We start from the raw sequence: 115,343 nt of genomic DNA on the forward strand, positions 1-115,343 counted from the left end.
CTCGCACAGGATCTCGTCCTCCGGGTCGTATCCGTTACGGACCAGCCAGTACCGGACGTTGCTCAGCCCGGAGACCGGCGAAATCTCGATGGTCTGCGTCCGCCCCACGATCGAGGCGGGGACGCCACTGTAGACGCGGTCCTCCAGCCAGCCGTCCCCCTTCTGCATGGCCTTGATGATCGCGGCCGCGTGTACGCCGGTCCCCGTCCGGAAGGCGTCGTCCCCGATAACGGGATAGTTGTGGGGCACCTCGACGCCGCACATCTCCGCCGTCACGCGGCAGTAGTCCGGGAGCCGGTCGATCGGGTGGTCGTGGGTCCCGAGCAGGTGGAGGTTCACGAGCAGGAGGTCCATCTCGACGTTGCCGATCCGCTCGCCGATGCCGAGCGCCGTCGCGTGGACGCGATCCACTCCTTCCTCGATCGCCGCCAGCGCGTTCGCCAGCCCGAAACCCCGGTCTCGGTGGCCGTGCCAGTCGACCTTTACGGGCTCGCCGGTGGCGGCGACGAAGTCCTTCGCGAAGCGGACGAGCCGGCGCACACCGGCGGGCGTCGCGTGTCCGACGGTGTCGGCGAGGCAGATCCGCCGCGCTCCCGCTTCGATCGCGGCCGAGAAGAGCCTGCCCAGCGTCCTGGGCCGCGACCGCGTCGTGTCCTCCGTCACATACATCACGTCGAGGCCCTCGCCGACCGCGAACTCGATGGCGTCCCGCGTGGCGGCGAGGATGCGCTCGACATCCCAATCCTCGGCGTATTGGCGAATCGGCGAACTCCCGATGAAGGCGCCGACTTCGAGCGGAAGGCCCGTCGCCTGCTGGATGCGGGCGATGGGTTCGATATCCGCGCGGACGGTGCGCGCCGCGCAGTTCGCCTCGATCGGCAGGCGATGGTCCACGATCTCGCGGGCGAGCGCGAGCACGGCGCCGCGGGCCCGCGGCCCCGCGCCCGGAAGTCCGATGTCGGCGGCGTGGATGCCGAGGTCCACCATCAGGTGGAGAAGTTCGATCTTCTTCTCGATGGGCGGGTCCTTGACGGACGGATTCTGCAGGCCGTCGCGGAGCGTCTCATCGTCCAGTTCGACCCGGGTCGCCGCGTAGTCATGGCTCCCCGGAAGCGCGTTCCAGTCGTATATGAGTTCGTCCTGGCTCACGTCCACTCGCCTTCGACGACTCCGTCGTCTCCCACACTCACCTTTCCGCGCACGCCTCGAAGCGTCACGCGGTCCCCGACCAGTGAATCTACGAGATCGCAGTCTTCGATGACGCTGTCCGCGCCGACGATCGTGTGGCGGAGGCGCGAACCCCGGATCCGGCTTCCGGATGCCACGCTCACGTTGGGGCCGACCGCGGAAGATTCGACGATGGCGTCCGCGGCGACCGCAATGGCGCCTTCGACGGCGACGGAATCCGGAAGGTCGGGCTCCCCTCCGTGCCCGCGTTCCAGCATCACGCGGTTCGTCTCGAGCAGCGTTTCGGGCTTCCCGCAATCAAACCAGCCGCCGACTTCCGCCGTATGGATACGTGCGCCACGGTCGATCATGTACTGGAACGCGTCCGTGAGAAAGTACTCCCCGAGCTTGGGATCCAGGTCCATCACATGCCGAACCCCCTCGAACATCAGCTCATGGTCCTTCACGTAGTAGACGCCGATGTTCGCGAGCTTCGATACGGGTTCCGACGGCTTCTCGATGATCCGCCGCATGGTTCCGGCCTCATCGGTGACGATGACGCCGTACCGCTGGTAGTCCTCGACCTCCTTGGCCCAGATGATGCCGGACGCGGACGCGTGGCGGTGCAGCACGCTGAAGTCGGCATCGAAGAGCGTGTCCACGAAAACGATGAGGACCGGCCCGGTCACCCAGGGTTCCGCCAGCGCAATCGCGTCGGCCGTCCCCCGCTGGCTGGCCTGCTCCACGTAGGTGACCGGGAGGCCGGGGAACTCCTCGGCCATGAAAGCCCGGATCCGACCGGCAAGGTGCCCGGTGATGCAGATGAACTCGTCGACGCCCTCGGCTCTGAGCTGCTCGATGACGTAGGAAAGGACGGGCCGATTGGCCACGCGGAGTAAGGGTTTGGGACGGGTGTGGGTGTGGGGACGGACCCTTGTACCCATTCCCGCCAACGGTATTATGGCCTGCATGTTAAGCCGTCAGAGTTTCGGGAGAGTGGTCCTGCCGTCTGCGGGGGCCGGGAGCCCGGGCCAACCGGGCCCCGCGGATCGCCAAGCTATCCGTCCGCGGCGGACGCGGGCAACCGGGGAAAGAGGGCTTCCGGGGTGACGGAGGCAGCTCCCGACGGCGGGCAGGCCAGCGGGCTCTCCCGCTGGTTTCAGGAGAATTCGGCGGATACCCGTGCGCCGGACGGGCCCGAACCGCGCCTCTACGAGGTGGCCTTCTCCCGGGTCTGGGACCAACTGCTCAATTACGCCGGGCGGCGCTGGTGGTGGACGCTCGCCCACCGCGACGAAGACCTGGGGCTCATCTCCGTGAGGTGCGCGGTCCCGCTCCTGCGCTGGGTCGATGACCTGACGATATGGGTTGCCCTGGATGCGAACGGGCTCACGCGGGTCGAGGCGTTCTCGCGCGCGCGGCGGCGGAACTTCGATCTCGGCACGAACCGGCGGCGGATCCGGCGCATGCTGAAGTCGCTCGACCGGGCCCTGGGGCCGCGAGCCAGGCTGCCCGACGCCGCTCCCGGCGGAGACGCGTGGGACGCGCCGGGGGAGACGTGATCGGGCGCTGCCCATCCGCGGTGGCGGGCGCCGCCCTGATCTTCTTCGCCTGTGCAGGGCCTCCCCCGGATGGAACGGCGGAAGCTCGCGGAGAGATCGCAGGCGAGTCGCTCACGCCGGCGGTCGACGCGCGCTACCTGACGCACCTGCTCTTCGCCTCCGACGACGGGACGGCGTTCATCGGCTCGTTCGATCAAACGGCCGAGGGCGACGACCTGCGCCTCGACTACGACGTGCGCCTCGCGGACGGCGACGCCTGGCAGTCCCTCGTCCTGACGCGGGACACGGTGTCCGTGGCGCGCGCGGCGTGGCGCCTGCTGCCGACGCCGACGATGGCGGTGCGCGTCGGCGATGCCGGCCAGGTCGTGAGTCTCCTGTTCAGCGAACCCGAGGGCGAGGGCACGGATCCGGTCCGTCTCGTGGCGGGCGAGGAAGTGTCCGTCTGGACGGGACCGACCGGGCAACGGGAGTCGCTGGGGATGGCGGCGCTGCGGATGGGCGACAGGGCCGTGCCGGGCATCCTCTTTTTTCGGCGCGCCGCCCGGGCGCTGAGCATCCCCGTCGCGTCGACGGATGGCCGGACGTTTGTGTTCGCCGACTCGCTCGGCAACGGTCTCGTTGTCCACGCGGGCACCATCGGCCAGCCGGCCGTTGCCAACACCTGGCTGCACGGGGTCGAAGCGGCCTGGGGTGAGGTGACGCTCGAAGCGCCGGATCCGGGGCGGGCGGGCGGTTCGGCGGCGGCCTGGCGGTTCGAGATCTCCGGTACGACGGTCCGCGGGAGTTTTCGGCCGCTGATGAGCGAGGACCCCGGCGACGGGCCCCTCATCCGCATGGAGGCCACCGTCTACGTCGGGACGGAAGTGCTCCACTTCAACGGGTTCACGGCCACGCTGCCTTCTCCCTGATGGAATTCGATTGGCTGCGCGCCGTCGTGACGGTGGCCTTTGGCGCCCTGGCGGGCGGGATTACGAACCGGATCGCCGTGTGGATGATCTTCCATCCCTACCGTCCGCCGAAGATTCTGGGCCGGCCCGTGCGGTGGCTGCAGGGAGCGGTTCCGAAGAATCAGAAGCGGTTGGCCGATTCGGTCGGTGGCGTCGTCGGCGGGGCGCTTCTCACGCCGGAAGACATCACTTCCGAGCTGCGCCAACTCGAGTCCGCCTTTCGGGAGCGGCTGCGGGAACTCGCGGTCGAACTCGGCGAGGGCGAGCAACCGGCACTGGCCGACCTCCTCCCCGAGGCCGCGCTCGTCGAGGTCCGGGAACTCCTCACGCGGATTCTCGGACAGGGCCGGGAGTTCCTGGCCGGGACGCTGGACTCGCCGGAGTTCGGGGATGAATCCGGGCGCCTCCTCGAGTCGATCCGGGAGTCGCTGAGCGACGAATCCCTCGCTCAGACGCTGGAACCGGAGCGGGTCGCGGCCGTGCGCGACACGATCGACGGCTGGCTCGAACGGCTCGTCGATTCGTCGGCCTTCGAGGCGACGGTACGCCGCCACCTGGACGAGGCCGCGCGGCAACTCCTCAGACCGCACCGGACGTTCGAGCAACTGATCCCCGCGGGGCTCGTTGCCGCACTCGAGCACGCGATCAAGGACTATCTTCCGGTCGCGATCGAGCGCTTGAGCCGACTGCTCGACGACCCGGACGCGAGGGAGCGGATCGAGCACGTGCTCGGGGAACTGTTCGACCGCTTCATGCAGGATCTCCGCTTCCACCAGCGCGTCGTGGCCCGCTTCATCGTCACCGAGGAAACCGTGACGCAGGCGCTCGATACCCTGCGCGAGCAAGGCGCCGACCGCCTCGGCGGCGTGCTGCGCGAACCGGAGGTTCAGACGGCGATCGCGCGGCACGTCAACGACGGCGTCGTAGAATTCCTCCGGCACCCTCCTTCGGAGGTCATCGGCGGCGCGGGCGATCCCCAGGTCGAGAGCGCGCTCGATGCGTCGGCGGAGTGGATCGTGAAGGCGGCGCGGGATCCGGGCTCGCGCGCTTTCCTGCTCGACCGGCTCGAGGGACTGCTCGAGCGCTTCGGCGAGAGGAGCTGGGCGGACGTGCTGGGCGCCGTCCCGGCCGACCGCGTGGCGGCCTCGCTTGCCGCAGGGTTTCGGTCCGACGCGGGACGCGTCCTGTTCGACTCGATCGCCGAGTCGATGGCGGACCGGCTCCTTCGCACGCCGATCGGGCGGCTCGGGCGTTTCCTGCGCGAAGATGCCGCGGTACGACTTGCCGACACACTGGCCGCGCCCGCGTGGGACTGGATCGTCAACCGGGTGCCGGAGGTGGCGGAGCGTATCCGGATCGCCGACCGTATCTCGACGAAGATCGAGAACTTCTCCATAGAACGGATCGAACACCTTGTTCGCGATATCAGCCAGCGTGAATTCGACCTCATTGTGCGGCTCGGATACCTGCTCGGCGCCGGCATCGGCACCGGGCTCGTGATCCTCGATTCCCTCCCGGTCCTCGAGTTCATCCGGGGGCTGCTCGGATGAGGACGCCGCACCTCGCTGCCGCCCGCGCGGTCGCGTGCGGCGTCGGTCTCGCCGCGTTCGCCTGCGCCTCCCCCGACACGGCGATCGACCGCACGGAGGGCACGGGGGAGCTGCGGGGACTGGCGCTCGAACAGCCTTTCGAGGTGCCGGAGTTCATCCTCACGAACTCCCGGGGGGGCCGGTTCGACTTTCGGCCGGAGACCGCGGGGTCGCTCACGCTGCTCTTCTTTGGTTACACGCACTGCCCCGATATCTGTCCGGTGCAGATGGCGGTGCTCGGGGCCGCCCTCGACGATCTCTCGTACGCGGACCGCCGCGAGATCGAAGTCGTCTTCGTAACGACGGATCCGGCGCGCGACACACCGGACCGGCTGCGGAGCTGGCTGGACCTCTTCGACGCGTCCTTCGTCGGCCTCAGCGGGGAGCTGGAGACGGTGAACGAGATCCAGGCCGGGTTCCACCTTCCGCCGGCGCAGGTCGAAGAGACCTCGCACCCGCCGGGCGCGGGAGAGCCGTACTTCGTGGGACACGCGACGCCGATCGTCGCCGTCACGGGCGACGGCGTGGCGCGGGCGCTGTACCCGAGCGGCGTGCGCCAGACCGACTGGCGCCACGACTTTCCCCTGCTCCTGCGCCTCAACCGGTCGGTTTCGAAGCCGGCGGGCGAAGCGGGCACGAGCGGCGACTGAGGCCACACGATGCAATGGTGGTGCGCGGCCCAGGGCATCCCGTGGGACTGGTCCTGGCGCCCCTATCCGGGCGTCTGGCTCTTCGTCGCGTTCCTGTGCCTCGCCTATCGCGTCTTCACCCGGGGCGCCGCGCCTTCGCGGAGCGAGATCGCCCGCTTCGCCGGCGGCGCGCTCACGCTCTGGGTCGCGCTCGACTGGCCGGTGGGCGCGCTGGGTTCCGGGTATCTGGCGTCCGTGCACATGGTGCAGTTCCTCCTCATCGCGCTGCTCGCCCCGCCTCTCATCATCGCGGGACTTCCGCGCGCGGCGCTGGAGCGAGTGCGCCGCGGCCGGGCGACTTCCGTCCTCGGGTTCCTCGCGCGACCGCTCATCGCGCTGCTCTTCTTCCATACGATCGTCATCGCGACGCACTGGCCGGAGGTCGTGGACGGTCTCATGGCCTCCCAGGCAGGCTCGCTCGCGCTCGACATGGCCTGGCTGGCCGGCGGACTCGTCTTCTGGTGGCCCGTCGTGAGTCCGATCCCGCACCGGCCGCGTTTTCCGCTCGGCGTCCGGATCTGCTACCTGATCGCGAGCACGGTGTTGATGACGCTGCCGTACGTCTTCCTGACGTTCGCGGAACTCCCCTTCTACGCGACGTACGAACTCGCGCCTCCGGTAGGCGCGCTCTCGGCGGGCGAAGACCAGCGGCTCGCGGGGCTGATCATGCGGATCGGCGGAGGCACGATACTGTGGACGGCGGCGGGTGTCGTCTTCTGGTTCTGGTACCGCTCGGAGAACGACGCGGCGGACTGAGCCGGACTGAGCTGGACTGAGCCGGGACCGAGCCGCGACGACGCTATTCGCTCACCTGTTCGGACACCCAGTCCACGTAGGGCGCGGAGCCGGCGGTCACGGGAATGAAGAGGACCTCCGGGACATCGTAGGGGTGGAGTTCGCGGATGCGCCGCTCGACGGCATCGCTGCGGGCCGCGGTCGTCTTGAGGATGCCGAGGGCTTCCGCCTCCTCGCAGACCTCGCCCTCCCATCGATAGACGGAGGTCACGCGGTCCGCGACGTTCAGGCAGGCGATGAGCCGCTCTTCGACGAGGGCCCGTCCCAGCCGCAGGAGTTGTTCGCGGTCAGGCCCCGTGATGAGCCCGGCCACGACGTCGCTCACGGGCGATCCCGCTCTTTTTCCCGCCCGCTCATGGCGTCCTCGGCCCGCTCGTAGAGCGCGTCGACCGCGCCGGCGAAACGGGTCTCGATCACGCGGCGCTTGACTTTGAGCGTCGGCGTCAACTCCCCGCCCTCGACGGTGAACGGCCCGGGGACGAGGAGCACGTCGCGCGGCCGCTCGTAGTGCGCGAAGTCCCGGCAGCGTTCCCGCACGGCCCGTTCGATCATGCCGCGCGTCCGGGCGTCCGTGACGAGGTCGGCGTCCGCCGCTTCCTCGACTCCGTGCAGTTCCGGACGGACGGCCCCGAATTCGGGCACGACGATGACGATGGGGAACTTTCGTCCGTCGCCGAGCATCACGGCTTCCGCCACCATCGGGTGCCGCTTGATCTCCGCCTCGATGGGCTGGGGAGCGATGTTCTTCCCGTAGGCGGTGATGATGAGGTCCTTCTTGCGGTCCGTGATCCGGAGGTATCCGTCCTCGTCGATCTCGCCCACATCGCCCGTGTGGAACCAGCCGGCGTCATCGATGGCTTCGGCCGTCGCCTCGGGCTTGTTGTAGTAGCCCGCCATGATCTGCGGCCCGCGGACGAGAATCTCTCCGTCCTCGGCGATCCGGATCTCGGTGCCGGGGATCGGTTTCCCGACCGTGCCGAGGCGGATGGCGTCGATCGGATTGAAGCTGACGGCGGGCGAAGTCTCCGTGAGCCCGTAGCCTTCGACGATGGGCAGGCGCGCGGCGAAGAAGAAGCGGGCCACGGCCGGCGCCAGCGGGGCTCCGCCGCTCACGAAGTACAGGATCCGTCCTCCGGTGCGGGCGCGCAGCTTCGAGAACACGAGGCGGTCGGCGAGCGCGGACTGGAGACCGAGACCCGGCCCGACCCGGCGTCCCTCGAGTTCCGCCAGCGCGCGGGTTTCGCCGACACGACGCGCCCAATTGAAGATCTGCTGCTTCGCCCCGCCCGCCGCCCGGGCGCTGGCTTCGGCGCTCTCGAGCACCTTCTCGAACACCCGCGGGACGGCGGCCATGAAGGTGGGCGAGACTTCGCCGAGATCGCGGGCCACCGTGGTCGGGGACTCCGCGTACGCGACGGTGACCCCCGCTTGCCACATGATATAGTGGCCGACCGTGCGCTCGAACACGTGCGCGAGGGGCAGGAGCGCGAGGGCCACGTGGGTAGAGTCCATCGGGAAAACCCGCAGCGCCATGTCCGCGTTCGAATGGAAGTTGGCGTGCGTGAGCATCACGCCTTTCGGGTCGCCGGTCGTGCCCGAGGTGTAGATGAGCGTCGCCAGGTCTTCCGGACGCGTCTTTCGAGCGTGCGTTTCGTAGGTCGACGCGAGCGTTTCGGGCGCGGACTCGCCGAGGTCGGAGAGGGCGTCCAGCTGCATCGTGGCGAGCGAAGACCCCTCGGGCGCTGTTACGGGCTCGAAGGCGATCGCCAGTTGCAGTGCGGGCAGTTCGTCTTCGATCTCCGCGATCTTGTCCAGTTGCTCCTGGTCCTCCACGAATACGGCGCGTGCGCCGGAGTCCGCGAGGATGTAGCACACCTGATCGGAGGGAAGCACCGGGTAGACGGGGACGGAGGTGAGCCCCGCCATGACGATGCCCCAGTCGGCCAGGGCCCACTCGAGGCGGGTCTGCGAGAGGATCGCGATGCGGTCGCCCGCTTCGAACCCCTTTGTTCGGAGCCCGAGCGCGATGGCCCGGGCACGGCGGCCGATGTCATCGGTCGAGGTCGAAATCCAGACGCCGTCGGCTCCCCGCGTCCGCGCCGCGTCCGCGCGGGGCCGGGAGAGCCCGTCGAGGAAGAGTTCCGGCAATGTGCCGGGCCGATAGTCTTCCGGGAGCGGACTCGAGACTTGCACGTTGCCGGTGGCGGGCCGCTAGTGGGCGGCCGATTCCGCGACCGGCACGCCGAGCCGTTGGAGGGTGCGCCGGGCATGCTCGAGATGCCTCGGTTCCTCCCGGTCGCCGCGCGCGTAGGCCAGGAACTCCTGAAGATGCCGCGAGGCTTCCCGCTCGGCGCCCTTCTTCAACAGCAGGAACGCCAGACCATAGTGCGCCGCCGTGCTGCGCGGGCGCTCCTCAAGGGCGGCGCCGTACGCGCGAACCGCATCATCGGTGAGTCCAATGTGCGTGTACACCACGGCCATCTGTTCCAGCGTGGCCGGATGCCGCGGGCTGTACTTCAAGGAAAGACGAAATGAAATGAGCGCCTCGTGGTAGAGTTCCTGCCGAACCAGTTCCACACCTTCCTCGTAGAAGTCCGGCCGCTTCCGTCGGCGCCTTCCGTTACCGTCCCAGATCTTCCTCCACACCATGCCACCCCCCCCCAAGAGCGAGTCCGGATCGTACATCTCACTCACACCACCTCCGCACATCTCCCACGAATCCCCACACGTCTGGCGACAGCGGATAATTATAGCGTTTTGTCAAGCTGTGGCAAATTGCGGACTACGTTTGACGACGTTCACCGACCCAGACGGTGGCGTCGGAGGCGACTTTCGCGAACCCGGACGCGGCGAGCGAGTCGAGGTCCTCCAGCGTCGGAGTCTCGACGACGAGGCGCGCGCCGGGCCGCGCGCAGCGCGTGATCTCGGACAGCGGCAGGGGAATGGGAGCCGCGAGCGCGATCCCGTGCAGCGCGCCGGAGCGAACCGGCCAGCGGAGCGGAGCGGCGCCCAGGAGAGGGTCGACGCCAGCCGCGAGATCCTCGACGGCCACGGCGGGCGGGGGGGAACGGCCGGCGGGATCCGGGAGCCAGACGAGCACCTCGAGACGGTCTCCGAGGCGGGCGATGGGAGGGGCGTGCGCGGCCAGCCTCGGGCCCAGGAGCACGACCATCCCGGCCCGGTCGCTCACGCCCAGCAGGGCCGCGAGGCGCAGTGCCCCCTCCGTTGCCGCCTCCGGAGCGGCCTCCCCGCCGGACCCGGCCGGATCGGGGATCGCCTCGGGCGCGGTCGCGGGAGGGCGGGTCGTCCCGGCGCCATGCGTGGCGCGGCGCGCGGCGTCGGAAAGGTCGAAGCGCATCGTCCCCCGACGGATGGGCACCTCGATCTCGCACAGGGGGCACCCCAGCCGTCCCTCGACCACGCGACGCGATTCCGCCCGGTCGACGAAGGCGACGAGCCCCGCCGACGCCCGGCAGTCGGGACAGTCCAGGACCTCAGCCAGTTCGAGAAACATGTCGCCGCCTCGCCGACTGCCCGCGCCTAGTCGCGCGAGTGTGCCAGACGGAGGAATTCCTCGCGCGTCCGGTGATCCCGGCGGAACAGGCCGCGCACCGCGCTCGTGATCGTCTTCGAGTTCTGCTTCTCGACACCCCTCATCATCATGCAGAGGTGAATGGCCTCCACGACAACCCCGACACCCTGCGGGTTGAGCGCCTCCTCGATCGCCTGCGCGATTTCCTCGGTCAGGCGCTCCTGAAGCTGAAGCCGGCGGGCGAACACGTCGACGATGCGGGGGAACTTGGAGATCCCGACGATGCGTCCGTCCGGGACGTACGCGATGTGCGCCTTGCCGAAGAAGGGGAGCATGTGGTGCTCGCACAGCGAATAGACTTCGATGTCCTTGACCATGACCATCGAATCGTGGGGTTCCTCGAAGATCGCCGTCCCGATGACCTCCTCGACGGTCTGGCCGTAGCCGCGGGTGAGAAACTCCAGGGCGGCGGCCACGCGCGCCGGCGTCCGGACGAGCCCCTCGCGGCCGGGGTCCTCGCCGAGCAGTTCGAGCTGTTCGCGGACGAGACGCGACAGGCGCTCTTCGCTCACGATCTCCTCCAAGAGTGCTCCGGGATCTCCTCCGACGGATGCGGGGCGCCGTCGCGCCCCGCCCGGGATGCAAAAGGGGCGACCCGTGGGTCACCCCCTCTGTAGGAATCGGATGCAAGGGGATTTCTTGAAGCCCTCCGCAACACGGTTCGGCCCCTCCCATCGGTTTCCGCCGTCCCCGCAGGGCATGACGTCCGCCTCCGGATCGGAGACTCTATGGGCAATTGTTGGCTCAAGAAATATGGCCTTGCATCCGTCCGCGTGAACGTTAGTGCCGCTTCGGGTCCGCGGCAAACCTTGCTGGCCCGAGGTTGGCGCGCGCGGTACCGGCGACCCCGGTGGCGCGTGGCGACCGCCGAAGTCATGATGCTTCCGAACTCTTCCCCACGGAGGCGCCATGGCCCGCCGACCCTCTCCGCCGATTTCCGTCACGTCGTCACAGGAGGTGACGGACGAACAACTCGACGCGTACATCCGCACGCGCCTCGCGCTCGCGGGCGTCGATCTCTCCGTGCTTCCCGACGACGATGAGGATGCGCCGGCCGATCAGCGCCGCATCATGGCGTCCGCGCGCCGCTTCCTGAGGTCGACGCCCGGGGCGATCGCCGATTTCGAGTTCGATCCCCTGGGGCCCGCGCCCGCCATCTATCCCGCCGAACTGAGCGCGTGGAACCGTGGGTGAGCTGAATCGGCGTCGTTTCCTCGAGCGGATGACGGCGCTGACCGCGACGGCCATTGCGACCCCTTCGACCCTGGGCGCGATCTCCGACGCGCGGGCCGGGATCGCGCCGGGAACCGACGGAGGGATCGCGCCGGGAACCGACGGAGGGATCGGAGCGGGCCGCGGGGCCGCGACCGGACGCGTCGGCGAACTGCACCTTCCGCCGGCGGGCCGTCCGCAACCTGCGGACCTGACCGAACTCACGCTCGCCGAAGCGGCGCGGCTCCTTCGTGACGGCGACGTGGGCGCGGTCGAACTCGTGGAGGCGTATCTCGCGCGGATCGGCCGGTGGGACCCCCGCTATCAGGCGTTCAACACGGTGGTTTCCCAGGCCGCGCTCGAGGCGGCCCGGACCGCGGACGGGACGCGCGGACGGGCGCCGCTGACGGGCGTGCCGCTCGCGATCAAGGACAACTATTTCACCGCCGGCGTCCGCACGACGGCCAACTCGTTCATCTTCGAGGACTTCGTGCCGGATTTCGACGCGACCTCGTGGGCGCGGCTTCGCGACGCGGGCGCGATCCTGCTCGGCAAGACCCAGATGGGACCGCTCGCGACGACGGCCGCCTCGACCCCCACGGGGGAGCGCACGACGGTGAACGCATGGGCCCCGTACCACGACAATGTGAGCCCGGGCGGGTCGTCGAGCGGGTCGGCGACGGCGGTCGCGGCGCGCATGGCCCCGTCGAGCACCGGGACGCAGACGGGCGGCTCGATCACGAACCCGTCGAACGCACAGGCGCTGACGGGCATCAAGCCGACGATGGGCCGGGTCTCGCTGCACGGCATCCTCCCTCTCACCTACACGCGAGATCATCCGGGCCCGCTGGCCAGGGACGCGGTGGACGCGGCGTTGATGCTGCAGGTCATGGCGGGGCCCGACCCGGCCGACCCCCGATCCCTCGGCCTCCCGCCGGTCCCGGACTACCTGGGGGCGGTGAGCGGGGACGGCGGCGCGCTCACGCATCCGGAGCGCGGAGGGGCGGTGCGGATCGGCGTTCTGCCGGGCTTCCTGGACGAACCGGAGCCCCCGGCGGACCCGGGGCCCGAACCGGACCCCGATGTCGACCGCATCGGAAGCTCGTTCCCGCGGCGGGAGCGGACCCAGGCGGCGTACCGTCGCGAAGTGGCGACGGCGGAGGCGCGGCGGCGCATGCTCGCAACGCTCGAGGACGCGGGAGCGGAAATCGTCGAACTCGACTTCCCGACCCACTGGGAGACGCTGACGAGCTTCAACTTCAACAACGTGCGGCTCCCGGAGCGCTCGGAGATCTTCCTCGAACACCTTCGGGACGACGTGAGGAAGTTCGGCGTCTCGCTCGCGCCGTGGGTCAACGGGCTGCTCCTTCCCGCGGCCGAGTACGTGCGCGGCTCGCGGGCGCGGCTCGTCCTCCTGGAGGAGGTCCTCGACGAGGTGTTCGGCCGCTGCGACCTGGTGACGCAGACCGCGCCCTACCCCTTCGACATGGTGGGGCTGCCGCTCATCGGCTTCCCGATCGGATTCGAGACCGGGTCGACGGGACACCCGAGACCCATCGGGGGCATGTTCGGCGCGGAACCCTACGCGGAACACCACCTGCTCGCCGTCATCGCGGCGTACCAGCGCGCGACGGACTGGCACCTGCGGCGGCCCGCGGACCCCGGCGCACTCCGGCCCGCCGACGGGGAGGGGGGCGTCCCCGGCGACGGCTCGGGCGGCCGGAGCCCTTCACCGGGGCGCTACGATCTGTTCGACGTGATGGAGCGCGGCGAATAGGGAGCGGTCACCATGCGATGCCGTAGTCGTCGCCGTGGTGGCTCGAGCCACCCCAGAAGGCGTCGTTCTCCCAGTCGAAGAAGATCGCGTTGATCGGCCCCGATGTGCGCTCCGCGAAGGTGAGTTCGTACCCCATCGAGTCGAGGGCGGAGCGGATCCAGGGCGGCGTCGCGTCCTGCAGCAGCATCCGTCCCGGGCGCGTCTCGTGCTGGCCGAATGAACCCCGCATCTGGTAGCTGTTCATGTTCGGCGCCTCGACCGCCTGCTGCACGTTCATGTCCCACTCGACCACGTTGAGGAAGAACTGGAGCAGGTTCTGGTCCTGTCCGTCTCCCCCCTGAACGGCGAAGGAGAGGAAGGGACGGCCGTCCTTGAGCGCCATGCCCGGCGTGAGCGTGGCGCGCGGCCGCTTTCCGGGTTCGATCACGTTGTACGGGTTGTCCGCCTCGTCGAGCACGAAGCTCTGGGCCCGCTGCGAGAGCCCGATCCCGGTTTCCCCGGCGACGACGGCGGGAATCCAGCCGCCGGAAGGCGTGATGGAGACGACCCAGCCCTCCGCGTCCGCCGCCTGTACGGAGGTCGTGCCGAGATAGAAATCCTCGTCGAGTTCCGCGTGATCGCCCGCGGACAGTTCGACTCCCTGTTCCGTCGTGACGGCGGCCCGCGTCCCCCAGCGTTCGAGCAGGTCGGTGAAGGGGTTCTCCTCCCCCTGGAAGGGATAGGGATCGCCGGGCCCCGCGTTCGGATCGTTCCGGTCCCAGTCGATGGCCTCGAGCCGGGCCCTCGCGTAGTCCTTCGAGAGAAGTCCCTCGATCGGTTCCGCGGGCGGGAAGTAGGGGTCGCCGTAGTAGAAGTCGCGGTCGGCGAACGAGAGGTTCATCACCTGATAGAGGGCGTGGAGATAGTTCGCGCTGTTGTAGCCCATGCCCTTGAGGTCGAGCTGCTCGGCCATGTTGAGCGCCTGCAGCATCACGGGCCCCTGCACCCAGGTCGTGAGTTTGTAGACGTCGATCCCCTTGTAGTTGGCGGTGACGGGTTCCTCCAGGTAGACCTGCCAGTTCGCCATGTCCTCCATCGTGATGAGCGCGCCGGCCGCCTGCGCGCCCGCGACGAAGTCCGCCGCGATTTCTCCCCGGTAGAAGGCGTCGTACGCGGCGTAGATCGCTTCCCTGCGGCTCGCGCCTCCCGCCAGTGCCTCGGCCTCGGCTTTCACGAGCCGTTCGAGCGTCCGCTTCAGTCCCGGCTGCCGAAAGATCTCGCCCTCCCGCGGGCCGGGGTTTTCCGCGTCGTCCGGGTGCGTGAAGTAGACATCCATGGACGACGGCCACTGCCGGATCTCATCCACCGTATTCCGGATGCGGCGCGCCGCGTCGGCCTCGATCGGGTATCCGTCCGCCATCTCGATGGAGGGCCGCAGCACGTCGGCGAGGCTCAGCCGGCCCCATTCGGCCAGCATCGTCATGAGCCCGCCGGGCGTGCCGGGGGTCACGGCCGACAGCGGACCGAACTCGGGCGGGAAGTCGTCGTGGCCCTCCGCGCGGTAGCGGTCGGGGGTCGCGCCGCTCGGCGCCGCGCCGAGGGCGTTGACGCCGATGACGCGCTCCTCTACCGGATGATAGATGAGCGCCTGCGTCTCCCCTCCCCACGAGAGCACGTCCCACATGGTGGAGGTCGCGGCGAGCATGGCGGCGGCCGCGTCGACCGCGTTTCCGCCCTGGTGGAACATGCGCGCCCCGGCGGTGGCGCCGAGCGGCTTGCCGGTGATCGCCATCCAGTGGCGCCCGTGCAGCACCGGCTTGGCGGTGCGCTGGGCTTCAACGACCGGGGGCAGAGCCAGGAGCAACAGAGCCGCGAGCGCGACGCGGGGCGTCATGACGTTGCGGGGAGAGCGGGAGCCGAGAGCGACAGACATGATGAAATCCTCCGGAAAGAAACCGCGCGAAACGACAGCCGAATATGGGCCCCGCGCGGCCCGGGGCGAAAGCCGGGCCGGAGCTACCGCCTGCGCCGGATCCCGCGCCGCAGGGCGGTGGGCTCGGGGCGCTCGACCTCCACCTCCTCGGGGGGCGGCGGCTCCACGTCGGGTTCGAAGCCGGGGACGACGCGGCGCTCGATCGTCTCGCCCAGCAGACGCTCGATGGCTCGGATCTCGACCCAGTCGCTCGCGGCCATGAGCGTAATCGCGTCGCCGGTGTCGTCGCCGCGGGCGGTGCGGCCTACGCGGTGCACGTAGTCTCTGGGATCTTCGGGCACGTCGAAGTTCACAACATGGCGGATGCCGCGGATGTCCAACCCTCTCGCGGCCACGTTCGTGGCGACGAGGACGCGGATCGAGCCTTCCCGGAAGCGGCGCAGCGCCTTGTCGCGCTGGTCCTGGTGCTTGCCGCCGTGCAGGCCCGCTACCGCGACATCGTGGGACCGCAGGTAGTCCGCGAGGTAGGTCGCCGTCACCCGCGTGCGCGTGAAGACGAGCACCTGTCCCTCCGGCCACTCCCCGAGCAGATGGTGAAGGAGGGCGTGTTTCTGCGACCAGTCCACCGGGTGAAGGACCTGGCGGATTCCGGCCGCCGCCGTCTCGCGCCCGATCTGGACTTCTTCGGGGTCGGTCATCAGTTGATGGGCAAGCCAGCGGACGCCATTGGGCATCGTCGCCGAGAAGAGAAGCGTCTGGCGGTCGTCCGGCGTGTGGCGAACGATCTCCTTCACATCGTCGATGAATCCCATGTCGAGCATGCGGTCGGCCTCATCGAGCACGAGGACTTCGACCCGGGACAGGTCCGCGTTCCCGCGCTTGATGTGATCGAGCAGGCGGCCCGGCGTGGCGACGAGCACGTCGCACCCGAACGCGAGTTCCGCCTTTTCGGGTCCCAGCGGCGTGCCGCCATGGACGACGACGGACTCGATCGAGGACACCGCGCCGTACGTCGTGACGGCGGCGGCGACCTGCTGCGCGAGTTCGCGCGTCGGCGTGATGACGAGGCCTCGCGGGGCGGTGGACGGTTCCGTGGCCGCGAGGCGCTGCACCGCCGGGAGGGTGAAGGCCGCCGTCTTGCCCGTGCCCGTGTGGGCGGTGCCGAGCACGTCGTGGCCGGCCAGGATGGCAGGGATCGCCTGGCGCTGAACCTCGGTGGGCTCGGCGTAGCCCGCCCTCGCCACGGCTTCGACGAGGTCGGAGGAGAGGCCGAGTTGGGCGAAGGGGTGCCCCTCCTCACTCACGGACGTAGAGTCTCTTGGATATGATGACCGGACTTCGTTTCGCGATGGAATCGGACAGACGTCGGGGCCGCGCCCGACGAAGCGTGCGCCGCCACGGTGGGGCGCGGCCCGTCGCTTCGCAAGACGGAGGGAGGCTCGCCGGGCCGACGCTCCGCCTCGCGGCTCTCGCCGTGTGCTTCCTCCCGGCCCTGTCGGCGGGGTGTCGTCCGGGCCCGGAGGGACCGCGCCCGCCCCGGATTCCGGCGGAGCAGGCGACGCTCGACCCGGCTTCGGTGGCCCCCGAACCGGGCATGGAGTTGCGCCGCCCGGCGGACCGCGCCGGCTTCGATATCGCGCACTATCGGCTCGAACTCGACCTCTCCCGTCCCGCCTCGGGAGCGTTCGCGGCCGTCGCGACGCTGCGGGGCGACCTCGCCGCCGGTGCGGATCGCGTGGACCTCGACTTCATCGGGCTGGAGGTGGCGTCCGTGACGATGGACGGCCGGGCCGTCGAGTACGGGCGCGGCGGCTCGGTGCTCACGGTCGGTCCGTTCGAGGCGACAGCCGCCGCCGTGGAGCGCGAGATCCGCGTCGAATACGGAGGTTCCCCGCAGAACGGCCTCTTCTTCGGCGCGGATCGCGACGGCGAGCCGGCCGTGTTCGCGGACAACTGGCCGAACCGCGCCCGGTGGTGGTTTCCCTCCAACGATCACCCCCTGGACAAGGCCACCGCCCGCTTCGAGGTACTGGCCCCGGCGGGGTTCGAGGTCATCGCCAACGGGCGCCTCGTGGAGACGCGTCCGGGGGCCGAGGGTGGGACAGTGTGGGTCTGGGAGACGGATTCCGGCGCGCCGATCCCCTCCTATACGATGGTCGTGGGGATGGCCCGCTTCGAGCGTCGCCCTCTCGGCGCGGCGGGCTGCGGACTCTCCCCGGCGGCGCCTCGTCCCGGAGGAGAAGGGGAGGCCTGCGCGGCCGTTTCCGTGTGGGCGCTGGCGGGCGATGGCGACTACGGGGCCGAACGCTTCTCGCGCGCGCCGGACATGCTCGACTTCTACAGCGAGCTGATCGGGCCGTATCCGTACGAGAAACTCGCCCACGTGGAGTCGTCGACCCGATTCGGGGGCATGGAGAACTCGAGCGCGATCTTCTACGGGCGCGGAGCCTGGGAGGAGCGGCGCATGGGCGAGGGGGTCATCGCGCACGAGACCGCGCACCAGTGGTTCGGCGACGCGGTGAGCCCGGCGTCCTGGAACCACCTGTGGGTCAGCGAGGGATTCGCGAGCTACTTCGGCCCGCTCTATTTCGAGGCCCGGGACGGGACGGAGGCGTTTCGGGCGCTCATGAGCGGGAGCCGCGAGGTCGCGGTGGGGTCGGACGTCGTTGGGCAGGCGATCGTCGACTCCAGCTCCAACCAGCTCTTCGACCTCCTGAACCGGAACAACTACCAGAAGGGCGCCTGGGTCCTCCACATGCTGCGCCGTCACATGGGGGACGAAGCGTTCTTCCGCGGGATCCGGGACTACTACGCCGGTCATCTCCACGGCGCCGCCCTGACCCGCGACGTGCGGGAGGCGTTCGAGCGCGCCTCGGGCCGCGAACTGGGCTGGTTCTTCGACCAGTGGGTCCACGGCCCCGGACACCCGCGACTCGAGGTGGAATGGGGCCCGGAGGCGGAGGATCTCGTGCTCTCGATCCGCCAGGCGCAGCCGGCGGAGTGGCCGGTGTTCACGCTCGATCTCGAGTTCGAGGTCGAGGGGGGCGCCGCCGATGGCCGTCGCGCGAGCGTGCGCGTCGACTCCCGGGAAGCGACGCTGCGCATCCCGGGCGCCGCGGGGGCCGACGGCGTGCGCTTCGACCCCGACGTCAGCGTGCTCGCGACGGCGGAACTGCGGCGGCGCTGACCGGGCGGGCGATCCGGGCCGCTTCCGGGCTGCCGAGCGCCAGGTCGCACGCCAGCAGGTCGTCGTCCGTTTCGCGGCGGATCACCTCCCGCGCCGCGCCGTCCCGCACGAAGATGACGGCGGGGCGTCCGACCCCGTTGTACCGGCTCGACATCGCGAACACGTAGGCGCCCGTGCCCGGGATGGCGAGCACGTCGCCCACCTCGGTGTCGGCGGGCAGCGTCGCCGACGGCACGACCACGTCGCCCGACTCGCAGTGCCTTCCCACGACGCGAAACGTCCGCCCGGTCTCGCCGAGCGCGCGCGAAGCGTTGAGCACCTCGTAGCTCGCCCCGTACAGCGAGGGGCGCGGGTTGTCGGAGAGCCCGCCGTCCACGGCCAGTGCCTCCGCGGCCCCATCGAGACGCTTGCGCGCGTGAACCGTGTAGAGGGTGAGCCCGGCGTTCGCGATCACGGACCGGCCCGGTTCGACGATGAGCCGGTACGCGCCCAGCCGCGCCGCCGCGTTGGACCGGCGCAGGCCGGCCCGCAGCGCCTCGGCATACCGCCGCGGGGAGGGCGCCACTTCCCCGGCGCGGTAGGGCGCCGCGAGCCCGCCCCCGAGATCCAGGTCGACCATCTCGGGAAAACAGAGCCGCAGCGGCGCCACGAAATCCACTGCCGCCTCCGCGACCCGGGAGAAGAGCGCGGCATCCCGAATCTGGCTGCCCGCGTGGATGTGGACGCCCGTCAGGCGCCACCCTCCCGCGCCCGCGATCCGGCGCGCGACGGACCCCGCGATGGCCGGCGACATCCCGAAATGCGTGCCCGGCCCCACGGTCCGCACCTTCTCGTGCGTCTCCGGGGTCAGATCCACGTTCAGTCGCAGGAGCAGGTCGGGACGATGGTCGGACTCTGCCGCGGCCGCGGCCCTCCGGAGGTCATCGACCTCGGCCGGATGGTCGATGACGACCCGGCCCACCCCGTACCCGACGGCTCGTTCCAACTCGGCGGCCGATTTGGCGTTCCCATGGAGGATGACGTCGCGCATCGGGAAGCCCGCTCGCCGCACGAGTTCGAGTTCCCCGCCGGAGACGACGTCCACCAGCCAGCCCTTCCGGGCCAGAATCCGCACCAGGGCCCCGCACAGGAAGGCCTTTCCGGCGTATGTCAGTCCGGCGTCCGGTCCGAAGGCGGCGCGAAAACGGGCGAGACGGTCTTCGAGATGGCTTTCGTCGACGACGACCAGCGGCGTCCCGAATCGGACGGCGAGTTCCGTCAGCCCTACCCCGCCGACGCGCCCTCGCCCGCCGGTCTCGGTCCATGAGACGGGCAGGACGTGCTTCACATCAGGGCTCCGACGACGGCGAAGCCCGCGGTCGCGATGCCTCCCGCGACGAGCGCATAGGGAATCTGCGTGCGGACGTGCTCGATGTGATCGGTCGCCGACGCGAGCGAGGCGATGATCGTCGTATCGCTGATCGGGCTGCAGTGGTCGCCGAAGATGCCACCCGACAGCACCGCGGCCACGAACGGCGCGGGCGGCAGGCCGAGGGCGTTCGCGAGCGGGACGGCCACCGCGAGCATGATCGCGAACGTCCCCCAACTGCTTCCGGTGGCGAAGGCGATCACGCCCGTGACGACGAACACGAGCGGCAGCAGCACCATGAGCGGGAAGGTGTCTCCGACGACGCCCGCCGCATAGAGACCCGTCCCCAGCGACCTCGTCACATCGCCGAGCGACAGCGCGAGCCAGAGCACCACCGCCATTCCGGTGAGCGCCCCCGCCCCCTTCAATCCCACGCGACTCAGCGCTTCGATGTCGAGAGAGCGCTGCCCCAGAGCCAGGAGCCAGGCCAGGGCCAGCCCCACGAGCACCGCCCACAGCACGCTCGTGGTACCGGACCCCTCCGCAATCGACCCGCCCCCCGTCACCCACATGAACAGCGGCATGGAGACGACCATGGCCGCGATGGGGATCAGCATGTTGCGAGGCTTGAGCGCGACGCCCTCGGGCGGCGGCGGCGCGATCTCCTCCGGATCCGCGAGCGCCACGGCGTGGTCCCAGTGGAGACGCCCGTCCCGCGTGCGCGCCTCGGCTTTCTTCATCGGGCCCCAGTTCCAGCCCCGGAAGGCCGTCAGGCCCGCGAGGACGAGGGCCGCGACGGCATAGAGGTTGAGCGGAATCGCGACGAGAAAGACGCCGAGCGGGTTGGCCACGCCCTGCTCGGTCAGGATCCCGAGAACCAGCGCGCCCCACGCGTTGAAGGGGATGAGGATGCAGACGGGCGCCGAGGTCGAGTCCACGATGTAGGCCAGTTTCTCTCGCGAGATCCTGAAGCGGTCGAAGAGGGGCCGCGACACGGAGCCCGCGACGAGGATCGTAAGATTCGATTCGATGAAGACGACGATCCCGATCAGCCAGGCCATGATCTGGGCGCGCCGGGCGTTCGTCACCCAGCGGGCTTCCTCGACCCAGCGCACGAAGCCTCGCATGCCGCCATTCGCCTCCACCGTGGCGATGAGGGCGCCGATGAGGAACGTGAAGACGATGACCCGCGCGTTGCCCGCGTCGCCGAGCACGCCGATCGCGCCATCGATCGCGCCCGCGGCGCCCGCGGCCGGGTTCCAGCCGGAGAGAATCGTGTGTCCGAGCCAGATGCCGGCCGCCAGCGAGAGGAAGACCTGCCGCGTGTAGATCGCGAGCCCAATCGCCAGCAGCGGAGGGAGAAGCGAGGCGAAGCCGTACGTACCGACCTCCTGCAGAGCGATTTCGGCCATTCACGTCCTCCCGGGGTTCCGCCGCCCGCGGGGGCGGCTCAGCGCTTCGAGACCCAGCGGCTCCGTCGATCGTAAAACCTGAGGGGTTGGTCCGCCGCGCGCGAGATCCCGACCCGCGTCGTGACCCGCACGACCGCCTCCGGGACGGGCTCGCCCCAATGCACGGAGAGCGGGGGATGGTCAAGTCGATGCCCCTGCATGTCGGGACCCACCGCGAGCGCCTGGGCGAGCCGGGCCGGGCCGTTGGTGAGTTCCGCTCGGCCGCGGCGGCGGCGCATGACATCGATACCCTCGGTTGGCTCGACGGCCCGCAGGAGGACGCCGGCCGGGAAGCCCTCCGGTCCCGTGACCACGTTCAGGAGCCAGTGGATGCCGTAGTTGCGGTGGATGTACGCGGTGCCCGGAGGTCCGAACAGCGGTGCGTTTCGCGCCGTGCGGCCGATCCGCTCGGCCGCGTGGCAGGCGTCGTCCTCGGGCCCCGTGTAGGCTTCCGTCTCGACGATCCGGCCGGCGGTCCGCTCGCCGGCGCAGTCGGAGCGCACCGTGCAGCCGAGCAGTGCCCGGGCCACTTCGACGGCGGAGCGAGAGAGAAAGTCGGCGTCGATCGGTCCGGACCGAGGGCCCGGACCGGCCGAGTCGTTCAGCTTTCCCGCTCTGCTCGCCGGGCTGCGCGGACCACTTTCGCCCGGCCTTCCGAGAGCACTTCGGTCAGGCGCGCCGGCTCGGAGTCGATGACCTCGAACACTCGGTCGCCGAAGTGGTCGAAGAGCACCTCCGCGGTCCGCTTCCCGACGCCCGCATAGTTGCGGACCATGTGCCCGATGGGTCCCCCGGCGGGCTTCGCGGCCGGCTTGGCGGCGCCGCCGGCCGACTTCCCGGCCCCTCCGGCCTTGCGTGCCGCGGGCCGGCTGCGAGTCGGAGCGTCCGCGCGCTTCGCTTCCTTCTTCGCCTTGCCCGTGGCCGGTTCCTCATCGGCGACCGGGCCGATGCGAGGCGCGCCTGCCTTCTTCGCCGCACTCGGCGCAGCGGTCCGCCCGCGGGATCCCGACCGGTAACGCCCGAGCGTGCGCCGGGAAGGCGTCTTCTCCCGGGCGCTCGGCTGGCTTTCCCGGGCTTCCGGCTCGCGCTGCGGCGTGGGCGCCGCGGGCTCCTTCTTCGGCGTCGCCTGCTCACGATCCGGCCTCGGGGCCCGCTGTTCCCGCGCCTTCGGCTGGCCGCGGCGCGCGGCAGACCTGCCATCTCGCTGATCCGCCCGGCCCTGATCCGCCCGGCCTTTCGCGGCCGTCCTTGCGTCCTGCGCGCCGGCCGGGTCCTTCCCGGCGCGTTCGGCTCGAGGCGGCTCCGACTTCCGCTGCTGAGCCGGCGTTTTTCGCTGCCTCGGCGTGTCCGCCCCGGCCGCCGGAGACGATGGCGCACGCTGCGGCGCCGGCTTGCTGGGGGGCGCCGGCTTGCTCGCGGGCGCGGCCCTGCTCCCGGGCGCCGGCTTGCTCCGAGGCGCCGGCTCGCTCCTGGGCGCCGATCCGATCCCGAAGCGGCCGAGCGTCTTGCGTGCGGCCCTCGCCGCAGCGGACAGCGCGGACCGCCCGCCCCCATCGTCCTCGCTTGCGGGCGCCGTCGGCTCCGCCCCGCTCGCCGGCGCGGCCGGCGCAGCCGCCACGGTCAGATAGTGATTGCCGTCCTCGTGCCGCGACATCGCGACGACGCCCGCATCGTGCGCTGCCCTCAGGAACAGGCTGAACTTGCTGAAGCCGAAGGTGCCCTCATCGAACGTGGCGTCGTACTGCAGGAGCTTGCGCTTGACCATCGAGTCGCGGACCGGGGCTCCGTTCCGCGAGAGCTCGGCCACCGCGCGCTTCAGCGCCTCGTAGGCGCCTTCGACGGCCGGAGCAGCCGAAGATCCCGTCACCTTCGCCGACGGTTTCCCGGCTTTCGCGGGCGCTCGCTCGCTCGAGGTTTTCGGGGCGGACGCACGGCCGCGGCCGGAGCCTCCGCGGCGTCCACGCCGACCGCGGCTCCTGGCCGTCGGGGTCTCCGCCCGGGAGGACGCCGCCTCGCCGCCCGCCGCCGACGCTGATGCCGACGCCGACGCCGCGCCGGAAGGCAGGCCGACATCGTACTGGCCGTTTTCCCGCTTCTGCAGCACGATCCGCCCGCGTTTGGCCGCTTCACTCAGGAATCGGTTGAATCGGGAGAAACCGGTCGTCTTCTCGTCGAAGCCCGGATCCATCTCCAGCATCACCTGCTTCAGCCGATCCGACCGCATGACATCGCCGCGCTCGGCCATGCGCGCGACGGCCCGGCTCGTCAACTCCCACGGATCGTGCTTCTCGGTCTGCGTTTCGTCGGCCGACTGGAGTCCCGACACCCGGTTGTAGCTGTAGTACTCGTCGCAGTTCTGGACGAGGATGTCGGATGCGGACTCCTGGAGCCCCACGCCGATCACGTACTTCCCGTACTCCTTCAGCTTCAGGACGAGACTCGAGAAGTCGGAGTCCCCCGAGAAGAGAATGAAGGTCGCGATCTCGGGGCGCGTAAACACCAGTTCGAGCGCGTCGATCGCGAGTCGGATATCGGTGGCGTTCTTCTTCGACGACCCGTAGGCGGGCGCGAAGATGAGATCGATGGAGGACTCGGAGAGCGGCACGATGTACTGGGGATAGCGTCGCCAGTCCGCGTACGCCCGCTGTACGGCCACCTTGCCCCGGATGATGTCCGAGTCGAGGAAGTTTCGGAGTTCCTGGCCCAGGTTGGACCGGATCCCCATGGTGACGTTGTCGAAATCGATGAGAAGCGCCGCGGCAGCTGCCATATCGGCGGAGGAGCGCCGATGGGGCGCCCGCATGTACATGTCGTTCATGTCCTCTTGTTCCGTTCGTTGTCGCGAACGGTCCGGCGAGGCCCCTCCGCCTCGCCCCCGGTGGCGGGGGGGATGGTGAGAGGGGTCTACGGACCACGGTTCGCGTTTTCGCCGGTCCGGCCGCGGGCCGCTTTGCCCGACGACCGCCGCGGCGATCTGGTTCCGGCAGCCCGTGGCTGCCTAGTCGGCCTCCGCGCGTATGACGCGGGCCAAGCTCACGCGGCGCGCTTGTGCGCTGGAGGCTTCCGGAAGCTCATCCAGAAAGTGAATGAGATCCGGCACTCTGTGCTCTGCCAGAGACTCGTGGCAGAAATCGCGGATTTCGTCGGCCGTGATCAGGGCCCCTTCGGCAGTGATCACGCAGGCGCAGATGAGTTCACCCAGCACGTCGTTGGGGATCCCGAGAACCACCGCTTCTTCCACCGCGGGGTGGGACCGGAGCTGCGCTTCGATTTCGGCAGGGTGTACGCTGTTACCCCCGCGAAGAATCACGTCGCTCAGGCGACCGACGATATGCAGGTAACCCTCGGGGTCGACCATCGCAAGGTCGCCCGTCTTCAGGAAGCCGTCTTCCGTCATGGTTTTTCGGGTCTGGCCGGGCTGACGGAAGTACCCGTGCATCACGTTGAAACCACGCACGGCGAGTTCACCCACGGACTCGTTGGGGAGTTCCCCGCCGGCCTCATCGAGCACCCTGAGCTCGACCCCTTCGAGCGGGCGGCCCACCGTGTGGGCTCGCTTCGACTCGGGATCCGACCGGGTCGTGATCGAGACCGTGGGGGAGGTCTCGGTGAGACCGTAGGCGCTCTCGAGATCGGGGACCAGGCGACGGCGCAGGTCGCGCACCAGGACATCGCCGACCGGGGCGCCCGCGATGAGCCCGGTGCGCACGGAGTCGGGCCGGGCCCCGCCGCTTTCCAGCGCCCGCAGCAGCATCACGAACATGGTCGGGACACCGTGTACGACCGTGGCCTCGTGCTCCCGCGCAAGCGCGAGCGCGCCCGCCGCGTCGAAGGTCTCCTGCAATACCAGCGCCCCGCCGGTGCCGAGCGTCGTGAGCAGGGCGGTGAGCCCGAAGATGTTCGGCAGCGGGACGATGCACAGCGTCCGGTCGTCGCCGTCCAACCCCAGCCGCGCGGCCGTCGCGAGGGCGGTCCGCACCAGGTTGTCGTGCGTGAGGACGACTCCCTTCGGAGCCCCCGTCGTCCCGGGTGTGTACAGAATCGCGCAGGGATCCCGGTGCACGTCCACATCCGCCGGCGGGACTTCCCGGCCGCGGCCGCTCGCGATGAGGTCCTCGAACTGGAAGATCCGGTCGTCATACCAGAGATCCTCCTCTCCGACCGTCACCACGTACTGCAGGTCCGGCAGCCCGCTGAGGAGGTGCTCGAACCGCTGGAGATAGTCCACGCCATCCCAGTCCTCGGCCGAGATCGCGACGGCGGCTTCGGAATTCCGCAGCGCGAAACGCAGTTCGCGCGCCGAGCAGTTCGGGCCGATGGGCACGAGGATGGCGCCCGCTTCCGCGACCGCGAGGACGGAGATCACGAATTCGGGCCAGTTGGGCAACTGGACGGCGACCCGGTCCCCGGGCTCGACCCCCAGGTTGTGAAGCCCCACCGCCAGGGCGCGCGCGTGCGACGCGACGCGGGAATAGCTCCACGACCCGCCCCGCGCGAGTATGCAGGGCGCGTGCGGGCTCAACTCCGCGTGTCGGGCGAAGAGATCGGCGATGCTGAGCGCAGTGGTCGGTGACGGTTCGGCCGGGATCACGTCCGACAATCTCAAACTCGCCGGGCTGGGCGTAAAGCCGTCGCGAGCGGTTCTCCGAGATCTTCCTCGCCCAGAGCGAAGCTGTGTCGTCCATCCGCGTCGGTAGCCACCTCGCCGAGTCGCGAAAGGAATACGCAGCGGATCCGGTCCAGGCGAGCCTTCTTGTCCTTCGACATCGCATCCTGAATCTCGGTTGGCTCGCGGTCGGTCTCCCAGTCGCCGCCGAGCCCGCACGCCTCCAGCAGTGCGGCGAGCTGTTCGGAGGTGCCGCGCTCCGTAATCCCGAGCAATTCTCCGAGGCGCGACTCGGCGCGCATACCCGCGGCGACGGCCTCGCCATGGAGGAGTTTGTAGCCTTCGAGCGTCTCCAGAGCGTGGCCGACCGTGTGTCCGAAGTTCAGGATCTCCCGCCGGCCCCGCTCCAGCGGGTCATCGCCGACCACCGCCGCCTTGTGCCGCACCACGCGCTCGATGAGTTCCGAGGCGGCCTCCGGGTCGCCGCTCGACAGCGCCGCGGACCCGCTCACCATCCAGTCCCAGAGTTCCGCATCGAGAATCGCCGCCGTCTTCACGGCCTCCGCCAGCCCGGCGCAGCGCTGGTGCCGCGGCAGCGTCTCCAGGACGGCGGGATCGATGAGCACGGCCGATGGGTGATGGAAGGCCCCGATCAGATTCTTGCCCGCCTCGGTATCGACGCCCGTCTTGCCCCCCACGGAACTGTCCAGCATGGCCAGCAGCGTCGTGGGAATCTGAACGACGGGAACGCCGCGCATGTACGTGGCCGCGACGAAACCGGCCAGATCCCCCGCGACCCCGCCTCCGAGCGCGACGACGGCCGAGTCGCGACCGAACCGCGCCTGAAGCATGCGATCGCTCAGCGCGGCCCACTGCTCGCGACTCTTGTTCCACTCGCCCGCCGGGAACGAGAACAGATCGGCGGCGAGACCCGTCTCCTCCAGGCGGGAGACGATCCCGGCGCCATAGAGCCGCGCGACCTGCGAGTCCGCGATCACGGCGTAGCGGTGCGCCGGCGCATGCCGCCGGCAGACCGATGCGGCTTCGGCGAGCAGCCCCGGTTCGATGTGAATCGGGTAGCTCCCGCCTTCAGTGACCTGAACTTCCAGCGTCCTGCGGCTCATGAACCTCCATCGGAAGCGCCCGCGAGGCGCAGGTCCGTGAGGGTGACGCCCGCCGGGTCGAGAGCGGTCGCCAACTCGGCGATCGAGCACCCGAGCGCGGGATGTCGCCAGGCGCCGGCAACCTCCGCCAGCGGCAGGAGAACGAAGGCCCGCTCCGCCAGCGCGGCGTGTGGAATCGCGAGGTGCGGCGCCTCGACAACTTCGTCCGCGTAGAGAAGGATGTCGAGATCGAGAGGGCGGGAGGAGAATCTCGGCGCGTCCGGGTCGCGCCCCGCGTCCGATTCGAGGTCCTTGAGCGAGACGAGCAGGGCGTCGGGCTCGAGACGAGTCCAGCCGACGCAGCAGGCGTTCAGGTAGGCGGGCTGGTCCAGGCCGTACGCGGGCGCGGTCTCGTAGACCCTGGAGAACCGGGGCTCGACCAGCACCTTCTTCGCCAGACACCGTGCGGCGGCGCGCAGATGGTCGATGCGAGAACCCAGATTCGATCCCATCCCGACGGCCACTGCCCGCAGCGAGGCGTCGGCGCCGGAGGATGGCAGGCCGGACCCCGTCAGGGCGCGCTGGGCGCCCGAATCGCTAGCGGCTCTCCGGGAGTATCGGGACGATGTTGTTCCCCGGATTCGTGTCGCCCGGCTCATCGAGCGCGGTGTCTTCCGTCGAATCAACGGCCGGAACCGTGGGCCCGACCGTGAGGTCCAGACACCCGGTCGTGGACACGCCGGCCAAACCGATCAGGACTGCGCATGTCGCCAGGAAGTGCGTGGCTCTCGGTCTCATGTATGCCTCTGTATGCTTGCTCGGGACCATCTCCGTAGCCGGAAGCTAGTGCGGCGGACGACCGCCACACAACGAGGAAACGTCCGAAGTCCCGCTTTTCTGACACGTCCGGCCGCGGACGCGAAAGAGGCCACCGGGGACGAACCCGGTGGCCTCTTCCATCGGCCCGATGTACCGCGGAGAGTGCTAACGCACGACGAGATCGGCGTTCGCCGCCCGCCGCTCCACGGCCAGGCTCTTCTGGAGACGTTGCAGCGCGAATGCCGCCCGCTGCAGCGCGGAATCGAGACTGCCCGGAACCACGGCCGGCGGTATGGGGCTGCCGGCCGAACTCGGTTCACCCCCGCCGAAGGTGTAGATGTCCCGCTGCAGAACCTCGAGGTCGGCGGCCGGCATCGGCAACTGCAACGCCGTCCCCGCCGGCAGGATATCGTTGCGCCGTCCGTGCCAGAACTCCAACCCGCCAAAGACGTTGAACACGTTCTCGAAGTGCTCCCACCACATCGCGTCGCGCAGGTTGCCGCAACGTCCCTGCACGTCGTACCGCTTCCTCGGCGTGCACTCGCCCGCCGCATTGGACGGCACCGCGTCCGTCGGGTTCGCCGGCGCGGGAGGCAGGCCCGCCTGGGCGCGCGTCACGTTGATGACGTCGGCGGCGCCCCCGAAGTTGCCCATGCGGTAGTGCCCCTCGGCGACGTAGTGGTCCATCTCGTTCGACGTCATGGACTCCATCGTGCCGAACTCACACCGGCTGCAACTCAGAGTGTAGTGCTCGTACCGCGTGTCTCCGTAGTGCGACTGGCGGTACGTGCCGCGCTCCGGCCGGAAGATGATCGTCGCGTTGTACCGGGCGACCGGACCGGTGGACGCGGCCGTCGGACTCACGCTCTCCCCCAACGTGCCGTTCTCGTTCACCGCCGGGAAGCGCTTGTCGTCGCCGAACGTGAGCCTGCGGGCCGTACGCTGTTCCGTCGGTGTCGAGAGCCAATCCTGATACTCCCCGCTCTGATCCGCCATGCCGACCCAGTCCATGTGCATCCGGTGCCAGGTATTGTTCTCCTGCATGAAGATCTTGATGCCGCTCCACCACGGAGTCCCGGAAGATCGGTCCTCACCGATTACGACGACGTCGCGCATCCCGTTCTGCGCGTCCTGTATGACCTTGCTCCAGTTCACGCCGGCGGCCTCGGCGTCGGTTCGGGGCAGGTTCGCCGCGCAACGTGCCTTCCAGCTCACCAGATAGTCGGCGAACTGGTTGTTGTCCCAGGGGTTGCCGTTGATCCACGTGTCCGGAAGCGTGAACGAGGACGCGCGAACCGCAGCTTCCGCCTCGTCCAGCCTGTTCATCGCGTACGCGAAGACGGCGTTGTAGTCGGCCGTCTCCAGTTCGCCCGTCAGATCCGTCGTCTCGTCGACGATGAACGCCTGGTCGTACCACAACGCCAGCAGACAGGAGAGCATCGCCTGACTCGCCATCGCGAACGCGCGTGCGCGTGCGTTGCGCTCGCCTCCGGGGCCGATCTCGAGACCCTCGTCGATGGCCCGGATCCCGTCCGAAGCCCCCGAGATGCCGGAGTAGGCGTCACCCCAGTTCCCCTCGAATATGTACGAACTGCCGTACGAGGGGGAGTTCGGCAGCGGCTCGCGGGGCTCACGACCGAGGTCGTTCATCCCCATGTTGCCCCACGTCGCCGTGTGGCGGCTCGACATGTGGTTGAATGCGAAGTTCGCGTTGGTCCAGTAGTGCCCGATTTCCCAGACCTTGAGGAAGGAGCTCGCGATGAGCGTCTCCACATCGTCCGGGCCGGCCAAGGCGCGCGCCCGGTCCGGCTCATTCGGGTTGTCGACCTGCAGGTCGCAGCCCGAAAAGCCGACCGTCAGCGCCAGCGCCAGGGCCGGTAGTGTCAGCTTCTTTTTCATGACCCCTCCATTACTTCAGTCCAAGTCCGTCCTACCCCCGTGCATGAAGGGGACTCAAAAAACCAGTTCCGCCGAGAAGGTGAACGTCCGGAAGTTGGGATAGCCGAAGCTGTCCACGCGGTTCACAGCCGCGCTGCCAAGTTGTCCGCCCACTCTCCCGACCTCGGGGTCGTACCCGCGATACTCGGTCAGCGTGATCAGATTGCGGCCGATGGCATTCAGCGTGATCCGATCGAACACACTGCCGAACAAGGCCTCCATGGCCGTCTCGGGCAACGTGTAGCCGATGGACAGCTCGCGGACCTTGAGCCAGTCGCCGTCCTCGCGGAACCACGAGTTGTCCGAGCCGACGTTGTAGATGACCGACGCGTACCCGGTGGGCTTGTTGAGCTCCAGCGGCTTGCCCGTCTGGTCCACGTCCTCGCCGCGCAACTCGCGAAGCGCCCACTGGGCCGTGTTGTTGTAGATGGAGTGTCCGACCGAAGCTTCCAGCAGGCTGTTCACGCTGAGGCCCTTGTACCGGAAGTTCATCGCGAACGCGCCGTTGAAGTCGGGCGTGGTGTTCCCGTACGGCAGGAACTCCGTCAGCCGACACTTCTCCATGTAGTTGGAGGGGTTCTTGGCGACACAGGCGGGGGAATAGTCCTGGACGTAGAATGGGTGGCCCCACTGGTACGTGCGAGTGCCGTCTTCGGAGTTAACGTCGACCGTCGTGCCCCACAGCTTGCTGCTGAATCCCTCGGTGTATTGGGCGCCGCCCGTCGCGACGAGCAGCCCGTCATCGTTCACCTGGAAGTTCGCCGCGCAATCCGAAGCCGACACGCCGACCGGCGCCAGATCCGCGCAGCTCGTGGCCAGCACCTCGCCCCACAACTCGCCCAGCGGACGACCCTCGGATACGAAGAAGGTCCCCTGGGTGAAGTCGGGTACGTCCAGGCGCGTGATCTCCTGCTTCGTCCTGTCGAGGTTCAGCCGGAACTGCAGCCCCAGATCCTGCTCGTCGATCGCCGCGTAGCGCAGTGATACCTCGTACGTCTGCGCCGCGATCTCGCCCGCGTTCTGCCACTGGCTCGAGAAGCCCACGAAGGCCGGCTGCGGAACCCGAAGAAGCTGGTCATCGGTATTCTGCCACGCGTACGTGAGGTCGAGGCCCAGGTTCTCGAAGAACACGAAGTTGATCCCCGCCTCGCGCTCCGTCGTGTACTCCGGCCTCAGAGCACGGTTCCCGAGGTTGATCGGGAAGATCGCACCCGCCGAGACGCCGAACGTCTCGTACTGGGCGGCGAAGTTCGGCCGGCCGCCGGCCGTGCCCAACGAGAAGCGCAACTTCAGTTCATCGATCGCGTCGATGCTCCAGAAATCTTCCTGTGTGATACGCCACGCGACGGAGCTGCGGTAGTAGGTCTGCCACCGCTCATCGGGCCCGAACAGCGAGGAGCCGTCGCGCCGAACGAGGCCGTCGACGATGTAGCGGCCGAGGTAGTCGACGCTCGCGATTCCGAACAGCCCTTCCGCCTTGATGCTGCGGACGGTGTTGCTTCCGGTCGTCTCGCCGATGATGGCGCCGAAGTTCGGCACGTCCTGTACGGAGAACCGGCTCCCGAACACGCCGTTCGATTCGAAGGCCTGATCCTCGATCAGGTAGCGGACCTTCCCGCGCACCGTGAGGTCGCCGTCCATGAGCGCCCGGCTCGCGCCCAGCGTCACCGACGCGTTGATGGCCTCGTCCGTGAAATTGCCCTCCCGCAGGCGGCCGCCGGTGAACTCACCCGTGCCGCTGGCGCTGGAAGTGCGCTCGTTCTTCGGCCGGATCTCGTAGTCGCTGAAGTCCGTTCGGTCGAAGGATGCGTTCGCCTCGAGCGTCAGCCAGTCGATGGCCGCGGGCGAGAAGTTGAGGTCCACCGACCCCATCGTCCGCGTGCGTTCGTCGCGGCTGTCGTTCGTGGCCAGGAGGTAGAGCGGGTTCGCCTCGATCGACTGCGGGTCCGCGTCGATGTCGGGATACCCGTCGAGCGGGGAAATGCCCGAGAGGTCGATCGCCGGCGATACGAAGGTCAGCCGCGCAAACGCACTGTTCGTGACCGCCTTGTCGTCCTGGTCGGCGCGCGAGTAGAAGCCGCTCGCCGCGATGTCCAGGTCGCCGAACCGCGTGTCGACGTTCAGGCGCACGTTCTGGCGCTCGTAGCCATCGTCGTTCGGGGTCCCGACATTGAAGGCCGACAGTCCCTGGGCGACGCGATCCGCGTTCAGTGTGGCGAGGTTCTCGACACACGCCGAGCAGCTCACCACGCCGGCCTCGCGGAACTGGTCCACGCTCACCCGGAAGCTCGATTCGCCGAACCGGCCCGTCACCGCGCCGTAGATGTCCAACGTCTCGCCCGGATCGAAGAACGTGTCCATGTGGTCGAAGAGCTCGCCCGGGAACGCCTGGTTCGCGAACGCCGTCGCCACCGTCCCGGGTTCGCCCGGAGCGATCTGGTTGTACAGCAGCGCCGAGCCGAAACCCCTGCGGTTCAGGTCACGGAAATCGACCTCGTTCCCGTCTGTGTCGATGAACTTGGTCCCGGCCGCATTCATCGTGTACGGGTGCGAACGCACCAGACCGATGTCGCCGACGAGCTGACCGAAACCGTACTCGCCGCGGCCGAGGATGTTCAACGAATTCGTCTGCAGGCCCGTACCGCGCTTCGTCGTGATCTCGATCACGCCGTTCTGCGCCCGCGAACCGTACAGCGAGGCCGCCGCCGCGCCCTTCACGATCTCCACGTGGTCGATGTCCAGCGCACCCACGTCGGCGAGCGAAGCGCTCTCGGACTGGATGACCCCGTCGATCACGATCAGCGGTGACTGACTCCGGCCGGTAGCGTCGATCGATGTCGGGCCGCGCAGCATGATCGACGCCGCCTCACCGGGCTGGCCCGAACCGGAAATCACCGACACGCCGGCCGCCTTGCCGGCCAGCAGCGATGACGCGTCCGCCGCCGGGACCGGCAGGTCCCGCGCCGACAGCCGCTCCACCGTGAACGGGAGCTTCACCTGCGGCGTCTCGCCCACCACCCCCGTCACGACGATGTCCTGAAGGCGGAGAGCCGTCTGCTCCACGGCGAAGTCCGCCGTCGCCACCTGACCCGATTCTACCGTCACCGTCTGCGACAGTTCGTGGTATCCGATCAGGCGGACCGTCACCGTCTGCTCGCCCGCCGGTACTCCTTCCAGCCGATACGTGCCCTCCGGACCCGAAAGGGTGCCGATCACTGTTCCCGCAACGAACACCTGCGCGCCGGCCACCGGGGCCAGCGACTCCGCGTCGGTCACCGTCCCCGAGATCGCTCCCTGAGCGAGCAGCGGGGCCGCGCCGATGAAGAGCCAGGCGCTCAGTGCCGTGGCGGTCAGCGCGCCCGCGCGCCTCCGCCGTTCTGACAGCCTTAACAACATGGACCACTCTCCTGCAGCAGTGAGATCCCTGCGGCCCGTGGGCCGCCACCTCTATCTGAGATCAGACCGGGAGGCGCCCGCAGACGCCCCCCCGGTCGTTTTACCTCAACGCACGACCAGATCCTCGCTGGCGCGCGCGGCCTTCTGGTGCGTCCGGAGCCGATGCAGCGTGAGCGCCGCTCTCCGCAACGCGGAGTCGAGGCTGCCCGGAACGATCGACGGGGGCGTCGGATTGCCGGCCGCACCGCCCGCGCTCCCGCCGAAGGTGTAGATGTCCCGCTGCAGCACTTCCAGGTCCGCAGCCGGCATCGGCAGCTGCAGCGCCGTGCCCGCCGGCAGGATGTCGTTGCGGCGCCCGTGCCAGAATTCGAGCCCGCCGAACACGTTGAACACGTTCTCGAAGTGCTCGAACCAGATCGCGTCCCGCAGGTTGCCGCAGCGCCCCTGCAGATCGTACCGCTTGCGCGGCGTGCATTCGCCGTTGGCGTTCGAGGGCACCGCATCCGTCGGATTCGATGGCGCCGGAGGCAATCCGGCCTGCATCCGCGTCACATTGATGATGTCCGCGGCTCCCCCGAAGTCGCCCATCCGGTACAGGCCTTCGGCGACGTAGTGGTCCATCTCCTGGCCCGTCATCTCCTCCATGTCCCCGGACTCGCAGAAGTTGCAGCTCAGGGTGTAGTGGTCGTACCGCGCATCTCCGTAGTGCGACTGCCGGTACGTCCCGCGCGAGGCGATGAAGATGATGTTGGCGTTGTAGCGGTGGACGGGGCCCACGGAGGCGGCCGTGGGACTCACGCTCTCCCCCAGCGTCCCATCCTCGTTCACGGCGGGGTAACGCCGGTCATCCCCGAAGGACATCTTGCGCGCCGTCCGCTTCGAGGTCTCGAACGAGAGCCAGTCCTGGTACTGCCCGCTCTGGTCCGCCATGCCGGCCCAGTCCATGTGCATCCGGTGCCACGTCCCGTTCTGCTGGGCCTTGGCCTTCAGGTCGTCGAACCAGGCCGTGTCCGACGAACGGTCTTCGCCGACGACGACGACATCCCGAATGCCCCCGCGGGCGTCCGCGATGATCTGGCTCCAGTTGGCTCCCGCCGCCTCCGCATCCGTTCGCGGCAGGTTCGCCGCGCAGCGCGCCTTCCAGTTCACCAGGTAATCGGCGAACTGGTTGTTGTCCCAGGCGTTCCCGTTGATCCAGGTGTCCGGGAGCGAGAACGAAGCCGCACGCACGGCGGACTCCGCCTCGTTCAGCTTGCCCATCGCGTAGTTGAACATGCTGTTGTAGTCGACCGTCTCGAGTTCGCCGGTGAGATCCGTCGTCTCGTCGACGATGAAGGCCTGGTCGTACCACAGCGCGAGGAGGCAACTCAGCATCGCCTGAGTTGAAACGGCGAAGGCGCGGGCGCGGGCGTTCCGCTCCCCTCCCGGCCCGATTTCCAGACCCTCGTCGATGGCCCGGATCCCGTCGGACGCCGCCGCGATCCCTCCATAGGCGTCGTTCCAGTGCTCCGAGAACACGTACGACCAGCGATAGGAAGTCGAGTTCGGCATCGGTTCCCGGGGCTCGCGGCCGAGGTCGTTCTGGCCGTTGTTGCCCCACGTCGCCGTGTGCCGGCTCGACATGTGGTTGAAGGAAAAGTTCGCGTTGTTCCAGTAGTGTCCCATCGCCCAGACCTGCTGATAGGAACTGGCGATGAGCGACTCGACGTCATCCGGACTCGCCAGCGCGCGCGCCCGGTCCGGCTCGTTCGGGTTGTTGACCTGAAGGTCGCAGCCCGAAAAACCGACTCCGAGTGCCAGCGTGACGGCCGGCAGTGTCAGCTTCCTGTTCATGACCCCTCCATAAACTCAGTCCATGTCCGTCCGACCTCCGTCTCCCGGAGGGGCATCAGAACACCAATTCCGCCGAGAAGGTGAACGAGCGGAAGTTCGGATAGCCGAAGCTGTCGTACCGCTGCAGCGTGGAGCTCGAGAGCTCGCCGCCGGTGCGGCCGACCTCCGGGTCGTATCCCCGGTAGTCCGTGATCGTCAGCAGATTCCTGCCGATCGCGTTGAGGGTGATGCGCTCGAACATGTTGCCGAACAGAGCGTTGACCGCGCTCTCGGGCAGCGTGTAGCCGAGCGCCAACTCGCGAACCTTGATCCAGTCGCCGTCCTCGCGGAACCAGGCGTTGTCGTTGTTCGAGAGGTAGACCCCCGCCACGTAGCCGATGGACTTGTTAAACTCGAGCGGTTTGCCCGTCTGGTCCACGTCCTCGCCCCGGTCGTCCCGAAGCGCCCACTGTGCGGTGTTGTTGTAGATTGAGTGGCCCATCGACGACTCGACGAGGGCGTTCACGCTCAGGCTCTTGTAACGGAAGTTCGACCCGAACGACACGTTGAAGTCCGGCGTCGTGTTCCCGAAGGGGAGCACGTCGGTGAGCTGGCACTTCTCCATGTAGTTGCCGGGGTTCTTCGCCACGCACGCCGGCGAGTAATCCAGGACCTTGATCGGAATGCCCCAGAGGTATGAGGCCTCGCCACCGTCGGTCGTGGGCACCGTGCCGTCCGTGCCCCAGAGCTTGCTGCTGAAGCCCTCGGTGTAGTCGGCGCCGCCCGTCCACACGAGGATCCCGTCGTCGTTGACCTGGAAGTTGGCGTTGCAGTCGGACGCCGCGATGCCGACGGGCTCGAGGTCCGCGCAGGTGGTCGCCAGCACGTGACCCCACATCTCGCCCAGCGGACGCCCTTCGGCGACGAAGAAAGTCCCCTGGCGGTAGGCGGGAACGTCCAGACGCGTGATCTCCTGGCGCGTTCGATCCCAGTTCAGCCGGAACTGCAGGCCCATCTCCTGCGTGTCGATCGGGGCGTAGCGCAGCGACGCCTCGTAGGTCCTCGCCGTGATCTCGCCCGCGTTCTGCCACTGGCTCGAGAAGCCCACGAACGCCGGCTGCGGCACGCGCAGCAACTGGTCGTCCGTCGTCTGCCACGCATAGGTCAGGTCGAGACCGAGGTTGTCGAAGAAGACGAAGTTGATGCCCGCTTCGCGCTCCGTCGTGAATTCCGGCTTGAGCGCCGTGTTCCCCAGGTTGACGGGGAAAATCGCTCCGCCCGAGATGCCGAACGTCTCGTACTGCGCCTGGAAGTTCGGCCGCCCGCCCGCCGTCCCCAGCGAGAAGCGCAGCTTCAGTTCATCGATCGCATCGATGCCCCAGAAGTCCTCCTGCGTGATGCGCCACGCAAACGAGCCGCGGTAGTACGTCTGCCACCGCTCGTCCGGGCCGAACAGCGAGGAGCCGTCGCGCCGGATGAGGCCGTCGACGATGTAGCGGCCCCGGTAGTCCATGCTCGCGATGCCGAACAGCCCTTCCGCCTTGATGCTCCGGACGGAGTTGCTGCCGGTCGTCGAGCCGATGATCGCGCCGAAGTTCGGCACGTCCTGCACCGAGAACTGGCTTCCGAACACACCGTTCGAACCGAAGTTCTGGTCCTCGATCAGGTAACGGGCCTTCCCGCGCACGGTGAGATCCCCGTCCATGAAGGTCTGGGTCGCACCAAGGGTCACCGAAGCGTTGATCGCCTCGTCCTCGAAGTTGCCCTCGCGCAGGCTGCCGCCGGTGGGTCCTTCCCGCGTCTTCTCGTTCTTCGGGTAGAGTTCGTAATCGTAGAAGTCCGTCCGGTCGAACGATGCATTCGCCTCGAGGGTCAACCAGTCGATGCCCGCCGGCGAGTAGTTGAGGTCGACCGACCCCATCGTCCGCGTTCGCTGGTCCCGGCTGTCGACGATCGCGAGCAGGTAGAGCGGGTTGCTGGAGATGGACTGCGTGTCCGCATCGATTCGCGGATATCCGTCGACCGGATCGATCTGCGCCAGGTCGACGGCCGGCGAGGCGAAGGTCAACTGGCTGAAGGCCCCGTTCTCGAGCGCCTTGTCGTCCTGGGTGGCGCGCGAGTAGAACCCGCTCGCCGCGATGTCCAGGTCGCCGAAGCGCGTGTCGACGTTCAGACGCACGTTCTGCCGCTCGTACCCCTCATCGTCCGGCAGCCCCACGTCGAAGGCCGTGAGCCCCTGGGCGACCCGGTCCGCGTTCAGCGTGCCGAGGTTGTCGATGCAGACGGTGCAGCGCACGACGCCGCCCTCCCTGAACTGGTCCACGCTCACCCGGAAACTGGACTCGCCGAAACGGCCCGTGACCGCCCCGTAGGCATCGATCGTCTCGCCGGGATCGAAGAACGTGTCCATGTGGTCGAACAGCTCATGCGGGAAGGCCTGGTTCGCGAAAGAAGTGAAGGAATCGCCGGGCTCGCCAGGATTGATCTGGTTCGCGAGTACCGGGGCGCCGAAGCCGGGACGGCTGAGATCGGTGAAGGCGACCTCGTTGCCGTCGGAGTCGATGAACAGCGTTCCCGCCGCGTTCATCTGGTACGGGTGGGAACGCGTGAGCCCCACGTCGCCGACGAGCTGGCTGATGCCGTACTCGCCGCGCGCGAGGATGTTCAGCGTGTTCGTCTGCAGACCCGTGCCGCGCTTCGTCGTGATCTCGATCACGCCGTTCTGCGCCCGCGAACCGTACAGCGATGCCGCCGCCGCGCCCTTCACGATCTCCACGTGGTCGACATCCAGCGATCCGATGTCGGAGAGCGACGCCGATTCCGACTGGATCACGCCATCGATCACGATCAGCGGCGATAGCGATCGACCGGATGAATTGATGGAGGTCGGACCCCGCAGCATGATGGACGCCTCGGCGCCGGGCTGGCCCGAACCGGAAACGACCGATACGCCCGCCGCCTTCGCCGTCAGCAGCGAGGAGACATCCGCCGCCGGGACGGGGAAGTTCTGCGCCGACAACCGCTCCACCGTGAACGGGAGCTTCACCTGCGGCGTCTCGCCCACGACCCCCGTCACGACGATGTCCTGGAGGCGGAGAGCCGTCTGCTCCACGCTGAAGTCCGCCGTCGCCACCTGACCGGACGCCACCGTCACCGTCTGCGACAGCTCACGGTAGCCGATGAGGCGGACCGTCACGGTCTGTTCGCCCGCCGGCACCCCTTCCAGCCGATATGTGCCTTCCAGGCCCGACAGCGTACCGATCACCGTTCCCGCAACGAACACCTGCGCACCGGCCACCGGGGCCAGCGACTCCGCATCGGTCACCGTCCCGGAGATCGCTCCCTGAGCGATCAGCGGGGCCGCGCCGACAAAGAGCCAGGCGCTCAATGCCGTGGCGGCCAACGCGCTCGCGCGTCTCCGCCGTTCTGACGACGTGTACATCATGGATTGCCCTTTCCCTAACGTGAAACCGTCGGCGACCCCAACCCTCTCCCGTCCGTTACAACCCGCTAAAAACGGAATGATCGGGAGCCGCAGTCCTGCGACCCCCGATCATTTGTGTGTAAGCGTGCGCCTCGTCGTTAAGCGCACGCCTCCCGGCACCGTCACTGACGGCGCCGGGAGGCGTCCGTGCTCCATGGAAGGGCCGTCTATCCAACCAACCGCCTTCCTGGTTCAGAACCTTCGGGGAGAACCACCCCCTGCCCGGGCCTTGCCGGACTACTGCTTTCTTACCGAACTACGAGATCCCGTGCCTTGCGGTCAGCGGCCTGGCTGGCCTTGATCCGCTCAAGCGCATAAGCGGCCCGCTCCAGTGCGGAGTCGAGGCTGCCGGGAACCACGCTCGGTGTCGGATCGCCGGCCGAACTCGCCCCGCCACCGCCGAACGTGTAGATGTCGCGCTGAAGCACTTCGAGGTCGGCGGCCGGCAGCGGCAACTGCAGCGCCGTACCCGCCGGCAGAATGTCGTTGCGACGCCCGTGCCAGAACTCGAGTCCGCCGAACACGTTGAACACGGTTTCGAAGTGCTCGAACCACATTGCATCCCGCAGGTTGCCGCAGCGGCCCTGCACGTCATACCGCTTCCGCGGCGTGCACTCGCCCGCGCCGTTGGAGGGCACGGCATCCGTCGGGTTCGATGGAGCTGCAGGCAGCCCGGCTTCCATCCGCGTCCTGTTCACGATCTCGGCGGCGCCCGCGAAGTTGCCCATGCGGTAGTGCGCCTCGGCGATGTAGCCATCCATCTCCTGCTTCGTCATGTGCTCCATGTCGCCGAAGAAGCAGAAGCTGCAGCTGAGCGTGTAGGCGTCATACCGCATGTCGCCGTAGTGCGACTGCCGGTACGTCCCGCGCTCCGGCCGGAAGATGATCGTGGAGTTGTAGCGCGACCGCGGCCCGTAGGACGCGACGGACGGACTCACGGTCTCCGACGTAGCGCCGTTCTCATTGGTCGGCGGGAACCGCATGTCGTCGCCGAATGCCATTCTGCGCGCGGTGCGCTGCTGCGTCGGAATCGACAGCCAGTCCTGGTACTCGCCGGACTGGTCGGCCATGCCCACCCAGTCCATGTGCATCCGGTGCCAGGTCTCGTTCTCCTGCATGAGGGTCTTGAGACCGTCGAACCACGGGCTGTCCGAGGACGAGTCCTCACCGGTGAGGACGACATCCTGAATGCCGTTCTGCGCGTTGGAGATGATCTGGCTCCAGTTGGCCCCGGCGGCTTCGGCGTCGGTCCGCGGCATGTTCGCCGCGCAGCGCGCCTTCCAGCCCACGAGGTAGTCGGCCCACTGGTTGTTGTCCCAGGCGTTCCCGTTGATCCAGGTCTCCTCGAGCGTGAACGAGGCCGCTCGGGCCTGCGACTCCGCCGCGTCCAGCTTGCCCATGGCGTAGCTGAACATGGCGTTGTAGTCGACCGTCTCGAGTTCACCGCCCAGGTCCGTCGTCTCGTCGACGATGAAGCCCTGGTCGTACCACAGCGCAAGCAGGCACGAGAGGATCGCCTGATTGCCCGCGGCGAATGCGAGCGCACGCGCGTTCCGCTCGCCACCGGGCCCGATCTCGAGACCCGCCTCGATGGCTCGGACCCCGTCCGATGCCCCCGAGATTCCGCCGTAGGCGTCACCCCAGTTGGCCTCGAAAACGTAGGCCCAGCGATACGAAGGGGAGTTCGGCAGGGACTCGCGGGGCTCACGACCGAGGTCGTTCATCCCCATGTTGCCCCATGTCGCCGTGTGGCGGCTGGCCATGTGGCCGAACGCGAAGTTTGCGTTGTTCCAGTAATGTCCGATTTCCCAGATCTTGATGAAGGAGCTCGCGATGAGCGTCTCCACATCGTCCGGGCCGGCCAGGGCGCGAGCGCGGTCTGGCTCGTTCAGGTTGTCGACCTGCAGGTCGCAACCCGAAAAGCCGACCGTCAGCGCCAGCGCAAAGGCCGGTAGCGTCAGCTTCCTATTCATGGTCTCTCCGTTGTCCAATCGGTATCTCCCGGTCCCTTCCGTCGCGGTCGATCAAGCGGGGACGCCCTCCGGAGAGGGCGCCCCGCCACTGCCACGGGCAAGGAATCAGAATACCAGTTCAGCTGAGAAGGTGAAGGTCCGGAAGTTCGGATAACCGAAGCTATCCACTCGGTTCAGCGCTGCATTCTGAAGCGATCCGCTCGCGCGTCCGACCTCGGGGTCGTAGCCGCGGTAGTCCGTGATCGTGAACAGATTGCGGCCGATCACATTGAGCGTAACCCGATCGAAGATGTCGCTGAACAGACTCTCGACCATGTTCTGGGGCAGCGTGTAGCCGAGCGAAAGCTCGCGCAGCTTGACCCAACTGCCGTCCTCGCGGAACCAGGAGTTGTCGGCGTTGACCGAGTAGATCGCGGAGGCATAGCCCACGGGCTTGTTGTGCTCCAGCGGTTTGCCCGTCTGGTCCGTGTCCTCACCCCGCAGTTCGCGAAGCGACCACTGGGCCGTGCCGTTGTAGATCGACTGGCCCTGCGAGGTCTCGAGGAGCGCGTTCACGCTGAGACCATGGTACCGGAAGTTCGTCGCGAAGGACGCGTTGAAGTCCGGCGTCGTGTTCCCGAACGGCAGGAATTCGGTCAGCGTGCACATCTCCTCGTAGTTGCCGGGATTCTTCGACACGCACGCCGGCGAGTAGTCCTGGACCTTGATCGGGAGACCCCAGTGGTACGAGTTGCTTCCGTCCGCCGTGGCGACCTCGACCTGCGTTCCCCACAGCTTCTTGCTGAAGCCTTCCGTGAAGGCGGCGCCGCCCGTCGGGACGAGGAGGCCGTCATCGTTCACCTGGAAGTTGGCGCTGCAGTCGGAAGCGGACACGCCGATCGGCGCCAGATCCGCACAACTGGTGGCCCACAGTTCGCCCCACAGCTCGCCCAGCGGGCGACCCTCGGAGACGAAGAAGTTGCCGCCCTGTGTGAAGTCGGGCACGTCGAGACGCGTGATCTCCTGCTGGGTCCGGTCCCAGTTCAGCCGGAACTGGAGGCCCAGGTCCTGCTCGTCGATCGCCGCGTAGCGCAGTGACACCTCGTACGTCTCGGCCGCGATCTCGCCTGCGTTCTGCCACTGGCTAGAGAAGCCCACGAAGGCCGGCTGCGGAACCTGCAGGAGCTGCTGGTCCGTCGTCTGCCACGCGTAGGTCAGATCGAGACCCAGATTGTCGAAGAAGACGAAGTTCAAGCCCGCCTCTTTCTCGGACGTGTACTCCGGCTTCAACGCACGGTTCCCGAGGTTGATCGGGAAGATCGCCCCCGCCGAGACGCCGAACGTCTCGTACTGGGCGGTGAATCTCGGCCGCCCGCCCGCCGTGCCCAGCGAGAAGCGCAGCTTCAGTTCATCGATCGCGTCGATGTTCCAGAAGTCCTCCTGAGAGACCCGCCACGCAACGGAGCCGCGGTAGTAGGTCTGCCACCGCTCATCGGGGCCGAACAGCGAGGAACCGTCGCGCCGAACGAGACCATCGAGGATGTAGCGGCCGAGGTAGTCGGCGCTCGCGATCCCGAACAGTCCCTCCGACTTGATCCCTTCGGTCAGGTTTTCCCCCGACGTCTCGCCAATGATCGCGCCGAAGTTCGGCACGTCCTGCACCGAGAACCGGCTCCCGAACACGCCGTTCGACTCGAAGACCTGGTCCTCGATCAGGTAGCGGGCCTTACCGCGCACCGTGAGGTCGCCGTCCATGAACGTCTGGCTCGCACCCAGCGTCACCGACGCGTTGACCGCCTCGTTTACGGAGTTGCGCTCTTCCAGGCTGCCGCCCGTAAAGTCGCCGGTGCCGCCACCGCCGGCCGTGCGCTCGTTCTTGGGTCGGATCGTGTAGTCGCTCCAGTCCGTCCGGTCGAACGATGCGTTCGCCTCGAGCGTCAGCCAGTCGATGGCCGCGGGCGAGAAGTTGAGGTCGACGGAACCCATCGTCCGCGTGCGCTCGTCCCGGCTGTCATTGACGGCCAGCAGGTAGAGCGGGTTGGGCTCGATCGACTGCGGATCCGCGTTGAGGTCCGGATACCCGTCCGTCGGGTCGACCTGCGAGATATCGAGCGCCGGGGACATGAAGGTCAGCCGGGAGAAGGCGCCCGTCGATACGGCCTTGTCGTCCTGGTCGGAGCGCGAATAGAAGCCGCTCGCCGCGATATCCAGGTCGCCGAAGCGCGTGTCGACGTTCAGACGCACGTTCTGCCGCTCGAAGCCCTCGTCGTTCGGAACACCGACATCGAAGGCCGTGAGACCCTGCGCGACACGATCCGCGTTCAGCGTGGCGAGATTGTCGATGCAGACGGAACAACTCACGACGCCGCCTTCGCGGAACTGGTTCACGCTCACCCGGAAGCTCGACTCGCCGAAACGGCCCGTCACGGCGCCGTAGAGGTCCATCGTCTCGCCGGGATCGAAGAACGTGTCCATGTGGTCGAACAGTTCGTTCGGGAACGCCTGGTTTGCGAACGCGGTCTGCGGCGTCGCCGCCTCGCCCGGGGCGATCTGGTTGTAGAGCCGGGCGGAACCGAAGCCGGGGCGGTTCAGGTCGCCGAAGTCGACCTCGTTGTCCTCGCTGTCGATGAACTTCGTGCCGGACGCGTTCATCTCGTACGGATGCGAACGCACCAGGCCGACGTCACCGACGAGCTGGCCGAAGCCGTACTCGCCGCGGCCGGTGATGTTCAGCGAATTCGTCTGCAGGCCCGTCCCGCGCTTCGTCGTGATCTCGATCACGCCGTTCTGCGCCCGCGAACCGTACAGCGATGCCGCCGCCGCGCCCTTCACGATCTCCACGTGGTCGATGTCCAGCGCGCCCACGTCCGAAAGCGATGCGCCCTCGGCCTGGATCACGCCGTCGATCACGATCAGCGGCGACATGCTCCGGCCGGCTGTGTTGATCGACGTCGGACCGCGCAGCGTGATCGTCGCCTCGGAGCCGGGCTGGCCCGAAGCCGAGATGACCGATACGCCGGCCGCCTTACCCGCCAGCAGCGAGGAGGCGTCCGCCGCGGGGACCGGAAGGTCCTGCGCCGACAGCCGCTCCACCGTAAACGGGAGCTTGATCTGCGGCGTCTCGCCGACCACCCCCGTCACGACGATGTCCTGGAGGCGGAGAGCCGTCTGCTCGACGTTGAAGTCGGCCGTCGCAACCTGGCCCGACGCCACCGTCACCGTCTGCGACAGCTCGTGGTAACCGATCAGGCGGATCGTCACCGTCTGCTCGCCCGCCGGTACGCCTTCCAACCGGTACGTGCCCTCCGGACCCGACAGCGTACCGATCACTGTTCCCGCAACGAACACCTGCGCGCCGGCCACGGGGGCCAGCGACTCCGCGTCGGTCACGGTCCCCGAGATCGCTCCCTGAGCGAGCAGCGGGGCCGCGCCGATAAAGAGCCAGGCGCTCACTGCTGTAGCGGTCAGCGCGCTCGCGCGCCGCCGCCGTCCTGACAAGTGAAACAACATGGATCTCCCTCCTGTGGCAGTGGGATCCTCTGCGACCCGAACCTTGTTCGAGGGCCGAACCCTCGCCCGACGCAGCCGGGTCATTACACCGCGTCGAGACCAACCTGAAAAGCTCTTCGGTTTCTCGTTAGCCTGCACGTCGTGTCGTGTCACTACTCCCTTACAACGATTGGCGGAACCATTTTGCGACGCACCGGACGCCGCGATGCCGAATGCAGCGCCCGCGGCGAACCGAAACCCCGCTCCCCGCCACCCTCCGAAGCCCGATGGCTCCCCATGCGCGTCCTGCACCCATCCGGCACGCCGGGTGCGGCCCTTCGACGCACACCCGCAACTTCCCCGACGAACGGGACCGGGCAACATGAACGTCAACTTCGGCCCGTGCAAGACCCTCGCGGAGGCCGTGACGGGACCGCCTGCGCGGGCGTCGGGCCTGTGAAACTCGAGACATCAGGACCGGAGAGAGACCCGCGCGAACGCTCGCTTGCCTCGCTGCACGAGATACTCGCCTTCTCCCAGGCGGAGGTCGCCCTCCCGGATCACGTTCCCGTCCACGCGCACTGCCCCCTGGCGGATGAGTCGACCCGCCTCGGACGAGGAAGCCGCGAGCCCCGAATCGCGGAGGATGTGCGCGATCCAGAGCGTCTCCCGCTCTCCGAGAAGGAGCGACACGGCGGGGACGTTGTCGGGCACTTCCCGGCGTCGGTGCAGGCGGTCGAACGCTTCCCGCGCCTCGTCTGCCGCCCCCGCGCCGTGGTAGCGGGCCACGAGGTCTCCGGCCAGCCACCGCTTGGCGGCGAGCGGATCGGTTCCCGCCTGTGCGCGACGGGTGGCGAGTTTCTCTCCGGAGGCGCTCGATACGAGCACGAGCCACTCGTCGAGCAGCGTGTCCGGGATCGACATCACCCGCCCGAACGTCTCTCTCGCCTCCATCGCGATACCGACGTAGTTGCCGTAGCTCTTGGACATCTTCCGATTCCCGTCGGTCCCGCGCAGAAGCGGCATGATGAGGCACACCTGCGGCTCCTGGCCCGCGCGTTCCTGCAGCGTCCTCCCCAGCAGCAGGTTGAACAGCTGGTCGGTGCCGCCGAGTTCGACATCGGCCCGCAGGGCGACGGAATCGTACCCCTGCATCATCGGATAGAGGAATTCGACGAGGCTGATGGGACGTCCCTCCCGGTGGCGGGCCGCGAAGTCGTCGCGCTCGAGCATGCGGGCGACCGTGTACTGCGAGGTCAGCCGCAGGATGTCCGCCAACGCGAGGCCGGCGAGCCATTCGCTGTTCTTCCGGATCTCGGTCGTCTCCGGATCGAGGATGCGAAAGACCTGGTCTTCGTAGGTGGCCAGGTTCGACTCGATCTCCTCCTCGGACAGCATCGGCCGCGTCTCGTCCCGTCCGCTCGGGTCGCCCACGCGGGCCGTGAAGTCGCCCATCACGAAGACGACGCGGTGGCCGAGTTCCTGAAAGGTCCGCAGCTTGTGGATCGACACGCCGTGGCCGATGTGGAGATCGGGCCGGGTCGGGTCGAACCCCTGTTTAATAAGGAGGGGCCGGTTCTCTCGTGCCGAACGCTCGAGCTTGGCCACGAGTTCGTCTTCCGGGACGATGGACTCGGCTCCCTCCCGGATCCGGTGGATCTGTTCGTCTACGGGGAGAAACATCTGCGCCTGCGGTCGGTATATTCCCTATCGTTCCCCGTCGCGGGTCGGTCCCGCCCGGGGCAGCGTAACGATAGAATCGGGCCGGGGGCGGTTCGATGCGAGGGGTGAGATCCGGAGGACGGTGAACGGCCGGGAGATGGCAGGGGGGAAACGGGGATGATGCGTCGACGACGAGTTGCGCGCCGATCGCGGGGCGCGAGGAAGCGGCCGCCCCGGAAGCGGAGAGGCGGGCGGCGGACGCGCGCGACGGACCGGCGTCGGAAGGCCGCGGGTCTGGCGAGCCTCATACCTCGACGGGCTCTGGTGCTCGCCGTTCTCATCGGCGGCGGGCTGGGGGGAGGCGTCGCGTGGCGCGGGTGGACACACCTGTGCGACGAGTGTCCCTCCATCGCCCAGATACACGCGTTCGAGCCCAAGGAAGCGACGAAGCTCTACGCGGCGGACGGATCGCTCCTTGCCGAACTCGCCATCGAGCGGCGGACCGCGATCCCCATGGAGGACCTCCCGCGACACGTGTACAACGCCTTCATCGCGGTAGAGGACAAGCGCTTCTGGGGGCACGCGGGGGTGGATCTGCTGCGGACGACGCGGGCCTTTTTCGACTTCCTGATGAGGGGGTACGGGGCCGCGGGCGGCAGTTCGATCACGCAGCAGCTCGCGGGCAACATGTTCGAGAGTTCCGTGAACCGGCGCGACATCAGCATCCGGAGGAAGCTGCGCGAGATGCGGGTCGCGATCGATCTCGAGGGAGCCTACAGCAAGTGGGAGATCCTCGAAGCCTACCTCAACCAGATCAACTTCGGCGGCGTATTCGGGGTCCAGGCCGCGGCGGAGCGTTACTTCGGGAAGACCGCCGCGCAGCTCAATCTGCCGGAGGCGGCGCTGCTCGCGGCCATCCCCCGGAATCCGGCGGGGTACAACCCGATCCGGCGCCCCGAGCGGGCCATCGGGCGGCGCAATCTCGTCCTTCAACTGATGGCCGCCCAGGGACTCGTGAGCATCGAGGACGCCGAGGCGGCGAAGGCGTACCCGCTGGAACTCGCGAGGGGAGCCCGCATCGAGCAGGACGCGCCCTACTTCGTGGAATGGGTGCGGCAGCGGCTCTACGATCGATACGGCGCCGACATCTACGAGAAGGGCTTCCGCGTCTACACGACGCTCGACCCGGATCTTCAGACGGTCGCGGATTCCGCGCTGCTGGCCCAGCTGGAGTGGGTGGACCGCCACCCGGCCTATCGCGGCGTCACCTTCGAGGAAGTGCGGGCGTGGCCGCCCGACAGCCTGTACCAGGTGAGCCGCGGAGGCGTGGAGATGCCCTACGTGCAGGGGATGTTCATCGCGCTGGACGCGGCGACCGGTGACGTGCGGGCGATGGTTGGCGGGCGCGATTTCGGCGACTCCGAGTTCAACCGGGCGACCCAGGCCATTCGGCAGCCGGGGTCCGTGTTCAAGCCGTTCGTCTACGCGACGGCGATCGCGTCCGGCATCCCGGCATCGGAGATCATCTACGACCAGCCGTACTACCTGGAGAATGTCGGCGGCGACCCCTACGCGCCGCGCAACTTCGACAACGACTTCAAGGGTCCGCTGACGCTGCGGCGGGCGCTGGCCCGGTCCATCAACATCGTGGCGGTCAAGCTGGGGCAGCGCGTGGGCGAGGAGTCCTTCGCGCAGATGGCCGAGCGCATGGGCATCTCATCGAGTGTGCCGCGGGTGCCGTCGGCCGCGATCGGCTCCATGGACGTTCGTCCGATCGAGATTGCCAGCGCCTACAGCACCTTCGCGAACCTCGGCGTCCGCGTCTCTCCCCGGTCGATCCTCCGCGTGGAGAGCAGGGACGGCCGCGTGCTGTGGGAGAGCCGGGTCCAGCGCGAGCGGGTGCTGGAGCCGGACATCGCCTGGATCGCCCAGTCCATGCTGCGGGACGCGGTGGACCAGGGTACCGGGACGCTGGCGGTGAGGTCTCGCTATGCGATTCCGTTCTCCATACCGGTAGCGGGCAAGACGGGGACGACGAACGATGCGACGAACACCTGGTTCGTCGGGCTCACGCCGGACCTCGTGACGACGACGTGGATCGGGCTCGACCGGCCCCGGCGCATCTATACGGGCGCCACGGGGGGAGGCACGGCGGCGCCGGTCGGAGCGGCGGTGCTCGCGTACTACTACGAGACGCACGAACACCCCGACGCGTGGGAACGACCGCCCGGCCTCATCGAGCGGACGGTGGACGAGACGACGGGACTGCTGTCCACGCGCTGGTGTCCGATCGACGTCAGCTACGTCGAGATCTACCTCGAGGGGACGGAACCGACCGAGATGTGCGACGCGCATGGACCGTGGAGCGCGCAGACCTCCGCCCGGCGGAATTTCGCGCCACACTAGCCGTTACCAGCCGTTCAGGCGATCCGCTCCAGAATCAGCGGTTGCGCCGCGGGTGGCTCGGGAGAGAGCCGGATCGCGTCCGTGAGGCGGTGGGCGGCCGTCGCGGCGCTCGCCGCGTCCGCCGCGTGTACCGTGAGGACAGGCTCGCTTTCGGAAACTCTGTCGCCCGCGTTGCGGTGAAACTCGAACCCCACCCTCGGATCGACCGCATCCTCGACGCGCCGGCGACCGGCGCCGAGTTCCACCGAGGCGACGCCCACTCTGCGGGCGTGGACGTCGAGCCAACCGGAGCCGGGCGATCGGAAGGTTTCGCGGACCGGGGCCGAGGGGAGGCGCCCGGGATCGTCGACCACCCCCGGGTCCCCTCCCTGGACCTCGATGAGCCGCGCGAAGCGCTCGAGCGCGGCCCCGCTGTCCAGAATCGCGCCGAGTGCCGTCCCAGCCTCTTCAGCGTCGGGTGAGCGACCGACCGAGACGAGCAACTCGGCGCTCAGCGCGAGGGTGACCTCGCGTAGATCCGCGGGTCCTCCGCCCCTCAACGTCTCGATCGCCTCTCGCACCTCCAGCGCGTTGCCGACGGTGCGGCCCAGGGGGGCGTCCATCGCGGTGAGGAGCGCGCTCGTCCGCACCCCCTCGGCTGCCGCGAGGTCGACCATCGTGCGCGCCAATCCACGCGCCTGCTCACGGTCGGTGATGAAGGCGCCGCGCCCGCACTTCACGTCGAGCACGAGCGCCCCGATCCCCTCCGCCACCTTCTTGGAAACGATCGAGGCCGCGATCAGGGGTGGGGAAGGAACGGTGCCCGTCACATCCCGGAGGGCGTATAGACGTCCGTCGAGCGGCGCGATTTCCTTCGTCTGGCCGATCATCGCGCAGCCGACGTCATCGAGAATGGCCTGAAACCGTGCGAGATCCAGGGACACGTTGAACCCGGGGATCGCCTCGAGCTTGTCCAGCGTTCCGCCGGTGTGCCCGAGACCGCGGCCCGACATCATGGGGACGCGAAGTCCGGCTTCGGCCAGGAGCGGCGCCAGGATGAGCGAGACCTTGTCGCCGACGCCGCCGGTGGAATGCTTGTCGACCGTCGGCGGACCGTCATCCGAGAACCGCAGTCGCGCCCCGGACTCGATGATCTCCCGCAGGAGCACGGAAAGCTCGGCGGGATCCAGCCCGCGGATGAACGCGGCCATGAGGAAGGCGGACATCTGATACTCGGCGACGTTTCCCTCGAGATACGCCCGCAGGAAGGCCGCGAGTTCGTCGGACGAGAGCCGCCCGCCGTCCCGCTTCTTCTCGATGATCCGGGTGGGGAGCATGGGGCGCCAACCTTGTCCGGCCCCGGCCCCCTGTCTAGCTTTTTTGGCGATGATCTCCCCCACTCAGGCCCCTGCCGTGATCCTGCCGAGGTCGGTCCTCGCGGATCTCTTTCACCGCTGCGCGAGCCTGGGCGACGCCGGCATCGCGGCGTTGAACGAGGCGGGGGACCGTACCGGCGCGGAGGCCGTCGCGCTGCTCGGCGATTCGCCGGACGCGCTTTCCGCGGCGGAGTTCTGGACCTTTCTGGACGAGATCCTCCGCAAGGCGGGCCTCGGGTCGATATCGTTCAAGCCGGGAGGAGGAGCTTCCGCCGCCATCGCCTGGTGCGACTCGGCGGAGGCCACGGCGCGGTCGACCGGAGGCGCGGCGGGTCTCGCCAAGGGCGCGGCGGGAACCACGGATGACGCGGCGGGGAATGCTCGCTGCCACTTCGCGACGGCGCTGTTGCGCGGCGTTCTGAGCCGCCTGGCGAAGCGCCCGGTAGAGGTCGCCGAGGTGCAATGCGGCGGCGGCGCGGAGCCATGCTGGTTCCTGTTCGGATCCGCGGAGACGATCCACCGGGTGCGGACCGACGACCCATCCAGGGCCGGAGGCCGGGAGCACTGAGCATGCCCCGCGGTCGTCTGATGGCGCTCGACTACGGCCGACGACGCATCGGGGTGGCCGTTACGGATCCCACACGGACGATCGCGGCGCCTCACGGCGTGGTGGAGAGGTCCAACCGCCGGGCTCCGGGGACTGCGGTTCCGGACGCGCTGACCGAACTCGTGGCGAAACTGGAGCCCGCCGGCATCCTCGTGGGTATCCCGTTCTCGATGGATGGGACCGCGGGCGAGATGGCTCAAGAGGCGCGGGCCTTCGCACAAGCCCTGGAGGACGCGACGGGAGTGCGAACCATCGAGTGGGACGAGCGGCTGTCGACCGCCCGGGCGGAACGAGAGATCCTCCGCATGGACCTGCCTCGGGGCCGACGGCGGCAGAAGGGCCGCACGGACGAAATGGCCGCATCGCTGATGCTCTCCGCCTATCTGCGCAGCGCTCCCGGCGGCGGCGGCGTCCCGCCCGGCACATGAAGCGCCTGCCGAAGGGGACGGGCCTTCGTCTGCTCCTCGCCGCTCTCGCCGCCATGGCGCCCGTGGCATACGGGTTCTTCTCCGCCGAGTTCCGGGGCCGGGGCATTCCCGATGGATCGGTTGTCGAGATCCTCGTCCCCGATGGCGCCGCGTCACTCGAGGTCGCCGGCGTACTGCGGGCGGCGGAGTTGATCTTCCACCCCCGGATCTTCGACGCGTACGTGCGCCTCAAGGGTCAGGGGCGACAGCTGAAGGCCGGGCGGTACGATATTCCGCGCGGCGCCCCATACCCGTACCTGCTCGAAGTGCTCCGAACCGGAGCCGTCGTGACGAGGCCGCTCACGATCCCGGAGGGTCTTCGGGTGCCGCAGGTGGCGGAACGCCTCGCGGCCTACGTCGGCGATTCGACCGCGACCGTCCTTGCCTGGCTGACGGATCCGAAGCGGATCGATGAGCTGGAGGTGCCGGGCCCCACGCTGGAAGGGTACCTGTTCCCGGAGACCTATCGATTCGCCGATGGTGTCGGAATCCCGGTCATCGTTCGGGCGATCGTCGGACGGTATCGGGCGTTCTGGGGGGTCGAGGAGCGAGCTCAAGCGGCCGCGCTCGGCTTCGATGAGCGAGAGATCGTGACGCTCGCGAGCATCGTCGAAAAGGAGGTACGGTGGGACGAGGAGCGTCCGGTGGTCGCGGGGGTCTACTGGAACCGCCTTCAGCGCGACATGCTGCTGCAGGCGGATCCCACGGTTCAGTACGCCCTCGGCGAGCCACGCGCGCGCCTGCTCTACCGCGACATCGACGCCGTCGCCGATCACCCCTACAACACCTATACGCAGCCGGGACTTCCACCCGGGCCCATCGCGTCCCCGGGCGCCGCCTCGCTGCGGGCCGCCCTCCAGCCCGCCGACCACGACTACATCTTCTTCGTGGCGCGAAACGACGGCTCGCACGAATTCACGCGGACCCTGCGCGAGCACAACAACGCGATAAACCGGATACGCCTCGCCCGCGGGTCGGGGGACCGGTAGGACGAAGAGGGACCGTGCCCGGCTCCCCCATATCGGATGGCTGGCCTCTCATGGTGATCACCCACCCGCGGCCCGCCTGCGGCCGTTCGCTGGAGCAGGTCGTGGCCGATTGCGTGGACGCCGGGGCGCCCGCGATTCAGCTTCGAGATAAGACTGCGGACGGCCGCGCGCTCACCGCCACCGCGGCGCGGCTCCGCGCGACCACCAAGTCCGCCGGCGCCGCACTGATCGTGAACGATCGTCTCGATGTCGCACTCGCCGTCGGCGCGGACGGCGTCCACCTCGGCCCGGACGATCTCCCCGTCTCGGCGGCCCGCGCCATCGCTCCGCCGGACTTCCTCATCGGCTATTCCACCGACGACCCGGAGGAAGCTCGGCGCGCCGCGGCCGCAGGGGCCGACTATCTGGGCGTCGGAGCCGTGTTCGGCACGCGCTCCAAGCCCGGCCTCGCAAACGAGGCGATCGGCCCCGACCGAGTCCGCCGCGTCCGCGCCGCCAGCCGTCTCCCCTGTCTCGGAATCGGCGGCATCACCCTGCAAAACGCCGCGGAGATCCTCGACACCGCCGCCGGCATCGCCGTTCTCTCGAGCGTAATGTCCGCCTCCGACCCGGGCGCCGTCGTACGCAGCCTGCTACGTCTCGCCGGCGGAGGAAGGCGTCGGCCCTAGATGCGGAAAACGCCTCGCATCCGCAACGGACACGAGGCGTTTTCGCAAAAAGTCGCCGGCAGCGACCTACTCTCCCAGGGCGTCCCCGCCCAAGTACCATCGGCGCTGAGGGGCTTAACTGCTGGGTTCGGGATGGGACCAGGTGTTTCCCCCTCGCTAAAGCCGCCGGCAATCTCCGATCTGGCTAACGAGTCGAGTGCAGGGCGATCGAGCGCGCTGAAGCGCTTATCGACCTCGTATGAAAGATATGGATCAAGCCTCACGGACGATTAGTACGGCTCGGCTGAGGCGCTCACACGCCTTACACCTGCCGCCTATCTACGCAGTCGTCTCCTGCGGTCCTTCAGGCACCTTGCGGTGCGGGAGATCTCATCTTGAAGTAGGCTTCCCACTTAGATGCTTTCAGCGGTTATCCCTTCGCGACATAGCTACCCTGCGATGCCCCTGGCGGGACAACAGGTACACCAGCGGTCACTCCACTCCGGTCCTCTCGTACTAGGAGCGGCTCTTCTCAAATCTCCAACGCCCACGGCGGATACAGACCGAACTGTCTCACGACGTTCTAAACCCAGCTCGCGTACCGCTTTAACGGGCGAACAGCCCGACCCTTGGGACCTTCTCCGGCCCCAGGATGCGATGAGCCGACATCGAGGTGCCAAACCGCCCCGTCTATGTGAACTATCGGGGGCGATAAGCCTGTTATCCCCGGCGTACCTTTTATCCGTTGAGCGACGGCCTTTCCACACAGAACCGCCGGATCACTAAGGCCTGCTTTCGCATCTGCTCGACCTGTCGGTCTCGCAGTTAAGCTCCCTTATGCCTTTGCACTCTTCGCGCGATTGCCGACCGCGCTGAGGGAACCTTTGCGCGCCTCCGTTACCTTTTGGGAGGCGACCGCCCCAGTCAAACTACCCGCCTGACACTGTCCCCAGACCGGTTTCACGGCCCCAGGTTAGAATCCAGACATCGCAAGGGTGGTATTTCACGATTGGCTCCACAGAACCTGGCGGCCCTGCTTCAATGCCTCCCACCTATCCTACACAGACGGTGCCCGAACCCAATATCAGGTTGTAGTAAAGGTGCACGGGGTCTTTTTGTCCTGCCGCGGGTACTCGGTATCCTCACCGAGACTCCAATTTCGCCGAGCTCTTGGTTGAGACAGTGCCCAAGTCGTTACGCCATTCGTGCAGGTCGGAACTTACCCGACAAGGAATTTCGCTCAGTTGCTCCCACCTGTTTCCAGACGGGCTGGACTCTCTCTTAACTGACCGCGATTCATCTTCCCAGCAATCATCCGAATCACCTCTAGTCCTTCCGGCGTCAAATGATCGCCCTTCTCCATCCTGAGAAGAACCTTCCGGAACTTGATGAAATCCAGTCGCTTCTTCGTCTTCAGTTGATGCTTCATGAAGAACGGCACGATGTGCCGCATCAGATGTTCGCGTTTTCTCACACGATACGCCATTCGATCTCCGTGGTTTCGTCGAACCACACCGCAACCGAAATAGCTTTTCAGCGCATGAAGAACCTGTACGTCTCGGGAATGTTGTACGACGGTGAATTCCGGCAGCACCTGGTATCCGATGCTCATCTGCTCGTGACGGCTCACACCGACATGAAAGCAGCCTTCCCCATCCACAAATCCCGTAATCCATTCCGCATTGAGATTCATAAGTCAGTTCCGAACGTTTGGTCTCTGAGGGTTCCCGGATCGCGCCGGGCCTTCCCTGCGGATTACCCCCATGTCCGTCGGATTTTTACTTCCGCATCCCGAGCCGAAGCTGGGATCGGCGAGTACCGATCGGTTTTCGAGGGCTTTCCCGCATATAGTTCGGTTTCTCTAAGGCTAGCGATTAGTTAACCTTAGGACCGTTATAGTTACGGCCGCCGTTTACCGGGGCTTCATTTCAGAGCTTCGCCGAAGCTAACCCTTCCATTTAACCTTCCGGCACCGGGCAGGCGTCAGTGCCTATACGTCGTCTTGACGACTTTGCAGACACCTATGTTTTTACTAAACAGTCGCTTGGGCCGATTCTCTGCGGCCGGCTTCGGCTCCCCTGCGCGAAGCAGGATCACCTACCGCCGGCTCCCCTTCTCCCTAAGTTACGGGGACATTTTGCCGAGTTCCTTAACCAAGACTCACTCGAGCGCCTGAGGCTACTCGCCTCGCCCACCTGTGTCGGTTTGCGGTACGGTCACACGTACTCCTCGTCCACGAAGCTTTTCTTGGCAGTACGATTACGGTCCCTTAGCGAAGTCCGAAGACTTCTTCGGCATCGGATCTCGGCTTCACCAGGCGGATTTGCCTACCCGGAAACGCCTACCTCCTTACATCGTTCATGTCCATTGAAACGACGGACCTTTCACCTCTGCGTCCCTCCGCGAACTCAAGCGCAGTATCGTGTGGTACGGGAATGTTGACCCGTTTTCCATCGGCTACGCCTTTCGGCCTCACCTTAGGGGCCGACTAACCCTGAGCTGATTGGCATGGCTCAGGAAACCTTGGGCTTACGGCGACAAGGGTTCTCACCTTGTTTCTCGCGTACTCATTCCGGCATTCTCACTTGCCTGCGCTCCACGGGTAGCCTTCCGGCCCCGCTTCACTGCTCAGGCAACGCTCCCCTACCCCGCGCGCAGATGCGCGCAGCCTTAGCTTCGGTGGCTAACTTGAGTCCCGACCATTATCGGCGCAGATCCGCTTGACTGGTGAGCTATTACGCACTCTTTCAAGGATGGCTGCTTCTAAGCCAACCTCCCAGTTGTCTCCGCAAATCCACCACCTTTGTCACTTAGCTAGCACTTGGGGACCTTAGCTGAAGGTCTGGGCTCTTTCCCTCTCGCGCACGAACATTATCGCACGTGCACTTCCTCCCTGAGACCAACTAACGGGCATTCGGAGTTTAGTAGGGGTTGGTACCCGGTTTAGGGCCCTAGCCCTTCCAGTGCTCTACCTCCCGCAGTCTACACTCAGAGGCGATACCTAAATATCTTTCGGGGAGAACCAGCTATCTCCAGGTTTGATTGGCCTTTCACCCCTATCCACAGCTCATCCGAGCAGTTTTCAACCCACAACGGTTCGGTCCTCCACGAAGCATTACCCTCGCTTCAACCTGGCCATGGATAGATCACTCTGGTTTCGGGTCTGTCCCCAGCAACTTTACGCCCAGTTAAGACTCGCTTTCGCTTCGGCTCCGCCGCTGAACGGCTTAACCTCGCTACTGAGGAACAACTCGCCGGATCATAATGCAAAAGGCACGCGGTCACCCGACTTCTCTCACGAAGAGAGAGTTCGAGCTCCCACCGCTTGTAGGCACACGGTTTCAGGATCTGTTTCACCCGCCTCCCGGCGTACTTTTCATCTTTCCCTCACGGTACTCGTTCGCTATCGGTCACGGACGTGTATTTAGCCTTGGCAGGTGGTCCTGCCGGATTCAATCGGGATTTCACGTGTCCCGACCTACTCAGGAATGGTCCAGAGATCGCAACGTCGGCTTCGCCTACGGGGCTGTCACCCTCTATGGCTTGGCTTTCCAGACGGATTCGACTCACCGTCGCGCGAAACTCCGAGAGCCGGCAGACTCTCACGAACCACCCTGCTACCCCATGGAAGCAACGGCTGCCGCCTTGACACCTCCATGGTTTGGGCTCTTCCCCGTTCGCTCGCCGCTACTAAGGGAATCACGGTTGTTTTCTCTTCCTCGAGGTACTTAGATGTTTCAGTTCCCTCGGTTCGCTTCCCAACGCCTATGTATTCAGCGAAGGGATGACCGGGCATCACCCCGGCCGGGTTTCCCCATTCGGAAATCCAGGGATTAACGCTTGCTTGCAGCTACCCCTGGCTTATCGCAGCTTGCCACGTCCTTCATCGCCAGTCCGTGCCTAGACATCCACCCTGTGCCCTTGATCGCTTGATCCATCTTCGTTGACGGCATCAAGCACCTCAGACGCACTCGGCGCCCAGCACTCTCACTCGCTACCGAATTGTCAAAAAAGCAAACCCGCGAGACGCCCCAGGGCGCTCGCAGGGAAGACGGATAAAATAGGGTCGGTTCGGAGGAGCGTCAAGCACCCGCCGAGGACCCTGAAGAAATCAGCCCTCCGCGTGCGGCTCCACCTCTTCCGCGAGGACGGCGACGGTGTTGTCCAGGACCTGAAGGAAGCCGCGGGCCACGCGGAAACGGTGCGGACCGTCGTCCGTACGGATGTGAAGCAGGCCTTCTCCCAGCAGGACGACCATGGGGGCGTGGCCGTACAGGATCCCCAGTTCGCCATCGTGGGCGGGGGCGATGATCGACGTCGCGGCGCCGGAGAAGGCGGCGGCGGACGGCGAGATCACCGAGATGCGCAGTCGCCGTTCAGCGGACCTTCGGTTCGCCTCCACGGCGGTCGGGGCGCCGGCTCCGATCGAGTCCGCCGCCGTCATGCGGCCTCTGCCTCCAGCTTTCTGGCCTGCTCGATCGCCTCCTCGATCCCGCCGACCATGTAGAACGCCTGTTCCGGCAGGTGGTCGAATTCGCCCTCGACGACGCGCTCGAACGACTCGATCGTCGTCTCCAGCGAGACGTAGCGCCCCGGGATGCCGGTGAACTGCTCGGCCACGTGGAAGGGCTGCGACAAGAACTTCTGGATCCGCCGGGCCCGGTTCACGATGACCTTGTCCTCCTCGGAGAGTTCATCCATCCCGAGAATCGCGATGATGTCCTGCAGATCCTTGTAGCGCTGCAGCGTGCGCTGCACCGCGGTCGCCACGCGGTAGTGGCGCTCGCCCAGGAACTGCTCGCTGAGGATGCGGCTGCTGGAGTCGAGCGGGTCCACCGCCGGGTAGATGCCGAGTTCGGCGATCTGGCGCGAGAGGACGGTCTGGGAGTCGAGGTGCGTGAAGGCCGCGGCCGGCGCGGGGTCCGTGAGGTCGTCCGCCGGCACGTAAATGGCCTGCACCGAAGTGATCGAGCCTCGGGTGGTCGACGTGATGCGCTCCTGGAGGTTGCCCATCTCCGTGGCGAGGGTCGGCTGGTAGCCCACAGCGCTCGGCATGCGGCCGAGCAGCGCGGACACCTCGGACCCGGCCTGGCTGAAGCGGAAGATGTTGTCGATGAAGAGGAGGACGTCGAGGCCCTCCACCTCACGGAAGTACTCCGCCACCGTGAGGCCGGTGAGTCCCACGCGCAGGCGCGCGCCCGGCGGCTCGTTCATCTGTCCGTAGATGAGCGCCGTCGAGTCGAGGACACCCGATTCCTTCATCTCGAGCCAGAGGTCGTTCCCCTCCCGCGTGCGCTCGCCCACGCCGCAGAAGACGGAGCGGCCACCGTGCTCCTGCGCAATGTTGTTGATGAGTTCCATGATGATGACGGTCTTGCCGACGCCGGCCCCGCCGAAAAGTCCCGTCTTGCCGCCCTTCACGTAGGGGGCGATGAGATCCACGACCTTGATCCCGGTGACGAAGATCTCCGTCTTCGGCTCGAGGTTCTGGAGGGTGGGCGACTTGCGGTGGATCGGCCAGCGCTCCGACGCCTCGACCGGACCCAGTTCGTCCACGGGCTCGCCGAGGACGTTGAGGATGCGGCCCAGCGACGCCTCGCCGACGGGCGCCGAGATGGGGTGTCCCGTGTCCACGACGTCCATCCCGCGCGTCACGCCGTCCGTCGCGTCCATGGCGACCGCGCGTACCTGGTGGCGTCCGATGTGCTGCGCCACCTCGCACACGAGATCGTGCACGGTCCCGTCATCGTCCTCCCAGGAGAGCGAGAGCGCGTTGTAGATCTCCGGCAAATGCTCGGGCTCGAACTCCGCATCGATCGTGGGTCCGATGACCTGCACGACCTTGCCTGTGCCTCGTTCGGTCGATCCTTCAGACATATGTCAGCCTCATGGCTATCGGTTCTCGGGGGCGCCGACGCCCCGCGTGCTATCCGTCCAGCGCGTCCGCGCCGCCGATGATCTCCGCGATCTGGTTCGTGATTTCGGCCTGGCGGGCGCGGTTGTACGTCCGCCGCAGGTTGTCGAGGAACTCGTTGGCGTTGTCCGTCGCCGACTTCATCGCCGTCCTGCGGGCCGCCTGCTCCGCCGCCGCCGTCTCCAGCAGCGCGCTGTATGTCGAGTTCGTCACGTAGAGCGGCAGGAGATGATCGAGGATTCCTTCCTCCGACGGATCCAGGATATAGAAGGGCTGCGGACCCTTGCGCGCCTCGCCTACGCCGACCGGGAGAACCTGCCGGACCGAAGGGGGCGTGCTCACCATGTTGCGGAACTCCGCGAAGACGAGCCGCACGGCGTCGAGCTCGCCGGCCACGAAGCGGGCGGCCAGGTCGTCAATGAGCGTGCGCGCGTCATCCGTCGTCGGAGGATCCCCCAGGTCGTTGCGCGTGTGCGCCATCTCCACGCCGCGGAACCGGAAGTACGAAATCCCCTTGTTCCCGTAGACGTGGAACTCGACCCGGGCTCCGGCTTCCTCCAGTTCGCCGAGCTGCGTTTGCGCGGTGCGAATGAGATTCGCGTTGAAGGCGCCGCACAGGCCGCGATTGCTCGTCACGAGCACCACCGCGGCGCGTTCGATGCGGGCGGGCTGGCGCAGCAGAGGCTGGGATTCCGCCAGGTCCGGCGTGGCGAGCCGCGCGATCATGTCCATCAGTTCGGCCGAGTAGGGACGCGCCCGGATCACCCGCCCCTGCGCCTGCGCGAGCTTGGCGGTCGCGACCATCTCCATGGTGCGCGTGATCTTCTTCGTGCTGTCGACGGACTTCATCCGCCGATAGATGTCCCTCGACTTGCTCATGCCGCGGCGTCCGCAGCGTCCCCTCGGGAGCCTTCGTCATGGACGAAGGTGTCGGAATAGGACTCGATCGCCTCGCGGAGCGCGGCCTCGGTCTCGTCCGACATCACGCTCTCCTCCCGGATCGTCTCTCCGACTTCAGGATGGCTCGTGCTCATGTACTCGAGGAATCCGACTTCCCAGCCGCGAATCCGCGACACGTCGAGGGCGTCCAGGAACCCCTGCGTCGCCGCGAAGATCACCATCACCTGCTCCTCGACCGGCATCGGCTCGTACTGGCCCTGTTTCAGGACCTCGACGGTGCGCCGGCCCCGGTCCAGCTGCCGCTGCGTCGCGGAGTCCAGCTCCGTGCCGAACTGCGCGAAAGCCTCGATCTCGCGGAACTGCGCGAGGTCCAGCCGCAGACGTCCGGCAACCTTCTTCATCGCCTTGATCTGCGCGTTTCCGCCCACGCGCGAGACCGAGATCCCCACATTCACCGCCGGGCGCACACCCGAGTAGAAGAGGTCGGTTTCGAGGAAGATCTGGCCGTCGGTGATCGAGATCACGTTCGTCGGGATGTAGGCCGACACGTCGCCGGCCGCCGTCTGGATGATCGGGAGCGCGGTCAGCGAACCGCCGGGCTTCCTGATGTCCGGGTGGCCGGCGATCGCTTCCGGATCGTTGCTGATCTTGGCCGCCCGCTCGAGCAGTCGGCTGTGCAGATAGAAGACGTCGCCCGGGTATGCCTCCCGCCCCGGCGGACGCCGCAGGATGAGCGACGCCTCGCGGTAGGCGTCGGCCTGCTTCGTGAGGTCGTCGTAGATGACGAGGACCGCCTTGCCCTCCTCGTACATGAAGTACTCGCCGATCGCGCAGGCGGCGTAGGGGGCCATGAACTGCATCGGCGCGGGGTCCGCAGCGTTCGCGGCCACCACGACGGTGTAATCGAGCGCACCCTCCTCGCGGAGCCGTTCGACGATGCCGGCCACGGTCGAACCCTTCTGCCCGATCGCGCAGTAGACGCAGATGACGTCCTCATCCTTCTGGTTGATGATCGCGTCGATCGCCACCGCCGTCTTTCCGGTGCCGCGGTCCCCGATGATCAGTTCCCGCTGGCCGCGGCCGATCGGGATCATCGAGTCGATTGCCTTGAGGCCCGTCTGCAGCGGCTCGTTCACCGGCTGGCGGTACACGATGCCGGGCGCCTTCCGGTCGACCTTCATGTAGGTCACCGTCTCGATCGGCCCGCGGCCATCGCGCGGCTGCCCCAGCGTGTCCACGACGCGGCCGAGAATCGCCGGACCGACGGGCACGGCGAGGACGCGACCGGTACGGCGCACCGGATCTCCCTCCTTGAGGGCGAGATAATCGCCGAGGATCACGGCGCCGATGTTGTCTTCCTCGAGGTTCGAGGCGAGACCGATCACGGAGACCCCGCTGTCGCGGGAAGTGATCTCGAGCATCTCGTTGGCGACGCACGTTGAAAGACCCCAGATGCGGGCCACGCCGTCCTTCACCTCGAGAACCTCGCCCACTTCCTCGACCCGGAGTTCTTCCTCGTAGCGGTCGATCTGCTCGAGCAGGGCCTTCTTGATCTCGCTCGCTCGAAGGGAGCTATCGAAACCTGTCATCGTCTTCTCTTCTCTATTTCTCGTTGCTTCACGTTTGCCGACCGTCTCAGTACAGTTCGCGCCGCATCTGCTCGAGTTGCCGCCGCAGCGAAGCGTCCAGCAACTCGTCGCCGACGCGGATGATCACGCCGCCCAGAATCTTCGGGTCCTCGTGGAACTCGGGGACGACCTCCCGCTCGAAGCGCCGCTCCAGCGCCGAAACCACCTCGCTCCGGACGCGGTCATCCGCCTCGAAGGGCAGCGTCACGGTGGCGCGGACCCGTCCCGCCTTCTCGTCCAGCAAATCGCGGTAGGCGTGCGCGATCCCCGGGAGGGCCCGCTGCCGGTCGCGGTCCAGGATGACGAGCAGGAAGCGGATGAAGAGGTCCGGCGCTCTTCCGGAAAGCGCCGCCTGGATCGCCTCCTTCTTCTCGAACAGCGACACCGCGGGCACTTCCAGGAAACGCTGGAAGTCCGGGACGTTGGCGTACAGGTCGCCGATCTCCTCGATCAGCCGCCCGTACGCCGCCTCGCTCCCGTCCCGCGCCGCGAGGTCGAAGAGAGTCCCCGCGTAGTTGCGGGCCACCGCCGAGGCGCTCATCGCTCCGTCACCGGTCCTCGGGCCATCACACTAGACGTCCGACACGAACTCGTGCACGAGACGCCGGTTCTCCTCGGCGTCCAGCCGCGCCCGGATCAGCCGCTCGGAGGCCGCCAACGCGAGATCCACGGCATCCCGCCGGATCTCCTCCCGCAGCCGGTCCCGTTCGTGTCCGATCTCGCGACGCGCGTCATCGAGCATCTGCGCCTGCTGCGCCCGCGCCTCCTCCAGCATCTCCTTGCGGAGACCGTCGGCGTGCCGCCGGGCGTTCTCCAGCATCTCCCGCGCCTCGCTGCGGGCCGCTTCCAGCGCGGCCTCCTGCTGCGAGAGCAAGCCCTTCGCTTCATCGCGCGCGGAGAGGGCATCGTCGATCGCGCCCTGGATCTTGTCGTGCCTCTGCTCGAGTCCGCCCGCGATGAGCGGGAAGACCCACTTCGCCAGGACGACGAGCGTGAGCACGAACAGGACGATCGTCCAGACGAAGAGTCCCAGATTGAGCGAGAAGATCCCGGTCTCCGTCTGGGCCGCCAGCACCAGCGGCGTAGCGAGCGCCCAGCAGCCGGCGACCCCGGCCGAACGCATCATCCGCGGATGAAGCCGGCGATCACGAGTCCGAACAGCGCCACACCCTCGATGAACACGGCCAGCACGATGGCGGCCGTCTGGATGGTCTGCGCTTCCTCCGGCTGGCGGGCCATCGCTTCCGTCATGCGCCCGCCAATGAGGCCGATTCCGATCCCGGCTCCGAGCACGGAGAGCCCGCCACCGACGATGGCGAGACCGATTGCGAGGCCGTCGCCCGTCGACATGCCCTGCAGTAGCGTCAACATGTTCAGCATCGTTGGCTCCAGTTTCCTTTCTCTGTCGGGGGTTCGAACGACACCCCCCGTTCCGTCCGCGCCTCTCCGGCGCGGAAGTTGCCCGCGGACCCTCCCGGGTCAGTGCGCGTGGCGAATCAATCCGATGAACACCGAGACCAGCATCGCGAAGATGTACGCCTGAAGCAGCGCGATGAAGATCTCCAGCATCATCACGAACAGCGCGAGGCCCATGGACCCCAGAATCGTCGCGGCCCCGACCGTCGTCCCGAAGACTCCCTGACCGATCATCGAGCCGTAGGTGAGGATGAGGCCCATGAAGGCGAGGATGACGAAGTGCCCCGCCGTCATGTTGGCGAAGAGCCGGATCGCGAGCGCCATGATCTTCGAGAACTTCGCGATCAGTTCGACCGGGGCCATGATGAGGAGCGTGACCGGCTTCAGCGGCCCGGGCAGCCCGGGCGGCAGAAAGAAGACGGTTTTCGCGTAGCCCAGCGGGCCGAGGGCGATGAACCCCGCCGTCTCGATGACGACGAGCGCGATGATCGCGAGCGCGGCGGTGACCATGATGTTCCCCGTCGCCGTCGCGCCGAAGGGGATCAGGCCGAGCAGGTTCGCGTACAGGATGAAGAAGAAGAAGGTGATGACGAGCGGGACGAACCTCTCTCCGCCGCGGCCGATGTTGGCCATCACGATGTCATCCCTCAGGTAGAGATAGAAGGCCTCCATCCCGTTGAGGAGCCCTCCGGGAGCCTTCTCGCCCTCCTTGAGCCGCTCCGTCGAGCGGGCGGCGATGAACATCGTCACGATCGTGAGAACGGCCGCGAACATCAGGAACAGCACGTGCTTCGTGATCGAAAGGTCGACCTCGAGGCCGCCGATATTGAAGGCCGGGAGCTCCGGGAGATGGATCTCGCCGAAGGGTCCGAACTCCCAGATCTTCGAGTCCACGACGTGATGCATCATGACTTCAGTGCCCCACTCCTCGGCGTGCTCGCCCGCCGCCGCGGCTTCGCCGTGGTGTTCCTGGGCAGCCGCAGCCGCGGGGGCGGCGTGCTCCTGCACTCGCTCCGTCAGACTCCTCAGGGAGGCCATCGATCTATCGAGCACCCGGTTCATCCGGTCGTGCGTTCCGTGTCGAGTTGGTCTTCTTGGTCTTCGTGCGCGCGAGCGCGAGCCACAAGGCTTCCGTCCACAACAACACCAGCATGGCGAGTCCGTATGCGATGGGCAGATCGGGCGTCGCCGCTCCCGTCCATGCCAGTCCGCCCGTCACGGCCAGCCCTCCCATGCGGAGACCGATCCCGCCCAGCCAGGGCCGGGTCGCCCGCCGTCCCGCCAGGAGCGCACGGTTCAGCGGCCAGACCGCGACCACCTGAATCAACCAGGCCGAAGCGATCCCCCATGTGCGCTCGCCGTCCCGCAGCCACGCGGCCGCCGCCACCGCCAGCCCCAATGTGGCCAGCGCATAGGTCGGTGTACGCCGCATCCAACGTGTGGGAGTCCCCTTCACTTCCCGCGGTCCGTCTCCCCGTCGGTCTCATCGGCCGCAGCGCGTTCGCGCTGTGCCGCCAGCCGACCGAACATGCTGTAGCAACCTCCCGCGAACCCCGCGAACACTCCGAGGAGCACAAAGAGAGGCGCGGTCCCGAGACGGTTGTCGAGCCAGTTGCCGCCGACGGCGAGGAGCGCGATCGCCAAACCCATCGCGATCCCGAGGCTCGCGAATTCCGAGCCCGCCGCCTTCGCGTACCGGCGGCCGATGCTCCCCTGTGGTTTCTCGGGTTCCGGCCGGTTCGTCGAACCGGGAGGCGGCTGGCGCATGAGGATACATCTCCGTCGTCGGAGCCCCGCGCCGACCGCTTGTGAAAAATTTCCCAAGCCCAATCTGTCCGCTTGTGAAAAATTTCGCAATGCCGGTTTCGCTTGACGCTGGGCAGAGAAAGCCTAGGTTGCTGCCACCATATTGAAGGCCTCTGGTCAACTCCGAAATGGCCTCGCCGACGCCCGGGTCTCGCAGTCCCGCGGCCCCCCTCACGCCTGGAGCCGATTGAGTCTTGGAAGCCGGTCGAAAGGTCGAGACGGATGACGTTCGGCTGCTCGATGATCTGGGTCATGCCCGGCGCCAGATCGAAGCGGAAGTCGGGAAGCGGATCATCGGGCAGCGGGAGGTCGTGGAAAAGCTGCTCATCACGCTGCTCGCCGATGGCCACGCGCTCCTGGTAGGCGTCCCCGGCCTCGCAAAGACGCTGCTCGTCTCGACGCTCGCCGAAGCGCTGCACCTGGAGTTCAGCCGGATCCAGTTCACGCCGGACCTGATGCCCTCCGACATCACCGGGACCGAGGTGCTCCAGGACGACCAGCGCACCGGGGAGCGCCGTTTCGCGTTCGTCCGGGGGCCGATCTTCGCGGATGTGATCCTGGCGGACGAGATCAACCGGACGCCGCCCAAGACGCAGGCCGCCCTGCTGCAGGCGATGCAGGAGGGGGAGGTCACGGTCGGCAGCGAGACGTTTCCGCTCGGACGCCCGTTCTTCGTCCTCGCGACGCAGAATCCGATCGAGCAGGAGGGGACGTATCCCCTTCCCGAAGCTCAGCTCGACCGCTTCATGTTCGAGCTTCGGATCGGGTATCCGACGGCGGAGGAGGAGTCGGTCATCGCGGACATGGCGGCGAGCGGACCGCCCGCCCAGGTGAATCCCGTCGTGACGGCGGGCCAGCTTCTCCAATACCAGGCGCTCGTGCAGAGGGTTCCGGCCTCGGCATCGGTGGTCGACTACGCGGTGCGGCTGGCGCGGGCCACCCGGCCGCGCGAGGCCTCCTCGCCGGAGTTCGTGCGCCGCATGGTGAGCTGGGGCGCCGGGCCGCGGGCCTCGCAGCACACGGTGCTGGCAGCGAAGGCCCGGGCGGCGCTCGATGGCCGTCCCGCCCCCAATCTCGACGACGTGCGGGCGGTTGCGCCCGCCGTGCTCCGACACCGGGTGGTTCCGGGTTTCGAAGCGGAGGCCGAGGGGAAGACCGCTGACGACATCGTCGCGGAGTTGATCGAACACAGCCGCGGCTGGTAGACGTTGGACGAAACCGACAGTACGCAGCTCTCACCGACAGTTCGGGCGGGCCCTGAGGCTCCGGCCGGAGTCCGCCGCCCATGACCGGCACCTTCGCGCTGCTCGCCTTCCTTCTCATCTGCTCCGGGTTCTTCTCCGGCGCCGAGATCGCGCTCTTTTCGCTCGGGGAACCTCGGGTCCGCGCCCTTGCACGCGAGAATCGTCCGGGGGGGCGGGCGCTCGAGCGGCTGAAGCGGAACCCCGAGCGACTGCTCATCGTCATCCTGATCGGGAACAACCTCGCCAACATCGGGGCGGCGGCGGTTGCGACCTACACGGCGACCGAACTGTTCGGCTCCGCGGGGGTGGGGCTCGCCACGGGCGTCATGACGCTCCTGGTCCTCTTCTTCGGAGAGATCACGCCGAAGAGTTTCGCCGCGCGTAACGCGGATCGGCTCTCGCTGTTGGCCGCTCCGTTTCTCGCGGCCCTGGGGCGCCTGCTCCTGCCGGTCGTCCTCCCGCTCGAATGGCTCGTGCGGCGGGTGCTGCCCGACACCGGGAGCGGGACGCACGTGAGCGAGTGGGAGATCCGCGCCATGGCGCGCCTCGGGCATCAGTCGGGCGACATCGAAGCGCACGAGCGCCAGTTCATCGACCGCGTGTTCACGCTGGACCGGCGGCGCGCGAGGGAGATCATGATCCCCCGGGTCGAAATCCTCGCCTGGGAGGACTCGCGCAGCCTCGGGGACATCGCGGAGGAACTCGCCGACGTGCGCTTCAGCCGGATCCCCGTGTACGGCGAATCGCTCGACGACGTGACCGGCGTGCTGTACCGCACCGAAGCGTACCGGGCGCTGCTCGGCGGGCGGCGGAAGCTCCCTCTCTCGGCCGTCGCCCGCGAACCCTACTTCGTGCCGGATACGGTCACCCTCATCGAACTGCTTGAGCAGTTTCGGGCGCGCCGCGTGCACATGGGGCTCGTGGTGGATGAACACGGCGGGCTCGACGGGCTCGTGACGCTCGAGGACATCCTCGAGGAACTGGTCGGCGACATCGTGGACGAAACCGATGTGCCGCCCGAACCCATCATCCGGCTGCGAGGGGACGAGATCGCCGCGGACGGCGGCGCCGAACTGCGGGAGATCAACGACTTCTTCGGGACCGCGTTCCCGGTGGTCGAGTACCGGTCGCTGAACGGCTTCCTCCTGGGCGAGCTGGGCCGGGTACCCGAGGCGGGAGAGGTGGTCGAACACGGCGATGTGCGGATACGGGTCGTCGCGAGCACCGACACGCAGGTGACGCGCGCCCGGATCCGCCGAAGCCCGGGAGGCCGGTGAGGCTATTGCAGCGTCGACGCGACGGGGCCGGCGGTCGCCGCGCGCAGATACCAGTCGAACAGGGTGTCTCCGAACAGGAACGAGACGGCGGCGCCGAGCGCGAGGAAGGTTCCGAAGGGCACGGGCTTTCCCGTCCGGAGCGAGACCGGACCGTAGACGAGAGCCCCGGCGAGCGCGCCCAGGAAGATCGTGAGGAGGGTGCCCCCGGGACCGAGGAAGGCGCCCACCATCGCCATCATCTTCACGTCGCCGCCGCCGAGCGCGGGCTTGCGCAACGCCTTCTCGCCCAACCACCCGACCACGTAGAGAAGTCCGAAGCCCAGAGCCGCGCCGGCGATCGCCGCGCCCGGCGGCGTCGACCCGGGGAGCGCCGAGAGGGCGAGGCCCGCGGCGCACCCGCCCACGGATAGCGCGTCGGGGATGATGTAGTGACGCGCATCGATGACCGCGATCGCGAGGAGGAGCGTGAACAGGACGGCGCCCGTCGGCGCGGCGACAGATGCTCCGTACCGCCACGCCATGCCGCCCCAGATCACGGCCGCCGCCAGTTCGATCGCCGGGTAGCGATACGAGATGCGGCCGCCGCAATCGCGGCAGCGTCCCCGCAGGAGCAACCACGAGAGCACGGGAACGTTGTCGAACCAGCGGATCGCCGCGCCGCACGGCGGGCAGCGGCTGCGCGGGCGAACGACGCTGTGCTCTGCGGGCATGCGTGTGATACACACGTTCAGGAAGGAGCCGGCCGCCAACCCCAACAGCGCGGCTCCACCGACGATCGCAGGGTCAGCCACTCGGGCGCCCGATCCGCATCCGGTCGAGCAGGATGGCACCCGCCGACGCCACGTTCAGCGACTCCACGCCGCGGGCGAGCGGAACGGAGACGACGCGGGCGGCATCGGCGCGGAGCGGGGCGGAGACGCCGTGCGCTTCGCTGCCGAGCGCGAGCGCAACCGGCCCGGGAGGCGGACCCTCGAGCGGCGTACCGTCGGCCGCGGCGACCCAGATGGGGATCCCTCGCCCGGCAAGCCGCGCCACGGCATCCCGGGTGTGCCTCCGGAATACGGGGCCGCGGAACGACGCTCCCGCCGAGGCCCGCAGTGCCTTCGGCCCCCAGGGATCGGCGGTCTCGCCAACGCCGATCACGGCGGCCGCTCCGAGCGCGAGCGCGGTGCGCACGAGGGCGCCGACGTTTCCCGGATCCTGCACGCCGTCGAGGAGCACGATCGCGCCGTCGCCAACGTCGTCCCAGCCGTACGCCGGCACCTCGCCGATCGCGAGGACGGGCTGGGGCGTGGCGGCGTCCGCCAGCGTCTGAACGATCGCTTCGGGCACCGCCTCCGTGCGCACGCCCCGGGCCGCGGCACGCGCGAGCAGCGCCTCCAGTCCCGGCTCGTCCCCCGCCCCGTCGGCGTGCAGCACGGCGACCGTGCGGCCCGGCCACTCGAGCATCTCGCCGACGAGCCGCCGCCCCTCGGCCAGGAAACACCCGGTTTCCCGGCGTCCCTTTCCGCGGTGCAACGACCGCCAGGCCTTGATCTCCGCGCGCGTCGGCATGCCCTTATTTTACGCTGCGGCGCAACGCAGTGTCATCGCGCCGGCGGAACCGAGGGAACCGGCGTACCAGAGCGAACGGACATGTGATGCCGAACAAGCCAGCGCGGGCGACGGCCCTCACGATCGCGGGAAGCGATTCGGGGGGCGGAGCCGGTATCCAGGCCGACCTCAAGACCTTCCACGCGTTCGGCGTGTTCGGCACGAGCGCGGTCACCGCCGTGACCGCCCAGAACACCATCGGGGTCCAGGCGGTACAGGCGCTCGACCCGTCGATCGTGCGACGCCAGATCGAATCGGTCCGGACGGACCTGGCACCGGCGGCGGCGAAGACGGGGATGCTCGCCGACGCGGACATCGTGCGGGCCGTCGTCGCGGGTCTGCAGGGTTTCGAAGGGCCGCTGGTCGTCGACCCCGTGATGGTGGCGACGAGCGGCGACCGGCTCCTCCACCCGGAGGCCGTCGACGCGATCATGGACGAACTCCTGCCTCTCGCCACCCTCGTCACGCCGAACCTGCCCGAGGCGGAGATCCTTGCCGGGCGGACCGTGAGCACCGAAGCCGACATGTCCGCGGCGGCCAGCGCCATCCTCGCGCGGGGGGCGGGCGCGGTGCTGATCAAGGGGGGACACATGGCCGGCGATGAGGTGGTCGACCTGTTCCGGAACGGAGAGAGCGAGCGCGTGTGGCGGACGCCCCGCATCCGGACGACGGAAACCCACGGGACCGGATGCACGCTTTCGGCCGCGATCACGGCGGGGCTGGCATCGGGGCTCACCCTCGAGCCGGCGATCGAACGGGGACTCGCCTTCACGCACGCGGCCATCGCGGCGGCGCCGGGTCTCGGCTCCGGCCGCGGTCCCTTGGATCACTGGGCCCATCCCGGAGGCGGCTCCCGCGACTGAAGGCTATTCGCCGTACGGAACCCAGATGTTCTTGATCTGGGAGGCGTGCCGGAGGAACTCGCGCCCCTCGCCGCCGGGACCGAACCAATCCCGCCCCCGGGCGGCCTCCACCCACGTCCGCTTGAGGTTGGAGGCCGAACGCCGCTCCACATCGGCAGCCCCTTCGTCCGTCCCGAAGTACCACATCCCGTCCACGGCATCGTGGCCGGCGAGGGTGGGCCGCAGTTCCTCCTCGACACCCGTGAGGATGTTGATGACGCCGGGCGGCACATCCGAGGTCTCGATCACCTGGTAGAAGTCGGTGGCGAGGAGCGGCCAGCGCTCCGAGGCGACCGCGACGACGGAGTTCCCGAGGGCAACGGACGGAACCACGCTGGAGATGAAGCCGAGAAGCGCGGGTTCCGGCGGACAGATCACCGCCATCACGCCCAGCGGTTCGGGCATGGCGAGGGTCACGTTGCGGAAGGGCGTCCGGTGGACGGCCCCGTCCCACTTGTCCGCCCACGCCGCGTAGGTGAAGAGGCGCCGCACCGACGCCTCCACCTCGCGCCCAGCCGCTTCCGCATCACAGCCGGTGAGCGCGCGCAGCCGGTCCTCGAACGCCGCCCGGCGGGCATCGAGATTCTCGCCCGCGTAGTACAGGATCTGCGCCCGCAGGTGGGCCGTCGTGCCCGCCCAACTCGCGGCGAGCGCCGCCTCCACGGCGTTGCGCGCGTCCTTTCGGTTTCCGCGGGCCACTTCGCCCGCGGCGCGTCCCTGATGGTCGAGGACCTTCAGGCTGTACCCGCCATCGGGCCGCGCCTGCCGGCCCCCGATGTAGAGTTTGGCCGTCCGGTCGATCGCGGGCAGCGGCGCCGGGGCGGGGGCCTGCGCGGGGGCGGGGGCCTGCGCGCGGGCGTCTGCCTGCTCGTCGCCTTGCGCCGGGTCCGAGTTTCCCCGGGGGCCCGACTCCGCGGCCTCGGAACGCCGGCGGACGTACTCCCGGAGCCCTTCCCGGCCGCCCTCGCGGCCGAACCCGCTCTCGCGGTAGCCGCCGAACCCGGATGCGGCGTCGAACACGTTCGTGCAGTTGATCCACACCGTCCCGGCCTTGATCTGCGAGGCGATGTCGAGGGCGAGGTTCACGTTCTCGGTCCAGACGCTCGCCGCGAGGCCGTAGCGCGTGTTGTTGGCGAGCGCCACAGCCTCGGCCGGAGTCCGGAACGTCATCTGTACCACGACAGGACCGAAGATCTCGACCTGGGCGATCTTCGCGGCCGGCGACACGTCGGTGCAAAGGGTGGGCGGATAGAACCAGCCGTCCCGGGGGACGCTCCAGGATGGTTGCCAGACCGTGGCGCCCTCCTCGCGTCCCTCCTCGACCAGCGACTCGATCTTCTGCAACTGGACGGGCGCGATGATCGCGCCGATGTCGACGCTCTTGTCGAGCGGCGCGCCCATGCGAAGCGTCTCCATGCGGGCGCGCAGACGGTCGGCGAGCGCGTCGGCGATCCCCTCGTGGGCCAGGATTCGCGAGCCGGCGCAGCACACCTGACCCTGGTTGAACCAGATCGCGTCGACCACGCCCTCGACCACGCTGTCGAGATCCGCGTCATCGAACACGAGGAAGGGCGATTTTCCACCGAGTTCCAGCGAGATCTTCTTGCCGGTCCCCGCCGTCGTCTCGCGGATGATGCGGCCGACCTCCGTCGAGCCCGTGAAGGCGATCTTGTCGACGTCCGGATGCGCGACGATGGCGGCGCCCGTGCGACCATCGCCGGTCACGATGTTCACGACGCCGGGCGGCAGATCGATCTCGCGGCAGAGTTCCGCGAACCGGAGCGCGGTCAGCGACGTGAACTCGGCGGGCTTGAGGACGACCGTGTTCCCGGTCGCGAGGGCGGGCGCGATCTTCCACGCCAGCATGAGCAGCGGGAAGTTCCACGGGATGATCTGGCCCGCGACACCCAGCGGCTCGCAGTCGGCCAGTTCCGATTCCATGAGTTGGGCCCAGCCCGCGTGGTGATAGAAGTGCCGCGCGACGAGCGGGATATCGATGTCGCGCGATTCGCGGATGGGCTTCCCGTTGTCGAGCGTCTCGAGCGTCGCGAAGAGCCGGGAGTGTTTCTGCAGGTGACGGGCGATCGCGTACAGGTAGCGCGCCCGTCCGTGTCCCCCGAGGTCGCCCCAGGCCGCCTGGGCCGCCCGCGCCGCCGCCACCGCGCGGTCCACATCCACGGTGGAGCCCCGCGCGATCTCGCCCAGTTGCTCTTCGTTGCTCGGATCGAGGGTGGCGAAGAACTCGCCGTCCGCCGGTTCGCGCCAGGCGCCGCCGATGTAGTGCCCGAAGCGGGGACCCCGTGCCGCGATCCACGCCCGCGCCTCGTCCGCGGCCTCCGGGGCCGGGCCGTACTCCATCGTCTCGAACAGTTCCGCGATCTTCGGCATTCCCCTCAACCCCCTCTCAACGCGACCCTCACCGGCGACCTCATCCCAGCGGGTGCCGGTGGTGCGCGGAATACCGCCCCGTCGCCCGGTGTTCCAACTGGCGTTCGATGTCCGCGAGCAGCGAACTCGCGCCGAAGCGGAACAGCGACCGGTCGAGCCATGCCCCGCCCAGTTCTTCCTTCACGAGAATCAACCACTCCAGCGCCTGCTTCGCCTTACCTACTCCGCCGGCCGGCTTCAGGCCCACGTGGAAGCCGGAGAGTCGCCGATAGGCCCGGATCGCGCGCGCCATCACGAGTCCGACAGGGAGCGTCGCGTTGACCTTCTCCTTGCCGGTCGAGGTCTTGATGAAGTCGGCCCCGGCCATCATGCAGGTCCAGCTCGCGCGGGCGACGTTGCGCAGGCTCCCGAGTTCGCCCGTGGCCATGATCGTCTTCAGGTGGGCCTCGCCGCACGCCTCGCGGAAGGCTCGGACCTCGTCGTACAGCGCCTCCCAGTCGCCCGTGAGCGCGTGGCGGCGGGTGATGACGATGTCGATCTCGCGCGCCCCGGCCTCGACCGCTTCGTGGATCTCCTCGACCCGCTGCGCGAACGGCGTGAGCCCGGCGGGGAAGCCGGCGGCGACCGCGCACACCGGGATGTCGTCGCCGGCGAGCGCCTCCACGACGGCGGGAACCATCGTCGGATACACGCAGACGGAGGCGACGCGCAGGCCGAGATCTTCCACCTCGAGCGCGCGGAGGAGGTCGGGACGCACGGGCTGGCGGGCCTTGGCGGCGAGGCGAGCCACCCGTCCCGGGGTGTCGTCGCCGGCAAGCGTCGTGAGGTCGATCATCGTCACCGCGCGGAGGAGCCAGGCGGCCTGCCACTCCTTCTTGATGCTGCGGCGCTTCCCCAGCGTCGCGGCCCGGCGCTCGATCGCGCTGCGGTTCGCGGCGTGAGCCCGGATCAGATCCAGGTCGAGCGGGATCCCCGCGTTACGCGCCCGCATCGGGACGATACCGGCACCCTCCACGATGCGGGCAGGAGGCCCGGACGACGTTGCGGGATTGGGCGAGACGCTCGGTTCCGGTGGCTTGGTCATGGCGAGAATATCGCGCACTCTCCTCACACTGGCGAGCGAACGCCTCCGGCGGGCATGGGCACATTGCCTAGTGTCGCTAGACACTTTACACTTCGTGGATGATACGGAGTTTCCGGCATCGAGGGCTGAAGCGCTTCTATGAACGCGACGACCGCAGCCTCATCGCCCCTTCCCTGCGCGAGCGGGTGGAGGTGATGCTCGCCCAACTCGATGTCGCCAACTCCCCGGAAGCCATGCGCCTTCCCGGGTATCGGCTGCATGCCCTGAAGGGGAAGCTGCGAGGCTATTGGTCGGTGACCGTCGGGGCCAACTGGCGCATCATCTTCCGCTTCGAGGACGGCGATGTTCACGACGTGGAATTGATCGATTACCACTGATGAACGGAGAACCACGATGCCGATGAAGAGCCCGCCACACCCCGGTAAGGTGGTTCGCGTATCCTGCCTCGAACCCCTCGGCCTCAGCGTGACGGAAGGCGCGCGAGTGCTCGGCGTGAGTCGGCAGGCGCTCTCCAACGTCGTGAACGGCCACGCACGAATCTCGACCGATATGGCGGTGCGGCTCGCGAAGGCCTTCGGTTCCACGACGGGGACCTGGATTCGACTGCAGGCCGCCTTTGACGTGGCTCGAGCCCGGGCGCGGGAGGACCTGATCGAGGTCGAGCGCTACGAGGCGCCGACGGCTCCTTGACGCTCGGCCGCCTGTGGGCCGAAGCTGTGGCTACCACACACCGCAGGTGTTCCGCGGCAATCTCGAGCAGACGCCCTTGCACACGACCGGGTGCTGCCTTATTCCGCAGCCTGCGGCCCGATACCGTGACGGATCGCGACCTGACGATTGACCATCCGGAGAACCCCATGACAACGAACGAGACCTGGTGGCCGAACCAGCTGAGCCTGAAGGCCCTTCGGCGGAACTCTCCCGCCTCGGACCCGATGGGCGCGGACTTCGACTACGCGGAGGCGTTCAAGAACGTCGACGTCGAGGAACTGAAGCAGGACATCGAGCGGGTGATGACGACCTCGCAGGACTGGTGGCCGGCGGACTACGGCCATTACGGGCCGCTCTTCATCCGCATGACGTGGCACGCCGCGGGCACCTATCGCATCACCGACGGTTGCGGCGGCGGCGGGTCGGGCGACCAGCGCTTCGCGCCGCTCAACAGCTGGCCCGACAACGGGAACCTGGACAAGGCGCGTCGCCTGCTGTGGCCGGTCAAGCAGAAGTACGGCCGCAACCTGTCGTGGGCCGACCTCATCATCTTCGCCGGCAACTGCGCCCTGGAGTCGATGGGGTTCCGGACGTTCGGGTTCGCCTTCGGGCGCCCGGACGTGTGGGAGGCGGACGAGACGGACTGGGGCTCCGAAACCGAGTGGCTCGCGGACGAACGCCACGACGAGGAGGGAGAACTCCAGGAAGGGCTCGGCGCCGACCACATGGGTCTGATCTACGTGAACCCTGAGGGGCCGGGCGGCAAGCCGGATCCCGCGGCGGCCGCGAAGTTCATTCGCACGACCTTCGCCCGCATGGCGATGAACGACGAGGAGACGGTCGCGCTCATCGCCGGCGGCCACACCTTCGGCAAGGCGCACGGCGCCGGCCCCGAGTCCCACGTCGGCACCGAGCCGGAGGGCGCCGGTCTCGAGGAGCAGGGCTTCGGGTGGCGGAGCAGCCACGGCAGCGGCAAGGCCGGCGACGCGATCACGAGCGGCCTGGAGGGCGCCTGGACCACCGAGCCCACGCGGTGGGACAACAACTTCATGGAGAACCTGCACGAGCACGAGTGGGAGCTGACGAAGAGCCCCGCCGGGAAGTCGCAGTACACGCCGGTCAACGCTTCCGAGGTCGCCACCGTGCCGGATGCGCACGATCCCTCGAAGAAGCACGCCCCCATGATGCTCACGACGGACCTCTCCCTGCGCGAGGATCCGGTCTACGCGCCGATCTCCAAGCGCTTCCTCGAGAACCCGGCGGACCTCGCGGACGCCTTCGCCAAGGCGTGGTTCAAACTGCTCCACCGCGACATGGGGCCGCGCAGCCGGTACCTCGGACCGCTGGTCCCCGCGGAGCCGCAGTTGTGGCAGGATCCGGTGCCCGACGTCGACCACGAGTTGATCGATGAACAGGACGTCGCGGACCTCAAGGCCAGGATCCTCGCTTCGGGCCTGTCCGTGTCCCGGCTGGTCTCGACCGCCTGGGCGTCGGCGTCGTCGTTCCGCGGCACCGACAAGCGCGGGGGCGCGAACGGAGCCCGCATCCGCCTCGCCCCGCAGAAGGACTGGGAGGCGAACGACCCGGCCGAACTGGCGGAGGCGCTGCGCACGCTGGAGGGGATTCAGGCGGAGTTCAACGACGCGCAGGGCGGCGGAAAGCGCGTCTCCCTCGCCGACCTCATCGTCCTTGCCGGGTGCGCGGGCGTCGAGCAGGCCGCGCGCGCTGCCGGGCACGACGTGCAGGTGCCGTTCGCGCCGGGCCGCACGGACGCGTCGGAGGAGTGGACGGACGCGGAGTCGTTCGCCGTCCTCGAACCCGTCGCTGACGGGTTCCGCAATTACGTCAAGGACGGGAACGGAGGATCAGCGGCCGAGCAATTCGTGGAGCGGGCCTGCCTGCTCACGCTGACCGCGCCCGAGATGACGGCGCTGGTCGGCGGCATGCGCGTCCTGAATGCGAACACGGGGCAGTCCAAGCACGGCGTGTTCACCGACCGGCCGGGAGCGCTGACGAACGACTTCTTCGTGAACCTGCTCGACATGAGCACGGAGTGGCGGGCGTCCTCCGATGGCGCGTTCGAGGGCCGGGACGCGGCCTCCGGGGACGTCAGGTGGACCGCCACCGAGGCGGACCTGGTGTTCGGTTCGAACTCCGAACTCCGGGCCCTCGCGGAGGTGTACGCGTGCGGCGACGGGCAGGCGGCGTTCGTGCGCGACTTCGTGGCGGCCTGGAACAAGGTGATGAACCTCGACCGCTACGACCTGACTTGATCGCAAGGCAGCCGCCGCGGGGCGCTACGGCTCGATGTCGTAGCGCACCACGTACGGGATGTCGAGCATGCGACCTTCGATCGCGACGACCTCAGAGCCCCTCGATATCGAGCGCGACGATGGAGGATTCTTCGAAGCTGCCGGTGTGGAGGGTCCAGACCCTGCGCCCTCTCGCTTCCAGTAGTCGGTGATCTTCGGGAAGGCGGATCGAGCCGAGGAATTGTCCGGAGGAGAGAAATACGTCATGCATGGCTCCCGGGGCCCCGTGTGGGCCGGATGCACCGGGAGCGGGGCGGTCCCGCTGGACCCAGATCCGTCCATCCGCGTCGACGAAGATCCGGGAGATGATCGCCGGTTCCGGGGGCTCGCCGATTTCGCGGAGGGCGGCCTGCCACGCTTCGGGCATTCGCTCATCCGCCTCGCCACCCCGCTCGGCAGGCGATAGCGGGAGCGCTTCAGCGGGATGACAGAACCGCACGCGCATGGTGTCATCCCGGTCGGAGACCGTCAGTTCGTACCGTCCATCCGGGTGCGAGACGACCCAGGTCTCCGCGCCCACTCCCACCAGCGACCGTGGCCATGCGGGCAGGATTGTACGCTCCAGGACTCTGGCGCCGGACCGGGTGACCGTATCGTTCACGGGATTGGCGGGAGACCAGCGGACGAAGGACCGCTCCTCCCAGCCATCCTCGATGGGGCCCGGGAACTCCAGCCACACCGTGTGATCCGGCTGTAGCGCCACGAACGTGACCTCGCCGGATGCGAATACCGGTGACAGAAACGCCGCATCCACCGCCGTGACGGTGGCCGAGCGGGAAGCGAGATCCAGTGTGGTCAGCCGAAATGCCCCGAAGTCCAGCACGAGCAGCGTGTTGGCATCTTCCCAGGTCACCGCGGCGGGTGCCTGGACCTCACCGGGGCCTTCACCGCGTGTCATGACCGGGCCCAGCCAATCTCCATCGGGGTTGAGCAGAATGACTTCGGCGAGGCCCCAGTCCGCGATGGCCACCGATCCGTCCGGGCTTACGGCGACGTCAGCCGGGAAGATCAGTTCTTCCGCTTCCTCGGAACCGCCGACACGCCACACTTCACGCCAAGAGAGCTCCGCCGGCCACGCGCCGACGCGCGTGTTCCTTACAACCGGACCATCGGCGTCCGTGACGTCGCACGCCGTGGATGCGGGCCGGTCACAAGCGGCGATGATCGCGGCCAGCAGCAACGTCACAGTCCGGGATCGCAGGGCCATGTGCTGACACTGACCGGCCGACGGGCTCGCGGTCAACCGGGATCCTCCTCCTGAAAGCTGAGCTTTGCGATCCGCCAGGGCGGGAAACGGGTGTCCTGAAGGACATAGAGATGCCTCCCCCCGCCCAGCACCCGTGAGTTTTCCGGTAAGGGCACATCCTCGTACAGCTTGCCGCCGGTGTGCCGGTCGTAGATGTCGAGCGACGAGTGGTACTCGGTGAAGCCAACCTCGGAGCCAAAGCGTCCGTGTACGACGATCAGGTGAGACCCCACCACCGCCATCTGCGAGATCGTGCTGTGGCCCCCAAGCAGGTTCGGCAGCGGGGTCAGGTTGTTTGGCGCGAGCGCCCCAGGCTCAAAGACGGGAACCGGTAGAAACGTCGAGGATGGCACGCCGATCTCGCCAACCGAGTCGCCCGCTGTGCTCAGAATGGCCACCGGGTAGCGGAGGCTGGACGCCATGTAGATGGAATCGCCTGCCACGTCGAATGAGAAACGCACGAGCGACGCCCAATAGGGCCTTTCGATGGGAACGAACGGGTAGGTATAGGCGCTCCAGGCGACCCGGTTGTCCGCAAGTCGATGAAGCAGGCGAGGACGCTGAAGGAGCCGTGAAGCGTCCGGCGACCGCTCGGTGGCAAGCATGAGCCCCACCAGCAGATCATCCCCCATTGGCTCGATTCCCGACGGGACGCCCGGGAGTTGTGCTATGGTGTCCGGTTCGAGGTCGCCCGTCAGGTACGTGAGACGAATCTGACGGGAATCGAGCACGGCGACCTCGCCTGAAGCGGTCTCGGCCAGGCCGTTGATTCGCTGGAACTCGAACGGCCCCTCGCCGAACCGGCCGAAAGCCGCATCGAGCCGCCCATCCTCGCGGTAACTCCGGATTCTCGGGAGCTGTCCGTCGCTGAGCAGGAAACCCTCGGTAGCGCGTTCCGCAAAGGAACCTGGCGTGGCGATGGAGTCTTGCGGATCCTCACCGAGCGTGACCACGACGTCCGTCTTGAACACCTCGCCAAGAGCGACTCGCGCTGCCCCGCTTCCCGAATCAGGCGCTCGCGCACATGCCGTGACCGCCAAGACCGCCAAGACCGGAGCGAGACGTGGCACGTGCGCATCCTCCCGGCAGAAAACCGACATCAACCTATCAAACGATGACTTCCGAGAGGCATCGGATCGGTTCAATCGTCACACTGGCGTCACCCTGGACTCCCCTCGCGGAGGCTGAGCTTTACAATGCGCCAAGGCGGGAAACGGGTGTCCGCGAGAAGGTACAGGTGCCGCCCGCCACCCAGAATCTGTGAGTTCTCCGGTAACGGCACGTCCTCGTAGAGCTTGCGGCCGGTGTGCCGGTCGTAGATGTCGAGCGACGAATGATACGCGCCGAAGGCCGCCCCGGATCTCGGGGAACGGAAACGGCCGTGTACTACCGCGAGATAGGAACCAACCACAGCGATGTGCGAGATCGTGCTGCGCCCCCCAAGCAACTCTGGTATTTGGGTGCCGTACCCGCCGGGCCCGAACGCACCGGACTCGAACACGGGAACCGGCTCGAAGGTCGGGGGTGGAACACCGAATTCACCGATCGAATCGCCTGTCGCGTTCAGGATCGCGACAGGATAGCGGAGAGAGAATGCCATGTAGATGGAGTCGCCCGCCACGTCGAACGAGAAGCGTGCGATCGAATTCCAGTAGGGTCTCTCCGCAGGAAGAAACGGCCACGTGTACGAACTCCACACCACCTCGTTCTCCGTGAGGCGATGCAGCATCAGTGGGCGACGATGGAAACGCGAAAGGTCGTCAGCCCCACCCGATACGCCGCCGAGTCTCATATCCAACGGGAGGTCGTCGCCGATGGCCTTCGCACGCCAGGGAATCCCGGGTAACGAAACCGTGGTGTCCGCCAGCAGCTCTCCGGTCAGCCAAGTCAATCGGGTCTGACGGCTATCGAGCACGGCGACCCGGCCCGAGCCTGTTGCCGCCAAGCCATCGATGCCCTGGAACTCGAAGGGGCCCACTCCGAATCGTCCGAAAGCTGCCTCGAGCCGACCGTGCTCGTCGTAGCTCCGGACCCTGGGGAGCTGCCCATCACTCAAGAGGAAGCCCCCGTGGGCACGCTCCTGAAAAATGCCCGGCACGGCGATCGAGTCCTCTGGACTCTCTTCCAGCACGATGACCGTGTCGGTATCGAACGCAACGTCCAGTGCGATCCCGGCTAATGGTTCCGCAGGATCGGGCGCGATGTCGCATGCTACAATAGCCAGCACCGTCACGAACGGGGCGGCAGAAACCTGCCACTGCCGCCGCCTGAGACCCGTCAAGATACGATCCTATTGAATGACAATGACGAGTTCCGGAAGGCAGCACCACTCTTCTGCCGTCCAGCACGCCGAGCCCTCACATGTACCCCTGAAGTCATGCGCTAGCTCAACACACGGTCCCACCTCGTCTTCCCACTCCTCGACACACTCATCCCCGCCCTCTTGTCCATCCAGCGCCATCGGACCCACGGTCGTGGATGCGATTCCGAACGTGAAGAGCACCGCCAGCACGGTGGCGATACGGGTCAATTGTGCGAACCGGTCCATTTTTTCCCTCCTCTAGGGATTCACGAGTTGACTACGAATGAGGCCGGTCGTGAGAGTTCCACGCAGAACGCCCACCTGAGCCTCGAAGTTCCAACCACAATCGGAGGCGGCCTTTCTGGAATCGGCCATCAATACGACTCCGGTGCGATCGACGAGAAGCTTCGTGCTCGGGAGAAGTGGCCCGAAGGCGGCCTCCAGATCTTGTCGCGATGCGGCGGTGAACGTCGTGCCGCGCAACGCCCGTCGCGCATCCTGAGGCACGTCGTCGTCACCAAACACCACGACATGGCGCTTCAACGACGTATCGTCCCCAAGGGCATTCCATACGGCCGACCTGCCACTCAAGCAGGTTCGGCACTGTGCGACATCAACGATCCAAACCAGGTGCGCCTCCGCAGGATCCGGTTCTTCGAGTCCGAGCCACGACAAGGACGCCGAGGTTCCGACCAGACGGTCCCGGACGTTCGTCCGCTCAACCAGAGGACCCGTCGCCCGCAGCGTCGCCGAAAGCTCGCGGTTGTGCGAGGCCACGTTCCAAACCAGGACCGCGCAGCCAAAGACCAAGCCGAGCACGGTCAAGTCCAGAACCGTCCTGAAGGATTTTCTGGCCGCCATGAGCGTCACCTGCCTGCCACGAAATCGTGTTTCTCCTCATCCGTAAGCTGCATTCCCCAGCGAGGTTACGGCAATGAAACATGGTGTATCAGTTTGGGTCAATCCGAATATTTTTGGTCGAGAGTGAATACTCGGTCCGATTCGGCAGGCAGGATGGTTCGGACATGGTCCACCGTGAACGCCGCGAAGAGTGGGTTCGGGGCCATACGCGCAAGCTCCCCGAGCGTGCAGCCCGGCCATGCTCCCACTCTTCGGGCGATCGTGGCCCGGCCAAGTCGCACGTGTCGCGCCACGCTCTTCCATTGCAGGCCCGACCGGCGAAGCTCGTATACCCTGAGGACCGAGAGACCGGCGAGGAACGCGCCCAGCGTCGTGGCGCCGTTCGCTCGCACTCCGAACTGCTTGAACAGCGTGACCGGCGCACAGCCCACGTCCCCGGCCAGTTCCCGCACGTTGCGAACCGGTCGGTCGGCAGCCCGCCGCACCGCTTGAACCAGGGCTTCCCGGAGAGCGGAAGGCAACGACGAGCGCTCGAACGATTTCGCCAGGCTCCACAGACCCCGTGTCGCGCGCGCGGCGTCGAGGCGGGGCCGGAGACGCGTCCGGTATTCGGTGAACCAGACCATCGCCGCCACACGCACGCGAAGCAGTTGCCTGGCCAACTCGGGATCGGGATTCGTCACGAGAACCACCGGCACCCACGGCCGCTCGCGCTCGAACCTCGCCAGCAAGTCGATCTGCGCCGACCGAACCCGGCCCGCGCAAGCGATCACGACCGCCTCGACCTCACGGTCGATACTGGCGAGCGCTTCGGTGGCGTCCGCCACCCGGGTGCCGGGGCCCGCGGCTCGGCATACCTCCCGGGCTGCCTGCGGCGTGTCGGCGACTACAAGGATCATGGCGGCCTCTTCCGAACGGGAACGCGGCAGCGCCCGCGAGCTTCGATGTGCCTCCGGCCCATACCGTGTAGATGCAGCGAACGGGCGAAACCCCTCACGAGCCGGCCGACCGGATGGCGCACGTTCATCGGCGTTCGTCTTGTAGACTGCTTGTAACACAATGTATGGCAGGCGGTTAGGAAGATCGGCGTCCGAGCCCGGGAGACAGCGGCGGCTGCGGTGGGATCGCCGGTGGCCGGTGCATCGATCCCACGAATCGTCGTGGGACTCGGTCGAAGTCGGCGCCAAGAGCAGCGGCGGCATCCCGGTCCGGCTTGAGGCTGGCACCCGGTTGACGCCACATTGATGGGCATCTGGAGGTTTGCCATATGCGGACGGCCACTCCGGCGACGCGTCGCGGTGAACCTTTCAGCGGGAGATCTCCGGGGCGAGATCAAGGATGTGCGCGACAAGCTCGGGAACGAGATCGGTGCGCTCCGGGGCGAAGTGGCGAAGACGAGCACCTCGGTGGCCCGGTTGGAGGACCATGCCTTCGGCGACGAAACGTGCTGACGCTACGGGAACCGGCGGATCGACTCGGCGACGAGGCGTTGGAAGCCGGTCTGGGCGAGTTTCGTCGTCTCGAGCACTTCCTCGTGATTCAGCGGCTCGTCGAGGACGCCCGCCGCGTAGTTCGTGAGGCAGGAGACGGCCACGCAGCGGATGCCGAGGGCGCGCGCCGCGATCACCTCCGGTACCGTGGACATGCCGACGGCGTCGGCGCCCAGCGGTCGCAGCATGCGGATCTCCGCGGGGGTCTCGAAGGCGGGGCCGTGCATCGCCGCGTAGACGCCCTCATGCAGCGTGTGGCCCAGCTCGGCCGCGGTCTCGCGCACGATCACACGTAGTTCGCGGTCGTAGGCGAAGGTCAGGTCGGGGAAACGATTCTCCGTCCCCACGACGGAGCCGATGAGGGGGCTCGTGCCGGTCAGGTTCAGGTGGTCCGAGATCAGCATCAGTTCGCCGGGGCGCCAGCCCTCGCGGATCGCCCCGGCGGCGTTCGAGAGGAAGAGGACGGGGATCCCCAGCGCCGCCGCGACCCGCACGTAGAAGACGACGCGGTCCGGCGGGCCGCCCTCGTAGAGATGGACGCGTCCGCTGAGGCCCAGCACGGGCCGGCCGCCGAGCGTCCCGATCAAGGCGTGCCCGGCGTGCCCGATCACCGTCGGACGGGGCCAGCCGGGAAGATCCTCGTATGGCACCCGCACGGGATCCTCGATCTCCGCGCCGAGCCCGCCGAGCCCCGAACCCATCGTGACCGCGACATCCGGCACGGCGCCGTCCAGCCGGTCCCCGATGCGGGCTCGCAGCGCCGCGGCCGCCGCCTCGACGCCGGCCTGGATGTCGGCGGCGCGGGTCACGCGAGGACGCCGGCCAGCGTCGCCGTCATCCACGTCGCCACGGTACCCCCGAGCATCGCCCGGAGGCCGAGTTTCGACAGATCCTCACGCCGGCCGGGGGCGATCCCCCCGATGCCTCCGATCTGGATCGCGATCGAACTGAAGTTCGCGAAGCCCGTCAGCGCGTACGTGCACATGATGAGCGACTTGTTCGAGAGCTGCAGGTCGCCGCCGAGCCCGGCCCCGAGGTTGGTGAAGGCGAGGAACTCGTTCGCGACCATCTTCACGCCGAACAGCGTTCCGACCTCGACCGCGTCGGCCCACGGCACGCCGATGAGCCAGGCGACCGGGGCGAAGACCCAGCCGAAGATCCGCTCGAGCGTGATGCCCTCCACGCCGAACAGCCCCGTCACCCAGCCGATGATGCCGTTCCCCAAGGCGATGATGGCGAGGAAGGCGAGGAGCATGGCCCCCACGTTCAGGGCGAGCTTCAGCCCGTCCCCGGCCCCTCCGGCCGCCGCGTCGATCACGTTCGCGTGCGCCTGCGGCGGGTCGATGTCCAGCGTGCCGCGCGTCTCGGGTTCTTCCGTCTCGGGCATCAGCATCTTGCTCACCACGACCCCCGCCGGAGCCGCCATGATGCTCGCCGCCAGGAGGTGTCCCGCGATGCCCGGGAACACCCCCACGAGGATCGCGACGTACGCCGCCAGCGCGCCGCCCGCCACGGTTGCGAAGCCCCCCGTCATCACCGTGTTGAGTTCCGACATCGTCATCCGGTCCACGAAGGGCCGGATGAGGAGGGGCGCCTCCGTCTGGCCGACGAAAATGTTGCCGGCGGCCGAGGTCGTCTCGGCGCCGCTCGTCCCGAGGGTCCGCTGCATCGCCCAGGCGACGCCCCGCACGACGCGCTGCATGAACCCCAGGTGATAGGCGAGGGCCATGAGAGAGGAGAAGAAGATGATCGTGGGCAGGACGCTGAAGGCGAAATTCGCGCCGATGTTCACGATGCCGCCCGCGCCTCCGTCGACCGGCGTCGAGCGATCCACGAGCGACCCGAACACGAAGCGCGACCCCTCGTTCGTATAGCCGATGAGGGCGACGAACACGTCGTTGACGGCGCTGAAGAAGGTTCGGCCGATCCCCGTCTTGAGGACGAGGAGGGCGAACACGACCTGAAGCCCGAGCCCCTTCGCGACGAGGGGCCACGAGATCGACTTCCGGTGCGCGGAGCAGAGCCACACGGTCGTGAGCAGGAACGCGATCCCGAGCAGGCCCCGCGCCAGGCGCGAGAAGAAGGGTTCGTCGATCGTGCCGCCCACCCCCTCGAGCCCCTGCGCCGCCAGCGGCGCCGCCGTCGCGGCCAGCAAGAGGCAGAACGCCGCGGTTGCGGCCGCCGCGGCCATTGCGGAGCGGCGTGGGACGCGACGCTGGGACATCGGCGCACTCCGGTTGAGGTTCGCGGCGACGGGAGCTGCGGAAACATATCCCGTCCCGTCTTCCGCGCCACGCTACGCTCGCTTCCATGCCAATTTGGCACCTGACGCCGACCGACGGTGCCGGCGAGTGCCATTTTGTCGGAAAATATCGAAAAAGACGGCGTACGGCCGCGCCGCGACGCGGCACGGCGATTGCACCTTGTTTCTTCGTTCGCGGGTGCGCGCCGGAAACGAGGCGCCGCTCCATGCGATTCGGACGTGGTTCGGAGCTGGGACGAGACCAGCGGAAACAGCAGACCAGCACAAAGCCAAGGACAATCGAATGGGCAAGATCATCGGAATCGATCTCGGGACGACGAACTCGGTCGTCGCGGTAATGGAGGGTGGAGACCCCGTCGTCATCCCGAGCGCGGAGGGCGCGCGCACCACGCCCTCGGTGGTCGCCTTCACGAAGGAGGGAGAGCGGCTCGTCGGACAGGTCGCCAAGCGGCAGGCCGTCACGAACCCCCTCAACACCGTCGCCTCGATCAAGCGCTTCATGGGCCGCAAGCGGTCCGAGGTGGGCGAGGAGATGAAGCTCGTCACCTACGACATCCAGGGCGACAACCAGGACCGCGTCCAGGTGCGGATTGCGCACGCGGACAAGACCTTCACGCCGCCGGAACTCTCGGCCATGGTGCTGCAGAAGATGAAGCAGACGGCCGAGGATTACCTGGGCCAGGAGGTGACCGAGGCCGTGATCACGGTCCCGGCATACTTCAACGACGCCCAGCGCCAGGCGACGAAGGACGCGGGCCGCGTCGCCGGCCTCACGGTCCGCCGGATCATCAACGAACCGACGGCCGCGGCGCTCGCCTACGGCCTCGACAAGAAGTCGGACGAGAAGATCGCCGTGTTCGACCTCGGCGGCGGCACCTACGACATCTCCGTGCTCGAACTCGGGGATGGCGTGTTCGAGGTGAAGGCCACCAACGGCGACACGCACCTCGGCGGAGACGACTTCGACCAGCGCCTCATCAACTGGCTCGTGGACGAGTTCAAGAAGGACCAGGGGATCGATCTCTCGGCCGACCCGATGGCCCTGCAGCGGCTCAAGGAGGCGGCGGAGAAGGCGAAGATCGAGCTCAGCTCCACGATGCAGACCGACATCAACCTCCCCTTCATCACGGCCGATGCCTCGGGTCCCAAGCACCTCAACCTCGCCCTCACGCGGGCGAAGTTCGAGCAGCTCGTGGACGACCTGATCCAGCGCACGATTCCGCCGATGGAGAAGGCGCTGGCCGACGCCGGTCTCTCGGTCGATGAGATCGACGAGGTCATTCTGGTCGGCGGCTCGACCCGGATCCCCAAGATCCAGGACGTGGTGAAGGATTTCTTCGGTCAGGACCCGCACAGGGGCGTGAACCCGGACGAGGTCGTGGGCATCGGGGCCGCGATCCAGGGCGGCGTGCTCGGAGGCGACGTGAAGGACGTCCTCCTCCTCGACGTCACCCCGCTCTCGCTGGGGATCGAGACGCTGGGCGGCGTGATGACGTCGCTCATCGAGCGCAACACGACGATCCCCACGAAGAAGTCGGAGATCTTCTCGACCGCGGAGGACAACCAGAACACGGTGGACATCCACGTGCTGCAGGGCGAGCGGAAGATGGCGAGCGGCAACAAGACGATCGGCCGCTTCCAGCTCACGGGCATCCCGCCCGCGCCGCGCGGCGTGCCCCAGGTCGAGGTCACCTTCGACATCGACGCGAACGGCATCCTGCACGTGAGCGCCAGGGACCAGGCGACGGGCAAGGAGCAGAAGATCCGCATCGAGGCGTCGTCGGGGCTCTCCGACGCCGAGATCGAGACCATGGTGAGGGACGCGGAATCGCACGCGGCGGAGGACCAGGAGCGGCGTGAGACCGTCGAGGCCCGCAACCGGCTCGACTCGCTCGTGTACCAGACGGAGAAGAATCTCGAGGACTGGAAGGAGTCGCTCGACGACGCGGACCGGTCCGCGATCGAGGAGACGCTGGAGCGGGGGCGGGCCGCGCTCAAGCAGGACGACACCGAGGAAGTGGACGCGGCCGCCACCGCGATCCAGGAAGCGGTCGGCGCGGCGGCGCAGAAGATGTACGCCGCGGCCGGGATGGGCGCCGACGCCTCGCCGGGCGACATGCCGGGCGACGGGGACGGAGACGCCGAAGTCGAGGTGGAAGCGGACGACGCCGGTGAGGAGGAAGTCGTCGAGGCGGACTACGAGATCGTCGAGGAGTCCGACGACAAGTAGTCCCCGGCGCGGTTCCGGCGGCGCGCGACCCGGGAGCCCGGCCCTCTGGCAACCCCGGGTCGCGCACCGCTCATCCTATGTGCACGGCGGAAGGAAACGCTAAGTTCGATTCGATATACTGTTCGGCTGTGCGGTGACACGGCTGGGAGAGGGAGATGGGGGCATGAGCGACTCGCTGCGTACTCGACTGAACCTGCTGATCGCGACGGCGATCGCGTTCGCGTTCGGCGTGGGATTGGCTTCGGTACTGGACCTGACGCCGGTTTCGATCGCGGCCGACAGCAACCGGGACCCGGGGTGGGTGATCGGGGCCCCGGCGAGCGCCGAGATGACGATGGAGAGCGGCTTCGCCAATGTGGCGCAGCGCGTGGCCCCCGCGGTCGTCACGATCTACCTGACGGCGGAGCGGGAAACCTCGTTTCCGAACGCATCCCCGTTCCCGCCGGGCTTCGAGCCGCCGCCGGGCTTCGAGCCGCCGCCGGGGCTCGAGCTTCCGCCCGGGTTCGAGCTGCCGCCCGATTCCGAGCAGGACCGCGAGGAGGAGCGGCGGCCACGGACCGTCGAGTGGAGCGGGTCCGGCTTCATCGTCTCGGACAACGGCTACGTGGTGACGAACAACCATGTGGTGGCCGGCGCGGAACGCATCGACATCGAACTCCACGACGGACGGGTCTTCGACGACGTGGAACTCGTGGGGCGCGATCCGCAGACCGACGTGGCGCTGCTCCGGCTCCAGGTGGACGACATCGCCGTCCTTCCCATCGGCTCGAGCGACGAGACCGCGGTAGGCGAGTGGGTGCTGGCCATCGGGAGCCCCGGCTTCCGCACCGCGCCGGGACCGCTGCTGTCGTCCGTGACGGCGGGAATCGTCTCCGCCAAGGGGCGCAACATCTCCATCCTCCGGGACCGCAATCCTCTCGCGATCGAGGACTTCATCCAGACGGATGCGGTGATCAACCGGGGCAACTCGGGCGGGCCGCTGGTGAATGCGGCGGGCGAGGTGATCGGAATCAACACGGCGATCCTGTCGACGACGGGGAGCTACCAGGGGTACGGCTTCGCGGTCCCGATCGAACTCGCCCGCGAGGTCGTCGACGACCTGATCGAATTCGGGGAGGTCCGGCGGGCGCTCATCGGCGTCTCGATTACCGATGTCGACGCCGCGGACGCGGCGTTCTACGGCCTGGAGCGCGTCGAGGGCGCGAAGATCCAGACCTTCTCCTTCGACAACAGTCCCGCCAGGCTTGCCGGACTCGAAGGCGGCGACGTCATCGTCGGCGTGGCGGGGCAGCCCGTCTCCGGCGTGTCGGAACTGCAGCGGCGGATCCGCGCTTTCGAGCCGGGGGAGACGGTGGCCCTCGACATCGTGCGCCGTTCTACGCTGGAGCGCGACCGGGCTCGCGTCCGCCTCATCTCGGCGGACGACGACTCGCCTCCCCGGGTCGCGGCACGCTCCGAGACGCCCGAGGCGACGGGCGACGTGCTCGGCCTCGAAGTAAGTGATGACGCGGAAGTCGAACCCCGGGAATACGCGCCATACCGCATCGAGCCGGGGTTCAAGGGCGTCGTCATCACAGGCGGAGATTCGAGGGGCGCGGTGGGGCGGCTGCGCCTTCCCGAAGGGACGCTCATCCTCGACATCAACGGCGAGGAGATTCAGGGGCGGGCCGACTACGAGCGAATCCTCTCCGCGCTGGGGCCCGGCGATGCGCTGAGCGTGCAATTCAACGTCCTGCTGCTCGACGGGAGTCGACGGAACATGTTCCGGAGCGTCGTAATCCCGGAACGCTGATCCGCCGGGCGCCGGGAGGGGCGGGGGTTCTTGCTTGCCCCCGTTCCTCGCGATCCCGAGATTCGGCCGATCCCGGCGCCGCTTTCGACCTGGCGGAGTCGCGCGAAAGTGGCGGAATTGGCAGACGCGCCAGCTTTAGGAGCTGGTGGCCCTTGGCCGTGGGGGTTCGAGTCCCCCCTTTCGCACTTCGTGCCGTACACCGTGGGCACACCCGTGTGCACACACTGAGCCGTTCGCCCGTCCGGGAACACGAGCGGGAGCCAAACCGACCTTGAGCGCAGCCGACTCACAATCCGCCACGACGGATCCGTTCGACGTCGCGATCAAGCAGGAGAACGATTACCTGCGCCGCCTCGACGTGTCCGTCGACCCCGCGCAGGTGGCGGCGACGCGCCGCCGCGAAGCCGCCAAACTCCGGAAGACGACCCGCATCAAGGGATTCCGGAAGGGGAAGGTCCCGGTGCGGATCGTCGAGGAACGCTACGGTCCCCTCATCGACGAGCGGACGGTCGATGCGCTCGTCAACCGGGCGTATCGGAACGCCATCGAGCGGCACGACCTCTCCACCGTCGGGGAACCCGTGGTGAGCGAACTGGATTACCGGCCCGGTGAGCGGCTCTCCTTCCGCATCGACGTGGAGGTGATGCCGGCGATCGAGCTTGCGCGGACCGGAGGGTTCCGGGTCCAGCGGCGCGAAGTGGCCGTCGAGGATGCGGACATCGACGAGGTCATCGAGAACATCCGCAAGGAGAACGCGGTGCTCCAACCCGTGGACCGGGCGCCGCGGAGCGGGGATGTCGTCGCGGTGGCCATCCGGGAACACGGGAGTGGCGACGGCGCCGCGGAGAAGCCGTATCGGTTCGAACTGGGCGCGGGCTACGCGATTCCGGACGTCGAAGCCGCGATCCTCACACTGGCGCCCGGCGAGGAAGGCTCGTTCACGGTCTCCTACCCGGACGACTTCGGAGCCGAGGAACTCGCGGGCGCCACCCGGTCGCTGCAGATCCGTCTCGACGATGTCCGGACCAGCGAGCTTCCCGACCTGACGGATGAGTTCGCGAGCGAGATCGGAGATTTCGGGACGCTGGCGGACCTTCGAGAAGCGGTCGGAAAGGAACTCCTGGCGCGGGGTGAACGTCAGGCGGACGAGGAAGTCGGCGAACAACTCCTCGACGCGGTGATCGAAGCCAACGCCTTCGAGGTGCCGCCGAGTCTCACGTCGCGTTATCTTGACCAGGTGATCGACGCCCCCGAGGGAGCGGATCCCGAGCAGGTCGAGGAGGCCCGCAACTCCGTGGCCCCCCAGGTGGAGCGTCAGATCAAGCGGGATATGGTGCTCGAGCGGCTCATCGAGGATCAGGGGCTCGATCTGTCGAGCGAGGAATTCGACGAGCGCCTGTCGGAACTCGGGAAGGCGAGGAGCAAGAGTCTGGTGGAGATACGCCGGCAGCTCGCGAAGGAGAAGCAGCTCGACTCGCTCCGCCGCCGTTTTGCCATCGACAAGGCGTTCCGGTTTCTGATCGACGGCTCGGACGTGAGCTGATGGGCTTCGCAAACCACGTGAGGGACTGACTTGAGCACGATATTTGCACCGTATGTCATCGAACGGTCGAGCCGCGGGGAACGCACGTACGACATCTTCTCGCGTCTCCTCATGGACCGGATCGTCTTCCTCGGAGCTCCGATCAACGACGATGTGGCGAACGTGGTGATCGCCCAGTTGCTCTTCCTGGAGGCGGACAACCCGGAGCGCGAGATCAACATCTACATCAACTCGCCGGGAGGGAGCGTCCAGGCGGGACTCGCGATCTACGACACGATGCAGTTCCTGAACGCCCCGGTGGCGACGATGTGCATGGGGATGGCGGCGTCGATGGGAGCCTTCCTGCTCGCCGCCGGCACGCCCGGCAGGCGGCGCTCGCTGCCGAACGCGCGGATCATGATCCACCAGCCTTCCGGCGGCTCCTACGGGACGGCGGCGGACATCGAGATTCAGGCGAAGGAAATCCTCAACGCCCGCGAGCGGCTGAACGGGATTCTCGCCGGACACACCGGACAGGACCTCGACCGGATCGCGGAGGATGTCGACCGCGACCGCTTCATGTCCCCGGAGGAAGCGCGGGATTACGGGCTCATCGACCTGGTGGTGGCGCGGGAGGCGGAGGTTGACGGCAAGAACGGGCGACCCCGCCCCGCCGTGGCGAAGTAGCAGGGCAACCCGGGGGACCGAGGGGAGGCGACGATGCCGAGCGACAAGCACCTGCGCTGCTCCTTCTGCGGCAAGTCCAAGGATGCCGTCCAGAAGTTCATCTCCGGACCCAACGTCTATATCTGCAACGAGTGCATCTCGCTCTGTAACGAGATTCTCGCCGAGGAAGAGGAACGCGAACAATGCGGGCGCTTCACGGAGATCCCGACGCCGGCGGAGATCAAGGGCACGCTCGACGAGTACGTGATCGGGCAGGAGCTGGCGAAGAAGACGCTCTCCGTCGCGGTCTACAATCATTACCAGCGGATCAACCACCGCAGCCTGGTCGACGACGTCGAGATCGAGAAGTCGAACATCCTGCTGCTCGGTCCCACCGGAGTGGGCAAGACGCTGCTCGCGCAGACGCTGGCGCGGATTCTCCAGGTCCCGTTCACGATCGCGGACGCGACGACGCTCACCGAGGCGGGGTATGTGGGGGAGGATGTCGAGAACATCCTCGTCCGGCTCCTGCAGGCGGGCGAATACAACGTGGCGGAGTGCGAGCGCGGCATCGTCTATATCGACGAGATCGACAAGATCGCGCGCAAATCGGACAACCCGTCGATCACGCGGGACGTGTCGGGCGAGGGCGTCCAGCAGGCGCTGCTCAAGATCCTCGAGGGGACCGTGGCGTCGGTGCCGCCCCAGGGCGGGCGCAAACATCCGCAGCAGGAGTACATCCAGATCGACACGCGGAACATCCTCTTCATCTGCGGCGGCGCCTTCGACGGGCTCGAGGAGATCGTCCAGGAACGGCAGGGGCGTCGGCAGATCGGGTTCCGGGATGACATCATCGCCGGGACCGCCGCGAGCGACGAGGACAACCTTCTCGCCTGCGTCGAACCCGAGGACATGCTCCGCTACGGGCTCATCCCAGAACTCGTCGGACGGCTGCCGGTGCTCGTGGCGCTGCACGACCTCGACGAGGATGCGCTGGTGGAGATCCTGCAGCGTCCCAAGAACGCGCTGCTCAAGCAGTACACGAAGATGTTCGAACTCGAAGACGTGGGGCTCACGCTCGACCCGGGGGCGCTGCGCGCGATCGCGCGCAAGACGATCGACCGCGGGACGGGCGCCCGCGGGCTGAGGGCCGTGATGGAGTCCATCATGCTCGATGTGATGTTCGACCTGCCGGGGCGCATGGATATCCGCGAGGTCGTCGTCACGCGGGAAACCGTCGAGGAGAGCAACCAGCCGCTCCTCATCCTCGAGCCCGAGGCCAAGCGCAAGGAGGCGTAGGGTCACTACTCCGGTCCGGACGGCCGAGTTCATCGGCGCGGTGGGCGCGGCCGGACAGAAGCCGCCGCGCGACCTCCAACAGATCGCGATCGCCGGGCGCTCGAACGTCGGAAAGTCCTCCCTGCTCAATCGTCTCGTGGGGCGCAAGAGCCTCGCGCGAACTTCGAAGCAGCCGGGGCGCACGCGCGAGATCAACTTCTTCCTCGTCGACGACCGCTATATGCTCGTCGATCTGCCGGGCTACGGGTTCGCGAAGGCGCCGAAGACCGTGCGGGAGAAGTGGGGACGGCTGATCGATGGATACCTGCGCCGGACGCCGAAGCTGCTCGGCCTCGTGCTGCTCGTGGACGCGCGCCGCGGACTCACGGAGGACGACGAGCGGATGGTCGAGTTCCTTGGGGGGACCGGGACGCCGACGCTCTTCGCGCTCACGAAGACGGACAAGCTGAACCGGTCCGGGCGTCGGCGGGCGACGAAGAAGCTGCGCGAGGCGCTCGAGCTCGATGCGGACCAGCTGGTCGAGACGTCCGCGCGCACCGGGGCCGGCGTCGACACGCTGCGCGAGAGCATCGCCGCCCTCATCGCCAAGGCGGAGACCGGCTAGCCGATCGGACTCGTCGCGGGAGAAGGAGATGTCCGCGCCGGCGATGGACGCCTCTGCGGGAGCGCGCCTGTGGCGGGAGAGCGAGGCGCTGCTGGCGCGACATGGCCGGGGCGGCGAAGAGGGTCCGCACCGGTCCGCCACGGGTGAATCAGAGTGAAATCGCAGCGGAAGGGCATCGCCTTGTTCAAGGGACACGTGAGTTCGGAACCCGTGGAGATCGAGGCGCCGATCGAACGGGCGTGGGACATCCTCACCGACTTCGAGCGCTACGGCGAATGGAATCCGTTCACGCCCGCCGTCGCCACGGACTTCGAGATCGGCTCGCGGGTCGACCTGTACGTGAGGATGGGACCCTGGAGACTGAAGCAGGTCGAACGGATGGAGGTCGTCGAGCCGCCGCATCTCATCGCCTGGGGCACGACGATGGGCCACCGTTTCCTCATCTCGGCCCTGCGGGAGCAGCGTCTCGAAGCCATCGGCGAAGGGCGCTGCCGCTACCGGACGTCAGACGATTTCGCCGGACTTCTCATCCCGCTCGTGATGCTGCTCTTCGGCGGATTCGTGCGCCGCGGGTTCAACGACGTGGCACGAGGGCTGAAGGCCCGCGCGGAGACCGGTTCGGCGGCGTGACGAGGCCCGCGCCAGGGCGGGACGCGACACTAGTGTTCGATGCCGTACTTGCGGATCTTGCGGTAGATCGTGCGCTCGCCGATGCCGAGGGCCTGCGCGGCTTTCCGGCGGTTTCCCCCGGTCTGGCGGAGCACCGCGATGATCGCCTCGCGCTCGATCTCCTCCATCGTCATCCCGGGCCGAATCGCGATCGTGTCGGCGTCCTCCGGGTAGGGACTGTCCCCGGTCGGTGGGGCGACTTCGTCCCCGGCGGGCGAGGCGCCTGCGGCCCCGGCCGCATCGGACGCGTCGACCGCGTCGGTGATGTCGATCTCGATCGCGTCTTCGATATCTTCCCCCGCCCCGCTCCGGGAGGGAGCCGCGAGGAGTTGGCGGTCGCCTCTCCTGTAGGCCTCGAACTCCCGCTTGAGGTCATCGATGTCCACCTTGAGGTCGACGAGGGTGCGGAAGACGAAGGCGAGTTGCGGTGAACCGGGGATGGATCCGGCGCCGGCGTCGGCCGGAGGCGCGACGTGCGCGGGGGACGGCACGAGGCTCACGCCGCCCGACCGGATCTCCGGCGGGATGTCCTCCGGGCGGATGACGGAGCCGGGCGCGAGCACGACCATGGATTCGATCAGGTTCCGGAGTTCACGGACGTTCCCCGGCCAGTCGTAGTCGAGCAGGATCTGGAGCGCTTCCGGAGCGAGTCCGCGGAACTCCCGGTCGTGCTGCCGGCTGAACTCCGAGATGAAGCGGCGGATGAGGACGGGGATATCGCGGCGGCGCTCGCGGAGCGGCGGCATGTGGACGTTGAGGACGTTGAGGCGGTAGTACAGGTCGCGGCGGAACTCCCCCGTCTCGACCGCCTGCCTGAGGTCGCGGTTGGTGGCGGCGACGACGCGCACGCTGACCTGGATCTCGTGGTCCCCGCCCACCCTCATGAAGCGGCGGCTCTCGAGCACCCTCAGGAGCCGCGTCTGGGTGGGGAGCGGCATCTCGGCGATCTCGTCGAGGAGGAGCGTACCGCCATCGGCAAGTTCGAACATGCCCCGCCGCAGTGAGGTCGCTCCGGTGAAGGCGCCCTTCTCGTGCCCGAACAGTTCGGATTCGAGCAGCGACTCGGGGAGGGCGGCGCAGTTCACCGCGATGAAGGCCTTGGCGCGCCGCGGGGAGAGCCGGTGGAAGGCGCGCGCCACGAGTTCCTTTCCGGTCCCGCTCTCGCCGGTGAGGAGGACGGTGCTCATCACGGGGGCGATCATGTGCACCCGCTCGAGGATCTCGCGCACGGCCTCGGCGCGTCCGATGATTCCCGTTTTGCGCTGCAGGTCGTAGCGGTCGAGGTGCGTCTGCAGGACGACCCGCATCTCGTCGGGATCGATGGGAACCGGGAGCGCCTCGTCGAGATCGAAGGACCGTGCCAGCCGCCGACGCGCGTCCGGGTGGGTCTCCTCCGTGAGTCCGAGCACGGGCGGGCGCGGAATCTCCGCCTCGAACAGGCCGCGCATCGCGGCGGCGCGTGACTCGTCGGGAGGACCGGTGAGGACGAGGGCGACCTCTGCCGCGCCACCCAGCCGTCCATCGAGTTCGCGCACGGACTCCACGAACTCGACCTCGTGCCCGTCGGCCTGCGCGGCCTGCCGGACGGCGATGGCGGCCTCCACTGCGCGCCCGTCGACGAAGACGCGCGCCATCAGCCGCCTGGCGACGTGTGCGCGGTGTCGCCGCGCAACAGGTCGACCGCGTGGTCGACCACCGGTTCGAGGGCGGCGAGGCCGTCGGACACGCCGCCCGGGCTCCCGGGCAGGTTGATGAGGAGCGTCTCGCCGCGGACTCCGGCCAGCCCGCGGCCGAGCGCGGCGTAGGGCGTGGATTCGGCGCCGACGCGGCGCAGCATCTCGGCAATCCCCGGCGCCTCGCGCTCGAGGACGGTGCGCGTCGCTTCGGGCGTCACGTCGCGCGCGGCAAGTCCGGTTCCGCCGGTCGTGAGGACGAGATCGACCCCCCGTACATCGCACCAGTGCAGGAGGCGGGAGGCGATCGCGTCACTCTCATCGGGCACGACATCCGCGCCGGACAGCGAGTAGGCGCGCCCCCGAATCCACTTCCGGATGAGATCTCCGGAACCATCTTCGCGCTCGCCGGCGTACACGCCGTCGGAGATGGTCACGACGGCGATCCGCGGGGCGATCCGGTGCAGCGATCCGCGCGGATAGAAGGGCGGGCGCACGACTTCGGCCGCGATCGCCTTCCCCCGAATCATGATCTCCACCGCGTCGCCGAAGCCCGCGTCGACCGGCAGGTAGGCGGTCGCGATTCCGTGCCCCATGGAAGGGCTCACGGTCCCGCTTCGGACCTTTCCGACCGCCTCCCCGTCGAATCGCACTTCGTAACCCGCCCGCGGGAAGCCCCGCTCGAGCAGTCTCAGGAAGCGCAGCTTGCGGGCGAGACCGGCGGCGCGCTGGACGGCGAGGGCTTCCGCGCCCATGAAGTCACCCTTGGCGTGCTTCACGAGCCACCCGAGTCCGGCCTCGAGCGCGGTCGTCTCATCGTCCACGTCGTTGCCGTAGAGCGCGTACCCCATCTCGAGCCGGAGCGAGTCCCTGGCCCCCAGGCCCGTGGGGACGGCGCCGGCCGCGACGAGCGCCCGCCACGTCGCCACCGCGTGCGCGTTCGGCATATAGAGTTCGAACCCGATCTCCCCCGTGTAGCCGGTCCGGCTGATGACACACGGCGCGCCCGCGACCTCGCCGTGCACGAACCGGTAGTACTCGATCTCCGCCAGCGGCTGGTCCGTCAGCGGCGCCAGCATCACCTCGGCCATGGGTCCCTGGAGGGCGAGGAGGGCGATCTCATCGCTCTCGTCCGTCATCTCGACGTCGAAGCCCCGCGCGAGCCCGCTGAGGTGCGCCCAGTCCTTGGCCAGGTTGGCGGCGTTGACGACGAGCCGGTAATCGGCCTCGCCCATGCAGTAGACGATGAGGTCGTCGATGACGCCGCCGGTCTCGTGGCACATCGCGCTGTACTGGGCGTCTCCCGGCTCCAGGCGCGAGGGGTCGTTCGTCGTCGCGTAGGCCACGAACGCCCGCGCGTCCTCGCCGCGGACGCGGAACTCTCCCATGTGGGAAACGTCGAACAGGCCCGCGGTCTCGCGCACGGCATGGTGCTCGGCCCGGATCCCGGTCGGGTACTGGACGGGCATCGCGTACCCGGCGAAGGGAACGATCTTTCCGCCCAGGCGGACGTGTTCTTCGAATAGCGGGGTTTCTTTCAGGTCCTTCACGATGCCGCTCCCATGAGCATGGCGAGGATCGCCTTCTGCGAGTGGAGCCGATTCTCCGCCTCGTCCCAGACGCGGGACGCCGGCCCGTCGATGACTTCGGCCGCGACTTCCTCGCCCCGGTGCGCGGGCAGGCAGTGGAGGAAGATCGCATCATCGGCGGCCCGGGCCATGATCTCCGCGCCCACATGGTATCCGTCGAAGGCCCGCGCACGCTCCGCGGCCTCTTCCTCCTGTCCCATCGAGGCCCAGACATCCGTCGTCACGACGTGCGCCCCCTCGGCCGCCTCGGCCGGCATCCGAAAGAGATCGACCTGCGTCGCGCGTCCCGCGGCGGCGAGGATCGCGGGGTCCGGATCGTAACCTTCCGGGCAGGCGAGACGGAGTCGGAAGCCGAGCTTCGCCGCCGCGTTCAACCACGAGTTCGCCACGTTGTTGCCATCGCCGATCCAGGCGACGGTCCGCCCCGAGAGGTCGGGGCCGAACTCCGCGCGCGCGGTCTGCAGATCCGCCATGATCTGGCAGGGGTGCAGCAGGTCCGTGAGGCCGTTGATGACGGGAATCGAACCGTGCTCGGCCAGCGCCTCGACATCGGCCTGCGCGAACGTCCGGATCATGATTCCGTGCACGAAGCGCGACAGGACACGGGCCGTATCGGAGAGCGGCTCCCCGCGTCCGATCTGGATGTCGCGCGCGGACAGGAAGAGCGCCTGCCCGCCCAGTTGGTGCGTCCCCACCTCGAAGGACACCCGGGTACGGGTCGAACTCTTCGTGAAGATCATCGCGAGCGTCTTCCCGGTGAGGGGACGGCCCGCCGCGCCGGGGTCGGCCTTGAGGCGGTCGGCGAGATCGAGCGCCTCGCGCAGCCGCTCGGGCGCCCAGTCGGCGATCGAGAGAAAATGTCGGGTCCGGTCCATGGCTTCGTGTGCCCTCGGGTCTCCGCTCAGAGGATGTACCGTCTCAGGTCTTCGTCGTCCGCGATGCGCGACAGACGATCCCGCACGAAGTCCGCGTCGACGGTGATCGTCTCGTTCGCCCGCGCCTCCGGCAGATCGAAGAGGATCTTCTCCAGGAGTGTGCTGAGCACGGTATGGAGACGCCGGGCGCCGATGTTCTCCGTCCTTTCGTTCACGTGGCTCGCGATGCGGGCGATTTCGCGGACCGCGCTCTCCTCGAACTCGAGCCGGGCGGACTCGGTCTCCACGAGTGCCCGGTACTGCGCGAGGAGGGCGTAGCGGGGTTCCTGGAGGATGCGCGTGAAAGCCTCCGCGTCCAGACTCTCGAGTTCCACGCGGATCGGGAACCGGCCCTGCAGTTCGGGGATCAGATCCGAGGGCTTCGCGATGTGGAACGCCCCGGCCGCGATGAACAGGATGTGGTCCGTGCGGACCATCCCGTAACGCGTCTGGACCGTGGACCCCTCGACGATGGGCAGGAGGTCGCGCTGCACGCCCTCGCGCGAAACGTCGGGTCCCGCGCCGCCGTGCTTCCCGGCGACCTTGTCGATCTCGTCGAGGAAGACGATCCCCATACTCTCGGTTCGGCGCAGCGCCTGCTCCGTGACCTCCTCCATGTCCACCAGGTTCGCGAGTTCCTCGGAGCGGAGGATCCGGCGGGCGTCCGCTACGGTGACTCTGCGGCGGCGCGTCTTCTTCGGCAGTACCCCCTTGAGGACTTCCCCGATGTTGAAGTCCACGCTCTCCATGCCGCCGCCCACATCCAGCATGGGGATCGAGCTTTCGCTGACCTCGACTTCGACTTCCCGTTCGTCGAGCATGCCGTCGCGCAGGAGGCCGCGGAGTTTCTCGCGCGTGCGATGCTTGCGCTGCTCGGAAGGCTCGTCGGAGCGGGTTTCGGATGCGTGTCCCGCAAGCGACACGACGAACTGCCGCTGCGGGTCCCCGCCGGAACCCGCCACGGGCTCACCCTCCGCCACGGGAGGAAGCAGCAGGTCGAGGAGGCGCTCCTCGACTCGCCGGTCGGCGATCTCACCGTGCCGGGCTTCCTGCTCCTCGCGCACGAGCTTGATCGCGATCTCGACGAGATCCCGGATCATCGATTCCACATCGCGGCCGACGTAGCCCACTTCGGTGAACTTCGAGGCCTCGACCTTGATGAACGGAGCGCCCGCAAGCCGCGAGAGACGGCGGGCGATCTCGGTCTTCCCCACGCCGGTCGGGCCGATGAGGATGATGTTGTTGGGGAGGATCTCCTCGCGCATCCCCTGGTCGACGTTCTGCCGCCGCCAGCGGTTGCGGAGCGCGATCGCGACGGCCTTCTTCGCCTCGTCCTGTCCGATGATGTACTGGTCGAGTTCCTCGACGATCTGTCGCGGGGTGAGCGCCGCCGCGATTCCGGGGTCGCCGGGATCCGGGGCGGGGCTGATATCGGGGCGGTGCGTCACTCCCCCGCCATCGCTGGTCGTCATGGTTCGTTTCCGTTCCCGTCCGCGTTGCCGTCCGCGCTGCCGTCCGCGCTGCCCGGGAGTTCGAGCACCGTGATCTCCCGGTTCGTGTACACGCAGATCTCCGCCGCGATCTCGAGGGCCTGCCGGGCGACTTCCGCGGCCGGCAACTCCGTCCGGCGGACGAGGGCCCGCGCGGCGGCGAGCGCGTGCGGCCCTCCGGAACCGAGCGCGAGAATGCCGTCGTCCGGTTCGATGACCTCTCCCGTGCCGGCGATGAGCAGGCTCGTCTCCCGGTCGGCGACGGCGAGCAGCGCCTCGAGCCGCCGGAGGTAGCGGTCGCTCCGCCACTCCTTCGCGAGTTCCACCGCGGCGCGCGTGAGGTGGCGAGGGTAGCGTTCGAGTTGCGCCTCGAACTTCTCGAACAGGGTGAGGGCATCGGCGACGCCGCCGGCGAAGCCCGCCAGGATCCGGCCATCGCGCATGGTGCGGAGCTTGTTCGCCTTCGCCTTGACGACGGTTTCGCCCATGGTCACCTGACCGTCACCCGCCATCGCGACCTCCCCTCCGACCCGGACACAGAGGATCGTCGTGGCTCGTATCATTCTCTTCATTCTCCTCCGCGCGGATGGGCCCGGGAGTGTACGCGCTTGAGGCGGTCCACGGATGTGTGCGTGTAGATCCGGGTCGTGCTCAGACTCGCGTGTCCCAGCATCTCCTTCACCGAGACGAGGTCCGCCCCCCGATCGAGAAGGTGGGTCGCGAAGGAGTGGCGCAGCGAATGTGTGGTCAGCCGGTCACCGTCCGCGACCCGCGCAAGTTGGGCCGTCACGTCGCGCTGGATCTGCCGCCGCGAGAGGCGGGTGCCGCGAACGGAGAGGAACGCGGCGCGGGAGGTGCTTTCCCCACGTTTGCCGAAGTAGGCGCCGAGCGCTTCCGAGGCGCGCCGGCCGAGCGGGACGATGCGCTCCTTGCCCCCCTTGCCGAGAGCGCGAATCTGCCCGGCACCGAGGTCCGCGGCGGTCACGTCGAGGCCGTGCACTTCCGCCAGCCGCAGTCCGCACGAGTAGAGCACCTCGAGGAGGGCCCAGCGCCGCAGCGCCACCGCGGATCCGTCCCGCCGCGCCGCCTCGCCGGCCGAATCGAGCAGTTCGCGCGCGTCCTCTTCGCTCAGAAAGGAGGGCAGCGTCCGGTCCCGGCGGGGAGTGCGCACGAGCCGGGCCGGGCTGGCCTCCACCCGATCCGTGCGCTGGAGGAAGGCGAAGAAGGCGCGCACCGCGCCAAGCTTGCGGGCGATCGAGGAACGTTTCAGCCCGCGCAACTCCAGGTCTCCCATGAAGGAACGGATGGACACCCGATGTACGTCCGCCCAGCACCAGTCGCGTGTTCCCTCGTACGCGCTCACGAAGGCCTCGAACTGGTCGAGGTCGCGACGGTACGCGGACACGGTGTTGAGGGACAGCCGTCGCTCGGCACGGGCGTAGCGGAGGAAGTCCTCGACCCAGGCGCGCCGGGCTCGCGCTCGCGCACCGGTGGGCGCGGACGTCCCGGTCATTTTCTCGACGACTTCTTGCGGGGGCCGCCGCGCCGCCCACCCGCCTTTCTGGTCGCGTCGCGCTCCTTCCGCTTCCTCAGCAGGTCCAGCGCCATGTCCAGCGTGACCTCATCGGGCTCCGTCCCCCTGGGCAGCGAAGCGTTCGTCTTGCCGTGTTTGACGTAGGGGCCGTAGCGACCCTTGTAGATTGCGATCGACTCGCCGTCATCGGGGTGCGCGCCGACTTCCCGCAGCGGTGTGGCGCTCGCCCGCCGGGCCCGCGTCTTGGGCGCGGAGAGCAACTGCATGGCGCGCTCGAAGGTGATCTCGAGCGGATCGTCGTTTTCCGCCAGCGAGCGGAAATCCTTTTGGTGGACGACGTACGGACCGTAGCGACCGATCCCCACCTTCACCGGGTCGCCGCTCTCCGGGTGCGTGCCGAGCGGGGCGGGCATGGCGAGCAGCTTGAGCGCCATCGCCAGCGACACATCCTCCGGCTGAACGTTCTTCGGGAGGGAGGCGCGTTTCGGCTTCCTCCCGTCCGTCCTCTCGCCTTGCTGCACGTAGGGGCCGTAGCGCCCCTCCATGAGGTAGATGGCCTCTCCGGAATCGGGGTCCTCTCCCAGCCGGTCCGGACCTTCCGCCCGTTTCTGGAGGAGATCGATCGCCTGCTCCTCGCTGAGGTCGGCCGGGGCGACATCCTCCGGGAGGGACGCGGTGAGCCGATCACCGTTGCGCTCGAGTTCGAGGAAGGGGCCATAACGGCCGATCCGCACGCGGGGGGTGAGGTCCTGGAGGCGGACGGTCGAGGCCTCGCGCGGGTCGATGGCCGCTTCGCGCTCGACAAGTCGCGCTTCGAGACCGTTCCCGCCGCTGTAGAACTCCCCGAGGTACGCGCGCCAGTCCACGTTGCCGCGTGCAATCTCGTCCAGCGCCTCCTCCATCTCGGAGGTGAACCCGGTGTCGACGAGGTTCGGGAAGTGATCCTCCAGGAGACCGGTCACCGCGAACGCGATGAAGGTGGGCACGAGTTGCTTGCTCTGTCGCACGGCGTACCCTCGATCGACGACGGTCGAGATGATGGCGGCGTACGTGGAGGGGCGCCCGATGCCGTCCGCCTCCAGTTCCTTCACGAGCGCCGCATCCGTGAAGCGGGGGGGCGGCTTCGTCTCGTGCTTCCGACTCTCCAGCTTGCGGTTCTCGAGTGCCTGACCCTCCCGCATGTCGGGGAGGACCGTTTCCTGGTTCTCCAGCGCCGCGTCCGGGTCGTCGGAGCCTTCGACGTAGGCGCGGAAGAAGCCGGGGAACTCGATGACTTTCCCCGCGGCGCGGAAGCGCGCCTCCTCCGCGTCCACATGCACGTTCAGGTGCCGCAGCCGGGCATCCGCCATCTGCGTCGCGACCGCACGTCTCCAGATCAGTTCGTAGAGCGCCTTCTGCCGGCCGGTGAGTCCGAGTTCGGCGGCCGTGCGCATGTCGGTGCCGGACGGGCGAATCGCCTCGTGGGCCTCCTGGGCGGAGCGGGATTTCGTCTTGTAGCGCCGCGGGGCAGAGCTCAGGTATTCCTCTCCGTACCGGGCCGCCACGCGGCTTCGGATCGCCGTGATCGCGGCTTCGGACAATGTGACGGAATCGGTCCTCATGTAGGTGATATGGCCGGCCTCGTAGAGCGCCTGCGCAATCCGCATCGTGTCCCGGGCCCCGAGGTTCAGCTTGCGGTTGGCCTCCTGCTGGAGGGTCGCGGTCGTGAACGGAGGATACGGGCTCCGCTTCGACTGCTTTTCCTGCAGCTTGACGACCTTGAAGGTCGCGTCGGCCAACCGCGCGCGGAGGGCCTCGGCGCGTTCCCGGTCCAGCAGGACAACCTTGCGGCCGGACTTGAGCGCGCCGGTGCGTTCATCGAAATCCCGGCCCCTCGCGATCGCCACACCGTCGAGCGCAGCCAGATCGGCCGTGAAAACGTGCCCATTCGCGGCGAGGTGGGCGCGCAGCCGCCACCAGGTCCCGCTCCGGAAGGCGCGCCGCTCCCGTTCGCGCTCGACGAGCAGGCGGACGGCGACCGACTGCACGCGGCCTGCGGAGAGTCCGGGCTTGATCTTCTTCCACAGGAGCGGGGAGACCCTGTACCCGACGAGGCGATCCAGAATCCTGCGCGCCTGCTGGGCTTCGATGCGGGGGAGGTCGATCTCTCCCGGCTGCTCGAGCGCCGCGAGCACGGCATTCTTCGTGATCTCGTTGAATGTGATGCGGCGGAACCGCTCTCGAAGCGACCGCTTCCGCGCGGTCAGAGCCTCGACAATGTGGTAGGCGATCGCCTCGCCTTCGCGGTCGGGGTCCGTGGCGAGGAGAATGGAATCCGCCTTCGCCGCCTCCGCGCGCAGCTTCCGGAGGACGGGTTCCTTCCCCTCGATCGTGACGTACTCCGGCTCGAACCCCTTTTCGACGTCGACGCCGAGGCCGCTCCTGGGGAGGTCCCGGACGTGCCCGACGGATGCCTGTACGCTGAAGCCGGCCCCGAGATACGACTCCAGGGTGCGGGCCTTCGCGGGCGACTCCACGATGACGAGATTCACGTGCGGCCTCTCAACTCTCCTGTGGTCCTTCCGTGGTTCCTTCCACCGTTCCTTCCCGGTCCGCCGGCGGGCGGGGGGCGAGACGCCGCAGACATCTCAGCGCTACCTCCACGACATCTTCCGGTTCCCGTCCATCCGTCTCCAGCGCCAGTTCGGCCTCCGCGTAGGCGGCCTCCCGCGCCGCGAGCAGGGCGGCGAGCGCGGCCGCCGGGTCGGGTCCGGCCAGCAGCGGCCGGACCTCGGCGCCTTCCCCGGAGAGGCGATGGATCGCGGTCTCGGGGCGCACGCGCAACCAGACGCGTACCCGGCCACCGGACGTACGGTCGATGTCCCGGCGCGCCATCCACCCTCCTCCGGTCGCGACGACGACACCCGCCATCCGTGCCGCTCGCGACGCGGCCCGGGCCTCGAAGCGCCGGAACTCGGCCTCCCCGCCGACGCGGAACAAGTGAGGGATCGTCGCCCCCGCCAACTCCTCGACCTCACGGTCCAGATCCACATAGCGATACCCCAGCCGCCGGGCGAGGAGCGGTCCTATCGTACTCTTCCCCGCCCCGGAGAGCCCGACGAGCCAGATCTTGCGCGGCACGCCCACCGCGTCACGTCCCGATCCGGGCGAGGTAGCTGTCCATATTGGACCGCATCTCGGCGACGCTGTCGCCGCCGAACTTCTCGATCCACGCGTCGGCCAGCACGAGCGCCATCATCGCCTCTCCGACGACGCCGGCCGCGGGCACGGAGCACGTATCGCTGCGCTCCAGGAGCGCCTTGGCGGGCTCGCCGGTCCGGGTGTTCACGCTGTCCAGGGGGCGCCGGAGCGAGCTGAGCGGCTTCATGGCGACGCGGGCCACGATGTCGCCCCCCGTCGTCATCCCCCCCTCGAGTCCGCCGGCATTGTTCCGGCGCCGCCGATAGCCCCCGCTCGCGGGGAGGGCGGGATCCCGCTCGATCTCGTCGTGCACCTCCGACCCCCGGAGGCGCGCGGCCTCGAAGCCCATGCCGATCTCGACGCCTTTCATGGCGTGGATCGACATCATCGCCCCGCCGATGCGGCCCCCCAGGCGGGTCTCCCAGGTGACGTGGCTCCCGAGCCCCACCGGGACGCCGCGCGCCACAACCTCGAATACGCCCCCCAGCGAATCCCCGGCGCGGCGGGCGGCATCGATCGCGTCGACCATGGCGGCCGACGCGTCCGCATCGATGCAGCGCACGGGCGACGCGTTCGTCACGGCGAACAGATCCTCCGGCAGCGGCAGTCCGGGCGGGATCGACACCGGACCGATCGACACCACGTGGCTCTCGACGTGCACGCCGAATTTGGCCAGCAGGCGCTTGGCGACGGCCCCGGCGGCAACGCGTGCGGCGGTCTCCCGCGCGCTGGCCCGCTCGAGGATGTCGCGCGCGTCCTCCCTCCCGTACTTGAGCATCCCCGCGAGGTCCGCGTGTCCCGGCCGTGGCAGGTACACCCGGCGCAGGAGTTCGTCGTCGTCCACCTCCGGCGCGTCGATCGCCATCGCCGCGCGCCAGTTCCTGTGATCGCGGTTGGGGATCCGGATCGCGATCGGCGACCCGAGGGTCTCGCCGAGCCGCACACCGCCGAAGATCTCGCCCACATCCTTCTCGATCCTCATGCGGCCGCCCCGGCCGTGCCCTCCCTGGCGGCGGACCAGCTCGAACGAGACATCGCCGGGCCTCAGAGCCAACCCGGCGGGGATCCCTTCCAGCACGGCGACCACGGCGGGGCCGTGTGTTTCGCCCGCCGTCGTCAACCTCAGACACCTCAGCATCCTGTCCTCATCGCGTCAACATCGCATGACAGTCGCATGAACATCGCGTGGATCTCTCCTCATCGAACGGCCGTTCCAACGGCGGGAAAAGGATGCGCCGAGGCGGGAGCCGCAACCTGCCGGCCCCCTGACGGCCCCCGCCAGCCCCTTACCGCCCCCTTACCGTCCGTCCGGCTGGCGATGAATGATGTGCGGCGTAACGAGGATGATCAGGTCCTGTTTCACCTCATTCTCCTTCGTGCTCCGGAACAGATTTCCAATCAGCGGGAGGTTCATCAGCCCGGGAATCCCGCTGCGGCTCCGACTCACCTCGCTCAGCGTAAGTCCGCCGATCACGGCGGTCTCACCGTCATCGAGCAGCAGCGTCGTCTCGCCGATCTGTTTCTCGAACACGAAGCCCACATCCGAGAGTCCGAGCTTCAGCCCGGACCGTTCAGCCATCAGTTCCAGCCGGATCTGATTGTTGTTCGTCACGTGCGGGACGACGTCCAGAATAATCCCCGTGTCCTCGAAATCGACGTTGACGCGCGCGGACTCGGTCTGGGCTCCCGGCTCCAGAACCCGGATCGGGGTGCGTTCGCCCACCTGAATCCTGGCGTGCGCGTGGTCCACGACACGGATCGAGGGCGCCGCCTGCACGTCCGACAACTGCTGCGATTCGAGCGCTTCGAGGAACGAGAAGAGGGAGAACTCGCCGAACGCCACGGCCGTCAGGATCTGAAGCGCCGGCTTGATCGGGCGATCGTTCGCGTTCGCCAGCGCCGCGACCGCCGTGCCTCCGAGGCTCACGAGCGTTTCGTTCGTCCGCTTGACGAACCCCTGATCGACCGTTCCGTCGCCATCCACGTCGACGAATTGAGGCGGCGAGTTGGGGTCGGGCGCCGAGATGACGTCGTTGATGCCCTGTTCCACGAAGCCGCCGGCCCGCTCCTTGAGGTCGTACACGATCCCCAGTTGCTGTACATCCGTCCGGTCGACAAACACGATCTTCGCCTCGATCGCCACCTGGGGCAGACGTCGGTCCAGCGCCGCGATGATCGTGTCCATCCGCGCGACGACGGATGGTGCGTCGGTCACAATGACCGTATTACTGCCGGCGAACGACACGACCTGGCCGCGATCGGGCGTCGCCAGTTGGCGGAGCGTCTCGGCCACCGAGTCCGCTTGCGCATAGTTGATGCGGATCACGCGCGTTTCGCTGAGCAGTTGATCCCGCGCCTGGAGGTTTTCGAGCCAGTCGACGACGATGATCCCGCTGTCGGTCCTGTGCCAGCCGAGGTTCTGGGCGGACAGGATCGCGTTCAGCGCCACGTCCCACGGCTGGTCGCGGATGTCGATGCCTCGAACGACGACGGACGCGACCTCTCCATTCGGGACGACCGAGATGTCCGCGAACTCCGAGAAACCGGCGAGGACGTCGAGCATGCTCGCGCTGTCGTACACCACCGAGATGCGCGATTCGGTCTCCTGCACGACCGGCGGCGGCCCGGCAACCCCCCGAGCTTCCGTCGTGGACCAGGGAGAAAAGGGCGGCCCCGGGTTCTCGAAGGTCACGCGAACCGCGCCGGAGTCCGCGGTTACCCGGTAGGCGGTTTCCCGATCGAGGTCGAAGATCAGCCGCACCGTCTCGGGCCGGAACTGGGTTGAACGGATGCCGATAACTCCGCCGCGGTCGATCCGGTCGTAGTGGCGGCGCGCCAGTCCCCGGTTCACCCCCTGCAGGTCCAGAAGGAGCCGCGGAGGATTGGCGAGCATCATGTGGCGGGGCGTCGCCGGTCCTCCGACGACCACCGTGATCTCGGTCTCCGTCCCCTCGGAAGCGATCCTCACTTCCCGCATCTCGGCTGGAGACGCGGCCGCAACCGCCGCGGCGAAGGCGACAACGGCTCGGGAGATCATCCGCCTGTCCTCCGTTCACGCCTCACCCGCAGTGTCTCCCGACGGCTGACCCCGAAGCTCGTGATCACGAAATCCACCTCCTCAATGCGAATTTGCACGACCCGGGCCGTGCCGATGATGTCGCGTTCGCGGGCACGGTATCGACGGCCCGTCGTTCGATCGGTCAGAATCGCAACGCTTCCGAGTTGCGGGTGGTACAGCACGCCGGAGAGCGTAAGGTCTCCGAAACGGGGCCCCGCCTGCGTGTCGGGGTGAAGCGGCAGGAACGGGTCGCGTCGCTCGAAGGCATGGTAGGAGAAGATCTCCCGCTCGTAGATCGGCGGCCGCGTCTGCGCCGCGATCTCCGCTGGACCAGCCCGGAACGCTGTGGCGAGCACCACGGCGAGAATCCTGCGAATCATCCGTCCTCCGACGAGACGGCGTCTTCCGGCGGAAGCACGAAGGTCTCGAGGCTGAAGCGCGCGTGAACGAGTTGCCGTCCCGAGTCCGTGATGCGGGAGGGTACGATCTCGTCGACCTCGGGCCGTACGATCCGGGCGAAGCTGGCGACTTGCGTCAGGAACCGTCCCACATCGTGGTACCCCCCCTCCACCTCGAGCGCCCACTGCTGCCGCACGAAGTAGCCGGTGGAGTCGGCCACGGGATCGGAGGGCAGCGCGCGGACCAGTTCGAGCCCGAGCGACTGTGTTTCGGCCGCGATGGCTTCATAGATGGCCTCGACTTCACCCTCTCGCGGAATGAGCCGCTTCAGCACCGCGAGTTGCCGTTCGCCGAGTACGAGATCCTCGTGGATCTCGGCCAGGTTGCCGTCCTGCAGCCCGGCGAGGGCGTTGGCTCGCTCGGTCCGCTCGACCCGCTCCGCCAACCCGGCCAATTCCACGCTGCGCGGGTTCCAGAAGTGCAGATGGAAGGCCGTCCCGCCGCCCAGCAGGAGTACGAGTCCGAGCGCTCGGTACTGCGCGCGGGGATCCCTCGGTAGCACGGTCACGTCGGTTCGACTCGCCGAGAGGCGGACGCATGGGCGAAGCGAAGAACGAGGGTGAAGGCCTGCCGGGAGACCTGATCGGGATCGGATCCCTGCTGCTGGCTGCCGACGATCCTCACATCGGCAATGTAGTCCGAGGTGTCGAGGGTGCGGACGAATTCCGTGATCGCGAGCGGATTGCCCGCAATCCCCTGAACTTCGACCGCAAGGTCGGGCGGCGGCGACAGTTGGCGCAGAGAAGTAAGCCAGGCCGGCGGCGGGAGGGCGCGGCTGATTTCGTCCATCATGTGCGGCCACGCGAATCGGTCGCGGTCCAATTGTTCGACGAGGGCGACGCGCTCGCGGATCTCGCGAGATTTCTCCGTCAGGCTGTCGCTGGCCGCCCGGAGTTCGGCGAGTCGCGCCGAGTCCGCCACCGCTGCTTCAAGACGCACCGCGAGTTCGCCGGCTTCGGCCCGCTGCAATCGCCATAGCGCGATCACGCCCGGCGGGATGGTCAGTGCCGAGATCAACAGCGCGACGCCCCAGAAGTCGATGCGGAGACGGCCATCGCCGCGCCCATCGGTCGCGATCCCTTGCCGCGGGCGCAGAGCTTCGGGGAGAAGATTGATCTCGATCATGGCCGTACCCGCTCTCTCACCTTCAGCCTCCCCGGACCGGAGACCGAAGAGCCAGCCCGACCGAGAGCATGAGCATCGGCGCCACCGAGCCCAGATCCGTCCGATCCGCAACGTCGGGCGCGACCTCGATGCGTGCGAACGCGTTCGCGAGACGCGTCTCCACTCTTGTCGTCTCTGCGAGGATCTCGACCAGACCGGACACCGTGGCTCCTCCCCCGCACAGGTATACGCGTGCAATCCCCGGTCCGGTCTCGACGAACGCCCCCGCCCGGTCGATACCGCGTGCGATCCGGCGGGCGCACTCATCCAGCCCGTCTGCAGTCGGGCCCCCGATGGCCAGTTCGCGGGTCAGCAGCGGAAGCCCATTCCGGAGCAGGTGTATGGCGGTCGAATGGGCCCCGATGTCCACCAGCACGGTTACATCCTTCATCGCCGCCGGATGGTTCGCCTCGAACGCGTTGCGAAGGGCCAGAGCCTCCACGTCGACCGTCGTCGGGTTCAGGTCCGCCCGCCGCAGGAGTGCGACCCGCGTCTCGATGACGTCGCGTTTCGCCGCCGCCAGCAGCACGCTCATCGTCGAGCCTTCTCCGTCCGGATCGATGATCGCGAAGTCCAGTTCCGCGTTCTTCATGTCGAAGGGGACGTGCTGTTCCGCTTCCCACGGCATCACGGCGCGGGCCTCCGCCTCATCCATCCGGTCGATTTCGATCACCTTGCTGAGCACATCGCGGCCCCCGATGCCGATGACCACATCGCGGGGCTTGATTCGCTCCCGCCTGAACATCGAGGAGAGCGTGTCGGCGACACGCTCCGGATCCCCGATCGTCCCGCCGCGCTCGGTATCCGCCTCGTTCGGAGCGGTCGCGAGCCCCGTCAGGCGTGGCCCGCTCTGGCCATGGTCGATCACCGCGGCCTTGCTGAAGCCACTGCCGACATCGACCCCGACGGTCGTCTTCCGGCGCCGCAACCCGAGTCTCCTCATGCTCAGTTGCGGAGCGACATCGCGTAAACGACCCGCCGGCCCGCCGCGCGACCGTTGCGGCCGATGGCCGTGCCGGTCAGCCGAACTTCGCGCACGCGGGAGAGATCCGCGGGCGCTACGCCGGCCTGGATGGCGCCGCTCGACAGCCGGTACTCGAACGCCGCGCCCAGCTCGAGTGGGGACACGAACTCCTGGCCGTTGCGCCGGATGGATACCGTCCCCGCCTCGGAACCGGATCGGCGGATGGCGTAGGTGAGCCGTCCATAGACGCGAGCGAGCGAGCCGGGTACGGGCGTCGTACCGAAGCCCCCGTTCCAGCCGCTCGTGCGCCGGAACCACCGGGTCGGCATTCGGTTCGCCCGATCCGCTCCCGCCGCCCGGCAGGCGGTCTCCGCCGCCGCCGAGACACTTGAGACGGGCGTAAACCCGTCCGCGTAGACCCAGTCCGCCGAGTACGGCTCGGAGAACGCCGTGCCGCGCCACCCGGACTGAAGGTTGGCGGCGATGGAATCGTAGGCGAAGAGATCGATCGAGCCGCTGCTCACCGTGTCGCACACGACCGCGCTCAACACGACGACGCGCAGGGACACGGTGTCGCGCGTTGCAAGGAGCAGGTCGCCCGGCCCGGCGCTGCGGATCTCCGCTCCCATTCCGTCGGCCAGTGCGCGTGCGATCTGCGAGGCCTGGATGGCGTCCTCATTACGCAGGTGAAAGCGGCTCTGACTCCCCAGCAGGCCGATGAGCAGGCCGACGAGCAGACCGGCGCCAGCGAGCGCGACGAGCATTTCGGCAAGCGTGAACCCTTCCTGGCGGCATGACCCGGCGGGCGTCAGGGGGCGCGGAACGCTCATGGCGCCGCGGGCAACGGACGAGGCCGCGAGAGGACGATCTCGAGTGCCGCCGCCGGGGCCGGCGGCAGCGACACGGTCACGCGGGCGTGCTTGAGCCGCGGCAGCGGCGCGGTCACGTCGTGCGAGATGTCGAATCGACGTCCACCGATATCGACGGTACTCGTGTGGGAGACGGCGGCGGCATGTCCGGCCCGGACGAGCGACTCCACGGCGTTTCGTCCCGCGAGCGCGTGCTCCGTATCCCACTCCGCCCGGAGCGCCAGGGAACCGATCCCGAGCGCAACGCCCGCCGCTCCAAGGACCCCGACGGACGTGACGACGATGGCCAGCAGGACCTCCACCAGACTGAAGCCCGCGGTCTTCAATGTTGAAAAGGTACCGAGCGAACCCGGCCCAGGAAGTTCGACACCAGCCGAATGCCGCGCTCGCCGCGATACAGGTAGACGCTGCCGGAGGCCCCGTGCCCCCGGGCGTTGAAACGGAGAGTGGAGGGCTGCAACCGCACCGAGTCGAGCCGGCCGAGTGCGTGCCTCCCGAGATCGACGCGAGACAGCAACGACCCTCCGCGCCGCGATACTTCGAGACGGGTTCCCGCGAGCGTCACCGTAGTCGGCGCATGGGTCGCCATGGCGTGGAGACGTGCCAACGCGAGCTGCGACTCCGCCACCCGGGCGGCTCGGGTCAGACTGAAGCCGTCGAGGGGTCCGCGCGAGATGATGAAGGTCGCGGCCAATCCTGTAACCGCCAGCGCGACCGCGACCTCCACCAGACTGAACCCGTTCCGCCCTGTACGCGATCCATGCGACCCGCGTGATTCGCCTTGTTGCACGGGGTGCTTCCTTTCTCGAATGAGCGTTTGCCAACTCTGTCCGTAAGCATCGCTCCCCGTGTCAACGGCGCATCAACAGGTGGTGGCTTCGGTGATCTGTCCGACGACGCCCGTGGCGTTGGCGGCCGACGAATTGACGCACCACGTGTTCGGCGAGGATGCGTGTTTCGCCGTGATCCGGTAGCCGTCCGTGTACGCTGTCACGGCCAGCGTGATGTTCGTGCTGGCCTGGAAATCTCGAGTCCCGTCGCCATCGAGGTCCGCCCCTCCGCCGGCCGCCACGCTGGCGGCGGCATAGGCCTGATGGTTGAAGAAGTACGCTTCCTCGGCCGTCATCATGTTGCGAAGGTCGCTCTGCGCGGCGGCATCGAACGCCTTTTCCTTCGTACTCGTGAACTGCGGAATCGCGATGGCCGCCAGAATACCGATGATGACGACCACGATCAGCAGTTCGATCAGCGTGAATCCCTCGGTGCCGCTCCTCGTCGTTCTTCTCATCCCTCTCCTCACTTCCGCCCGGGTTGGATCTTCCGCAGCACCTCCGGTGGGGCTGCGCGGGCCGCGGCTCCGGCGGCGCGCCGGTGACCACAGCCGGTTACCCCACAGTTAGTCATCGTCCAGCAACGGAGTATCAACACCCCAGTCCGGAGGTTCATCGAAGCCGGAGGCCGCACGGATTCGGCCATGCCGCACCGACAGGGTCAGCGAATGCACACGTCCGGCACTGTCACGCAGCGGCCGGCGGATATCGTCGGTCCCGCCCGATGGCTCCAGAGGCTCCGGAGGCGGCAACCCCAGCGCGCGCAACGCCTCCGCCACGGTGTCGAACCCCCCCGCGAAGGCGGCCGTCCACGACCGGACGAGTGCCGGACCGCCGATCCGGTCCGGCCTGGCTCGCAGACGCAACGTCCAGTTCGGAGCCTCGAAGCGCAGCCACCGGTCCTCCCCCGCCCGCCGGTCCGCCGCCACGCGTCCGTACCGCTCGAAGGCCGCATCGACGGGCTGGCCGAGGAGGTCCCGCACGCAGGGAGCCTTCACGCACCGGAGTGCGCCTTCGTCGTTTGTACTCGCGGACATGCGGCAAGAAGAGGAATGAGGGGAAAGCCCGCAAGCCGCGAGGCCCCGCTTCCCGCGATGTCGGCGAAGGCGTTACTGGATCGCGTTGATGAGTTCGAAGATCGGGAGGTACATGGCGATGATCATCCCGCCGACGAGACCTCCGAGGAACACGATAAGAACCGGCTCGAGTATCCTCAGCAGGCTCTCGGCGCCGGCATCGACTTCGTCGTCGTAGAAGTCGGCAATCCGGGCCAGCATCCCATCGAGATCGCCGGTCTCTTCTCCGACGTGGATCATTCGGGTCACCATGGGAGGGAAGGCCCGGGTCTCCTGCAGAGGCCGAGCGACGGAGTCACCCCGCCGGATCGCGACCCGACTCGCCCGTATCGCGTCTTCGATGACCTGGTTTCCCGCCGTCCGTGCCGTGATCTCGAGCCCATCGAGAATCGGGACGCCCGACGAGAGCAGCGTCCCCAGGGTCCGCGTGACGCGGGACACCGCGGCTTTTCGGATCAGCGATCCGAGGACCGGCAGCCGCAGCAGCATACGGTCGAGGCTCCGCCGGCCCGCATCCGTGGCGGCCCAGCGGTGCAGTGCCAGGGCCCCACCGCCCACCACGGCGAGCAGCGCCCACCACCAGTTCTGGAAGATCCCGGAGAGGCCGATGACCACGCGTGTCGGGAGCGGGAGCGTCGCATCGAAGCTCGCGAACACGGTCTCGAACGTCGGGATCACGAAGAGCAGGAGCGTCGCGACGACCGCGATGGCCACCGCGAGCACGACGCCCGGGTAGAGCATGGCGCCATTCATCTTGCGACGGATCTGCTCGCTCTTCTCGAGGAAGGTGGCGAGGCGGTCGAGAATCCCGTCCAGCCTGCTCCCCGACTCGCCGGCATGGACCATGTTGACGTAGAGCTGGGTGAAGACGCGGGGGTGCCTTTCGAGTGCGCCGGCCAGCGTGTTCCCGGCCTCGACGTCGCGAAGCGTGTCGCGGGCGACGTGCCGAAGCGCGGAGTTCTCCGCCTGGAGCGCGAGGGTCTCGAGCGTTCGGGTGAGCGGTAACCCGGCGCTGATCATCACCGAGAACTGCCGTGTGAACAGCACGAGATCACGCGTCGTCACCCGCGCCGACGGCGCCAGGATCCGCCGTACAAGTCGGCCCATGTTTGCCGCGGCAGACGTCACAGGCCCTCGATCGCAAGAGAGGTGGACCGACCGCCAGCCCCCACATCATCCACCCCGCACCATCGCCGGCGGCCGGTCCCAACCGCTCTCCTCACGTCGAGCCGCCTCACCGCGCGGACCCATCCATCGAGGACGTATTTGCCATGCGACGGAACTCGGCGGGGTCGGAGGCGATCCGGAGGCATTCCTCGAAATCCACCTGTCGCCGGACATAGAGCTGGTGCAGCGCATCGTTGAGCGTCCGCATGCCGAACCTGCGCGCGGCCTGCATCGCGGAATGGATCTGATGGACCTTCGCCTCACGGATCAAGGCTCGGACCGCGGGCGTCGCGACGAGAATCTCGCAGGCGACGACGCGTCCGCCGCCCTGCGCCCGGCGAAGGAGCGTCTGGGTGATGACACCCTCGAAGACGTGGGCGAACTGCGCCCGCACCTGCTCCTGTCGGTGGGCCGGGAAGGCATCGATGATCCGGTGGATGGACTCCGCGGCCGAACGCGTGTGCAGCGTACCGAGCGCGAGGTGTCCGGTCTCCGCGATCGTGAGCGCGGCTTGAATCGTCTCGGGATCCCGCAGCTCGCCGATGAGGATCACGTCGGGATCCTGGCGCAGTGCGTAGCGGAGGGCGCTGGCGAAGTTGGGCGTATCCTGCCCGATCTCGCGCTGGTTCACGATGCAGCGTTTGTGCGGATGCACGAATTCGATCGGATCCTCGATCGTCACGATGTGGCCCGCGCGGGCCGTGTTGATGCGGTCCACCATCGCCGCCAGCGTCGTCGACTTGCCCGATCCGGTGGGCCCCGTCACCAGCACGAGCCCGCGCGGTTTGTCCGCCAGTCGCCCAACGATCGATGGAACGCCGAGTTCGCGCAGACTCGGGATCTCGACCGGCACCCGGCGGATGGCGCACGCCATGCTCCCTCGCTGCCGGAACAGGTTCGCGCGAAAGCGGGAGAGGCCGGGGATCGCGAAGCCGAAATCGAAGTCGGGCTCGCCCGCGAAACGTGCGCGCTGGTCCTTCGATAGCATCGAGCGGCCGAGGGCCGCGGTGTCCTCCGGATCCAGCACGGCCTCCGCGCGACTGTCCGTGAGGTCGCCGTCGATCCGGAGCTTCGGGCGTTCGCCCGCCGTAAGGTGCAGGTCGGACGCGCCCCGTTCGACCATCTCGCTCAGCAGTTCAACCAGAAGTGCGTCCATGGGCCCGGCCTACGCCGGCGTCTCCCTGAGCACGTCTTCGAGGGTCGCGATCCCCCGTCTCACCTTGGCGAACCCGTCCTGCCGCAGGGTGATCATCCCCTCGTCGATGGCGCGGCGTTCGATCTCTTCCGAGGATGCGCCCGCCAGGACCAGCCGGCGGATCGCGGGGGACATCGGAAGGACCTCGTACAGACCCTGACGGCCCGAATACCCCGACCCGCCGCACGAATCGCACCCGGCGCCGCGGCAGAAGGCGCTCCCGCCGCGCCCACCCGCTTCCAGTCCGACCGACCGCAGGATCTCGGGTGCGTAGCTCGTCTCGGTTCGACAGTCGGGGCAGATCCGGCCGACGAGCCGCTGGGCGGTGATGACCTTGACGGCGACGGCGACATTGAACGCCTCGATCCCCATGTCCACGAGTCGCGTCGGCGTCGAGGCGGCGTCATTGGTGTGGAGCGTGGAGAGCACGAGATGGCCGGTGAGCGCCGCCTTGACGGCGATACCGCCCGTCTCGCGGTCGCGGATCTCGCCCACCATGAGGATGTTCGGGTCCTGGCGCAGGAAGGCGCGAAGCGTCGTGGCGAACGTAAGGCCGATCTTCGGACGCACCTGGACCTGGTTGATGCCGTCGATGCTGTACTCGACCGGATCCTCGGCGGTCATGATGTTCGCCTCCGGCGTGTTGAGTCTCGCGAGCGCGCTGTAGAGCGTTGTGGTCTTCCCGGATCCCGTGGGCCCCGTGACGAGGACCATGCCCGATGTCTGTGAGATCGCGGCGAGCAGCGCGCGCTCGGCGCGGGCCTCCATCCCGAACGATTCGAGATCCAGTACCTGCCGCTCCTTGTCGAGGATTCGGAGGACGAGTTTCTCGCCGAACAGCGTGGGAAGCGTCGACACCCGGAAGTCGATGACTCGGTCGGCGACCGGCATGCGGATCCGGCCGTCCTGGGGTATCCGGCGTTCCGCGATGTTCAGGTCCGCCAGGATCTTGAGGCGAGACGTCAGGGCCGCGGCCATCCGGAAGGGTGGACGCATGATTTCGCGCAGTCTCCCATCCAGACGATAGCGGACGCGCAGTTCACTTTCGTACGGCTCGACGTGAATGTCCGACGCGCCGCGATGCACGGCATCGCCGAGGATGTCGTTGATGAGCCTGACGGCCGGTTCCTCACCGGCTTCGGCCGAGCCGGCTTCGGCCGGAGATGGCTCGGCCACCTCCGCCGCGCGCCGTTTCTCGTGTGTCGCGCCGGCGCCATAACTCCGGTCGATCCGTTGGCGGAGCGTGTGTTTCCCGACCTTGACGGCTTCGACCTCGAACTGGGTGAGGAATGTCAGATCGTCGATGAGCGCCGCGTCGGACGGATCGGCCATCGCGACGGAAAGCGTCCGGCCCGCACGCCGCAGCGGGAGTACGAGATGCCGGCGCGCGAATTCCGCCGGGATGAAACGAAGGGCGTTCGGATCCGGCGCCAGCCGCCTCTTCGTCGGGGCCGGCGTATCCGGAGCCGCCGCGTCCGAGGCCAGCGTATCCGAGGCCAGCGTATCCGAGGCCAGCGAGGGCATCACGGCGCGCTCGCGCATACCCGTTCCCGGAAGCGGGCGAAGGAGCGTGCCCCGATGCCTCGGACGCGGGTGATGGCTTCGGGGGTTTCGAACGGCCCGTTCGCGCTGCGGTCTTCAATGATGCGGGCCGCGAGAGCGGGTCCGATGCCGGACAGACTCTCGAGTTGTTCGCGATCGGCCCGATTGAGATCGATTCGCGCGTTTCCCGGCGGACATCCCGTCGACGCCGCCGCGACCGGCGCGGGACGCGACCGGGGCGCCGCAGGCTCGAAGCGAAGATACGGCGCGAGTCGGCGCGCGGTGACCTCCCCCACACCGCCTACCCGCTCCAGGTCGGCCGCGCCGCGGAAGGGAGCACGCTCCCGCTCCTCGATGAGAGCCTCCGCCAGACTTGGACCGACGCCGGGCAGCCGCCGCAACTCGTCGGCCGGGGCGCGGTTCACGTCGATCTGTTCGCCGTCGGCGAGCGGAGTCTGCGCCCGCTGCTCCCGGGTCAGGGCCGCGACGACCTCGCCCTCGATGCCCTCCAGATCCGTCGCGGGATCGATTTCCCCGAGACCCTCCACCCGGCCGGCGCC

98 protein-coding genes, 1 tRNA gene and 2 rRNA genes (2 of these 101 cut by a window edge) are annotated in these 115,343 nt (G+C 67.9%); 29 read left to right on the forward strand and 72 right to left on the reverse strand.

Translation table 11 applies throughout. The annotated features are described in order from the left end of the window. Positions 1 to 1,149, reverse strand: the 5' portion of a protein-coding gene (locus tag ACOGXI_RS08365) for a LeuA family protein (RefSeq protein ID WP_419938408.1). 99 nt of this gene lie to the left of the window's left edge; the window shows 1,149 of its 1,248 coding nt (coding positions 1-1,149); it begins with the start codon at positions 1,147 to 1,149; the stop codon falls past the left edge of the window. Then, the gene (locus tag ACOGXI_RS08370; protein ID WP_419938409.1) at positions 1,146 to 2,138 is read right to left on the reverse strand and encodes a sugar phosphate nucleotidyltransferase; all 993 of its coding nucleotides are present in this window, start codon (positions 2,136 to 2,138) and stop codon (positions 1,146 to 1,148) included. The genes ACOGXI_RS08365 and ACOGXI_RS08370 overlap by 4 nt, the downstream gene beginning before the upstream one ends. A gap of 135 nt (positions 2,139 to 2,273) precedes the next feature. Between ACOGXI_RS08370 and ACOGXI_RS08375 the strand changes: the two genes are divergently transcribed. From ACOGXI_RS08375 to ACOGXI_RS08395, 5 genes are read left to right on the forward strand one after another with little or no spacing between them, the layout of a single operon-like run. Next, the gene (locus ACOGXI_RS08375) at positions 2,274 to 2,729 is read left to right on the forward strand and encodes a DUF1499 domain-containing protein (protein WP_419938410.1); all 456 of its coding nucleotides are present in this window, start codon (positions 2,274 to 2,276) and stop codon (positions 2,727 to 2,729) included. Next, entirely contained in the window at positions 2,705 to 3,637 is a 933-nt protein-coding gene (locus ACOGXI_RS08380; protein WP_419938411.1) for a hypothetical protein, read from the forward strand. The genes ACOGXI_RS08375 and ACOGXI_RS08380 overlap by 25 nt, the downstream gene beginning before the upstream one ends. Then, positions 3,637 to 5,226, forward strand: a complete 1,590-nt coding sequence (locus ACOGXI_RS08385; protein ID WP_419938412.1) for a DUF445 domain-containing protein — start codon at positions 3,637 to 3,639, stop codon at positions 5,224 to 5,226. Before ACOGXI_RS08380 ends, ACOGXI_RS08385 begins: the two co-directional genes overlap by 1 nt. Next, positions 5,223 to 5,915 carry an SCO family protein gene (locus ACOGXI_RS08390; protein ID WP_419938413.1) on the forward strand — a complete coding sequence of 231 codons (693 nt, stop codon included), beginning with the start codon at positions 5,223 to 5,225 and terminating at the stop codon, positions 5,913 to 5,915. Before ACOGXI_RS08385 ends, ACOGXI_RS08390 begins: the two co-directional genes overlap by 4 nt. Before the next feature lie 9 nt (positions 5,916 to 5,924). After that, a complete protein-coding gene (locus tag ACOGXI_RS08395) occupies positions 5,925 to 6,710 on the forward strand; it encodes a cytochrome c oxidase assembly protein (RefSeq protein ID WP_419938414.1) in 786 nt (261 codons plus the stop codon). A 43-nt stretch (positions 6,711 to 6,753) separates the two neighbouring features. Here ACOGXI_RS08395 and cutA read toward each other — a convergent pair whose 3' ends face one another. The 5 genes from cutA to folE all read right to left on the reverse strand — a co-directional run bounded on the left by cutA (position 6,754) and on the right by folE (position 10,853). Beyond that, a complete protein-coding gene (gene cutA, locus ACOGXI_RS08400) occupies positions 6,754 to 7,074 on the reverse strand; it encodes a divalent-cation tolerance protein CutA (RefSeq protein WP_419938415.1) in 321 nt (106 codons plus the stop codon). Continuing rightward, positions 7,071 to 8,897, reverse strand: coding sequence for an AMP-dependent synthetase/ligase (locus ACOGXI_RS08405; protein ID WP_419938416.1), 1,827 nt, complete (start codon positions 8,895 to 8,897; stop codon positions 7,071 to 7,073). Before ACOGXI_RS08405 ends, cutA begins: the two co-directional genes overlap by 4 nt. A 63-nt stretch (positions 8,898 to 8,960) precedes the next feature. Further along, positions 8,961 to 9,434, reverse strand: coding sequence for a tetratricopeptide repeat protein (locus ACOGXI_RS08410; RefSeq protein WP_419940177.1), 474 nt, complete (start codon positions 9,432 to 9,434; stop codon positions 8,961 to 8,963). Between the two features lie 97 nt (positions 9,435 to 9,531). Continuing rightward, entirely contained in the window at positions 9,532 to 10,263 is a 732-nt protein-coding gene (locus tag ACOGXI_RS08415) for a hypothetical protein (protein WP_419938417.1), read from the reverse strand. Positions 10,264 to 10,289: 26 nt separating this feature from the next. Then, on the reverse strand, positions 10,290 to 10,853 hold the full coding sequence (gene folE / locus ACOGXI_RS08420) for a GTP cyclohydrolase I FolE (protein ID WP_419938418.1): 564 nt from the start codon (positions 10,851 to 10,853) through the stop codon (positions 10,290 to 10,292). A 397-nt stretch (positions 10,854 to 11,250) separates the two neighbouring features. Here folE and ACOGXI_RS08425 point away from each other — a divergent pair, with 397 nt between their 5' ends. Then, positions 11,251 to 11,535, forward strand: a complete 285-nt coding sequence (locus ACOGXI_RS08425; protein WP_419938419.1) for a hypothetical protein — start codon at positions 11,251 to 11,253, stop codon at positions 11,533 to 11,535. Then, positions 11,528 to 13,330 carry an amidase gene (locus ACOGXI_RS08430; RefSeq protein WP_419938420.1) on the forward strand — a complete coding sequence of 601 codons (1,803 nt, stop codon included), beginning with the start codon at positions 11,528 to 11,530 and terminating at the stop codon, positions 13,328 to 13,330. Before ACOGXI_RS08425 ends, ACOGXI_RS08430 begins: the two co-directional genes overlap by 8 nt. A 7-nt stretch (positions 13,331 to 13,337) precedes the next feature. Here ACOGXI_RS08430 and ACOGXI_RS08435 read toward each other — a convergent pair whose 3' ends face one another. Both ACOGXI_RS08435 and ACOGXI_RS08440 read right to left on the reverse strand, forming a co-directional pair. Continuing rightward, the gene (locus tag ACOGXI_RS08435; RefSeq protein WP_419938421.1) at positions 13,338 to 15,242 is read right to left on the reverse strand and encodes a gamma-glutamyltransferase family protein; all 1,905 of its coding nucleotides are present in this window, start codon (positions 15,240 to 15,242) and stop codon (positions 13,338 to 13,340) included. Between the two features lie 83 nt (positions 15,243 to 15,325). Next, a complete protein-coding gene (locus ACOGXI_RS08440; RefSeq protein ID WP_419938422.1) occupies positions 15,326 to 16,546 on the reverse strand; it encodes a DEAD/DEAH box helicase in 1,221 nt (406 codons plus the stop codon). Positions 16,547 to 16,629: 83 nt separating this feature from the next. Here ACOGXI_RS08440 and ACOGXI_RS08445 point away from each other — a divergent pair, with 83 nt between their 5' ends. Beyond that, the gene (locus tag ACOGXI_RS08445; RefSeq protein ID WP_419938423.1) at positions 16,630 to 18,429 is read left to right on the forward strand and encodes a M1 family metallopeptidase; all 1,800 of its coding nucleotides are present in this window, start codon (positions 16,630 to 16,632) and stop codon (positions 18,427 to 18,429) included. Here ACOGXI_RS08445 and lysA read toward each other — a convergent pair. The 15 genes from lysA to tyrS all read right to left on the reverse strand — a co-directional run bounded on the left by lysA (position 18,392) and on the right by tyrS (position 45,510). Continuing rightward, positions 18,392 to 19,756 carry a diaminopimelate decarboxylase gene (gene lysA, locus ACOGXI_RS08450; protein ID WP_419938424.1) on the reverse strand — a complete coding sequence of 455 codons (1,365 nt, stop codon included), beginning with the start codon at positions 19,754 to 19,756 and terminating at the stop codon, positions 18,392 to 18,394. The two genes, ACOGXI_RS08445 and lysA, sit on opposite strands and share 38 nt — an antisense overlap. After that, positions 19,753 to 21,189: a Na+/H+ antiporter NhaC family protein gene (locus tag ACOGXI_RS08455; RefSeq protein ID WP_419938425.1), complete on the reverse strand. Its 1,437-nt coding sequence runs from the start codon at positions 21,187 to 21,189 to the stop codon at positions 19,753 to 19,755. Before ACOGXI_RS08455 ends, lysA begins: the two co-directional genes overlap by 4 nt. Positions 21,190 to 21,227: 38 nt before the next feature. Beyond that, the gene (locus tag ACOGXI_RS08460) at positions 21,228 to 21,833 is read right to left on the reverse strand and encodes a DNA-3-methyladenine glycosylase (RefSeq protein ID WP_419940178.1); all 606 of its coding nucleotides are present in this window, start codon (positions 21,831 to 21,833) and stop codon (positions 21,228 to 21,230) included. Continuing rightward, positions 21,830 to 24,046 carry an NYN domain-containing protein gene (locus tag ACOGXI_RS08465; RefSeq protein ID WP_419938426.1) on the reverse strand — a complete coding sequence of 739 codons (2,217 nt, stop codon included), beginning with the start codon at positions 24,044 to 24,046 and terminating at the stop codon, positions 21,830 to 21,832. The genes ACOGXI_RS08460 and ACOGXI_RS08465 overlap by 4 nt, the downstream gene beginning before the upstream one ends. A gap of 180 nt (positions 24,047 to 24,226) precedes the next feature. Then, complete coding sequence (locus ACOGXI_RS08470) at positions 24,227 to 25,819, reverse strand: class I adenylate-forming enzyme family protein (protein WP_419940179.1); 1,593 nt, start codon at positions 25,817 to 25,819, stop codon at positions 24,227 to 24,229. 11 nt (positions 25,820 to 25,830) lie between these two features. Then, the gene (gene aroB, locus ACOGXI_RS08475; RefSeq protein ID WP_419938427.1) at positions 25,831 to 26,958 is read right to left on the reverse strand and encodes a 3-dehydroquinate synthase; all 1,128 of its coding nucleotides are present in this window, start codon (positions 26,956 to 26,958) and stop codon (positions 25,831 to 25,833) included. Continuing rightward, positions 26,955 to 27,449 (reverse strand): 2-amino-4-hydroxy-6-hydroxymethyldihydropteridine diphosphokinase, encoded by a 495-nt coding sequence (gene folK, locus ACOGXI_RS08480; protein WP_419938428.1) that lies wholly within the window; start codon positions 27,447 to 27,449, stop codon positions 26,955 to 26,957. Before folK ends, aroB begins: the two co-directional genes overlap by 4 nt. 85 nt (positions 27,450 to 27,534) lie before the next feature. Continuing rightward, complete coding sequence (locus tag ACOGXI_RS08485; protein ID WP_419938429.1) at positions 27,535 to 27,735, reverse strand: hypothetical protein; 201 nt, start codon at positions 27,733 to 27,735, stop codon at positions 27,535 to 27,537. Between the two features lie 186 nt (positions 27,736 to 27,921). Next, positions 27,922 to 29,655 (reverse strand): hypothetical protein, encoded by a 1,734-nt coding sequence (locus tag ACOGXI_RS08490; RefSeq protein WP_419938430.1) that lies wholly within the window; start codon positions 29,653 to 29,655, stop codon positions 27,922 to 27,924. 54 nt (positions 29,656 to 29,709) lie between these two features. Beyond that, positions 29,710 to 33,090: a SusC/RagA family TonB-linked outer membrane protein gene (locus ACOGXI_RS08495; RefSeq protein ID WP_419938431.1), complete on the reverse strand. Its 3,381-nt coding sequence runs from the start codon at positions 33,088 to 33,090 to the stop codon at positions 29,710 to 29,712. Between the two features lie 105 nt (positions 33,091 to 33,195). Next, positions 33,196 to 34,923, reverse strand: coding sequence for a hypothetical protein (locus ACOGXI_RS08500; protein ID WP_419938432.1), 1,728 nt, complete (start codon positions 34,921 to 34,923; stop codon positions 33,196 to 33,198). A 55-nt stretch (positions 34,924 to 34,978) separates the two neighbouring features. Further along, complete coding sequence (locus ACOGXI_RS08505) at positions 34,979 to 38,305, reverse strand: SusC/RagA family TonB-linked outer membrane protein (protein ID WP_419938433.1); 3,327 nt, start codon at positions 38,303 to 38,305, stop codon at positions 34,979 to 34,981. A 329-nt stretch (positions 38,306 to 38,634) separates the two neighbouring features. Further along, complete coding sequence (locus ACOGXI_RS08510; RefSeq protein ID WP_419938434.1) at positions 38,635 to 40,359, reverse strand: hypothetical protein; 1,725 nt, start codon at positions 40,357 to 40,359, stop codon at positions 38,635 to 38,637. A gap of 105 nt (positions 40,360 to 40,464) precedes the next feature. Continuing rightward, on the reverse strand, positions 40,465 to 43,791 hold the full coding sequence (locus ACOGXI_RS08515; protein ID WP_419938435.1) for a SusC/RagA family TonB-linked outer membrane protein: 3,327 nt from the start codon (positions 43,789 to 43,791) through the stop codon (positions 40,465 to 40,467). A gap of 507 nt (positions 43,792 to 44,298) precedes the next feature. Continuing rightward, positions 44,299 to 45,510, reverse strand: coding sequence for a tyrosine--tRNA ligase (tyrS, locus tag ACOGXI_RS08520; protein WP_419938436.1), 1,212 nt, complete (start codon positions 45,508 to 45,510; stop codon positions 44,299 to 44,301). A 303-nt stretch (positions 45,511 to 45,813) separates the two neighbouring features. Here tyrS and ACOGXI_RS08525 point away from each other — a divergent pair, with 303 nt between their 5' ends. After that, on the forward strand, positions 45,814 to 47,895 hold the full coding sequence (locus ACOGXI_RS08525) for a penicillin-binding protein 1A (protein ID WP_419938437.1): 2,082 nt from the start codon (positions 45,814 to 45,816) through the stop codon (positions 47,893 to 47,895). A 14-nt stretch (positions 47,896 to 47,909) separates the two neighbouring features. Here the strand turns inward: ACOGXI_RS08525 and ACOGXI_RS08530 are convergent, their stop codons facing one another. Continuing rightward, entirely contained in the window at positions 47,910 to 49,211 is a 1,302-nt protein-coding gene (locus ACOGXI_RS08530; RefSeq protein WP_419938438.1) for a thymidine phosphorylase, read from the reverse strand. Positions 49,212 to 49,287: 76 nt separating this feature from the next. Between ACOGXI_RS08530 and ACOGXI_RS08535 the strand changes: the two genes are divergently transcribed. From ACOGXI_RS08535 to thiE, 4 genes are read left to right on the forward strand one after another with little or no spacing between them, the layout of a single operon-like run. Then, complete coding sequence (locus ACOGXI_RS08535; RefSeq protein ID WP_419938439.1) at positions 49,288 to 49,818, forward strand: V4R domain-containing protein; 531 nt, start codon at positions 49,288 to 49,290, stop codon at positions 49,816 to 49,818. Positions 49,819 to 49,820: 2 nt separating this feature from the next. Next, entirely contained in the window at positions 49,821 to 50,285 is a 465-nt protein-coding gene (ruvX, locus tag ACOGXI_RS08540; RefSeq protein WP_419938440.1) for a Holliday junction resolvase RuvX, read from the forward strand. Next, the gene (gene mltG / locus ACOGXI_RS08545; protein ID WP_419938441.1) at positions 50,282 to 51,313 is read left to right on the forward strand and encodes an endolytic transglycosylase MltG; all 1,032 of its coding nucleotides are present in this window, start codon (positions 50,282 to 50,284) and stop codon (positions 51,311 to 51,313) included. Before ruvX ends, mltG begins: the two co-directional genes overlap by 4 nt. Before the next feature lie 50 nt (positions 51,314 to 51,363). Then, positions 51,364 to 51,981 (forward strand): thiamine phosphate synthase, encoded by a 618-nt coding sequence (gene thiE / locus ACOGXI_RS08550; RefSeq protein ID WP_419938442.1) that lies wholly within the window; start codon positions 51,364 to 51,366, stop codon positions 51,979 to 51,981. Between the two features lie 53 nt (positions 51,982 to 52,034). On the opposite strand, the gene rrf is transcribed toward thiE, so the two are convergent. The 12 genes from rrf to ACOGXI_RS08610 all read right to left on the reverse strand — a co-directional run bounded on the left by rrf (position 52,035) and on the right by ACOGXI_RS08610 (position 63,585). Further along, positions 52,035 to 52,151, reverse strand: a 5S ribosomal RNA gene (gene rrf / locus ACOGXI_RS08555). A gap of 78 nt (positions 52,152 to 52,229) precedes the next feature. Continuing rightward, a 23S ribosomal RNA gene (locus ACOGXI_RS08560) occupies positions 52,230 to 55,895 on the reverse strand. 176 nt (positions 55,896 to 56,071) lie between these two features. Further along, positions 56,072 to 56,404 carry a F0F1 ATP synthase subunit epsilon gene (locus ACOGXI_RS08565; protein ID WP_419938443.1) on the reverse strand — a complete coding sequence of 111 codons (333 nt, stop codon included), beginning with the start codon at positions 56,402 to 56,404 and terminating at the stop codon, positions 56,072 to 56,074. Continuing rightward, on the reverse strand, positions 56,401 to 57,837 hold the full coding sequence (gene atpD / locus ACOGXI_RS08570) for a F0F1 ATP synthase subunit beta (RefSeq protein WP_419938444.1): 1,437 nt from the start codon (positions 57,835 to 57,837) through the stop codon (positions 56,401 to 56,403). Before atpD ends, ACOGXI_RS08565 begins: the two co-directional genes overlap by 4 nt. Before the next feature lie 49 nt (positions 57,838 to 57,886). Then, positions 57,887 to 58,753, reverse strand: coding sequence for an ATP synthase F1 subunit gamma (gene atpG / locus ACOGXI_RS08575; protein WP_419938445.1), 867 nt, complete (start codon positions 58,751 to 58,753; stop codon positions 57,887 to 57,889). Beyond that, positions 58,750 to 60,363 carry a F0F1 ATP synthase subunit alpha gene (gene atpA, locus ACOGXI_RS08580; protein WP_419938446.1) on the reverse strand — a complete coding sequence of 538 codons (1,614 nt, stop codon included), beginning with the start codon at positions 60,361 to 60,363 and terminating at the stop codon, positions 58,750 to 58,752. The genes atpG and atpA overlap by 4 nt, the downstream gene beginning before the upstream one ends. A gap of 46 nt (positions 60,364 to 60,409) precedes the next feature. Then, a complete protein-coding gene (gene atpH, locus ACOGXI_RS08585; RefSeq protein ID WP_419938447.1) occupies positions 60,410 to 60,943 on the reverse strand; it encodes an ATP synthase F1 subunit delta in 534 nt (177 codons plus the stop codon). A gap of 30 nt (positions 60,944 to 60,973) precedes the next feature. Further along, positions 60,974 to 61,528 carry a F0F1 ATP synthase subunit B gene (gene atpF / locus ACOGXI_RS08590; RefSeq protein WP_419938448.1) on the reverse strand — a complete coding sequence of 185 codons (555 nt, stop codon included), beginning with the start codon at positions 61,526 to 61,528 and terminating at the stop codon, positions 60,974 to 60,976. Further along, positions 61,525 to 61,782 carry an ATP synthase F0 subunit C gene (locus tag ACOGXI_RS08595; protein ID WP_310782493.1) on the reverse strand — a complete coding sequence of 86 codons (258 nt, stop codon included), beginning with the start codon at positions 61,780 to 61,782 and terminating at the stop codon, positions 61,525 to 61,527. Before ACOGXI_RS08595 ends, atpF begins: the two co-directional genes overlap by 4 nt. 99 nt (positions 61,783 to 61,881) lie before the next feature. Further along, positions 61,882 to 62,871: a F0F1 ATP synthase subunit A gene (gene atpB, locus ACOGXI_RS08600; RefSeq protein WP_419938449.1), complete on the reverse strand. Its 990-nt coding sequence runs from the start codon at positions 62,869 to 62,871 to the stop codon at positions 61,882 to 61,884. Then, positions 62,861 to 63,250: a hypothetical protein gene (locus tag ACOGXI_RS08605; protein ID WP_419938450.1), complete on the reverse strand. Its 390-nt coding sequence runs from the start codon at positions 63,248 to 63,250 to the stop codon at positions 62,861 to 62,863. Before ACOGXI_RS08605 ends, atpB begins: the two co-directional genes overlap by 11 nt. Before the next feature lie 20 nt (positions 63,251 to 63,270). Continuing rightward, positions 63,271 to 63,585 carry an AtpZ/AtpI family protein gene (locus tag ACOGXI_RS08610; RefSeq protein ID WP_419938451.1) on the reverse strand — a complete coding sequence of 105 codons (315 nt, stop codon included), beginning with the start codon at positions 63,583 to 63,585 and terminating at the stop codon, positions 63,271 to 63,273. A 233-nt stretch (positions 63,586 to 63,818) separates the two neighbouring features. Here ACOGXI_RS08610 and ACOGXI_RS08615 point away from each other — a divergent pair, with 233 nt between their 5' ends. Together ACOGXI_RS08615 and ACOGXI_RS08620 are read left to right on the forward strand one after the other, a co-directional pair. Beyond that, a complete protein-coding gene (locus ACOGXI_RS08615; RefSeq protein WP_419938452.1) occupies positions 63,819 to 64,829 on the forward strand; it encodes an AAA family ATPase in 1,011 nt (336 codons plus the stop codon). An 80-nt stretch (positions 64,830 to 64,909) separates the two neighbouring features. Beyond that, complete coding sequence (locus ACOGXI_RS08620) at positions 64,910 to 66,145, forward strand: hemolysin family protein (RefSeq protein ID WP_419938453.1); 1,236 nt, start codon at positions 64,910 to 64,912, stop codon at positions 66,143 to 66,145. Between the two features lie 2 nt (positions 66,146 to 66,147). Here ACOGXI_RS08620 and ACOGXI_RS08625 read toward each other — a convergent pair whose 3' ends face one another. Both ACOGXI_RS08625 and ACOGXI_RS08630 read right to left on the reverse strand, forming a co-directional pair. Further along, positions 66,148 to 66,936 (reverse strand): prepilin peptidase, encoded by a 789-nt coding sequence (locus ACOGXI_RS08625; protein ID WP_419938454.1) that lies wholly within the window; start codon positions 66,934 to 66,936, stop codon positions 66,148 to 66,150. After that, complete coding sequence (locus ACOGXI_RS08630) at positions 66,929 to 67,699, reverse strand: TrmH family RNA methyltransferase (RefSeq protein ID WP_419938455.1); 771 nt, start codon at positions 67,697 to 67,699, stop codon at positions 66,929 to 66,931. Before ACOGXI_RS08630 ends, ACOGXI_RS08625 begins: the two co-directional genes overlap by 8 nt. A gap of 86 nt (positions 67,700 to 67,785) precedes the next feature. Here ACOGXI_RS08630 and thiD point away from each other — a divergent pair, with 86 nt between their 5' ends. Then, complete coding sequence (thiD, locus tag ACOGXI_RS08635) at positions 67,786 to 68,601, forward strand: bifunctional hydroxymethylpyrimidine kinase/phosphomethylpyrimidine kinase (RefSeq protein ID WP_419938456.1); 816 nt, start codon at positions 67,786 to 67,788, stop codon at positions 68,599 to 68,601. A gap of 3 nt (positions 68,602 to 68,604) precedes the next feature. Here thiD and ACOGXI_RS08640 read toward each other — a convergent pair whose 3' ends face one another. Together ACOGXI_RS08640 and deoC are read right to left on the reverse strand one after the other, a co-directional pair. Further along, positions 68,605 to 71,028, reverse strand: a complete 2,424-nt coding sequence (locus tag ACOGXI_RS08640; RefSeq protein WP_419938457.1) for an aldehyde dehydrogenase family protein — start codon at positions 71,026 to 71,028, stop codon at positions 68,605 to 68,607. A 40-nt stretch (positions 71,029 to 71,068) separates the two neighbouring features. Then, complete coding sequence (gene deoC / locus ACOGXI_RS08645; RefSeq protein WP_419940180.1) at positions 71,069 to 72,019, reverse strand: deoxyribose-phosphate aldolase; 951 nt, start codon at positions 72,017 to 72,019, stop codon at positions 71,069 to 71,071. A gap of 191 nt (positions 72,020 to 72,210) precedes the next feature. Between deoC and ACOGXI_RS08650 the strand changes: the two genes are divergently transcribed. From ACOGXI_RS08650 to katG, 3 genes are all read left to right on the forward strand, one after another. Beyond that, complete coding sequence (locus tag ACOGXI_RS08650; RefSeq protein WP_419938458.1) at positions 72,211 to 72,489, forward strand: type II toxin-antitoxin system RelE/ParE family toxin; 279 nt, start codon at positions 72,211 to 72,213, stop codon at positions 72,487 to 72,489. Between the two features lie 16 nt (positions 72,490 to 72,505). After that, complete coding sequence (locus ACOGXI_RS08655) at positions 72,506 to 72,802, forward strand: HigA family addiction module antitoxin (RefSeq protein ID WP_419938459.1); 297 nt, start codon at positions 72,506 to 72,508, stop codon at positions 72,800 to 72,802. 167 nt (positions 72,803 to 72,969) lie between these two features. Next, positions 72,970 to 75,096: a catalase/peroxidase HPI gene (gene katG / locus ACOGXI_RS08660; RefSeq protein ID WP_419938460.1), complete on the forward strand. Its 2,127-nt coding sequence runs from the start codon at positions 72,970 to 72,972 to the stop codon at positions 75,094 to 75,096. A 91-nt stretch (positions 75,097 to 75,187) separates the two neighbouring features. Here the strand turns inward: katG and ACOGXI_RS08665 are convergent, their stop codons facing one another. The 6 genes from ACOGXI_RS08665 to ACOGXI_RS08690 all read right to left on the reverse strand — a co-directional run bounded on the left by ACOGXI_RS08665 (position 75,188) and on the right by ACOGXI_RS08690 (position 80,443). Then, entirely contained in the window at positions 75,188 to 76,183 is a 996-nt protein-coding gene (locus ACOGXI_RS08665) for a hypothetical protein (protein ID WP_419938461.1), read from the reverse strand. 191 nt (positions 76,184 to 76,374) lie between these two features. Then, positions 76,375 to 77,526 carry a hypothetical protein gene (locus ACOGXI_RS08670; protein ID WP_419938462.1) on the reverse strand — a complete coding sequence of 384 codons (1,152 nt, stop codon included), beginning with the start codon at positions 77,524 to 77,526 and terminating at the stop codon, positions 76,375 to 76,377. Positions 77,527 to 77,540: 14 nt separating this feature from the next. Further along, positions 77,541 to 78,614: a hypothetical protein gene (locus ACOGXI_RS08675; protein WP_419938463.1), complete on the reverse strand. Its 1,074-nt coding sequence runs from the start codon at positions 78,612 to 78,614 to the stop codon at positions 77,541 to 77,543. A 57-nt stretch (positions 78,615 to 78,671) separates the two neighbouring features. Next, positions 78,672 to 78,929, reverse strand: coding sequence for a hypothetical protein (locus ACOGXI_RS08680; RefSeq protein ID WP_419938464.1), 258 nt, complete (start codon positions 78,927 to 78,929; stop codon positions 78,672 to 78,674). Positions 78,930 to 78,941: 12 nt separating this feature from the next. Next, entirely contained in the window at positions 78,942 to 79,544 is a 603-nt protein-coding gene (locus ACOGXI_RS08685) for a hypothetical protein (RefSeq protein WP_419938465.1), read from the reverse strand. Positions 79,545 to 79,642: 98 nt separating this feature from the next. Next, positions 79,643 to 80,443: a hypothetical protein gene (locus tag ACOGXI_RS08690; protein ID WP_419938466.1), complete on the reverse strand. Its 801-nt coding sequence runs from the start codon at positions 80,441 to 80,443 to the stop codon at positions 79,643 to 79,645. Between the two features lie 399 nt (positions 80,444 to 80,842). Here ACOGXI_RS08690 and ACOGXI_RS08695 point away from each other — a divergent pair, with 399 nt between their 5' ends. Next, positions 80,843 to 80,995 carry a hypothetical protein gene (locus tag ACOGXI_RS08695; RefSeq protein ID WP_419938467.1) on the forward strand — a complete coding sequence of 51 codons (153 nt, stop codon included), beginning with the start codon at positions 80,843 to 80,845 and terminating at the stop codon, positions 80,993 to 80,995. A 2-nt stretch (positions 80,996 to 80,997) separates the two neighbouring features. Here ACOGXI_RS08695 and ACOGXI_RS08700 read toward each other — a convergent pair whose 3' ends face one another. Both ACOGXI_RS08700 and ACOGXI_RS08705 read right to left on the reverse strand, forming a co-directional pair. Next, positions 80,998 to 81,843 (reverse strand): purine-nucleoside phosphorylase, encoded by an 846-nt coding sequence (locus ACOGXI_RS08700; protein WP_419938468.1) that lies wholly within the window; start codon positions 81,841 to 81,843, stop codon positions 80,998 to 81,000. Next, on the reverse strand, positions 81,840 to 83,258 hold the full coding sequence (locus ACOGXI_RS08705) for a NupC/NupG family nucleoside CNT transporter (protein WP_419938469.1): 1,419 nt from the start codon (positions 83,256 to 83,258) through the stop codon (positions 81,840 to 81,842). The genes ACOGXI_RS08700 and ACOGXI_RS08705 overlap by 4 nt, the downstream gene beginning before the upstream one ends. 322 nt (positions 83,259 to 83,580) lie before the next feature. Between ACOGXI_RS08705 and dnaK the strand changes: the two genes are divergently transcribed. The 9 genes from dnaK (at position 83,581) to ACOGXI_RS08750 (ending at position 92,040) form a co-directional block, all read left to right on the forward strand. Continuing rightward, positions 83,581 to 85,527 (forward strand): molecular chaperone DnaK, encoded by a 1,947-nt coding sequence (gene dnaK / locus ACOGXI_RS08710; RefSeq protein ID WP_419938470.1) that lies wholly within the window; start codon positions 83,581 to 83,583, stop codon positions 85,525 to 85,527. Between the two features lie 163 nt (positions 85,528 to 85,690). Beyond that, positions 85,691 to 87,319 (forward strand): trypsin-like peptidase domain-containing protein, encoded by a 1,629-nt coding sequence (locus tag ACOGXI_RS08715; protein ID WP_419938471.1) that lies wholly within the window; start codon positions 85,691 to 85,693, stop codon positions 87,317 to 87,319. Between the two features lie 102 nt (positions 87,320 to 87,421). Next, positions 87,422 to 87,504 (forward strand) — tRNA-Leu (locus ACOGXI_RS08720). An 86-nt stretch (positions 87,505 to 87,590) separates the two neighbouring features. Beyond that, positions 87,591 to 88,862, forward strand: coding sequence for a trigger factor (tig, locus tag ACOGXI_RS08725; RefSeq protein WP_419938472.1), 1,272 nt, complete (start codon positions 87,591 to 87,593; stop codon positions 88,860 to 88,862). 30 nt (positions 88,863 to 88,892) lie between these two features. Then, on the forward strand, positions 88,893 to 89,528 hold the full coding sequence (locus tag ACOGXI_RS08730; protein ID WP_419938473.1) for an ATP-dependent Clp protease proteolytic subunit: 636 nt from the start codon (positions 88,893 to 88,895) through the stop codon (positions 89,526 to 89,528). A 33-nt stretch (positions 89,529 to 89,561) separates the two neighbouring features. After that, entirely contained in the window at positions 89,562 to 90,806 is a 1,245-nt protein-coding gene (gene clpX, locus ACOGXI_RS08735) for an ATP-dependent Clp protease ATP-binding subunit ClpX (protein WP_419938474.1), read from the forward strand. A gap of 31 nt (positions 90,807 to 90,837) precedes the next feature. Further along, entirely contained in the window at positions 90,838 to 91,410 is a 573-nt protein-coding gene (gene yihA, locus ACOGXI_RS08740; protein WP_419940181.1) for a ribosome biogenesis GTP-binding protein YihA/YsxC, read from the forward strand. Positions 91,411 to 91,438: 28 nt separating this feature from the next. After that, positions 91,439 to 91,567, forward strand: a complete 129-nt coding sequence (locus ACOGXI_RS08745) for a hypothetical protein (RefSeq protein WP_419938475.1) — start codon at positions 91,439 to 91,441, stop codon at positions 91,565 to 91,567. Then, positions 91,564 to 92,040 carry an SRPBCC domain-containing protein gene (locus tag ACOGXI_RS08750; RefSeq protein WP_419938476.1) on the forward strand — a complete coding sequence of 159 codons (477 nt, stop codon included), beginning with the start codon at positions 91,564 to 91,566 and terminating at the stop codon, positions 92,038 to 92,040. The genes ACOGXI_RS08745 and ACOGXI_RS08750 overlap by 4 nt, the downstream gene beginning before the upstream one ends. 29 nt (positions 92,041 to 92,069) lie before the next feature. On the opposite strand, the gene ACOGXI_RS08755 is transcribed toward ACOGXI_RS08750, so the two are convergent. The 23 genes from ACOGXI_RS08755 to ACOGXI_RS08865 all read right to left on the reverse strand — a co-directional run. Beyond that, positions 92,070 to 93,713: a sigma-54 interaction domain-containing protein gene (locus ACOGXI_RS08755; RefSeq protein ID WP_419938477.1), complete on the reverse strand. Its 1,644-nt coding sequence runs from the start codon at positions 93,711 to 93,713 to the stop codon at positions 92,070 to 92,072. Then, positions 93,713 to 95,302, reverse strand: a complete 1,590-nt coding sequence (gcvT, locus tag ACOGXI_RS08760) for a glycine cleavage system aminomethyltransferase GcvT (protein WP_419938478.1) — start codon at positions 95,300 to 95,302, stop codon at positions 93,713 to 93,715. Before gcvT ends, ACOGXI_RS08755 begins: the two co-directional genes overlap by 1 nt. Next, positions 95,299 to 96,216 (reverse strand): ornithine carbamoyltransferase, encoded by a 918-nt coding sequence (argF, locus tag ACOGXI_RS08765; protein ID WP_419938479.1) that lies wholly within the window; start codon positions 96,214 to 96,216, stop codon positions 95,299 to 95,301. Before argF ends, gcvT begins: the two co-directional genes overlap by 4 nt. 26 nt (positions 96,217 to 96,242) lie before the next feature. Next, positions 96,243 to 97,727: an ATP-dependent protease ATPase subunit HslU gene (gene hslU / locus ACOGXI_RS08770; protein WP_419938480.1), complete on the reverse strand. Its 1,485-nt coding sequence runs from the start codon at positions 97,725 to 97,727 to the stop codon at positions 96,243 to 96,245. Then, complete coding sequence (gene hslV / locus ACOGXI_RS08775) at positions 97,724 to 98,308, reverse strand: ATP-dependent protease subunit HslV (protein ID WP_419938481.1); 585 nt, start codon at positions 98,306 to 98,308, stop codon at positions 97,724 to 97,726. Before hslV ends, hslU begins: the two co-directional genes overlap by 4 nt. 5 nt (positions 98,309 to 98,313) lie before the next feature. Beyond that, a complete protein-coding gene (locus ACOGXI_RS08780) occupies positions 98,314 to 99,258 on the reverse strand; it encodes a tyrosine-type recombinase/integrase (protein WP_419938482.1) in 945 nt (314 codons plus the stop codon). After that, positions 99,255 to 101,810 (reverse strand): type I DNA topoisomerase, encoded by a 2,556-nt coding sequence (gene topA / locus ACOGXI_RS08785; protein WP_419938483.1) that lies wholly within the window; start codon positions 101,808 to 101,810, stop codon positions 99,255 to 99,257. The genes ACOGXI_RS08780 and topA overlap by 4 nt, the downstream gene beginning before the upstream one ends. Positions 101,811 to 101,820: 10 nt before the next feature. Further along, a complete protein-coding gene (locus tag ACOGXI_RS08790; RefSeq protein WP_419938484.1) occupies positions 101,821 to 102,399 on the reverse strand; it encodes a shikimate kinase in 579 nt (192 codons plus the stop codon). A gap of 10 nt (positions 102,400 to 102,409) precedes the next feature. Then, positions 102,410 to 103,597, reverse strand: coding sequence for a chorismate synthase (gene aroC, locus ACOGXI_RS08795; protein ID WP_419938485.1), 1,188 nt, complete (start codon positions 103,595 to 103,597; stop codon positions 102,410 to 102,412). 159 nt (positions 103,598 to 103,756) lie between these two features. Then, positions 103,757 to 105,496, reverse strand: coding sequence for a secretin N-terminal domain-containing protein (locus ACOGXI_RS08800; protein WP_419938486.1), 1,740 nt, complete (start codon positions 105,494 to 105,496; stop codon positions 103,757 to 103,759). After that, positions 105,493 to 105,897, reverse strand: a complete 405-nt coding sequence (locus ACOGXI_RS08805; RefSeq protein ID WP_419938487.1) for a hypothetical protein — start codon at positions 105,895 to 105,897, stop codon at positions 105,493 to 105,495. The genes ACOGXI_RS08800 and ACOGXI_RS08805 overlap by 4 nt, the downstream gene beginning before the upstream one ends. After that, positions 105,894 to 106,484 (reverse strand): type 4a pilus biogenesis protein PilO, encoded by a 591-nt coding sequence (gene pilO, locus ACOGXI_RS08810; RefSeq protein WP_419938488.1) that lies wholly within the window; start codon positions 106,482 to 106,484, stop codon positions 105,894 to 105,896. The genes ACOGXI_RS08805 and pilO overlap by 4 nt, the downstream gene beginning before the upstream one ends. Beyond that, on the reverse strand, positions 106,481 to 107,101 hold the full coding sequence (locus ACOGXI_RS08815; RefSeq protein ID WP_419938489.1) for a PilN domain-containing protein: 621 nt from the start codon (positions 107,099 to 107,101) through the stop codon (positions 106,481 to 106,483). Before ACOGXI_RS08815 ends, pilO begins: the two co-directional genes overlap by 4 nt. Positions 107,102 to 107,123: 22 nt before the next feature. After that, the gene (pilM, locus tag ACOGXI_RS08820) at positions 107,124 to 108,068 is read right to left on the reverse strand and encodes a type IV pilus biogenesis protein PilM (protein ID WP_419938490.1); all 945 of its coding nucleotides are present in this window, start codon (positions 108,066 to 108,068) and stop codon (positions 107,124 to 107,126) included. 17 nt (positions 108,069 to 108,085) lie between these two features. Continuing rightward, entirely contained in the window at positions 108,086 to 108,934 is an 849-nt protein-coding gene (locus tag ACOGXI_RS08825; RefSeq protein ID WP_419938491.1) for a hypothetical protein, read from the reverse strand. Beyond that, entirely contained in the window at positions 108,931 to 109,299 is a 369-nt protein-coding gene (locus ACOGXI_RS08830) for a type IV pilus modification PilV family protein (RefSeq protein WP_419938492.1), read from the reverse strand. Before ACOGXI_RS08830 ends, ACOGXI_RS08825 begins: the two co-directional genes overlap by 4 nt. Beyond that, positions 109,296 to 109,763: a prepilin-type N-terminal cleavage/methylation domain-containing protein gene (locus ACOGXI_RS08835; RefSeq protein ID WP_419938493.1), complete on the reverse strand. Its 468-nt coding sequence runs from the start codon at positions 109,761 to 109,763 to the stop codon at positions 109,296 to 109,298. Before ACOGXI_RS08835 ends, ACOGXI_RS08830 begins: the two co-directional genes overlap by 4 nt. A 72-nt stretch (positions 109,764 to 109,835) precedes the next feature. Beyond that, complete coding sequence (locus ACOGXI_RS08840; protein ID WP_419938494.1) at positions 109,836 to 110,261, reverse strand: type IV pilin protein; 426 nt, start codon at positions 110,259 to 110,261, stop codon at positions 109,836 to 109,838. A 108-nt stretch (positions 110,262 to 110,369) separates the two neighbouring features. Continuing rightward, the gene (locus ACOGXI_RS08845; protein WP_419938495.1) at positions 110,370 to 110,801 is read right to left on the reverse strand and encodes a hypothetical protein; all 432 of its coding nucleotides are present in this window, start codon (positions 110,799 to 110,801) and stop codon (positions 110,370 to 110,372) included. A 111-nt stretch (positions 110,802 to 110,912) separates the two neighbouring features. Further along, a complete protein-coding gene (locus tag ACOGXI_RS08850) occupies positions 110,913 to 111,986 on the reverse strand; it encodes a type II secretion system F family protein (protein WP_419938496.1) in 1,074 nt (357 codons plus the stop codon). A gap of 127 nt (positions 111,987 to 112,113) precedes the next feature. Next, the gene (locus ACOGXI_RS08855) at positions 112,114 to 113,202 is read right to left on the reverse strand and encodes a type IV pilus twitching motility protein PilT (protein WP_419938497.1); all 1,089 of its coding nucleotides are present in this window, start codon (positions 113,200 to 113,202) and stop codon (positions 112,114 to 112,116) included. A 9-nt stretch (positions 113,203 to 113,211) separates the two neighbouring features. Then, the gene (locus tag ACOGXI_RS08860; RefSeq protein WP_419938498.1) at positions 113,212 to 114,783 is read right to left on the reverse strand and encodes a GspE/PulE family protein; all 1,572 of its coding nucleotides are present in this window, start codon (positions 114,781 to 114,783) and stop codon (positions 113,212 to 113,214) included. Next, positions 114,765 to 115,343, reverse strand: the 3' portion of a protein-coding gene (locus ACOGXI_RS08865; protein ID WP_419938499.1) for a ComEA family DNA-binding protein. 93 nt of this gene lie beyond the right edge of the window; only the last 579 of its 672 coding nucleotides appear in the window; the start codon falls outside the window, past its right edge; it ends in the stop codon at positions 114,765 to 114,767. The genes ACOGXI_RS08860 and ACOGXI_RS08865 overlap by 19 nt, the downstream gene beginning before the upstream one ends.

The organism is Candidatus Palauibacter sp. (assembly GCF_965208055.1).
Classification (GTDB): domain Bacteria; phylum Gemmatimonadota; class Gemmatimonadetes; order Palauibacterales; family Palauibacteraceae; genus Palauibacter.

Bases quoted from the DNA above. Each gene is read 5' to 3' on its own strand.
- ACOGXI_RS08370 (WP_419938409.1), bottom strand. From the start codon at position 2,138: ATGCAGGCCATAATACCGTTGGCGGGAATGGGTACAAGGGTCCGTCCC.
- ACOGXI_RS08385 (WP_419938412.1), top strand. From the start codon at position 3,637: ATGGAATTCGATTGGCTGCGCGCCGTCGTGACGGTGGCCTTTGGCGCC.
- ACOGXI_RS08390 (WP_419938413.1), top strand. From the start codon at position 5,223: ATGAGGACGCCGCACCTCGCTGCCGCCCGCGCGGTCGCGTGCGGCGTC.
- ACOGXI_RS08395 (WP_419938414.1), top strand. From the start codon at position 5,925: ATGCAATGGTGGTGCGCGGCCCAGGGCATCCCGTGGGACTGGTCCTGG.
- ACOGXI_RS08410 (WP_419940177.1), bottom strand. From the start codon at position 9,434: ATGTACGATCCGGACTCGCTCTTGGGGGGGGGTGGCATGGTGTGGAGG.
- ACOGXI_RS08415 (WP_419938417.1), bottom strand. From the start codon at position 10,263: ATGTTTCTCGAACTGGCTGAGGTCCTGGACTGTCCCGACTGCCGGGCG.
- ACOGXI_RS08425 (WP_419938419.1), top strand. From the start codon at position 11,251: ATGGCCCGCCGACCCTCTCCGCCGATTTCCGTCACGTCGTCACAGGAG.
- ACOGXI_RS08435 (WP_419938421.1), bottom strand. From the start codon at position 15,242: ATGTCTGTCGCTCTCGGCTCCCGCTCTCCCCGCAACGTCATGACGCCC.
- ACOGXI_RS08455 (WP_419938425.1), bottom strand. From the start codon at position 21,189: ATGGCCGAAATCGCTCTGCAGGAGGTCGGTACGTACGGCTTCGCCTCG.
- ACOGXI_RS08465 (WP_419938426.1), bottom strand. From the start codon at position 24,046: ATGAACGACATGTACATGCGGGCGCCCCATCGGCGCTCCTCCGCCGAT.
- aroB (WP_419938427.1), bottom strand. From the start codon at position 26,958: ATGAGCCGCAGGACGCTGGAAGTTCAGGTCACTGAAGGCGGGAGCTAC.
- folK (WP_419938428.1), bottom strand. From the start codon at position 27,449: ATGGGATCGAATCTGGGTTCTCGCATCGACCATCTGCGCGCCGCCGCA.
- ACOGXI_RS08485 (WP_419938429.1), bottom strand. From the start codon at position 27,735: ATGAGACCGAGAGCCACGCACTTCCTGGCGACATGCGCAGTCCTGATC.
- ACOGXI_RS08490 (WP_419938430.1), bottom strand. From the start codon at position 29,655: ATGAAAAAGAAGCTGACACTACCGGCCCTGGCGCTGGCGCTGACGGTC.
- ACOGXI_RS08495 (WP_419938431.1), bottom strand. From the start codon at position 33,090: ATGTTGTTAAGGCTGTCAGAACGGCGGAGGCGCGCGGGCGCGCTGACC.
- ACOGXI_RS08500 (WP_419938432.1), bottom strand. From the start codon at position 34,923: ATGAACAGGAAGCTGACACTGCCGGCCGTCACGCTGGCACTCGGAGTC.
- ACOGXI_RS08510 (WP_419938434.1), bottom strand. From the start codon at position 40,359: ATGAATAGGAAGCTGACGCTACCGGCCTTTGCGCTGGCGCTGACGGTC.
- tyrS (WP_419938436.1), bottom strand. From the start codon at position 45,510: ATGTTTCTCCCCGTAGACGAACAGATCCACCGGATCCGGGAGGGAGCC.
- ACOGXI_RS08530 (WP_419938438.1), bottom strand. From the start codon at position 49,211: ATGCTCCCCACCCGGATCATCGAGAAGAAGCGGGACGGCGGGCGGCTC.
- ruvX (WP_419938440.1), top strand. From the start codon at position 49,821: ATGCCCCGCGGTCGTCTGATGGCGCTCGACTACGGCCGACGACGCATC.
- mltG (WP_419938441.1), top strand. From the start codon at position 50,282: ATGAAGCGCCTGCCGAAGGGGACGGGCCTTCGTCTGCTCCTCGCCGCT.
- thiE (WP_419938442.1), top strand. From the start codon at position 51,364: ATGGTGATCACCCACCCGCGGCCCGCCTGCGGCCGTTCGCTGGAGCAG.
- ACOGXI_RS08565 (WP_419938443.1), bottom strand. From the start codon at position 56,404: ATGACGGCGGCGGACTCGATCGGAGCCGGCGCCCCGACCGCCGTGGAG.
- atpD (WP_419938444.1), bottom strand. From the start codon at position 57,837: ATGTCTGAAGGATCGACCGAACGAGGCACAGGCAAGGTCGTGCAGGTC.
- atpG (WP_419938445.1), bottom strand. From the start codon at position 58,753: ATGAGCAAGTCGAGGGACATCTATCGGCGGATGAAGTCCGTCGACAGC.
- atpA (WP_419938446.1), bottom strand. From the start codon at position 60,363: ATGACAGGTTTCGATAGCTCCCTTCGAGCGAGCGAGATCAAGAAGGCC.
- atpH (WP_419938447.1), bottom strand. From the start codon at position 60,943: ATGAGCGCCTCGGCGGTGGCCCGCAACTACGCGGGGACTCTCTTCGAC.
- atpF (WP_419938448.1), bottom strand. From the start codon at position 61,528: ATGATGCGTTCGGCCGGGGTCGCCGGCTGCTGGGCGCTCGCTACGCCG.
- ACOGXI_RS08595 (WP_310782493.1), bottom strand. From the start codon at position 61,782: ATGCTGAACATGTTGACGCTACTGCAGGGCATGTCGACGGGCGACGGC.
- ACOGXI_RS08605 (WP_419938450.1), bottom strand. From the start codon at position 63,250: ATGCGGCGTACACCGACCTATGCGCTGGCCACATTGGGGCTGGCGGTG.
- ACOGXI_RS08610 (WP_419938451.1), bottom strand. From the start codon at position 63,585: ATGCGCCAGCCGCCTCCCGGTTCGACGAACCGGCCGGAACCCGAGAAA.
- ACOGXI_RS08620 (WP_419938453.1), top strand. From the start codon at position 64,910: ATGACCGGCACCTTCGCGCTGCTCGCCTTCCTTCTCATCTGCTCCGGG.
- ACOGXI_RS08630 (WP_419938455.1), bottom strand. From the start codon at position 67,699: ATGCCGACGCGCGCGGAGATCAAGGCCTGGCGGTCGTTGCACCGCGGA.
- thiD (WP_419938456.1), top strand. From the start codon at position 67,786: ATGCCGAACAAGCCAGCGCGGGCGACGGCCCTCACGATCGCGGGAAGC.
- ACOGXI_RS08640 (WP_419938457.1), bottom strand. From the start codon at position 71,028: ATGCCGAAGATCGCGGAACTGTTCGAGACGATGGAGTACGGCCCGGCC.
- deoC (WP_419940180.1), bottom strand. From the start codon at position 72,019: ATGCGGGCGCGTAACGCGGGGATCCCGCTCGACCTGGATCTGATCCGG.
- ACOGXI_RS08650 (WP_419938458.1), top strand. From the start codon at position 72,211: ATGATACGGAGTTTCCGGCATCGAGGGCTGAAGCGCTTCTATGAACGC.
- ACOGXI_RS08655 (WP_419938459.1), top strand. From the start codon at position 72,506: ATGCCGATGAAGAGCCCGCCACACCCCGGTAAGGTGGTTCGCGTATCC.
- katG (WP_419938460.1), top strand. From the start codon at position 72,970: ATGACAACGAACGAGACCTGGTGGCCGAACCAGCTGAGCCTGAAGGCC.
- ACOGXI_RS08680 (WP_419938464.1), bottom strand. From the start codon at position 78,929: ATGGACCGGTTCGCACAATTGACCCGTATCGCCACCGTGCTGGCGGTG.
- ACOGXI_RS08685 (WP_419938465.1), bottom strand. From the start codon at position 79,544: ATGGCGGCCAGAAAATCCTTCAGGACGGTTCTGGACTTGACCGTGCTC.
- ACOGXI_RS08690 (WP_419938466.1), bottom strand. From the start codon at position 80,443: ATGATCCTTGTAGTCGCCGACACGCCGCAGGCAGCCCGGGAGGTATGC.
- ACOGXI_RS08705 (WP_419938469.1), bottom strand. From the start codon at position 83,258: ATGTCCCAGCGTCGCGTCCCACGCCGCTCCGCAATGGCCGCGGCGGCC.
- dnaK (WP_419938470.1), top strand. From the start codon at position 83,581: ATGGGCAAGATCATCGGAATCGATCTCGGGACGACGAACTCGGTCGTC.
- ACOGXI_RS08715 (WP_419938471.1), top strand. From the start codon at position 85,691: ATGAGCGACTCGCTGCGTACTCGACTGAACCTGCTGATCGCGACGGCG.
- clpX (WP_419938474.1), top strand. From the start codon at position 89,562: ATGCCGAGCGACAAGCACCTGCGCTGCTCCTTCTGCGGCAAGTCCAAG.
- ACOGXI_RS08745 (WP_419938475.1), top strand. From the start codon at position 91,439: ATGTCCGCGCCGGCGATGGACGCCTCTGCGGGAGCGCGCCTGTGGCGG.
- ACOGXI_RS08755 (WP_419938477.1), bottom strand. From the start codon at position 93,713: ATGGCGCGCGTCTTCGTCGACGGGCGCGCAGTGGAGGCCGCCATCGCC.
- argF (WP_419938479.1), bottom strand. From the start codon at position 96,216: ATGGACCGGACCCGACATTTTCTCTCGATCGCCGACTGGGCGCCCGAG.
- hslU (WP_419938480.1), bottom strand. From the start codon at position 97,727: ATGACGACCAGCGATGGCGGGGGAGTGACGCACCGCCCCGATATCAGC.
- hslV (WP_419938481.1), bottom strand. From the start codon at position 98,308: ATGATACGAGCCACGACGATCCTCTGTGTCCGGGTCGGAGGGGAGGTC.
- ACOGXI_RS08780 (WP_419938482.1), bottom strand. From the start codon at position 99,258: ATGACCGGGACGTCCGCGCCCACCGGTGCGCGAGCGCGAGCCCGGCGC.
- aroC (WP_419938485.1), bottom strand. From the start codon at position 103,597: ATGCTGAGGTGTCTGAGGTTGACGACGGCGGGCGAAACACACGGCCCC.
- ACOGXI_RS08800 (WP_419938486.1), bottom strand. From the start codon at position 105,496: ATGATCTCCCGAGCCGTTGTCGCCTTCGCCGCGGCGGTTGCGGCCGCG.
- ACOGXI_RS08805 (WP_419938487.1), bottom strand. From the start codon at position 105,897: ATGATTCGCAGGATTCTCGCCGTGGTGCTCGCCACAGCGTTCCGGGCT.
- ACOGXI_RS08815 (WP_419938489.1), bottom strand. From the start codon at position 107,101: ATGATCGAGATCAATCTTCTCCCCGAAGCTCTGCGCCCGCGGCAAGGG.
- ACOGXI_RS08825 (WP_419938491.1), bottom strand. From the start codon at position 108,934: ATGAGCGTTCCGCGCCCCCTGACGCCCGCCGGGTCATGCCGCCAGGAA.
- ACOGXI_RS08840 (WP_419938494.1), bottom strand. From the start codon at position 110,261: ATGAGAAGAACGACGAGGAGCGGCACCGAGGGATTCACGCTGATCGAA.
- ACOGXI_RS08850 (WP_419938496.1), bottom strand. From the start codon at position 111,986: ATGGGCCGACTTGTACGGCGGATCCTGGCGCCGTCGGCGCGGGTGACG.
- ACOGXI_RS08855 (WP_419938497.1), bottom strand. From the start codon at position 113,202: ATGGACGCACTTCTGGTTGAACTGCTGAGCGAGATGGTCGAACGGGGC.
- ACOGXI_RS08860 (WP_419938498.1), bottom strand. From the start codon at position 114,783: ATGCGCGAGCGCGCCGTGATGCCCTCGCTGGCCTCGGATACGCTGGCC.